Source organism: Pseudomonas sp. No.117, from assembly GCF_054558395.1.
The window spans coordinates 112,694-224,768 of sequence record NZ_BAAJNP010000002.1 but is presented as its reverse complement, the minus strand read 5'-3'; the positions used below and the strand labels follow the sequence as shown (position 1 = coordinate 224,768).

Genomic DNA, 112,075 nt, shown 5'->3' with positions numbered 1-112,075 from the left:
CCCATATCAAGCGCACCCAGCACTATGTGCGCGCCATCGCCGAACAGCTGCGCCTCACCGGTCAGGCGCCGGAGCTGCTCACGCCGGATTTCATCCAGTTGCTGTTTCTGTCGGCGCCGCTACACGACATCGGCAAGGTCGGGGTGCCGGACGCCATCCTGCTCAAGCCGGGGCGCCTCACGCCGGACGAGATGGCGGTGATGCAGCGCCATGCCGAATTCGGCCGCCAGATCATCCTCAGCACCGCCAGCCACTTGGAAGAGGACAACTTCCTGGCCCTGGCCGCCGACATCGCCAGCACCCACCACGAAAAGTGGGACGGCACCGGCTACCCGAATGGCCTGGCCGGAACCGACATTCCCCTGGCGGGGCGGATCATGGCGGTGGCCGATATCTACGATGCCCTGATCAGCCGCCGCTGCTACAAGGAACCCTTCACCCACGAGCACTCGCTCGGGCTGATGCGCGACATGCGCGGCAGCACCTTCGACCCCCTGGTGCTGGACGCCTTCCTGGCCATCGAGCCGCAGATCCTGGCCATCGCCCAACGCTTCCACGACGAAGGCGCCGGCGGCTCGCGCCGCCTGGCCTGATCTACGGCTGGAAGCTCTGGGTCGGCGCCACGCAAGGCCAGCAAGCATCTTCCTTATTGGACTCTGGGCCTATTCGTCTGCCCATTTCATTCGACGGCTGCTGATCAATACCTCCGCGCGCCTCGACCCTCTGCTCATCTTCGAAACATTTGCTTGAAAATATCGTCTACGCGGCGATGGATGGCCAGCGTCGGGAAAGCCGCGTCCTTGAGCGGCTGAGTAAGAGTAAGCGATTATCTGATGTCACTTATGATATTAATTTGCATTTACAGGCGCATCTGAGTTGCATAGCCTGCGTCCCGCCGCGCAAGACGGCATCGGATACCGGTCCCTGGAGTCTTTCCAGAGAGTCCTTACGTGGGGTACGGACGGGTCGGTGTCTCCCTAGAGGACGACCAACGACATGCAGCTCTTCTCCCTTCGCCTTCTCGCGCTTTCCGTTTCCCTGGGCGTTACGGCCCTGGCCCAGGCCGTGCCCCTGTCGCTGTCGCAGCCGGCCCAGCCGCTGGCCACCGCCCTGCAGAGCTTCGCCCGTGCCAGTGGCCTGCAGGTCAACTACGATCCTGCGACCCTGGTAGGCAAGCGCGCCCCGGCGCTTGCAGGCCGCCTGGAGCCGGAGGTCGCCCTGCAGCGCCTGCTGGCCGGCAGTGGACTGGCGGCGTCGGTCACCGGCTCGGTCGCCACCATCGTCCCGGTGGCCACCCAGGCGAGCCCGGGCAGCGTGGCCCTGGATGCCACTACCATCACCGCCGACGACGGCTCCCTGGCCGGTCGCGCCACCACCGAAGGCACCCGCTCCTACACCACCGGGGCGATGAGCACCTCCACCGGCCTGCCGCTGTCGATCCGCGAGACACCCCAGTCGGTCAGCGTCATCACCCGGCAGCGTATGGAAGACCAGGGCATGACCGACCTCAACGATGTCGTGAGATACGCCCCGGGCGTGACGCTGAACAAGTTCGGCGGCGACCGCCAGGAATTCCTCTCCCGCGGCTTCCGCATCGACAACATCATGTATGACGGCCTACCCACCACGGCCGGGACCTTCACCCTCGACACCCTGTCTTCCGCCGATCTGTCCATCTACGACCGGGTGGAAGTGGTGCGTGGCGCCACTGGCCTGATGACCGGCGCCGGCGATCCTTCGGCCACCCTGAATCTGGTGCGCAAGCGGCCGACCGCCTTCCCCCAGGTCAGCGTCACCACCAGCGCCGGCAGCTGGGACCGCTACCGCACCGAGGTCGACGCCTCCAACAAGCTGAACGAGGCCGGTACCCTGCGGGGCCGCGCCGTCGCTGCCTACGAAGACGGCAACAGCTTCCAGGACGTGCGCGAGCGCAAGCGCCAGACCTTCTATGGCGTCCTCGAAGCGGACCTCAGCGACGCCACCACCTGGACCATCGGCGCGTCCAAGCAGCGTGAAGACAAGACCTCCGACTGGGGCAGCCTGCCCAGCGGCCCCAACGGCGAGAACCTGCACCTGTCGCGTTCCACCTTCCTGAGCGGCGACTGGGCCTACTGGGATCAGGACAACTACACCCTGTTCTCCGACATCACCCACACCTTCGACAACGGCTGGAAAGCCAAGCTGGCGGCGCAGCAGGTCTGGGCGAATTCGGATACCTATTCCAACTACGTCACCACCCTGCCGAGCAACAACTACGCCTACAACACGGTGGCCGATCTCGGTACCGCTTCCGGTGCCTACCGTACCGATTCCGACCAGCTCAACATCGACGCCTCGGTCAGTGGTCCCTTCCAGTTGCTGGGCCGCGAGCACGAATTGATGGCCGGGGTGAGTCGCCGGCAGGAGAAGTTCTATCAGCGTGGCGGCTACTCGGGTGCTACACCGATCGATATCTACAACTTCCGCCCCAGCAGCATTCCCAAGCCGGCCAAGGACAGCCTGACGCCCTATGCCAGCAAGAACACCACGACCGAAGAGGCGATCTACGCGGCGGCGCGCTTCAACCCCATAGATCCACTGCACGTCATCGTCGGCGGCCGGGTCAGCTGGTATGACTTCGACAATCTCTACAGCGATGATGATTACAAGGCGACGCGTGAATTCACGCCCTATGCCGGCATCATCTACGATCTGAACGACACCTATTCGGTCTACGCCAGCTACACCGATATCTTCAAGCCGCAGAGCCAGCAGAACACCGGTAACTCCGTGCTCGCGCCCATGACGGGCAAGAGCTACGAGATTGGCCTGAAGGGCGCCTATTTCGACGGTGCCCTGAATGCCTCCGTAGCGCTCTTCGAGACCATTCAGGAGGGCCGCGCCTATGAGCTGTCCCCTCAGCCGATCGAGTGCACCCGGCAGAGCCGTACCTGCTACGACACTGCCGGCGAAGTGCGCAGCCGCGGCATCGATGCGGAGATCTCCGGGCAATTGGCGCCCAACTGGCAGGCGTCGGCGGCCTATACCCTGGTGCTGAGCGAGTACACCAAGGATCTGATCTACGAAGACCGCCGCTTCGCTCCGGAGCAGCCCAAGCATCTGTTTAAGGCTGCCACCAGCTATCAACTGACCGGGGATCTGAGCAAGTGGCGCATCGGTGCCGATGTGCTGGCACAGAGCGAGACCTTCAAGCGGGTGGGTAACGGCGAGGCCAAGCAGAACAGCTATTCTGTGGTCGGCCTGATGGCGGGCTACCGCTTCAACGACCACTGGGATGGCCGCGTCAACTTCAACAACATCTTCGACGAGAAGTACTGGCAGGGCATTCCCAGCGGCACGGGTTTCGGCACCTACGGCGATCCCCGCAATGTCATGCTCAGCCTGAAGTGGACGCTGTAACCGGCGCGTGACGCCTGCGCTTCGCCCTTGTCCGGGCCCCTGGACCTGGGCGAAGCTGCGGACTTCCGCCAAGGAGTGCTGCCCATGTCCAGTTCCACCGTCCACCTGGAACGCTATGCCGACCGCCATGCCGAGGGCCTCGCTGCCCTCTATGGCGATCCGGCCGTGGCGCGGCAGGTGCTGCAGCTACCCTATCAGAGCGCCGAACAATGGCGGCAGCGTCTGAGCGGCGAACGCGAAGGGCGGATAGGACTGGTCGCCCTGCAGCAGGGCCGGGTGGTGGGTAGCGCCAGTCTCGAACAGCACCAGCGCATTCGCCGCCAGCACTGCGGTGCCCTCGGCATGGGCGTCGCCCGGGATTGCCAGGGGCAGGGCATAGGTACCCAGCTGCTGACGGCGCTGCTCGATCTCGCCGACAACTGGATGAACCTGCAGCGGGTCGAGTTGACCGTCTTCAGCGACAACGAGCCGGCTCTGGCGCTCTATCGCAAGCTGGGCTTCGAGGAAGAGGGCCTGCTGCGCCGCTATGCGCTACGCGACGGTGTCTTCGTCGACGCCTACAGCATGGCGCGCTTCAAGCCTGGCAATTCGCTTGTATGAGGAAAACTTGAGTTTCATACAAGAAACCTGAGTTTGTCTCATGCACTTCCAGATAGGACAATCGCTGCCTTATCCGGTGGAGGTGTGTGATGGTCAGGATTCATTCCCAGGGCTCTCAACGGGTCGAGCGACACGAAGATGCGTCCTTGGCGACCCTTGACGACTTCCAGAGCGCCGCGTCCGCCACCCGCGGTCGTAAGCAGCGCCAGCGAGATTGGCAGGCTCAGCAGGCAACCGGCAGCGAGCTGCTCGCGGTGGGCGATTTCACCTGGGGTGATCGCGTCCTGGCGCATTCCTACCTAGTGGGCCAGGCGGCTGCCGGGGCAGGACGTTCGGAGACATACGGCCGCTGGTTCGCGGGCGAAGTCTCCTGTCAGCTCCCGGTGTTCGAGCGTGACCAGACCTTTGCCATCGGTTGGGAGCAGTTGTTCGTCGAAGTCGCCGAGGCCCGGGCGCTGGGCCTGGCCGTCAAGCCGGTGATCCTGGGCCCCCTGAGCTACCTATGGCTGGGCCGCTGCCTCGATCCGCAGGGCGAGCGCCTCGACCTGCTGGAAGCCCTGCTACCGGTCTATGGCGAGATATTCGCGCGCCTGGCCGCGCAGGGCGTGGAGTGGATCCAGATCGACGAACCCCTCCTGGCCCTGGAATTGCCCCTGGCCTGGCGCACGGCCTGCGAAAGAGCCTACAACCTGCTGCAGCGCGAACCGCTCAAGAAGCTGCTCGCGGTGACCCATGGCGAGCTGACCGAGAATCTCGGCCTGGCCGCCGGCCTGCCGGTGGATGGCCTGCATGTCGACTGGCCACGCACGGTCCAGGCGCAACAGAGCCTGCTCGACCGGCTACCCGCCTACAAGACGCTGTCCCTGGGCTTGATCGCGGAGGATGACGCTGAATCCAGGGCGGGGGAGCGCCGCCTGCAGTTCGCCCGCCAGGCTGGCGAGCGCCTCAAGGATCGGCTCTGGCTGGCATCCGCCATCCCGCCCCGGGACGCCGACGAGAACCGGGTGGCCGCGGCGAACAGCGAGTTCGCGCGGCTGGTGCGGGCTGCCCGCGAGGCCGCCGTGGCCAAGCCGGCGGCGGCCAACGAAAGGCCCTGGTCGGCGATCGAAGCGGCGCTGGCCAAGCTGGGCGCCGCCCAGTCCGGTCTGGTGTCGTCCTGAATCAGCGGTGGGCGGTCAGTAGCAGGCCGCCGGCTCCGGCGAAGAAGGCGCCGGTGGCCTGGTTGAGCCGGCGTACGCCGCGCGGGCCGCGGATGAAGCGGCGGATCTGCCGGCCGAACAGCCCGTAGACGAAGGCCGCGACCAGTTCGGCGAACAGATGGGTGCCGCCCAGGTAGACGAATTGCTGGGTCGTCGGCTGGGTGGGGTCGATGAACTGGGGAAAGATCGCGGCGAACAGCAGGATCGCCTTGGGATTGCTGATGCCGATGAGGAATTCCTGCAGCATCAGCCGGTGCAGCTGGTGTGGCTGCGCGGTACCCGTCTCGTTCAGGTCCAGCCCTTCGAATGCCCGACTGCGCCAGCTCTTCACGCCCAGGTACAGCAGGTAGAGCGCGCCTATCCACTTGATGACGGTGAAGGCCTGTTCCGACGCCAGCAGCATGGCACCCAGGCCCACCGCCGAAATCACCAGGAAGATCACGAAGGCCAGGTCCCGACCCAGGGCCGCCAGGCCGGCCGTGACGGCGCCGTGGCGGATGCCGTTGCTCAGCGAACAGAAGTTGTTGGGGCCGGGAGTCAAGGCGATGAGCAGGGCGACCGGAAAGAACAGCAGGGCATCGAGAAGGTTCATGGCGGTCGCCTGATACGCCCCAGGGGCGCGGTGGAAGAGGGAAGGGGCTATTTAAACCGTCTTTCCACGCCTTTCTCCACCAGAATTTTCGCCGAGATTTCCTCCACGGAAAAATGCGTGGTGTTGATGAAGGAGATGTTGTCGCGACGGAACAGACTCTCTACCTCGCGCAGCTCGAATTCGCACTGGGCAAAGCTTGCATAACGGCTGTTCGGCCGGCGCTCGTGACGGATCGCCGCCAGGCGCTCCGCGTCGATGGTCAGGCCGAACAGCTTGTCTCTATGGGTCTTGAGCGAGGCGGGCAGCTGCAGGCGCTCCATGTCCTCTTCGGTCAGCGGATAGTTGGCGGCGCGGATGCCGTACTGCAGCGCCATATAGAGGCAGGTGGGCGTCTTGCCACAGCGTGAGACCCCGACCAGGATCAGGTCGGCCTGGGCATAGTGGGTGGTGCGGGCGCCGTCGTCGTTTTCGAGCGCGAAATTGACGGCCTCGATGCGCTCCATGTAGTGGCTGTTGTGCATGATCGAATGTGACTTCCCTACCGAATACGAAGATTCGGCGGAAAGTTCCCGTTCCAGCGGGGATAAAAAGGTGGAGAAGATGTCGATCATGAACCCGTTCGACTGGTCCAGAATGGCCCGGATGTCGCGGTTGACGATGGTATCGAAGATGATGGGTCGCGCGCCGTCCTGGACGGCGGCGGCGTTGATCTGCTGTACCATCGCCCTGGCCTTGTCCAGCGTATCCACGTAGGGGCGGGTGATCTTCCTGAAGGTGATGTCCCCGAACTGGGCCAGGAGGCTCTGACCGAGGGTTTCGGCCGTGATGCCGGTACCGTCGGAGATGAAAAAGGCGGTTCGTTGCATGGCATGGACGTCCAGGTGGCGTGCGGGGCAGGGATCGCTGCACTGTAACCTACCGCCGTCCACTGTCCATGGGACGAGCGCCGAGGCGTACTGCTTTCCCACAAAGACACAAGATGGAGAGAAGACCTTGGACGAGTATGTAATTTCACTGGAACAGCTTGGCGTGCATGACGTCGAGCGTGTGGGCGGCAAGAACGCATCCCTCGGCGAGATGATCGCCAACCTGGCCGGCGCGGGCGTCTCCGTGCCGGGCGGCTTCGCCACCACGGCCCAGGCCTATCGCGACTTCCTCGAGCAGAGCGGGCTGAACGAGCGTATCCACGCCGCCCTCGATGCGCTGGACGTCGATGACGTCGTCGCCCTGGCCAAGACCGGTGCCCAGATTCGCCAGTGGGTCATGGATGCGCCCTTCCCGGAGCGCCTGGACGCCGAGATCCGCACCGCCTTCGCGCGGATTTCCGAAGGCAATCCCAACCTGGCGGTCGCCGTGCGCTCCTCGGCCACCGCCGAAGACCTGCCGGATGCCTCCTTCGCCGGCCAGCAGGAGACCTTCCTCAATATCCGCGGCGTCGACAACGTCATCCGCGCGGCCAAGGAAGTCTTCGCCTCCCTCTTCAACGACCGCGCCATCGCCTACCGCGTGCACCAGGGCTTCGACCACAAGCTGGTGGCCCTGTCCGCCGGCGTGCAGCGCATGGTCCGCTCCGAGACCGGCGCCGCCGGCGTGCTCTTCACCCTGGACACCGAATCGGGCTTCCGCGACGCGGTCTTCGTCACCGCCGCCTATGGCCTGGGCGAGACCGTGGTGCAGGGCGCGGTCAACCCGGACGAATTCTATGTCCACAAGCCCACCCTAGAAGCCGGTCGCCCGGCCATCCTCAGGCGCAACCTGGGTAGCAAGGCCATCAAGATGGTCTACGGCGAGGAAGCCAAGGCCGGTCGCTCGGTCCGTACCGTCGACGTCGAGCCTGCCGATCGTGCGCGTTTCTCCATCACCGACGCCGAGGTCAGCGAACTGGCCAAGCAGGCCCTGATCATCGAGCGTCACTACGGTCGGCCCATGGACATCGAATGGGCCAAGGACGGTGACGACGGCAAGCTCTACATCGTCCAGGCCCGTCCCGAGACGGTGAAGAGCCGCGCCAGCGCCACCGTCATGGAGCGCTACCTGCTCAAGGAAAAAGGCCAGGTACTGGTCGAAGGGCGCTCCATCGGCCAGCGCATCGGCGCGGGCAAGGTCAAGATCATCCGCGACGTCAGCGAGATGGATCGGGTGCAGCCCGGCGACGTCCTGGTCTCGGACATGACCGATCCGGATTGGGAGCCGGTGATGAAGCGCGCCAGCGCCATCGTCACCAACCGCGGCGGTCGCACCTGCCACGCCGCCATCATCGCCCGTGAGCTGGGGATCCCGGCGGTGGTCGGCTGCGGCAACGCCACCAGCCTGCTCAAGGACGGCCAGACCGTCACCGTGTCCTGCGCCGAGGGTGATACCGGCCTGATCTACGAAGGCGAGCTGGACTTCGACATCCGCCAGAGTTCGGTGGATGCCATGCCCGAGCTGCCGTTCAAGATCATGATGAACGTCGGCAACCCCGATCGCGCCTTCGACTTCGCCCAGCTGCCCAATGCCGGCGTCGGCCTGGCGCGCCTCGAATTCATCATCAACCGCATGATCGGCGTGCACCCCAAGGCGCTGCTCAACTACGACAGCCTGCCCTTCGACGTGAAGGAAAGCGTCGACAAGCGCATCGCCGGCTATCCCGACCCGGTCGGCTTCTATGTCGAGAAGCTGGTGGAGGGGGTGGCGACCCTGGCCGCGGCCTTCTGGCCGAAGAAGGTCATCGTGCGCCTGTCGGACTTCAAGTCCAACGAATACGCCAACCTCATCGGCGGCAAGCTCTACGAACCCGAGGAAGAGAACCCCATGCTGGGCTTCCGCGGCGCCTCCCGCTACATCAGCGAGAATTTCCGCGACTGCTTCGAGCTGGAATGCCGCGCCATGAAGAAGGTGCGCGAGGAGATGGGCCTGACCAACGTCGAGCTCATGGTGCCCTTCGTGCGCACCCTGGACGAGGCGGCGCGGGTGGTCGAGCTGCTGGGCGAGAACGGCCTCAAGCGGGGCGAGAACGGCCTGCGCGTCATCATGATGTGCGAGCTGCCCTCCAACGCCCTGCTGGCCGACGAGTTCCTTGAGCACTTCGACGGCTTCTCTATCGGCTCCAACGACCTGACCCAGCTCACCCTGGGCCTGGATCGCGACTCCGGCATCATCGCCCACCTGTTCGACGAGCGGAATCCGGCGGTCAAGAAGCTGCTGGCCAATGCCATCGCCGCCTGCAACCGGGCGGGTAAGTACATCGGCATCTGCGGTCAGGGTCCTTCGGACCATCCCGACCTGGCCAAGTGGCTGATGGAGCAGGGCATCGAGAGCGTCTCGCTCAACCCGGACTCCGTCCTCGACACCTGGTTCTTCCTGGCCGAAGGCAACGCCTGATCCTGACCGCGAGGCCCGTCATGGACGGGCCTCGCCCAGGCAGGATCCAGCCATTCATTATCGACGCGTGCCGCCTGCCCGCCAGTCAGTCACGCGCCGGATCGCTGACCGAGGGGGTCGCGATCCCTGGACGAGAAGGTAGATGCAGCAGTACGACAGCGATGTGGAACAGGGCCTCATCTATGGCTATCTCCTCGACGGCCGCGGCGGTGGGCGACGCCTCAGCCGCCGTGAACTGGCGGAGGTCGAGCCAGCGCCCAACGAAGTCCTGTGGTTGCACTGGGATCGCAGCGTCCCCGAAGCCCAGGCCTGGCTAAGGCAATCCAGCGGGCTCAGCGAATTCGCCTGTGACCTGCTGCTCGAAGAGGCGACCCGTCCGCGTCTGGTCGCCCAGCCCAACGACAGTCTCTTGCTGTTCCTGCGCGGGGTGAATCTCAATCCCGGGGCCGTACCCGAGGACATGGTTTCGCTGCGGGTCTTCGTCGACAAACGCCGGGTCATCTCGCTGCGCATGAGACCCATGAAGGCCGCCGCCGAGGTGCAGGAAGACCTGGAGGCGGGCATCGGTGCCCAGAGCGCCGAGGACCTGGTGCTCTACCTCGCCAGCTACATGACCAGCCGGGTCGACGACCTGGTGCGCGGCCTGTCCGATCAACTCGATAGCCTGGAAGAGCACGTCGACCAGGACGAGAACAGCCTGCCCGATCACGGCCAGGTCCTCACCCTCCGGCGGCGCTCGACAGGATTGCGCCGGTACCTCGCTCCCCAGCGCGACATCTATGCGGATCTGGCGCGCGGCAAGCCGGCCTGGTTCGTCGAGGCGCAGAGCCAGGGCTACTGGAGCGAATTGCACAACAGCCTGGTGCGCAACCTGGAAGAACTGGAGCTGATGCGCGAGCGGATCGCGCTGCTGCAGGAAGCCGAGCAGCGGGCCACCACCGAGCGGACCAATCGCACCCTCTACCTGCTGGCCATCATCACCGGCTTCTTCCTGCCCATCAGCTTCATCACCGGCCTGCTGGGCATGAACATGGGCGGGCTGCCCGGCTCTTCCTCGCCCTTCGGCTTCCTCGCGGCCTGCGTGCTGATCGGCGCCGTGGCGGTATTCCAGGTCTGGCTGTTCCGCCGACTCCGCTGGCTGTGACCCGTCTCCACCTCGCTGCGTCAAGTGAAAACGACCAGCGAGGTGCTCATGCACGATCCTTTCGAAGCGTCCCTCAAGGCGCTCCTCAATACCCCGGCTCACGCCCAGGACGAGGAGGGCGATGACCAGGCCCGCCTGCACCGTGTGCTCAAGACCGCCAACCGCCAGGTCGGTGCCGGTGCGCTGTTCGATCTGGTCGGGCGCCACTGGATGTCGGCCCTGTTGCTGGCGCTGGGCAATGGCGCCCCTCATATAAAGCCGCGGTCACGGCGCAGCACTCGTACCGCACCGTCCCCGGAGACTCCGACGTAGATGGAATTCGATATCTGGACCCAGAGCCTGCTGTCCGCCATGACCACCCTGTGGAGCAAGGTGGCGGGCTTCATCCCCAATGTCTTCGGTGCCCTGGTGGTGATCCTGGCCGGCTTCGCCGTGGCCAAGATCCTCGACACCGTCCTCTCCAAGGTGCTCGCCAAACTCGGGCTCGATCGCGTCCTCGCCGGCGCGGGAGTCACCAAGCAACTGGCCAAGATCGGCATCCGCATGCCGGTCACCACCCTGATCGGCCGGATCGTCTATTGGTTCGTGCTGCTGGTGTTCCTGGTCTCGGCCGCCGAGTCCCTGGGCCTGCAGCGCGTCTCCTCTACCCTGGACGTCATGGCGCTCTATGTGCCCAAGATCTTCGGCGCGGCCCTGGTGCTCATCGTCGGCGTCCTGCTGGCGCAGCTGGTCAGCGGCCTTGTGCATGGCGCCGCCGAAGGCGTCGGCCTGGACTATGCGGCGGGCCTGGGGCGCCTGGCCCAAGGGCTGGTCATCATCATTTCCATCTCGGTGGCGGTCGGGCAGCTGGAGATCAAGACCGAGCTGCTGAACCTGGTGATCGCCATCGTGCTCACCGCCTTCGCCCTGGCCGCCGCCCTGGCGCTCGGCCTGGGCAGTCGCGGGCTGGTGTCGCAGATCCTGGCCGGGATCTACGTGCGCGAACTCTATGAAGTCGGCCAGTGGGTGACCCTGGCGGACGTCGAAGGCGAGATCGAGGAAATCGGTACCGCCAAGACCCTCATCATGACCGAGGAGGGCGATATCGTTTCGATTCCGAACCGTCTATTACTGGAGGCCCAGGTGCGCAGTCGCTGACAGGCGCCGCGGAGATGGCTATCATGCCCGCCAATTTTTGGTAGCCAACTCCGTCTTGAACAAGCCTGCCCCCCATGCCTACGATCCGACCACGCTCAGCGATGAAGAGCTGGTCCAGCGTGCGCATGGCGAACTCTTCCACGTGACGCGGGCCTACGAGGAACTGATGCGCCGTTACCAGCGCACCCTGTTCAACGTCTGCGCCCGTTACCTGGGGAACGACCGGGATGCGGACGATGTCTGCCAGGAGATCATGCTGAAGGTGCTTTACGGTTTGAAGAATTTCGAGGGCAAGTCGAAATTCAAGACCTGGCTGTACAGCATCACCTACAACGAGTGCATCACGCAGTACCGCAAGGAGCGGCGCAAGCGCCGCCTGGTGGAAGCATTAAGCCTCGACCCGATGGAAGAAGCCTCGGAGGAACGAGCGCCGAAGCTGGAGGAAAAGGGTGGTATGGATCGCTGGCTGGTCCATGTGGGTCAGGTGGATCGGGAGATCCTGGTGCTGCGCTTCGTCGCGGAGCTGGAGTTTCAGGAGATCGCCGACATCATGCACATGGGCCTCAGCGCCACCAAGATGCGTTACAAGCGAGCACTCGACAAACTGCGTGACAAGTTCGCAGCTGAAGTTGAGGGCTGACCAGATGTGTCAGCCGTAAGGTTTTGAACTTCACGAAAACTTGTTGTCGAAGCCTCCGGAGATTGCCGGAATTAGTACCACTAAAATGGGGATACAAAGGATGAAACTGAAGAGCACCTTGGGCGTCGTGATCGGCTCCCTGCTGGCAAGCGCCTCGCTGAGCGCTCTGGCACAAGGTCAAGGCGCCGTTGAGACCGAGCTGTTCGGCAGCCGTCTGTTCACCGACAGCCAGCGCAACATGACCAACGCCGACCTGTACGGCGGTTCCGTTGGCTACTTCCTGACCGACGACGTTGAGCTGGCGTTGTCCTACGGTGAGTACCACAACGCCCGTGGCGACCACGACCTAGGCCACAAGAACATCAAGGGCAGCCTGGCCGCTCTGGACGCCTACTACCACTTCGGTCAGCCCGGCGTCGGCCTGCGTCCGTACGTGTCCGGTGGCTTCGCTCACCAGTCCATCAGCAACCGCGACATCAACGAAGGTGGTCGTGACCACTCCACCTACGCCAACGTTGGCGCCGGCCTGAAGTACTACTTCACCGAGAACCTGTATGCCCGTACCGGCGTGCAAGCCAACTACAACATCGACTACGGCGACACCGAGTGGAGCGCTGCTGTTGGTGTGGGTCTGAACTTCGGTGGTTCCACCAAGAAGGCCGTCGCTCCGGCTCCGGCTCCGGCCCCCGTTGCCGACGTCTGCACCGATTCCGACAACGACGGCGTCTGCGACAACGTCGACAAGTGCCCGAACACCCCGGCCAACGTCACCGTTGACGCTACCGGCTGCCCGGCTGCCGCTGAAACCGTTCGCGTCGAGCTGGACGTGAAGTTCGATTTCGACAAGGCCGTGGTCAAGCCCAACAGCTACGCTGACATCAAGAACCTGGCTGACTTCATGCAGCAGTACCCGCAGACCACCACCACCGTTGAAGGCCACACCGACTCCGTCGGCACCGACGCCTACAACCAGAAGCTGTCCGAGCGTCGTGCCAACGCCGTGCGTAACGTACTGGTCAACCAGTACGGCGTGCAGGGTGGCCGCGTGAACGCTGTTGGTTACGGTGAGTCCCGCCCGGTTGCCGACAACGCCACCGAAGCCGGTCGCGCTGTTAACCGCCGCGTAGAAGCCGAAGTCGAAGCTCAGGCCAAGTAATTCGCCTGATCCCGATGTGAAGAAGCCCGCCTTGTGCGGGCTTTTTCTTGTCTGGCGTTTCTTGCGCCCGATTCTGGTGCTTGTGCTGTAGGCATAAAAAAACCCCGCCGAGGCGGGGCTTTTTCATGGGGATGGATCAGCCGCGATCATCCGGGATGTCGCGCTGGGTCACGCCGGTGTACAGCTGGCGCGGCCGGCCGATCTTGTAGGGACCGGAGAGCATTTCCTGCCAGTGCGAGATCCAGCCGACGGTGCGCGCCATGGCGAAGATCACGGTGAACATGCTGGTCGGGATGCCGATCGCCTTGAGGATGATGCCGGAGTAGAAGTCCACGTTCGGGTAGAGGTTGCGCTCGACGAAGTAGGAATCCTTGCGCGCCAGTTCTTCCAGGCGCATGGCCAGTTCCAGCTGCGGGTCGTTGATGCCGAGTTCTGCCAGCACCTCGTCGCAGGTCTGCTTCATCACCGTGGCGCGCGGATCGAAGTTCTTGTAGACGCGGTGGCCGAAGCCCATCAGCTTGAACGGATCGTTCTTGTCCTTGGCCTTGGCCACGAACTTGTCGATGTTGGCGACATCGCCGATCTCGTCCAGCATCTTCAGTACCGCTTCGTTGGCGCCGCCGTGAGCCGGTCCCCACAGGGCGGCGATACCGGCAGCGATACAGGCGAAGGGGTTGGCGCCCGAAGAACCGGCCAGGCGGACGGTGGAGGTGGAGGCGTTCTGCTCGTGGTCCGCATGCAGGATGAAGATGCGATCCATGGCGCGCGCCAGCACCGGGCTGACCGGCTTTTCCTCGCACGGGGTGTTGAACATCATGTGCAGGAAGTTTTCCGCGTATCCCAGGTTGTTGCGGGGATACATCATCGGCTGGCCCATGGAGTACTTGTGCACCATGGCGGCCAGGGTCGGCATCTTGGCGATCAGGCGCATCGCCGAGATCTCGCGGTGATGCGGATCGGTGATGTCCAGGGAGTCGTGGTAGAAGGCCGAAAGGGCGCCGACCACGCCGCACATGATGGCCATGGGGTGGGCATCGCGGCGGAAGCCGTTGAAGAAGGTCTTGAGTTGCTCGTGAACCATGGTGTGGTTCTTGATGGTATCGACGAACTGCGTCTTCTCTTGCGCGTTCGGCAATTCACCCTTGAGCAGCAGGTAACAGGTCTCGAGGTAGTCGGATTTCTCCGCCAATTGCTCGATGGGATAGCCGCGGTGCAGCAGGATGCCCTTGTCACCATCGATGTAGGTGATCTTGGACTCGCACGAGGCGGTGGACATGAAGCCCGGGTCGAAGGTGAACACACCAGTGGAGGTGAGGTTGCGAACATCGATCACGTCCGGGCCGAGGGTGCCGGACATAACGGGCAGGTCAACCGGATCCGCTCCCGAGATGATCAACTGCGCTTTCTTGTCAGCCATTAGGCCTCCTTATTTTGCTTTGAAATCATCAATAAACCCTCCACTCAGGGCCTCGCCCACTATAGAGGGATAAATTTGAAAGTCAATTTACGAAAATATCACCCTAAAGGCTCTTTCTGGGCGGATTGTGCGGCGAAAAGACATTAACACGCAGGCTTCTGAATATCAGCTCGCGACGTCGGAATCGGGCATCCGCGTTTGTCATGAGTAGGCTAACTGTCTATAATTCTCGCCCGACCGTACCGGGTCGGCGAGCTGATGCCGAGCGGTCGACGCTTCTCTCCAGAAGCGTGTAGCAGATGTGGGATCTCCTATAACTAGCCCGACCGCAATTGGGCCCTCAGTGTGAAAGAAGCCGTGAATAGCAAACGACCTGTAAACCTAGATCTCAGGACCATCAAACTACCTATCACAGCTTATACCTCGATTCTTCACCGTATCTCCGGCGTCATCCTGTTCCTCGGCATCGCGGTAATGCTCTATGGGCTGCACCTGTCGCTGGGTAGCGAGGAAGGCTTCGGCCAGGTGAAAGCTTTTCTGGCCTATCCGCTGGTCAAGCTCGTGATCTGGGGTCTGCTGTCCGCGTTGCTGTACCACCTGGTTGCCGGCATTCGGCACCTGATCATGGATGGCGGCGCCGGTGAAACCCTGCAGGGCGGCAAGCTGGGCGCGCAGCTAGTGCTGGTCATTTCCGCAGTTCTGATCATTCTGGCAGGGGTTTGGGTATGGTAACCAACGTCACTAATCTTTCGCGTTCCGGTCTCTATGACTGGATGGCGCAACGGGTCTCGGCAGTCGTCCTCGCGGTCTACTTCCTGTTCTTGATCGGCTTCCTGATCCTTCACCCAGGGCTCACCTTCGAGCAATGGCACGGCCTGTTCTCCCACACCCTGATGCGCATCTTCAGCCTGCTGGCGCTGGTGTCCATCTGCGTTCATGCGTGGGTCGGTATGTGGACCATCTCCACCGACTACCTGACCACCATGGCCATCGGCAAGGGTGCTACCGCCGTGCGTTTCCTCTTCCAGGCGGTATGCGGGTTCGCGATGTTCGCGTTCTTCGTCTGGGGCGTGCAGATCTTCTGGGGTGTTTGATCTATGTCCACAATTCGTCATATCTCGTTTGATGCCATCATCGTAGGCGGAGGCGGCGCCGGTATGCGCGCGGCCCTGCAACTGGCCCAGTCCGGCCACAAGACCGCGGTGATCACCAAGGTCTTCCCGACCCGCTCCCACACCGTGTCCGCCCAGGGCGGCATCACCTGCGCCATCGCCTCGGCCGACCCGAACGACGACTGGCGCTGGCACATGTACGACACCGTCAAGGGGTCGGACTACATCGGTGACCAGGACGCCATCGAATACATGTGCTCCGTCGGCCCGGAAGCGGTCTTCGAACTCGAGCACATGGGTCTGCCGTTCTCTCGTACCGAGCAGGGCCGCATCTACCAGCGTCCCTTCGGCGGTCAGTCCAAGGACTACGGCAAGGGTGGCCAGGCCGCCCGTACCTGCGCCGCGGCCGACCGTACCGGTCACGCCCTGCTGCACACCCTCTATCAGGGCAACCTGAAGAACAACACGGTATTCCTCAACGAGTGGTACGCCGTGGACCTGGTGAAGAACCAGGATGGCGTCGTGGTCGGTGTCATCGCCATCTGCATCGAGACCGGCGAGACCGTCTACGTCAAGGCCAAGGCCACCGTGCTGGCCACCGGCGGCGCCGGCCGTATCTACGCCTCCACCACCAATGCCCTGATCAACACCGGTGACGGTGTCGGCATGGCCCTGCGTGCCGGCGTGCCAGTGCAGGACATCGAGATGTGGCAATTCCACCCGACCGGCATCGCCGGTGCCGGGGTACTGGTCACCGAGGGCTGCCGCGGTGAGGGTGGTTACCTGATCAACAAGCACGGCGAGCGCTTCATGGAGCGCTATGCGCCCAACGCCAAGGACCTGGCCGGCCGCGACGTGGTCGCCCGCTCCATGGTCAAGGAAGTGCTGGCCGGCAACGGTTGCGGTCCCGATGGCGACCACGTGCTGCTGAAACTCGACCACCTCGGCGAGGAAGTCCTGCACAGCCGCCTGCCCGGCATCTGCGAGCTGTCCAAGACCTTCGCCCATGTCGACCCGGTCGTCGCTCCGGTGCCCGTGATCCCCACCTGCCACTATATGATGGGCGGCATCGCCACCAACATCCATGGCCAGGCCATCACCCAGGACGCCAACGGCAACGACAAGATCATCGAGGGCCTGTTCGCCGTGGGCGAAGTGGCCTGCGTGTCCGTGCACGGTGCCAACCGCCTGGGTGGCAACTCGCTGCTGGACCTGGTGGTCTTCGGTCGTGCGGCTGGCCTGCACCTGGAGAAGGCGCTGAAGGACGGCATCGAGCACCGCGGTGCTTCGGAAAGCGACCTGGAAGCCTCGCTGCAGCGCCTGTCCGGCGTCAACGAGCGCACCACCGGTGACGATGTCGCCTCGCTGCGCAAGCAACTGCAGACCTGCATGCAGAACTACTTCGGGGTGTTCCGCACCGGCGAGTACATGCAGAAGGGCATCGCCGAGCTGGCCGACCTGCGCGAGCGCATCGCCAAGGTCAAGATCAACGACAAGAGCCAGGGCTTCAATACCGCCCGTATCGAAGCCCTCGAGCTGCAGAACCTGCTGGAAGTGGCCGAAGCGACCGCCATCGCCGCCGAAAACCGCAAGGAGTCCCGTGGTGCTCACGCCCGCGAAGACTTCGAAGAGCGTGACGACGAGAACTGGCTGTGCCACACCCTCTATTTCCCCGGTGAAAAGCGGGTCAGTAAGCGCGACGTCAACTTCGCGCCCAAGACCGTACCGATGTTCGAACCCAAGGTTCGGACTTACTAAAGGTGACCACCATGTTGAAAGTCAGCGTTTATCGTTACAACCCGGATCAGGACGGCCTGCCGTCCATGCAGGAGTTCCAGGTCGATACCGGTGGGAAGGACCTCATGGTGCTGGACGTCCTGGCTCTGATCAAAGAGCAGGACGAAGGCTTCTCCTACCGTCGTTCCTGCCGTGAAGGCGTCTGCGGCTCCGACGGCATGAACATCAACGGCAAGAACGGCCTGGCGTGCATCACGCCGCTGTCGGCCGTGGTCAAGAACGACAAGCTGGTCGTGCGCCCGCTGCCCGGCCTGCCAGTCATCCGTGACCTGGTCGTCGACATGAGCATCTTCTACAAGCAGTACGAGAAGGTGAAGCCGTTCCTGCAGAACGAGACGCCGGCGCCGGCCATCGAGCGTCTGCAGAGCCCGGAAGACCGCGAGAAGATCGACGGCCTGTACGAGTGCATCCTGTGCGCCTGCTGCTCGACCTCCTGCCCGTCCTTCTGGTGGAACCCCGACAAGTTCCTCGGCCCGGCTGCGCTGCTGCAGGCCTATCGTTTCCTGGCCGACAGCCGCGACACCAAGACCCAGGAGCGCCTGGCAGCCATGGACGATCCGTTCAGCGTATTCCGCTGCCGTTCGATCATGAACTGCGTGGCGGTCTGTCCCAAGGGGCTGAACCCGACCAAGGCCATTGGCCATGTGCGGGCGATGCTGCTGCAGAGCGGTACCTGATCCACGTCCCGCCCGGCCAGTTGTGCCGGGCGGGTTCGTTAGCGACCTTGATAGCTCGATTCAACCAATGTCCATTCAGGGATACCCGGAGCGTCATCCGGGCATTGGCGCAGCCGTAGTGAGGCCAGGTCTCTTGACGGGACTGGTCATCGGTTGATGCTATCTCTGCCGAAGGGGTGAACTAGATGCACGAAAGCCAGATGCAGCAACTGTGGGACAGCGCTCACCTGTCCGGCGGGAATGCTGCCTACGTGGAAGAGCTCTATGAGCTGTTTCTGCATGATGCCAACGCTGTGCCGGAAGAGTGGCGCACCTACTTCCAGAAGCTGCCCGCCGTTACCGGCAATTCGCCGGACGTCGCGCACTCCGCGATTCGCGATCATTTCGTGCTGCTGGGCAAGAACCAGCGGCGCGCCCAGCCGGTCTCGGCCGGTACCGTCAGTTCCGAACACGAGAAGAAGCAGGTCGAAGTCCTGCGTCTGATCCAGGCGTACCGCCTGCAGGGGCATCAGGCCGCCCAGCTCGACCCCCTGGGTCTGTGGAAGCGTCAGCCACCTGCCGATCTGCTGCTCAACCACTACGGGTTGACCGACGCCGACCTGGATACCACCTTCCGTACCGGTGAATTGTTCATCGGCAAAGAGGAGGCAACTCTCCGCGAAATCCGGGATGCGCTGCAAGAGACATATTGCCGCACGGTCGGTGCAGAGTTCATGCACATCGTCGATTCCGAAGAGCGCCGCTGGTTCCTGCAGCGCCTGGAAAGCGTCCGTGGCCGTCCCCAGTATTCGCCGGAAGTCCGCACCCATCTGCTGGAGCGTCTGACCGCCGCCGAGGGCCTGGAAAAGTACCTGGGCACCAAGTACCCGGGCACCAAGAGATTCGGTCTGGAAGGTGGCGAGAGCCTGATCCCGCTGATCGACGAGATCATCCAGCGCTCCGGCTCCTACGGGGTCAAGGAACTGGTGATCGGCATGGCCCACCGTGGCCGCCTCAACGTCCTGGTCAACACCCTGGGCAAGAACCCGCGCGACCTGTTCGACGAGTTCGAAGGCAAGAAGCTGGTCGAGCTGGGCTCCGGCGACGTCAAGTACCACCAGGGCTTCTCCTCCAACGTCATGACCCAGGGCGGCGAAGTCCACCTGGCGCTGGCGTTCAACCCCTCGCACCTGGAGATCGTCTCCCCGGTGGTGGAAGGTTCGGTGCGTGCTCGCCAGGATCGCCGCGGCGACCGCTCCGGCGACAAGGTCGTGCCCGTGGCCATCCACGGCGACGCCGCCTTCGCGGGCCAGGGCGTGGTCATGGAAACCTTCCAGATGTCGCAGACCCGCGCCTACAAGACCGGCGGCACCCTGCACCTCGTCATCAACAATCAGGTGGGCTTCACCACCAACCGCCAGGAAGATGCGCGCTCCACCGAGTACGCCACCGACGTCGCCAAGATGATCCAGGCGCCGATCTTCCACGTGAATGGCGACGATCCCGAAGCGGTGCTGTTCGTCACCCAGCTGGCGGTCGACTACCGGATGCAGTTCAAGCGTGACATCGTCATCGACCTGGTCTGCTACCGCCGTCGCGGCCACAATGAGGCCGACGAGCCGAGCGGCACCCAGCCGCTGATGTACCAGCAGATCGCCAAGCAGCGCACCACCCGCGATCTCTACGCGGATGCCCTGACCCAGGCCGGCGTGGTCACCGCCGAGCAGGTCCAGGCGCAGTTCGAAGCCTACCGCGGCGCCCTCGACGAGGGCCGTCACGTGGTGGCGAGCCTGGTCAAGGAGCCCAATCGCGACCTGTTCGTCGACTGGAAGCCCTACCTCGGCCATGCCTGGACCGCCCGCCACGACACCGGTTTCGATCTGAAGACCCTGCAGGACCTGGCCAACAAGCTGCTGCAGATCCCGGAAGGGGTCGTGGTCCAGCGGCAGGTCGGCAAGATCCTCGAGGATCGGCAGAAGATGACCGCCGGCGGCCTGCCGCTGAACTGGGGCTTCGCCGAGACCATGGCCTACGCCACCCTGCTGCACGAAGGCCATCCGATCCGCATCACCGGCCAGGACGTCGGCCGTGGCACCTTCTCCCACCGCCATGCGGTGCTGCACAACCAGAAGGACGCCGTGCCCTACGTGCCCCTGCAGCACCTGGCTGAGGATCAGCCGTCGTTCGAGATCTACGACTCCTTCCTGTCCGAGGAAGCGGTGCTGGGCTTCGAATACGGCTATGCCACCACCACGCCCAACGCGCTGGTGGTCTGGGAAGCCCAGTTCGGTGACTTCGCCAACGGTGCCCAGGTCGTCATCGACCAGTTCATCACCAGTGGCGAGATCAAGTGGGGTCGTCTGTGCGGCCTGACCATGCTGCTGCCTCATGGCTACGAAGGCCAGGGTCCGGAGCACTCGTCGGCTCGTCTGGAGCGTTACCTGCAGCTCTGCGCCGAGCAGAACATCCAGGTCTGCGTGCCGACCACCCCGGCGCAGATCTACCACCTGCTGCGTCGCCAGGTCATCCGCCCGCTGCGCAAGCCGCTGGTGGTGCTCACGCCCAAGTCGCTGCTGCGCCACAAGCTGGCCATCTCGACCCTGGAAGACCTGGCCCATGGCTCCTTCCAGACCGTGATCAACGAGCTGGATCAGCTCGACGCCCAGCAGGTCAAGCGCCTGGTGCTGTGCAGCGGCAAGGTCTACTACGACCTGCTGGAAAAGCGCCGCAGCGAGAATCGCCAGGACATCGCCATCGTGCGCCTGGAACAGCTCTACCCGTTCCCGGAAGACGATCTGGCCGAGGTCCTGGCTGGCTATCCGAACCTCGAGCGCGTGGTCTGGTGCCAGGAAGAGCCGATGAACCAGGGTGCCTGGTACTGCAGCCAGCATCACATGCGCCGTGCCGTGTCCGCCTACAAGCCGGGCCTGGGCCTGGAGTACGCGGGTCGCGATGCCTCCGCCGCGCCGGCGTGCGGCTATGCCTCCATGCACGCCGAGCAGCAGGAAAAACTGCTGCACGATGCTTTCTCCGTTTGATTCGCCACGCGACTACTAGAGATCACTAAGGAAATTCATAGAATGGCTATCGAGATCAAAGCCCCTACCTTCCCGGAATCGGTCGCCGACGGCACCGTCGCCACCTGGCACAAGAAGCCGGGCGAAGCGGTCAAGCGTGACGAACTGCTGGTCGACATCGAGACCGACAAGGTCGTACTGGAAGTCGTGGCACCCGCCGACGGCGTCCTGGCCGAGGTCGTCAAGAACGAAGGCGATACCGTGCTGAGCGAGGAAGTCATCGCGCGCATCGAAGAGGGCGCCACCGCCGCCGCCCCGGCTGCCCAGCCGGCCGCCGCCAGTGCCCCGGCCACTGCCCCGGCGGCCGCCGGTAGCGACGAGGATCCGATCCTGGCTCCCGCCGCCCGCAAGATCGCCGAAGAGAACGGCATCGATCCGGCGACCCTGGTCGGCACCGGCAAGGGTGGTCGCGTCACCAAGGAAGACGCCGTCGCCGCCGCCGAGGCCAAGAAGTCCGGCGCTTCCGCTCCGGCCGCCAAGCCCGCCGCTGCTGCTGCCGCTCCGGTGGTGACCGCCGCTGGCGATCGCACCGAGAAGCGCGTGCCCATGACCCGCCTGCGCGCCAAGGTCGCCGAGCGCCTGGTTGAAGCCCAGTCCAGCATGGCCATGCTGACGACCTTCAACGAGGTCAACATGAAGCCGATCATGGACCTGCGCTCCAAGTACAAGGACCTGTTCGAGAAGAAGCACAACGGCGTGCGCTTGGGCTTCATGTCCTTCTTCGTCAAGGCCGCCACCGAGGCGCTCAAGCGTCAGCCGGGCGTCAATGCCTCCATCGATGGCAACGACATCGTCTACCACGGCTACCAGGACATCGGCGTCGCCGTGTCCAGCGACCGTGGTCTGGTGGTTCCGGTGCTGCGCAACGCCGAGTTCATGAGCCTGGCGGAAGTGGAGGGCACCATCGCCGACTTCGGCAAGAAGGCCAAGGCCGGCAAGCTGACCCTGGAAGACATGCAGGGCGGTACCTTCACCATCTCCAACGGTGGGGTCTTCGGTTCGCTGCTGTCCACCCCCATCGTCAACCCGCCGCAGACCGCGATCCTGGGCATGCACAAGATCCAGGAGCGCCCGATGGCGGTGAACGGCCAGGTGGTGATCCTGCCGATGATGTATCTTGCGCTGTCCTACGACCATCGCCTGATCGATGGCAAGGAAGCCGTGACCTTCCTGGTCACCATGAAGGATCTGCTGGAAGACCCGGCGCGTCTGCTGCTGGACATCTGATCCGGCTCTCGCGGTGCGGGGCAGGGGCCACGCACCGCTTCATGTTTTCATGCCTGAAGCTGCTCCAAGGGGATTAGTGTATGAGCGACAAATTCGACGTAGTGGTGATCGGCGCCGGCCCTGGTGGCTACGTGGCCGCCATCCGCGCCGCGCAGCTGGGTCTGAAGACGGCCTGTGTCGAGCGCTACAAGGGCAAGGAAGGCAAGATCGCCCTGGGCGGTACCTGCCTGAACGTGGGTTGCATTCCCTCCAAGGCGCTGCTGGACAGCTCCTACAAGTACCACGAGGCCCACGAGGGCTTTAAGGTCCATGGTATCGACGCCCCGAACGTCACCATCGACGTGCCCACCATGATCGGCCGCAAGGACCAGATCGTGAAGAACCTCACCGGCGGCGTGGCCACCCTGTTCAAGGCCAACGGCGTGACCCTGCTGGAAGGTAACGGCAAGCTGCTGTCCGGCAAGAAGGTCGAAGTCACCGGCCTGGACGGCAATGTCCAGGTGGTTGAGGCCGAGAACGTCATCCTGGCATCCGGCTCGCGTCCCATCGACATCCCGCCGGCTCCGGTGGACCAGAAGGTCATCGTCGACTCCACCGGCGCCCTGGAATTCCAGAGCGTGCCCAAGCGTCTGGGCGTGATCGGTGCCGGCGTCATCGGTCTGGAACTGGGGTCGGTCTGGGCTCGCCTGGGTGCCGAAGTCACCGTGCTGGAAGCCCTGGACAAGTTCCTGGTGGCCGCCGATGACCAGGTGTCCAAGGAAGCCTACAAGATCCTCTCCAAGCAGGGTCTGGACATCCGTCTGGGTGCCCGGGTGACCGGCTCCCAGGTCAACGGTGAAGAAGTCACCGTCAACTACACCGAAGGCGGTGAAGAGAAGCAGATCACCTTCGATCGCCTGATCGTCGCCGTAGGCCGGCGTCCGGTCACCACCGACCTGCTGGCGTCCGACAGCGGCGTGGAAAGCGACGAGCGTGGCTACATTTACGTCGACGACTACTGCGCCACCAGCGTGCCGGGCGTGTTCGCCATCGGTGACTGCGTACGCGGTCTGATGCTGGCCCACAAGGCCTCGGAAGAGGGCGTGATGGTCGCCGAGCGCATCGCTGGCCACAAGGCGCAGATGAACTACGACCTGGTGCCCTCGGTGATCTACACCCACCCGGAAATCGCGTGGGTCGGCAAGACCGAGCAGGCCCTGAAGGCCGAAGGCGTCGAAGTCAACGTCGGTACCTTCCCCTTCGCGGTCAGCGGTCGGGCCCTGGCGGCCAACGACACCGCCGGCTTCGTCAAGGTCGTGGCCGATGCCAAGACCGATCGCGTCCTGGGCGTCCATGTGGTCGGCCCGAGCGCGGCGGAGCTGGTGCAGCAAGGCGCCATCGCCATGGAGTTCGGCTCCAGCGCCGAAGACCTGGGCATGATGGTGTTCTCGCACCCGACGCTGTCCGAGGCGCTGCACGAAGCGGCCCTGGCGGTGAACGGTCATGCGATCCACGCAGTGAATCGCAAGAAGCGGTAAGAGATTTACGGAACCACGGGGTCGTCGACCGCCGTGGGGCCGCAGGGCTCCACCGCTGGAAGACGCTCCGGACCCTTGCGCGGCAGGGGTCACAGGTGGCGCGGTGCCCGCGACCGTCCGGAGGACGGCTCGGAGAACGCACAGCGTCGAATGCGCAATACCCAACGAAGACGGTAGACAAGCATGAATCTCCACGAGTATCAGGGTAAGCAGCTGTTCGCTGAATACGGCCTGCCCGTTTCCAAAGGCTACGCTGTCGACACCCCCCAGGAGGCCTACGAGGCTTGCGGCCGTATCGGCGGCGACGAGTGGGTCGTCAAGGCCCAGGTACACGCCGGTGGCCGTGGCAAGGCCGGTGGCGTGAAGCTGGTCAAGAGCAAGGAAGAAGCCAAGGAATTCGCCGCCAAGTGGCTGGGCCAGCGTCTGGTGACCTACCAGACCGACGCCAACGGTCAGCCGGTCAGCAAGATCCTGGTTGAATCCTGCACCGACATCGACAAGGAGCTCTATCTGGGCGCCGTGGTTGATCGTTCCAGCCGCCGCATCGTGTTCATGGCCTCCACCGAAGGTGGCGTGGACATCGAGAAGGTCGCGCACGACACTCCGGAGAAGATCCTCAAGGCCACCGTCGATCCGCTGGTGGGCGCTCAGCCCTACCAGGGTCGCGACCTGGCTTTCCAGCTGGGCCTGAAAGGTGACCAGATCAAGCAGTTCACCCAGATCTTCGTCGGTCTGGCCAAGCTGTTCCAGGACTACGACCTGGCCCTGCTGGAAGTGAACCCGCTGGTGATCAAGAAAGACGGCAACCTGCACTGCCTGGATGCCAAGATCAACATCGACAGCAACGCCATCTACCGTCAGCCCAAGCTGCGCGCCTTCCACGACCCGTCGCAGGACGACGCCCGTGAAGCCCATGCGCAAAAGTGGGAACTGAACTACGTGGCCCTGGAAGGCAGCATCGGCTGCATGGTCAACGGTGCCGGTCTGGCCATGGGTACCATGGACATCGTCAACCTGCACGGCGGCAAGCCGGCCAACTTCCTGGACGTCGGCGGCGGCGCGACCAAAGAGCGCGTGACCGAAGCCTTCAAGATCATCCTGTCCGACAGCAACGTGAAGGCCGTTCTGGTGAACATCTTCGGCGGCATCGTGCGCTGCGACATGATCGCCGAAGGCATCATCGGTGCCGTGAAGGAAGTCGGCGTGAAGGTGCCGGTCGTGGTTCGCCTCGAAGGCAACAACGCCGAACTCGGTGCCAAGGTCCTGGCCGAAAGCGGCCTGAACATCATCGCGGCAACCAGCCTGACCGACGCTGCCCAGCAGGTCGTCAAGGCCGCGGAGGGTAAGTAATGAGCGTCCTGATCAACAAAGACACCAAGGTCATCTGCCAGGGCTTCACCGGTAGCCAGGGTACCTTCCACTCCGAACAGGCCATCGCCTACGGCACCCAGATGGTCGGCGGCGTGACCCCCGGCAAGGGCGGCAGCACCCACCTCGGCCTGCCGGTGTTCAACACCGTCAAGGAAGCCGTGGACGCCACCGGCGCCGACGCCTCGGTGATCTACGTTCCGGCTCCCTTCTGCAAGGACTCCATCCTGGAAGCGGCCTTCGGTGGCATCAAGCTGATCGTCTGCATCACCGAGGGCATCCCCACCCTCGACATGCTGGATGCCAAGGTGAAGTGCGACGAACTGGGCGTACGCCTGATCGGCCCGAACTGCCCCGGCGTCATCACCCCCGGCGAGTGCAAGATCGGCATCATGCCCGGTCACATCCACCTGCCGGGCAAGGTCGGTATCGTGTCGCGTTCCGGCACCCTGACCTACGAAGCCGTGAAGCAGACCACCGACGCCGGTTTCGGCCAGTCCACCTGCGTGGGAATCGGTGGCGACCCCATCCCGGGCTCGAACTTCATCGATATCCTGAAGCTGTTCCAGGACGATCCGAAGACCGAAGCCATCGTGATGATCGGTGAGATCGGCGGCAGCGCCGAGGAAGAAGCCGCGGCCTACATCAAGGCCAACGTGACCAAGCCGGTGGTGTCCTACATCGCGGGCGTCACCGCTCCGCCCGGCAAGCGCATGGGCCACGCCGGTGCCATCATCTCCGGCGGCAAGGGCACTGCGGACGAGAAGTTCGCCGCCCTGCAGGACGCTGGTGTGAAGACCGTGCGTTCCCTGGCCGACATCGGCAAGGCCCTGGCCGAGCTGACCGGTTGGGAAGTCAAGAAGGCCTGAGCCTGATCGACTCTGGAAAAGGCCGCCTCCGGGCGGCCTTTTTCATGGGCGTCGCCAAGACGCCTCATCGCCTGCCGGCTGCCTTTTCGCCGGCAATTCGTTAGGATGGCAACCTTCCGCTCCAATGGTCACCCCGTGGCCCCACCAAGACCTGCTCCCATGAGGGCGGGCTGCTCCGTTTTCCTCATTGCTGGTACTGCCTTCCATGAAAGCTCTACAAAGCCGGGATGTCCTGGCCCTCGGATTCATGACGTTCGCGTTGTTCGTCGGTGCGGGCAACATCATCTTTCCTCCCATCGTCGGCCTCCAGGCCGGTGAGCACGTCTGGAGCGCCGCCCTGGGCTTCCTGCTGACCGCGGTCGGCCTGCCGGTACTGACCCTGATCGCCCTGGCGCGGGTGGGTGGCGGCATGGATGCCCTGAGCAAGCCGCTGGGGCGGACCGCGGCCCGGACGCTCGCCATCGTCTGCTACCTGTCGGTGGGACCGCTGTTCGCCACGCCGCGCACCGCTACCGTGTCCTTCGAGGTCGGCGTCGCGCCATTGCTGGGCAGTGGGCCCATCCCGCTGTTCCTCTACAGCCTGGTGTATTTCCTGGTGGTGCTGGTGGTCTCCCTGTATCCGGGGAGGCTGCTCGACACCGTGGGACGCTTCCTCGGCCCGCTGAAGATCCTGGCGCTGGCGGTGCTGGGTGGTGCCGCGCTGTTCTGGCCGGCCGGTGGACCGGCTACCGCGGCGCCCGAGTACGCTTCGCGCGCGCTGTCCCAGGGCTTCGTCAACGGCTACCTGACCATGGATACCCTCGGCGCCCTAGTGTTCGGCATCGTCATCGTCAATGCCATCCGCGCCCGGGGCGTGATCGCGCCGCAGCTGCTGACGCGCTACACCATCATCGCCGGCCTGATCGCCGGCGTCGGCCTGGTGCTCGTCTACCTGAGCCTGTTCCAGCTCGGCGCCGGCAGCGGGGCGCTGGTGCCCCACGCCAGCAACGGCGCCGAGGTCCTGCATGCCTACGTGCAGCACACCTTCGGCAGTGTCGGCAGTGACTTCCTCGCGGTACTCATCACCCTGGCCTGCCTGGTCACGGCGGTGGGCCTGACCTGCGCCTGCGCGGAGTTCTTCAGCGAGTTCCTGCCGTTCAGCTATCGCAGCCTGGTGGTTCTGCTGGCGGCCTTCTCGCTGCTGGTATCCAACCTGGGCCTGACCCAGCTGATCCAGATCTCGGTACCCATCCTCACCGCCATCTATCCGCCCTGCATCGCCCTGGTGGTGCTGAGTTTCTTCAGCGCGCGCTGGGCCGCGCCCGGGCGCATCCTCGGACCGGTGCTGCTGGTGGCCCTGGCCTTCGGCATCCTCGATGGCCTGCAGGCCGCGCACCTGACGGTGTCCTATCTGAGTGGTGCCGTGCAGTGGCTGCCGCTGGCCGACTCGGGCCTGGGCTGGCTGTTGCCGGCCGTAGTGGTGGGTCTTGCCGCCCTGGCCCTGGAAAGTGTGAGACGTGGCGGGCGGGCGTCCGAGGGTGAGGCCGAGCCGGATCCCTCGCGTTCCTGAATCGGTCGCCTACAAAAAAGCCCGCATCTGCGGGCTTTTTTCATGGCCAATCGGCTTAGGGCTTGGGCTGGGTAGCCGGCGCGGTGCCGTTGGTGGTGCCAGTGGCCGGGCTAACCGAAGTGGCCTCGCCCTTGGACTGCTCCTTGGCAGCCTCGTTGGCGGCTTCGTTGCGCTGCTCGGCAGCCTTGTTGCTCTGCTCAGCGGCTTTGTTCAGGTTTTCCTGGGCTTTCTGTTCGGTCTTGGCAGCGTCCTGAGCCTTGTTTTCGGAAGGCTTGTCACAGGCGGCGAGGCCGAAGGCGGCAGTGAAGAGCAGGGCAATTGCAAAGGGCTTTTTCATGTGTTTTCTCCTTATAGAACTACACGACAGCCGTTCGAGCACCCCGCCAAAAGTTAAGTTCCGCGTCTGGCCCGAGCATCGCGCAAATTCCTACCTGGGTCGCGAACCGAGATCGGCAAGGTTGAAATGTCGCGTGGCGCCCCCATCTCCGCGACATCGCCAGGCATCTGGTGCGTATCTATCGATAGCGGAGTTCGTAGCATGAGTGTGGAGACTCAAAAGGAAACCCTAGGCTTCCAGACCGAAGTGAAGCAGCTGCTTCACCTGATGATTCACTCGCTGTATTCCAACAAGGAAATCTTCCTGCGCGAATTGATTTCCAACGCGTCCGACGCGGCCGACAAGCTCAGGTTCGAGGCGCTGTCCAAGCCCGAATTGCTCGAGGGCGGGGATACGCTGAAGATTCGCCTGAGCTTCGACAAGGAAGCCGGCACGGTCACCCTCGAGGACAACGGCATCGGCATGAGCCGCGAGGAGGTCATCGCCCACCTCGGTACCATCGCCAAGTCCGGCACCGCTGATTTCCTGAAGAACCTCAGCGGCGACCAGAAGAAGGATTCCAACCTCATCGGCCAGTTCGGCGTGGGCTTCTACTCGGCCTTCATCGTTGCCGACCAGGTCGACGTCTACACCCGTCGCGCCGGCCAGCCCGCCGCCGAGGGCGTACATTGGTCGTCCAAGGGGGAGGGGGAGTTCGAGGTCGCGACCATCGACAAGCCCGAGCGCGGTACCCGCATCGTGCTGCACCTCAAGCCCGAGGAAAGCGAATTCGCCGATGGCTGGCGCCTGCGCAACGTGGTCAAGAAGTACTCCGACCATATCGGCCTGCCCATCGAGCTGCCCAAGGAACACCACGGCAGTGACGAAGAGAAACCCGCCGAGCAGGAATGGGAAACCGTCAACCGCGCCAGCGCGCTCTGGACCCGTCCGCGTACCGAGCTCAAGGACGAGGACTACCAGGAGTTCTACAAGCACGTCGGCCATGACTTCGAGAATCCCCTGACCTGGAGCCACAACAAGGTCGAGGGCAAGCTCGAATACACCTCGCTGCTGTACGTGCCGGCCCGCGCGCCCTTCGATCTCTACCAGCGCGAGGCGCCCAAGGGGCTGAAGCTCTATGTGCAGCGCGTCTTCATCATGGACCAGGCCGACCAGTTCCTGCCGCTGTACCTGAGATTCATCAAGGGCGTGGTGGATTCCAACGACCTGTCGCTGAACGTCTCCCGCGAGATCCTGCAGAAGGATCCGGTGATCGACTCCATGAAGTCGGCGCTGACCAAGCGCGTGCTGGACATGCTGGAGAAGCTGGCCAAGAGCGAGCCGGAGAAGTACCAGTCGTTCTGGGGCCACTTCGGCCAGGTGCTCAAGGAAGGTCCGGCGGAAGACTTCGCCAACCGCGAGAAGATCGCCGGCCTGCTGCGCTTCGCCTCGACCCACAATGGCGATGATGCCCAGAACGTTTCCCTGGCCGACTACCTCGGCCGCATGAAGGAAGGCCAGGACAAGATCTATTACCTGACCGGCGAGAGCCACGCGCAGATCAAGAACAGCCCGCACCTGGAAGTCTTCCGCAAGAAGGGTGTCGAGGTGCTGCTGCTGACCGATCGCATCGACGAGTGGCTGATGAGCTACCTCACCGAGTTCGACGGCAAGCACTTCGTCGACGTCGCCCGGGGCGATCTGGATCTCGGCAAGCTGGACAGCGAAGAAGACAAGCAAGCCCAGGAAGAGGTCGCCAAGACCAAGGAAGGGCTGGTGGAGCGCCTCAAGCAGGCCCTGGACGCCCAGGTCAGCGAGGTGCGGGTGTCGCACCGCCTGACCGATTCGCCGGCGATCCTGGCCATCGGTGAACAGGACCTCGGCCTGCAGATGCGCCGGATCTTGGAAGCCAGCGGCCAGAAGGCCCCGGACTCCAAGCCGATCTTCGAGATCAATCCGCAGCATCCGCTGATCGAAAAGCTCGATGCCGAGCCCGACGAGGACCGCTTCGCCGACCTGTCGCACATCTTGTTCGACCAGGCCGCGCTGGCCGCGGGCGACAGCCTCAAGGATCCCGCCGCCTACGTGCGCCGGTTAAACAAACTGCTGGTGGAATTGTCCGCTTGAAGTTGAAGAAGCCCGCCTTGGCGGGCTTCTTTCTATCCGCCCTTTGGAGGACCCCATGGTCGATGTCACTGTAAAACCCGTCTCCTACGAAATCGATGGCCAGACGTTCGAGAGCCAGCTGGTGTACGCCACCAGCGGTACGCCCACCCGTCCGGGCGTGTTGCTCGCGCCCAATTGGATGGGGGTGTCCCACGGCGCCGTGGAACAGGCCAAGCGCCTGGCCGAGGCCGATGGCCTGGCCTACCTGGTGGTGGATTTCTATGGCCGCGACGTCCGCCCGCAGAATGGCGACGAAGCCCTGGCGGCCATGACGCCGATCCGCGCTGATCGCGCCCTGCTGCGCCAGCGCATGCAGGCCGCCTATGCCGCCTTGGTGGCCCAGGCGGACACCGCCGCGGTGGATGTCCATCAGATCGCTGCCATCGGCTTCTGCTTCGGCGGCTGTGCCGCGCTGGAGCTGGCCCGCGATGGCGCGGCGTTGAGCGCCGTGGTGACCTTCCACGCCAATCTGGATACGCCCAACCCGGCCGATGCGGCCCGTATCACCGGCCCGGTACTGATCCTGCACGGCGCCGCCGATCCGCTGGTGCCGGACGAGCAACTCGCCGGATTCCGCCAGGAGATGGACGCCGCCCAGGCGGATTGGCAGCTGCTAAGCTACGGCGGTGCGGTGCACTCCTTCACCGATCCCGAGGCGAACAATCCGGGCAAGCAGCAGTATCACCCGGTAGTGGCCAAGCGCGCCTTCCTGGCGATGCACAACCTGTTCGACGAAGTCTTCGCCCAGGGCTGATCGGCCACAGCCGCTGCCGGCGCCTGGTTGGGGCCGGCAGCTTCAGCCGTGGATGACTTCGTTGGCGTAGTCCAGCGGCGCCCGGCAGCGCCGGCACAGGTAGCGGCGGCCCTTGCGTACCAGGGCGTGGCGCTGGGCGGTGAATTCGAAGCGACCATCCGGACAGCTGCAGCGATACAGGTAGAGCGTGCGTGCCCGCTGTGGCAAGGCATAGGTATGGCAGCGATCCGGTGGCAGGCCGTAGACGCCACGCATGATCAGCTGCCACTCCTCGCCATGGGGCCGGATACTGCCACCGAACAGCTGGTGCGCCACCAGATGCGCCACCTCGTGGGCCACGGTCTGTTCGAGGAAGTGGGCGCGATTTTCCTGATAGAGCTGCCGGTTGAATCTCAGCCGATTCTCGGTGAGATGGGCGACGCCCGCGCGCTGGCCACGCAGGGCCAGGCTGACCTCGGGGCGAGGAAAACGACGTTTGAAGAAGGCCTCGGCCTGCCGATAGCAGTCCTCGACCCGGTCTGTGAGTTGTTCAGGCATGGGCGACCTCTGGCGAGGCGGATGATTATGCCGAAGCCCGTGCCGGCGCCCTAGCGTCCGCGGTCGGCTGATGGCCGTAGTGCCGCCGCAGCGTATCCATGGCCGCATTGATGGCCTGCAGCCGGCCGGTGCTGCCGCCATGGTCGGGGTGGTGGCGGCTGGCGAGCTGCCGATAGCGCCGGCGGATCTGGCCATAGTCCGCCGAGCGATCCAGGCCGAGCAGCCGCAGGGCTTCCAGCAATTCGGATTCGCCGTTGACCAGGGCCCAGAAGTGATTGAGTAGATTGGCCACGTCGTCCGGCGTGGTGGTTTCCAGTTGGGTGAGATCCAAGTAGTAGGCACGTAGCGGATCGGCGACCACCAGGCCGGCCCTGGCACGCAGATAGGGGCGCAATTCGATGCGCAGCGCACTGATGGTCAGTTCGGCGCGCTGCTCCGCGCGCAATTGGTCGCGCAGCTGGTAGAGGGCATTGAAGACGCGGAAGTGCAGGCGAAAGAGTTCGTAGTTGTCGGTCACCGGGCGCGGCGGTACCAGCGTCGAACCGGCGCGGCGCAGGGCCTGCAGCAACTCGTATTCCGACAGGCTGGACTGGGCCTTGAGCAGTTCCTGGTGCAGCGCCGCCATGAGCTCCTGGGCATCGCTCATGGCTGTCGGTCGCTCCGGGCTGACGTTCGGGGTAGGGCGCCGGGCGCTTTGCGCGTAAAATGCCGGCCTTTCGTTTTTTCCTTTCGCGGATTCATCCATGGGCACCCTTTCGGTCAACCAGAACAAGCTGCAGAAACGCCTGCGCCGTCTTACCGGCGAAGCCATCGCCGACTACAACATGATCGAGGACGGCGACAAGGTCATGGTCTGCCTGTCCGGTGGCAAGGACAGCTACACCCTGCTCGACATGCTGCTCTATCTGCAGAAGGTCGCGCCGATTCGCTTCGAGATCGTGGCGGTCAACCTCGACCAGAAGCAGCCGGGCTTTCCTGAACACGTTCTACCCCAATACCTGGCGGAGCTGGGGGTCGAGTACCACATTCTGGAACGTGATACCTATTCCGTGGTGAAGGAAAAGATTCCCGAGGGCAAGACCACCTGTTCGCTGTGCTCGCGCCTGCGGCGGGGCATCCTCTACACCTTCGCCGACGAGATCGGCGCGACCAAGATGGCGCTCGGCCATCATCGCGACGACATGGTAGAAACCTTCTTCCTCAATTTGTTCCATGGCGGCACCCTCAAGGCCATGCCACCCAAGCTGCGCGCCGACGACGGCCGCAACGTGGTGATCCGCCCGCTGGCCTATTGCAACGAGAAGGACATCGAGGCCTACGCGGTGCTGCGCGAATTCCCGATCATCCCGTGCAACCTCTGCGGCTCCCAGGAAAACCTGCAGCGCAAGGTGGTCAAGGAGATGCTGCTGGAGTGGGAGCGCAAGACGCCCGGCCGTACCGAGATCATGTTCCGCGCCCTGCAGAACGTGGTGCCCTCGCAACTGGCCGATCGCGAGTTGTTCGATTTCGCCAGCCTCAAGATCGACGACAGCGCCACGCCGCGCTTCGTCCAGGTGATGAATCTCTGATGCGGGATTACGCCTGGCTGCTCGAATACGCCCTCAACCGCTGCGGCTCCGCCGCGGCGCTGGAGGCGCGGCTGCCGCAACCGGTGGACGCCGCCACCCTGGCGTCCGTAGGCGATGACCGCTACCTGTCGCTGCTGACCCGGCGCATCTTTCGCGCCGGGCTCAAGCACAGCCTGGTGGACGCCAAGTGGCCGGCCTTCGAGGAGGTCTTCTTCGGCTTCGATCCGGAGAAGGTGGTGCTCATGGGCGGCGAGCGCCTGGAGCGGCTGATGCAGGACGCCCGGCTGATCCGCCACCTGGGCAAGTTGCGCAGCGTGCCGATCAACGCCCAGATGGTGCTCGACGTCCAGCGTAGTCACGGCAGCTTCGGCCAGTTGCTGGCCGATTGGCCGACGCAGGACATCGTCGGGCTATGGGAGCTGCTGACCAAGCGCGGCAATCAACTGGGAGGTCTGTCCGCCCAGCGTTTCCTGCGCATGGCCGGCAAGGACACCTTCCTGGCCACCGACGATGTGGTGACGGCGCTCAAGGCGCAGAACATCCTCGACAAGGCCCCCACCGCCAAGCGTGATCGGCAGCAGATGCAGGAGGCCTTCAATCTCTGGCAGGAACAGAGCGGCCGCCCGCTCTGCCAGCTGTCGGTGATGCTGGCCCTGACGGTGAATCATTGAGCGACGCCCTGGCGCGGGCCCGGCGGCTGCTCGAGCGGGCCGAACGAGTGCTGTTCATCACCGGTGCCGGGCTCTCCGCCGATTCGGGGCTGCCGACCTATCGCGGTCTCGGCGGGCTATACAACGGCCTCACCGCGGAGGGCATGCCCATCGAGGCGGCCCTGTCGGGCAGCATGCTGCGGCAACGTCCCGAACTCTGCTGGCGCTACCTGGCCGAGCTCGGTCGCGCCTGTGCCGCGGCCAGGCCGAATGCGGCGCACCAGGCGATCAGCGCTTTCGGCTTCAGTCACCCCGGCAGCTGGGTGCTGACGCAGAACATCGACGGCTTTCATCGGCAGGCGGGTTTTCCGCCAGAACGGCTGATCGAGATCCACGGACACCTGGAGCCGCTGGCCTGCATGAGTTGCGCGCAGACGGTCGCGGATGCCCAAGATCATCTGGCCGGTTCGTTGCCGCCGCGTTGTCCTGCTTGCGGCGGCATTCTGCGGCCGCCCGTGGTGCTGTTCGAGGAAGCCTTGCCGGTCACCGAGCTGCAGCGTCTGCAGGAGGCGGTGGAGGAGGGCTTCGACCTGGTGATCGCCGTCGGCACCACGGCCGCCTTTGGCTATATCCAGGCGCCGATCGGCCGGACCCTGGCGGCGGGTGGCGACCTCATCGAGATCAATCCGGAGCGTTCGACGTTGAGCGGCCTGGCGACCGTTCATATGGAAAAAAGGGCCGTAGACGTCCTTCCTCGGCTTTTGAGTCACATCGATGGCTAAAAAAACTTGCCATCTGTGATCCAGGTCGGCAAGGTGTCGAAACTTTGAGAAAACGACACGGTCGTGCCCATGCCAAGGAACCGCCTCGCACCCCTCGTGCCCCTGTCTTTCGTCTGTCTGCTCGCCGCCTGCGCCAGTGCACCGCAAAGCCCGGACTCCGTCGTCAATCAAGATCTTTCCCGCTCTTCGCGGACCTTGCAGACCGCCTCGCTGCACGGCATGACCGGCGCTGCGAACGGTTCCGAGCCCGGCGCCGTCGGTGCCCAGAACGATCAGCAGCGTCCGCTCTTCCCCCATACCCAGACGCCACACCCGCTCGATTGGGATCGTGAAGTCGGCCCGCGCCAGGCGCTGCCGAACCTGGCCGACCAGATCCTCGACCGAGCTACCCAGCTGGTGGGGACGCCCTATCGCCGCGGCGGTAGCACCCTCGCTGGTTTCGACTGCAGTGGTTTCGTCAACTACGTGTTCCGTGAGCGGGCCGGCATGACCCTGCCGCGCTCGACCCGCGAGATCATCGATCTGGAAGTGCCGGTGGTCAGCAAGAATGATCTGGAACCGGGCGATCTGTTGCTGTTCAATAGCAACGGCCGTGGTCGGGTCAGTCACACCGGTATCTACATGGGCGAGGGCAAGTTCATCCATTCCTCCAGCCGTCGTAGCGGCGGGGTGCGGGTGGACAGCCTGGACGACCAGTACTGGAAGGTGAGTTTCCTGGAAGGCAAGCGCGTATTGCGCTGAGGCGTACCGCCGCGATAGCCGCCGGCGCGTCTCGAGGACCCGTCGGGGCTGCGTGGCAGGCCGACGGCGATCGACGGATAACTAAGGATTGCCCCCATGCCGCATGCGGCTCGCCTCGGATTGTGTTGCTTCTTGCTGTTGCTGGCCGCCTGCGCCGGCCGTCCACCCCAGGCACCCGCACCGGCGGCGCCGGTGGTTTCCCGTCCGCTATTGGAAAGCCAGGCCCAGGCCGCCAACGACGTGCTCTTTCGCGCCATTGGGCTGGTGGGAACGCCCTATCGCTACGGCGGTAATACCCCGGCCGGCGGCTTCGACTGCAGTGGCCTGATCGGCTACGTCTACCGGGATGCCGCGGGGGTGACCCTGCCGCGCTCGACCCGCGAGATGATCACCCTGGGCTCCCCCAACGTGGCGCGTAATGCCCTGCAGCCCGGCGACCTGATCTTCTTCGCCACCGCAGGCGGTCGCCAGGTGAGCCACGCGGGCATCTACGTCGGGGAAGGGCGCTTCGTCCATGCCCCGCGCACCGGCGGTACGGTGCGCCTGGACAGCCTGGCCAAGCCCTATTGGCAGAACAGCTACCTGCAGGCCAAGCGGGTACTGGTGACGCCTAGCCTCGCCGGCGGCTATTGAACCCCCTTTCGCCCGGGCCGCTCGAATAGGCATCCAGCCCGTGCGGAGTCCTCCATGCCCCAGGCGATACGTCTGCCGCCCCAGCCGGCTCGCTGCGAGCTGTGCGGCCGGGCGGCGCCGCTCACCCGCCATCACCTGATCCCCCGCTCGTTGCACGACAAGGCCTACGTGCGCAAGAAATTCGACCGCGTCAGCCGCATCACCGCCACCCTCTGGGTGTGCCGCCCCTGCCACAACCATATCCACCAGACCTTCGACGAAAAGACCCTGGCGCTGGAATACAACAGCCGCGAGCTGCTGCTCAGTGATGCCCGCATCCGCCACTTCGTCGACTGGCTGGCCGGCAAGCCCGACGGCTTCGTACCCAAGCGTTAGATAATACCACCCCTATAGCGGGTAGGCCGTTGGACGTTCTTCCTGATCGTCCGAGAGAGGGCGGGGTGGTCAGGGCCTGGGCTGTTCTGGAGCCGGCTGAGGGACGCGACGAAGCGGCAGCCGGAGAAGGTCAGCCTCGTACCGCAAATGTAAAGGCTGGCGCAGCCGTCTGGACCGAAACTGCAACCTGCCTCTCACCTCCGGGGTCCTACGCCACGGTTGGCCGTCGCTGCGATTAGGATGACGGCAACGCCCAGGCAGAACCGGCTTGCCCGGTTCGACCGCACGAGGAGAGTCGATGAGATCCTTTGCCCTGCCAGGTCTGGCGGGGATCCTGCTCCTGATCGCCGCTACCTGCATCCAGGCGGACGAGGCGACCCTGGCGCGCGGGGAGTACCTGACGCGGCTGGGCAACTGCCAGGGCTGCCATACCCGTCCCGACGGGGCGCCCTTCGCCGGCGGGGTGGCCTTCGACACGCCGTTCGGGCGCCTCTATTCGAGCAACATCACTCCGGATCGCGAGCACGGACTGGGCAACTGGACGGCGGACGAGTTTCGCCGCGCCTTGCACGAAGGGCTCGGGCGGGAAGGCGAGCAACTCTATCCGGCCTTTCCCTATACGGCCTACACCCGCTTGAGCGACGCGGATGTCGCGGCCATCTTCGCCTTCCTGCAACTCCAGCCTCCGGTGCCCGCTGCGCCGCCGGCCAATGCCCTGCGCTTCCCCTTCGACCAGCGTGCCCTGATCCGCGGCTGGAAGCTGCTGAACTTCACTCCGGGCCCCTTGCCGGCCGTCGCTGACGCCAAGGTGGCGCGGGGTGCCTACCTGGCCGAGGCGGTGGGGCACTGCCAGGAGTGCCATACCCCGCGAACCTGGAGCCAGGGCCTCGACAGCGGCCGGGCCTATGCCGGCGCTACCCAACAGGGCTGGACCGCCTGGAATCTCACCGCCGACCCGCGCGGGCTGGGCAGCTGGAGCGATGCCAAGCTCGCCAGCTACCTGCGCGAAGGTCACCAGCGTGGCGAAGCCGTGGCCGCCGGGCCCATGGCCGAGGTGGTGAGCGGCGGGACCCGCTATCTGAACAACGCCGACCTCGGCGCCCTGGTCGCCTATCTGCGCACCCTGCCGGCCCGACCGGGAGCGGTACCGGCGCGGGCGGAGATTCAGCCGCCCGGCGAGGCCGGGCCGCTCACGGCCGCCGAGGCGGAGAGCGCCGCCCTGTTGCAGTCGGCCTGTGCCAGCTGTCATGCGCCGGATGATCGCGGGCCGGCGGGGCCTTATCCGCGGTCCTTCAGCAATTATTCGGCGGTGCGCGACCCGACGGGGACCAATCTGGTGCGTGTGCTGCTCGACGGGCTCGAGCGCCAGGGGCGTACCGAGCACGCCTTCATGCCGGCCTATCGGGATCTGCTCAGCGACAGCCAGATTGCCGACCTGGCCACCTACATTGGGCGCCGCTTCGGCGGCCAGGTTGCCGACATCCGTCCCGAGGACGTGGCGGCGGCACGCGAACGGGAGAAATGACAGTGGCGGCCATCGAACTCAGGGTCAACGGCGAGACGCGCTCGCTCGACGTCGATCCGCGCATGCCCCTGCTGGACGCCCTGCGCGACGAACTGGGACTCAAGGGACCGAAGTTCGGTTGCGGCCTGGGGGAGTGCGGCGCCTGCACGGTGTTGGCGGACGGCAAGCCGGTACGCGCCTGCCTGCTGCCCGCGGCGTCCTTCGTCGGCCGCGAGCTGCTCACGCTGGAAGGACTGGGTACGCCGGCGGCGCCCCATGCCTTGCAGCAGGCCTTCATCGACGAGCAGGCGGCGCAGTGCGGCTATTGCATCCCCGGCATGGTGATGAGCGCCCAGGCGCTGCTCGAGCGCGTGCCCGATCCCAGCGAGGCGCAGATCCGCCAGGCCCTGGCGGCCAACTTCTGTGGTTGCGGTACCCACTATCGCATCCTGCGGGCGGTCAAGCGGGCTGCCGTGCTGCTGCGCGACGGCGGAAAGACGCCGGCATGAGGCTTTCGCGGCGAGGCTTCCTGGAGGGCAGCGCGGTACTGCTGCTGGGTTTCAGCCTGCAGCGGCCGGTGCTCGCTCAGGTTCTGCCCGTGCCGACCGATGCCGCAGCGCTGGCCAAGACCCTCGACGAACGCCAGCTGGATGCCTGGCTGGCGGTGGATGCCCAGGGCCAGGTCACCGTCTACAGCGGCAAGGTGGAACTGGGCACCGGGGTCAGTACCGCGTTGCGGCAGATCGTCGCCGAGGAGCTCTGCGTGGCCTTCGCCGCCACGCGGCTGATCCAGGGCGATACCCGGCTCACCCCGGACCAGGGCATCACCGCCGGTAGCAAGAGCCTGCAGGTGGGCGGTGCCCAGCTGCGCAAGGCCGCGGCCAGTGCCCGGCAGTTCCTGTTCCTGGAAGGGGCGCGGCGGCTCGGCCTGGACCTGGCGGTGGTGGATACGGTGGCTGGCCGGGTGGTCTATCGCGGCGATCCCAGCGGGCGCTTCGTCAGCTATGGCGAGCTGGTCGGCGGGCGACCACTCGGGCGGCTGGTCAACCAGGGCGTGCGCACCCGGGCGGTCAAGGATTACCGGCTGGTCGGTACCTCGGTGCCGCGGGAGGACATCCCCGCCAAGCTGTTCGGCAGCTTCGACTTCGTCCACGACCTGCGCCTGCCCGGCCTGCTGCATGGCTGCGTGGTGCGGCCGCCCTGCACCGGTTCCGCGCGGCTGGCGGGGGTGAGCATCCGCGGTATCGATGCCAGCGCACTGCCCGCGGGCGCGCAGCTGGTGTACGAGGGCGCCTTCGTCGCGGTGGTGGCGGAGCAGCCCTGGCTGGCGCGGCAGGGGGCGGCAGCGCTGCGGGTGGAGTGGAGCCTGGTGCCGGACCTGCCGCTACCCGGCGAGCTCTATGCGCAGCTGGAAGCCAAGGCCGGTCCAGCGGAGGTACAGCAGGAGGCCGGCGAGGCGGAACAGGAGCTGCAGAACGCCGCCCGGCGGCTGGACGCCGAATACCGCTGGCCCTATCAGAATCATGATTCCATCGGTCCCTCCTGCGCGGTGGCCGAGGTGCGCGCCGAGGGCGCCACCGTCTGGAGCGGTACCCAGGGCGTCTATCAGCTGCGCGCGGCCTTGGCGGACCTGCTGAAACTGCCGGAAGACAGCATCCACGTCATCTACCAGCAGGCCTCCGGCTGCTACGGCCACAATGGCGCCGACGACGCGGCCGCCGATGCCGCGCTGCTGTCCAAGCTGTGCGGCCGCCCGGTGCGGGTGCAATGGAGTCGGGCCGACGAGCACGGCTGGAATCCCAAGGGGCCGGCCATGCTGATGCGCCTGGCCGGTGGCCTGAGCGACACCGGCGATCTGCTCGCTTGGCGCTTCGCCAACTGGACTCCCACCCACCTGACCCGACCCAACGGCCAGACCGGTGCCGCCGCGCTGCTCGCCGGGCAACTGGCCTACAACCTGCCGCTCAAGGGCGGCCGTGGTGGCGGCAATCGCAATGCCGCGCTGGACTATGACCTGACCAATGTCCAGGTGGCGACCCACTGGGTGGAGGCCGGCGACTCCCCCCTGCGCCCGTCCGCGCTACGCGCCCTGGGCGCGGTCGGCAACACCTTCGCCAACGAATCCTTCATGGACGAGCTGGCCCTGGCGGCGGGGGTCGACCCGCTGGCCTTCCGCCTGCGCTACCTGCAGGATCCCAGGGCGCGGGCGGTGCTGGAGGCGGCGACGGCCAAGGCAGGTTGGCAAGCGCCGGCAGTGCGCACGAGCGCCTGGGACGGAAGCACCGCGACCGGGCAGGGCCTGGCCTTCTTGCGCTACGAAAACGAGAACGCCTATGTCGCCGCGGTGGTCGAGGTAGCGGTCAACCAGGCGACCGGTATCCGCGTGACCCGGGTGGTGGTGGCCCACGATTGCGGCCTGATCGTGAACCCCGATGGCCTGCGCAACCAGCTGGAGGGCTGCGTGGTGCAGGGCATCGCCCGTACCCTCAAGCAGGCCGTGCGCTTCGACCACCAGGGCGTGACCAGCCTGGAGTGGGGCGCCTATCCGCCGCTGACCTTCACTGAATTGCCCGAGCTGGAACTGGAGCTGATCGATCGACCGGAGGAACCGGCGGTGGGTGCCGGGGAGGCCACCATCGCCGCCATTCCCGCAGCCATCGCCAATGCCGTGGCGGCGGCGACCGGTCTACGCCTGCGCGAGGCACCGCTGAATCGCCAGCGTCTGCGCGAGGCGTTGGCTGCTCGTCGCTAGGCGCGTTTCAGGCGTTGCTTGAAGAACAGCGCAGCGCCGGCACCCAGCACGGCGACCACCGCCGCGCCGATCCACAGCGGCTCGTTGCCCGCGAAGCTGAACTGGTTGGCCCCCTTGGCCGCCAGGTACCCCGGTCCCATCATCAGCGGCGCCCAGACGATGGCCGAGAGTACGTTGGCCGACTGGAAGCGCAGCTGGTTCATGGCCATCATGCCGGCCACCAGGGGCACGGTGTTGCGGATCATGGTCAGGAAACGGCCACCGAACACCGCGAAGAAACCATAGCGGCGAAAGAACAGCCGGGTCCTGGCCACCTGCTTGCGATAGCGGCGGAAGGGCGGGCGGTGGACGATGCTGGGGCCGAGCCAGCGGCCGATGAGGTAGGAGCAGATGTCGCCGACGATGGCGCCGATGATGGCGGCCCCTACCAGCGGCAGCGGTGCGAGCACCCCCGAGCCGGCCAGGCCGCCTACCACCAGCATCAGGGCGGTGGCCGGGATGAAGACGCCGAGCAGTACCAGGGATTCGCCGAAGGCCAGCAGGCCGACGATCAGTGGCGCCCAAGCCTGATGGGTCTCGATGAAGCCAAGCAGCGATTGAGTCAAGGATTCCATGGGTGGCCTCGTCTGCCGAAAGTCCTAAGACTACGCGGCCTTGACGATCTGCCAGCCGTTTCAACAGCTTGAATCAATTTCCCTTGCTGGAAGTGCGCAGGAGCGCGCATAGCCGCTCCTGCCAGGGCCCTCAGGTCTCGGTCAGGGCGTCCTGTGCCGCGTGCCAGCGCAGCGCATGACGCTCGCCGACGACGAAACGATCACCCTGAAAATCCCAGCGCTCGACGTCCACGGTCTTTTCCGGGCCCTGGCCGACCAGCAGGCGGTTGAAGGAATTGGGCGAGGTGCCGCGTACGCGGGAGGAGAGGGTGGTACCGGCCTGGACGATCCACACCTCGCGGGGCAAGGTGGGATATTGCCGGCTCAGCGGCAGCACATAGGGCAGGTGGATATGGCCACCCATCACCAGGTCCAGCCCGGCATCGGCCCAGGTGGCCAGGGCGCGGTCGGCGTTGTGCTGCAGGTTACTCAGGTCGCTGAGTTCGAGGGCGCCGAAGGGCTGGTGGGCGATGACGATGCGCAGCTTGTCGGGTCCGGCCCGGCGCAGGCGTTCGGCCACCCGCGCGATCTGCTCGGCGCTCACGGCACCATCCTTGTGGCGGCGCGGGGCGGTGGTGTTGAGACCGACCAGCAGCAGCTCGTCGTTCTCGAAACTGGGCTCCAGGTCCTGGCCGAAATGCCGCCGGTAGTTGCCGTAGGGCGCCAGGAAGCGGGCGAAGACGTTGTACAGCGGCAGGTCATGGTTGCCCGGGATCACCAGTGTCCGGGGAATGCCATAGCTTTCCAGGCGTTCGACGAAGGTCTTGGCGGCGGCGAATTGCTCGCGGCGGGCGCGCTGGGTGATGTCCCCGGAAAGGATCAGGACATCGGCGCCGTGTTCGCGGACATGGGCTTCCAGGGCCGCGACCACAGCGGGTTGCTCGGTGCCGAAGTGGGTATCGGAGATTTGCAGGAGGGTCGTCATGAGGACCTGGTTTCCAACGGATTCCCCTTTACGACCGCAACGGGCGCCAAGCTATCCGACGAGGGTTGCCTGGAGACTGTTCCCAGGCTCGCGCGCTAGAGCCAGACGAGGCCTGGACGGCCTCATGAAAGTGGCTGGGGAAGCGAAGTTTGCGCATTCCGAAGCCATTTTCACCGCAGTTTGGCCGACGCGCAGCCGCCGTCGGACAGTCGCTTAGACTTCGCCGTCGTGATGCCAGGCGTCATGCAGCTCGGAGGCGTTGGCTTCGCCGACTTCGGTACGGGCCTTGAGCCAGTCCAGCAGGGCGGTGCGGTCTTCCGCGGTCGGCGAGGTGTAGCGCTTGTTGGCCATGATGGTGCCTTCGACCCAGGCGTTGTCGAAGCCGCCGATGTAGTCCAGCTTGCGCTCTTCGACGTAGTCGATGAAGTCGCCCAGGAAGGTGTCCAGGTCGTCTTCGCTGAGCTCGCTCTTGAAGCTCACCTTGATTTCGAAGGCCATTTCCTGGAACTCGCCCAGGTATTGCTTCTTGCGCAGGCGACGCTTCATGCGGCTCAAACGGGGATCTTGCTGGGTATCGGTCATGGCGAAGGCCTGGATATCGATGAAAGGGCGGGCATTATCCCTGGCGGCGACGGGTAATGCCAATGGTGACCGCCCGGGCGGCCGGTTAGCATGGCCGTTTTGGCTGCGACCAGAGCGCGCAGGGGTGGACGGATGGCGGGCAAGACGAGACGGGGCTCCGGAGGCGTTACCCTCCGCGAAGTGGCCAGGCTGGCGGGCGTCGCGCCGATCACGGTGTCGCGGGTGTTGAACGCGCCGGCGAGCGTCAAGGCGGCTACCCGCGAGCGGGTGCTCGCCACCATCGCCGACAGCGGCTACGTGCCCAACCTGGTGGCCGGTGCGCTGGCGTCCAATCGCAGCCGGCTGGTGGCCGTCCTGGTGCCCATGCTGACCAACCCGCTGTTCGCCGACACCTACCAGGCGGTGGCCGAGCGCCTGGCCCTGGCGGGCTACCAGGTGCTGCTGGGCGTTACCGGCCACGATCCGGCGCAGGAGGAGGCCTTGCTGGCGACCATTCTCAGCCGACGACCGGATGGGCTGATCCTCACCGGCACCGACCATACCCCGGCGAGTCGCGCGCGCCTGAGGGCCGCAGGCCTGCCGGTGGTGGAAACATGGGATCTCAGCGAGGATCCCATCGACCAGGTCGTGGGCTTTCGCCACGACGCCGTGGGCCGACTGTTGGCGCAGCGGGCTGCCGCTGGCGGCTACGCCCAGGTCGCCCAGGTGGCCGTCGACGATCCCCGTGGTACCCGGCGACGCCTGGCGCTGAGCGAGGCCCTCGCCGCGGCCGGGATCGCCGAAACGGAACCGGTGCTATTCAGCGGCCTGCCGGCCCTGGAGCAGGGGCGGCTGGCGTTGCGTCGGCTGCTGCGGCAGACGCCACGGCGCCCGCTGCTGGTGGTCTGCACCTCGGACACCCTGGCCCAAGGGGTGCTGACCGAGGCCCTGGCGCAGGGCGTGAGGGTGCCGGCCGAGGTGGCGGTGATCGGCTTCGGCGACATGGCCTTCGCCGCCCATACCCTGCCGGCGCTGACCACGGTACGCGTCGAGGCCGGCGCCCTGGGGCGGGAGGCGGCGGAGCTGCTGCTGGCGCGCCTGGCCGGCGGCAACGGCCAACCCCATCCGCGCGACCTGGGTTTCGACCTGATCGAGCGCGCAAGCACCTAGGATGGATAGGGGTTGTCAGACAACCCTTCGGACGTTAAGGTCGAGGAATGGTAGCGGTACCATTTTCTTGGCGAGGGATGACCCGGATGAGGATCGTGATGATCGGTGAAGCGGCCCGGCACCAGGCGGAGATCGCCCGCGGCCTCAGTGAACCGGCGAGTTTCGTCGCCTTGCCCCGCGATGCCCATGACTCTGCCGGTTGGGATGACCAGATCGAGGGTGCCGACGTGCTGGTCGCCATGCGCCTGCAGCGGACCGGACAGGCACCGCGGGTGAGACTGCTGCAGGTGCCCGGCGCCGGTCTGGATGGCATCGACCTCGGCGTGCTGCCGGTGGATTGCCGGGTCTGCAACGTCTTCGAGCATGAGATTCCCATGGCGGAATACGCCCTGGCCTGCCTGCTGGATCACGAGGTGCGGCTAGGCGAGGCCCGAGCGGCCTTCGATAGCCAACGCTGGAGTCAGGCCTACCTCGAGCGTCAGCCGCGCGGTGAGCTGCACGGCAGGACGCTGGTGATCCTCGGCTTCGGTCGCATCGGCCAGGCGGTGGCGCAGCGGGCGCGCGCTTTCGGCATGCGCATCCTGGCCGTCACCCGCAGTGCCTGCAATGGCCAGGTGCCCGCTGGCGCCGATGGCGCCCTGCCGCCCGCGGCGCTCGACGAGGCGCTGGGCCAGGCCGACTACGTGGTGCTGGCCTGTCCGCTGGACGAGCGAACCCGGGGCTGCTTCGGTACCGCCCAATTCGCCGCCATGCGGCCACACGCCGTGTTGCTGAACCTGGCACGGGCCGCGGTGGTGGACGAGGACGCCCTCCATGCGGCGCTGGTCGAGCGGCGCATCGCCAAGGCCTACTTGGATGTCTGGTACCGCTATCCCAGTGGCGAGGCCGACCAGGTGGCGCCGGCGCGCGAGCGCTTCGAGGACCTCGCCAACGCCTTCTGCACGCCGCATATCTCCGGTTGGACCCAAGGGCTGTTCGCCCGCCGCTATGCCTTGATCGCCGCCAACATCGAACGCCTGCGCCGCGGCGAACCGCTGCTCAATCAGGTCCATGGGCCCCGTTAGAGGACACGTCATGCGCATCACCCGTATCGAAACCACGCGCCTGGCCGAATTTCCCAACCTGCTCTGGGTGGAAATTCATACCGATAGTGGCCTGGTCGGTCTCGGCGAGACCTTCCGCGGCGCCGAAGCCGTGGAGGCCCAGATCCATTCGCTCTGCGCGCCGCTGTTGCTGGGCCGTGATCCCCTGCAGCTCGAAGCCCACAGCCGGGCACTGTTGCGCGGTTACCTGGGCTTCAACGGCAGCGGCGTGGAGACCCGTGCGGCGTCGGCGCTGGACATCGCCCTCTGGGACCTGTTCGGCCAGGCCCTGGGCGTGCCCATCCACCAGTTGCTCGGCGGCCGCGTCCATGAGCGGATGCGCGCCTACAACACCTGCGCCAGCCCCCACTTCAACACCGGTGGCGAGCGGCGCCGGCTGGTCGCCAAGGGCGAGGCGCGGCCGCTCGGCCGCTACGACGACCAGGTGGCCGCGGTGGAATGTCCTGGCGCCCTGGCCGAGAGCCTGGTGGACGAAGGCTTCGCCGCCATGAAGATCTGGCCCTTCGATGCCTTCGCCCTGGCCAGCCACGGCCAGTACCTGTCCAGCGCCGAGCTGCGCCAGGGCCTGGAGCCCTTCGCCCGGATCCGCGAGGCGGTGGGCGACCGCATCGCGGTGATGTGTGAATTCCATTCGCTGTGGAATCCCACCTGCGCCCTGCAGATCGCCCGGGAACTCAAGGAATACGACATTTTCTGGGCCGAGGATCCGATCAAGATGGACCATGTCCAGGGACTCGCGGACTTCCGGCGGCTGGCCGGTATCCCGGTCTGCGGCAGCGAGACCCTGGCCATGCGCGGTGCCTTCCGCGACCTGTTGGCGGCCGACGCCCTGGATTACGTGATGGTGGATCTTTCCTGGTGCGGAGGACTGAGCGAGGCGCGCAAGATCGCCACCCTGGCCGAGGCCTACCAGAAGCCCATCGCCCCGCACGACTGCACCGGTCCGGTGGTGCTGATGGCCTCCCTGCACCTGGGGTTGGCCTCGCCCAATGCCATCTTCCAGGAAGTGGTGCGGGCCTATCTGGCGGGTTTCTATTGCGATCTGGTGACCGAGCTGCCGGTACTGGAGCAGGGCTGGCTGCTGCCACCGACCGCCCCAGGGCTGGGGACCGCCCTGCAACCGGCCCTGCGGCAGCGACCGGACCGGAGCGGCCGGGTATCGGCGATCTGAGGGGCTCAGGCGGCCATGGCCGCACAGGCGTCGGCGCAGGCTTCACAGGCCCGGGCACAGGCCTGGCAGTGCTCGGCCTTGTGCTTGCCGCACTCGGCGGCGCAGGCGCGGCAGGTGGCCAGGCACAGGGCACAGGCTTCGGCGATGCGGTCGCTGTTGCGCTGCATGAAGGTGGCGGCCAGGCGACAGGCATCGGCGCAGTCGCGGTCCAGGCGGACGCACTCGCGCATCATGTCGATATGGTCTTCGCCCAGGCAGGCACTGGCGCAGGTTTCGCAGGCCGCGGCGCAGTCGAGGCAGGCCTTGATGCAGGCGGCGAGGGTGGAATCGGTCATCCGGTATCTCCTGGCGGTTTGGGGGTTCAGGGTGGACCCGGTCGCGGGGCGCCGAGTTCGGGTGGCGCGATCGATTGACGCTCTCCCGGCTAGTCCGTACCCTGCGCCCTTGCACGTGGTGCCCCGCTTGAGCCGGGGTGAAACAGGGAAGCCGGTCGAGCCGGCGCTGCCCCCGCAACGGTAGTTGAGTAGTAGCGGCGCGATACCCACTGGCCTGGCCGGGAAGGGGCGCCGCGGATGCCCCTGGGCATCGCCTCACGAGCCCGGAGACCGGCCACGCCTGCGTTCATCTCGGCGATGCGGAGGGCATCGTGCGGTGTCACCCCTGCCTGGCAGGCGGTGCCTCTGCCCGTGCCTCCGCCGCGCCCGCATCCGGAGCACCGCCATGACCGATACCCCCGAATCCACCAGCCCCGAGCGCGACGAACGCCACCGCGCGCGCATGGTGCGCAAGAAGGCGGTGATCGACGCCCGCATCGCCGAGGCCCAGGACGAGCGTGGCCTGCTGCTGGTGCACACCGGCATCGGCAAGGGCAAGAGCAGCTCGGCCTTCGGCATGGCAGCGCGCGCCCTTGGCCACGGCATGAAGGTGGGCGTGGTGCAGTTCATCAAGGGCCGCCGCGACACCGGCGAACAACTCTTCTTCAAGCGCTTTCCCGACGAGGTGCGCTACCACGTCATGGGCGAAGGCTTCACCTGGGACACCCAGGATCGCGCCCGCGACCTGCAATCGGCCGCCGCGGCCTGGGCGGTCGCGGTGGAGCTCCTGCGTGACCCGGCCATCGGCCTGGTGCTGCTGGACGAACTCAACATCGCCTTCAAGCATGGCTACCTGGAGGTCGACCAGGTACTGGCCGATCTCGCCGGCCGCCCGGCGCACCAGCACGTGGTGGTGACCGGCCGCGGCGCGCCGCCGGCGCTGGTCGAGGCCGCCGATACCGTGACCGACATGAGCCTGGTCAAGCATGCCTTCCAGGCCGGCGTCCGCGCCCAGCAGGGTATCGAATGGTAGGCCAGGCGCGGCATTGCCCGGCGCTGCTGATCGCCGCGCCGGCGTCCGGCCAGGGCAAGACCAGCGTCACCGCGGCGCTGGCCCGCCTGCATGCGCGGCAGGGCCGGCGGGTGCGGGTGTTCAAGTGCGGTCCGGATTTCCTCGACCCCATGATCCTCGCCCGCGCCAGTGGCGCGCCGGTCTACCAGCTCGACCTCTGGATGATCGGCGAGGCCGAGAGCCGGCGGCTGCTATGGGAAGCGGCGGGAGCGGCCGATCTCATCCTCATCGAGGGCGTCATGGGCCTGTTCGACGGCCAGCCCTCGGCGGCGGACCTGGCCGAGCGCTTCGGCGTGCCGGTGCTGGGGGTGATCGACGCGGCCGGCCTGGCGCAGACCTTTGGCGCCCTGGCCTATGGCCTGGCCCACTATCGCCCGAGCCTGCCATTCGCCGGGGTGCTGGCCAATCGCAGTGGCAGCCCGCGGCAGACCCAGTTGATCCGCGGCAGCCTGCCGGAGGGCATGACCTTCTTCGGCAGCCTGCCCCGGGATGCCGGTATCGAGCTGCCCAGTCGCCACCTGGGGCTGATCCAGGCCGACGAGGTCACCGACCTGGATCGCCGTCTCGACGCCGCCGCCGATGCCCTGGCGGCCAGTTCCGACATCGAATTGCCGACGCCCGTGGCCTTCGCCGCACCGGAGCCGACGTCCGTCTCGCCCCTGCTGGCCGGGGTGCGCATCGGCGTAGCCCGGGATGCGGCCCTGGCTTTCATCTACCAGGCCAACCTGGATCTCTTGCGCGCCCTGGGCGCCGAGTTGTCCTTCTTTTCCGTACTCGCCGATAGCCAGCTGCCCGAGGTGGACAGCCTCTACCTGCCGGGCGGCTATCCCGAGTTGCACCTGCAGGCACTGTCGAACAACCTCGGCATGCGCGCGGCCATTCGTGCCCATCATGGGGCGGGCAAGCCGATCCTCGCCGAATGCGGCGGCATGCTCTATCTGCTCGACGAGTTGACCGACAAGGGCGGTGAGTCCGCCGCCATGCTCGGACTTCTGCCGGGCAGCGCGCGGATGCAGGCGCGGCTGACCGCCCTGGCGCTGCAGTCGGTGGAGTTCGCCCAGGGCACGCTGCGCGGCCACACCTATCACCACTCCGCGCTGGAGTCGCCGGAGACCCCTTGGGCGCGTGGGCTGTGCCCCAATGGCAAGGCCGTGGCCGAAGCGGTCTACCGCGACGGTCGGCTCACCGCCAGCTATATTCACTTCTACATGCCGTCGGCACCCGCCGCGGCCGCCGCGATGTTCAAGCCGTGACCACGACGCCCTATACCCCCGCCGAACAAGCTGCCGTCTACCGAGCCATCGCCGAGCGCCGCGACATGCGCCATTTCTGCGGTGGCGAGGTACCGCCCGAACAACTGGCCCGTTTGCTGGGCGCCGCCCACCAGGCCCCCAGCGTCGGGCTGATGCAGCCCTGGCGCTTCCTGCGCATCAGCGATCCGGCCCTGCGCCAGCGCCTGCACGAGCTGGTGGAGGAGGAGCGCCGCGTGACCGCCGAAGCCCTCGGCGAGCGCAGCGACGACTTCATGAAGCTCAAGGTGCAGGGCATCCTCGACTGCGCCGAGGTGCTGGTCACCGCCCTCATGGATGGCCGCGAAGCCCACGTCTTCGGCCGGCGCACCCTGCCGGAGATGGATCTGGCCTCGCTCTCCTGCGCCATCCAGAATCTCTGGCTGGCGGCGCGCTGCGAAGGCCTGGGCATGGGCTGGGTGTCGCTGTTCGACCCGGAAGCCGTGCGCACCCTGCTGGGCATGCCCGAGGGCTCGCAGCCTGCGGCCATCCTCTGCCTCGGGCCGGTCGAGGCCTTCTATGAGCGGCCCATGCTGGAAGAAGAGGGCTGGCGCCAGGGGCGCCCGCTGGCAGAGCTGGTCTTCGAGAATCGCTGGGGCCAGAAACCATGATGCTGGCCTTCGCGGTCGTCTGCGGCATGCTGCTCGACCTGCTGCTCGGCGAACCGCGACGCGCCCATCCGCTGGTCCTGTTCGGCCGTTTCGCCGAGGGCCTGGAAGCCCGCTTCAATCCCGGGGGACGTGGCTGGCGCAGTCATGGGGTGATGGCCTGGAGCCTGGCCGTGCTGCCCTGGGTGCTGCTCACCGCCTTGCTCTGCCAGATCGGCTGGCTGGCCTGGATCATCCAGCCCCTGGCGCTCTACCTGGCCGTGGGGCTGCGCAGCCTGGGCGAGCACGCCGAGCCGGTGGCGCGCGCCCTGCAGCGCAACAACCTGTCCGAGGCACGGCGGCGGGTCGGCTATCTGGTCAGTCGCGAGACCAGCGAGCTGGACGAGACCGCCGTGGCCCGCGCCGCCACCGAATCGGTGCTGGAAAACGGCAGCGACGCCGTCTTCGCTGCGCTGTTCTGGTTCGCCCTGCTCGGCGCCCCGGGCGTGGTGCTCTATCGCCTGGCCAATACCCTGGACGCCATGTGGGGCTATCGCACCTCGCGCCTGGAGCGCTTCGGCTGGGCCGCGGCGCGGCTGGACGACGTGCTCAACTATATTCCGGCACGCCTGGTCGCCCTGACCTATGCCGGTCTCGGCCGCTTCTGGAATGCCATCGAATGCTGGCGCACCCAGGCGCCGCTGTGGGACAGCCCCAACGCCGGCCCGGTGATGGCGGCGGGGGCCGGCGCCCTCGGCGTGAGCCTGGGCGGTGCGGCGCGCTACCATGGCGAGTGGCACGAGCGGCCCTTGCTTGGCCGCGGCCCGGCGCCGACCTTCCTGGCCATCACCCGGGCACTGAAACTGGTACGGCGGGGCGCCTGGCTATGGACTGCCCTGATCGCCCTGGGAGGGTTGCTGCTTGCTTGAGCATGGCGGCCGCCTGAGACGTGCGGCGCGGACCTACGACATCCCCCTGGCCGACTGGCTGGACCTCTCGACCGGCCTGGCCCCCTGGCCCTTTCCGCTGCCCGAGATTCCCGCCAGCGCCTGGGCGCGCCTGCCGGAGCCCGACGACGGCCTGGTGGCGGCGGCCTGCGCCTGTTACCGCGCCCCCGCAGCCTTGCCGGTGGCCGGCTCCCAGGCCGCCATCCAGGCGCTACCGCAGTTGCGCCCCCCGTCGCTCGTCGCGGTGCTGGCGCCCTGTTACGCCGAGCATGCCCTGGCCTGGTGCCGGGCCGGACACGAGGTCGTGGAGTGCGGCGAGGCCGAGGTAGCGGCTGGCCTCGATCGGTTCGATGTTCTGGTGGTGGTCAACCCCAATAATCCCACCGGCGAGCGGCTGTCGCCGGCGCGGCTCCTGGACTGGCAGGCCCGCCTGGAACGCCGCGGCGGCTGGCTGGTGGTGGACGAGGCCTTCATGGACCCCACGCCGGGCGCCAGCCTGGCGGCCTTCAGCGATCTGCCCGGGCTGATCGTGCTGAGGTCCTTCGGCAAGTTCTTCGGCCTGGCTGGGCTGCGCCTGGGCTTCGTGCTCGCCGCGCCGGCCCTGTTGGCGCGCCTCGACGAGCACCTCGGCCCCTGGACGGTGAACGGCCCCAGTCGCTACCTGGCGCAACGCCTGCTGGCCGACCAGGAAGCCCAGCAGCGGCAGCGTGAGGCCCTGCTGCAGGCCGGCGAACGGCTGGCGGCGCTACTCGCCGGGCACGAGCTGCCGCCCAGCGGTGGCTGTGCCCTGTTCCAACTGCTGCGGTGTCCGGATGCCGTTGCCTTGCACGAACACCTGGCGCGCCAGGCCATCTTCACCCGGCTGTTTCCCCACCTCGATGCCCTGAGGTTCGGCCTGCCGGCCGACGAGTCCGAGTGGCAACGGCTCGACGCGGCCCTGGCCCGTTATCGGAGTTCTCCATGAGTACGTTGATGGTGCAGGGCACCACCTCCGACGCCGGCAAGAGCACCCTGGTGTCCGCCCTGTGCCGCTGGCTCCATCGCCAGGGCGTGCGCGTGGTGCCCTTCAAGCCACAGAACATGGCGCTTAACAGCGCCGTGACCGCCGACGGCGGCGAGATCGGTCGTGCCCAGGCGGTCCAGGCCCAGGCCTGTGGCCTCGTCCCGCACACCGACATGAATCCGGTGCTGCTCAAGCCCAACACCGATGTCGGTGCCCAGGTGATCATCCATGGCCGCGCCGTCACCAGCATGGACGCCAAGGCCTACCACGCCTACAAGCCGGTGGCGCGCGAGGCGGTACTGGCGTCCCATGGGCGGCTGTCGCAGCACTATCAGGTGGTGCTGGTGGAGGGCGCTGGATCACCGGCCGAGATCAACCTGCGCCAGGGCGACATCGCCAACATGGGCTTCGCCGAGGCGGTGGACTGCCCGGTGCTGCTGGTGGCCGATATCGACCGTGGCGGTGTCTTCGCCCATCTGGTCGGCACCCTGGACCTGCTCGAACCCAGTGAGCAGGCGCGGGTCGCCGGCTTCATCATCAATCGCTTCCGCGGTGACCTGGCCCTGTTGCAACCGGGGCTGGACTGGCTGGAAGCCCGTACCGGCAAGCCGGTGCTCGGCGTGCTGCCCTATCTGCACGACCTGCACCTGGAGGCTGAGGATCGCCTGGCCACCGGCCAGGTCGCCAAGCAGGGGCCGCGCCTGCGCGTTGCGGTGCCGGTCATGCCGCGGTTGAGCAACCACACCGATTTCGATCCCCTGCGCCTGCATCCCCAGGTGGAGTTGCTGTTCGTCCGCCAGGGCGAGGCGCTACCCGCGGTGGACCTGGTCATCCTCGGCGGCTCCAAGAGCGTACGCAGTGACCTGGCCTTCCTGCGTGCCCAGGGCTGGGACCGGGCCATCACCCGCCATCTGAGATACGGCGGCCGGGTGCTGGGCATCTGCGGCGGCTTCCAGATGCTCGGTGAACGAATTGCCGATCCCCTGGGCCTGGAAGGCGCTCCCGGTGACAGCGCCGGTCTCGGCCTGCTGGCCATGACCACCGAGCTGGCCGCGGAAAAACAGCTGCGCACGGTGCAGGGCCAGCTGTGCGACGGCGCGGCTGAGGTCGTCGGCTACGAAATCCACGCCGGCGTCAGTCAGGGACCGGCGCTGGAACGTCCGGTGGTAAGGTTCGACGATGGCCGGGTCGACGGCAGCCTCAGCGACGATGGCCAGGTACTGGGTACCTACCTGCACGGCCTGTTCGAGTCGCCCGCCGCCAGCGTCGCCCTGCTGCGCTGGGCCGGCCTGGCCGAGCCGCAGCAGCTGGACTACCACGCCCTGCGCGAGCGCGATCTGGATCGTCTCGCCGACCTGGTCGAGCACCATTTGGACACCGGGCGCCTGCGCGCCCTCTGCGAGCTCTAGATGCGCGAACTCATCCTCGGTGGCGCTCGCTCTGGCAAGAGCGCCCTGGCCGAGCGCCTGGCCGCCGAGTCCGGCCTTGCCGTCACCTATATCGCCACGGCCGGCGGCAGCGATGCCGAACTGGCCCGGCGCATCGAACGCCACGCGGCGCGGCGACCGGCGCACTGGGCGCTGGTGGAAGAGCCGCTGGCGCTGGCCGAGCGGCTGCAGGCCCTGGCCGCGCCGGACGCCTGCCTGCTGGTGGACTGCCTGACCCTCTGGCTGACCAATCTGCTCCTGCTCGACGATCCCCAGCGCCTCGATCGTGCCTGCGCGGCCCTGCTGGACGGGGTGCCGCAGCTACCCGGCCGGCTGATCTTCGTCAGCAACGAGACCGGCCTGGGCGTCGTCCCCCTGGGCGAGCTGACCCGCCGCTATGTCGACGCCGCCGGCGAATTGCACCAGGCCCTGGCCACCCGCTGCGACCGCGTGGTGCTGACCGTGGCCGGGCTCCCCCTGACCCTCAAAGGAACACCGCTATGAGCATGCCCTGGTGGCAAGGACCCTGCCGCCAACCCGATACCGCCGCCGCCGAGGCCGCGCGCGAGCGGCAGAAGGTATTGACCAAGCCGAGCGGCTCGCTCGGCGACCTGGAAGCCCTGGCCATCCAGCTGGCGGCCCTGCAGGGCACGCCGCGGCCGCTGCTCGAAAGCACCGCCATCGCCGTCTTCGCCGGTGACCACGGGGTGGTGGAAGAGGGCGTTTCTGCCTATCCCCAGGCGGTCACCGCCGAGATGGTGCGCAACTTCGTCAGCGGCGGGGCGGCCATCAGCGTACTCGCCCGGCAACTTGACGCCGCCCTGGAGGTGGTCAACCTGGGCACGGTGACGCCCCTGGAGGCGCTGCCGGGCGTGGTCGACCTGCCCCTCGGGCGCGGCACCGCCAACTTCACCCTGACCCCGGCCATGACCCATGACCAGTGCCAGGCTGCGTTGCAGGCCGGTCGCGACGCCGTGCTGCGCGCCTGCGGCGGCGGCGCCGATCTCTTCATTGGCGGCGAGATGGGTATCGGCAACACCACCGCCGCCAGCGCCCTGGCCAGCGTGTTGCTGGACACCTCACCACTGGCCCTCGCCGGTCCCGGCACCGGCCTGGATGCCAGTGGCGTGGCGCGTAAGGTTGCGGTCATCCAGCGCGCCTTGCTGCGCCATGGCGATGCCTTGCAGGATCCCTATGAGCTGCTGCGGCGGTTGGGTGGCTTCGAACTGGCCGCCCTGACCGGCGCCTACCTGGCCTGCGCCCAGCAAGGCCTGCCGGCCCTGGTGGACGGCTTCATCTGCTCGGTGGCCGCGCTCTGCGCCCAGCGTCTGCAACCCGGCACCCGGGACTGGCTGCTGTTCGCCCATTGCGGCGCCGAGCCTGGCCATGCCGCCGTCCTGCTGGCCCTGGGCGGCGAACCCATGCTCGACCTGGGCCTGCGCCTGGGCGAAGGCAGCGGCGCGGCCCTGGCGGTACCGCTGCTGCAGCTGGCCTGCCGGCTGCACAGCGAGATGGCCACTTTTGCCGAAGCCAGCGTTTCCAGCCGCGCCGATGACTGACTGCTGGCTGTTGCGCCATGGCGTCACCGAGGGCCCCGAGGGCTTTCGCGGGCGCCTCGATCCGCCCCTGGCGGAGCAGGGCTGGACACAGCTGCGCAGCGCGGTCGCCGGCCAGCCGGCCTTCGCCCTGATCCTCAGCTCGCCGCAGCAGCGCTGCGCACGCTTCGCCGAATGGCTGGCGGCGGAGCAGGGCACCGAGTTGGTGCTGGAGCCGGACTTGCGCGAACTGGATTTCGGCGACTGGGAAGGCCGCAGCGCCGCCGACCTGATGCAGGACCAGGCCGAGGCCCTGGGATTGTTCTGGGCCGATCCCTACGCCTATACGCCCCCGGGCGGTGAGCCGGTGGCGGCCTTCTCCGCACGGGTGCTGGGCGCCGTGGCGCGCTGGCGCCCGCGCCTGCAGGCGCAACGCAGCCTGATCGTCACCCATGGCGGCGTGATCCGGCTGCTGCTGGCGCGCCAGCGCGGCCTGGCGCCCAAGGACCTGCTGCAGGTCGCGGCGCCCTATGCGACCTTGCAGGCGTTGTCGCTGGAGCACCCCTGATGCCCTTGCCGCTGCTGATCGCCGTGCAATTCCTCACCCGCCTGCCGGTCCGCCTGCCGGGCCTGCCGCCGCCCGAGGCGGTCGGCCGCTCGGTGCTCTGGTATCCGGTGGTGGGCCTGTTGCTGGGCGGCCTGCTGAGCCTGCTCGCCTGGCTGGGCGCCGCGGGCGGTCCCTTCCTGCAGGCGGCCCTGGTGCTCAGCGGCTGGGTGATCCTCACTGGTGGCCTGCACCTGGATGGCCTGGCCGACAGCGCCGATGCCTGGATCGGTGGCTACGGCGATCGCGAGCGCACCCTCGCCATCATGAAGGACCCCGCCTGCGGCCCCATGGGGGTGCTGGCCTTGCTGCTGACCCTGTTGCTCAAGTGGAGCGCCCTGGTGGTGCTCCTGCCGCATTCGCTGGCCGCCCTATGGCTGGCGCCCCTGGCCGGTCGCCTGGCGCTGCCCTGGCTACTGCTGGCCACGCCCTACGTCAGGCCCGGCGGCCTGGGCGATCTCCTCAGTCGGCACCTGCCGCGCAGGGCGCTCAAGCAGGTCCTGGCGCTGGGCGCCGCCGGCCTGGTCCTGCTGCCCCAGGGGTTCATCGCGCTGCTGGTGACCCTGGGGGTGGCGCTGCTCGGACGGCGGGCCCTGTGCCAGCGCCTGGGCGGCACCACCGGCGACACCGCCGGCGCGCTCCTGGAAATCACCGAAACCGCGGTAGTGGTGGCGCTGGCCCTGGCGCTGCGCTGAAAAATCGCCACAAGCGTGAGTCAGCGGGGATTTTACGACCTTCGTCCTTGAACGCCTCGGTTTAAACCGTTAATAAGGCGCGTGGCACCGCGCCGAGCGCAGCCACCTCGGTGCGGGCGGGTCCAAGGGGGAGTCGTCGTCAGCTGGACAAGGAGCCCCAATGCCCGATGCGTCTCAAGGCGCCGGTTCGATCCAGGAAAGCGCCCCCGCGGCGCTGCTTCGCCTCAAACCGCGCAGCCTGTTCGCCAAGTTCTTCCTGGCGTTCATCCTGGTCGATGCCCTGGGCACCCTGCTGTTCACCCTGAACGGCTACCAGCAGGCCCGCGACGCCAGCAGCCAGAGCATCGACTACCGGCTGATGAGCGCGGCCCTGGCGCTGCCCGAGATCGTCGGCGAAGACTACCTGGCCCAGTTGCAGGACCCGGCCAAGGCCGATCCCGAGCGCTACCGGCGCATGCTGATCAGCCTGGACCGCTACGCCCGCAAGGCCGGCCTGGCCTCGCTCTACGCCTTCGTCAAGGAAGGCTCGGACATTCGTTTCATCATGGATTCGGCCAACGAGGAAGAGATCCGCGTCGGCTACTTCGGCGACTATCGCCAGCTATACGAGCAGGCACCTCCGGAACTCGGAGCGGTCTTCATCGATCATCAACCTCGTTTCGCGGAATACCAGGATAACTTTGGCAGTTTCCGTTCCCTGTTCCTGGCCATTCCCGGGCAGGACGGGCAAGCAGTCGTCATAGGGGCGGATATGTTCATGGAAGGAATAGCAGCGGCAGAGCAGTCGGCTCTGCTGGAGTCGCTGCTCATAGGGGCGCTGATCTTCGCCATGGGCGCCCTGGTCAGCCGGATACTGGCCGGTGCCCTCAATCGCTATCTCGCGCGCCTCGGCCAGGCGACCGAGCGCATCGCCGATGGCGACTACCAACTCGGGTTGAAAGAAGGGCGCGATCCGGTCGGCCGCCTGGGCCGTGCCATGAACCAGATGGGCGCCGCTCTGGCCGCCCGCGAGCGGCGCATCAGCCAGCTGGCATTTCGGGACATGCTCACGCGGCTGCCCAACCAGGTACGGCTGGTGCTGGAAATCCGCCAGCGCCTCGAGCGCGCCGCGGCCGGGCGCTTCGCCGTGCTGCTGCTCGACGTCGCCAACTTCCGCAACATCAACGAACTGCTCGGCCAGGAGGGCGGGGACAAGATCCTGCGCCACCTGGCGCGCCGGCTGCGGGTCGCCGCGCCGGAGGAGAACGGCGTGGCGCGGATCGGCGCCGATACCTTCGTGCTGCTGCTGCCCTGGTTCGACCGCGGCTCGGCAGACGCCGCGCTGCTGTCGCTGCGCAACCTGGTGGAAAAGCCCTTCGTCAGCGGCAATCAGCGCGTGTCGCTGCGCATCACCTTCGGCATCGCCTGCTACCCCGAGCACGGCGGCAGCGCCGAAGCCCTGCTGGCCAATGCCGAGACGGCCCTGCAGGACGCACGCCGCCAGCAGCTCCCCTATGCCTTCCACGACCCGGACCAGGAACGCCAGCGCCAACTGGGCATCGCCATGCTCGACGCCCTGGATCTGGCGGTGGACCACGACCAGTTGCGCCTTTACCTGCAACCCAAGATCGGCCTGCCGGACGGCCGCGTCGAGGGCGCCGAGGTACTGATCCGCTGGCAGCACCCGGAACTGGGACTGCTCAAGCCGGACGCCTTCGTCGGCATCGCCGAGCAGAGCCGCAAGATCTGCGACATCACCCTCTGGGTACTGGAACGCTGCATGCGCCTGCAGCGCGAGCGGCAGCTCGGGGCGCTCAAGCTCAACGTCAATCTCTCGCTGCTCGACCTCGAGCACCCGGCGTTCATCGGCCGCATCGGCCGGCTGCTGGACGAGACCGGTGCCGTCGCCTGCGGCTTCTGCCTGGAGATCACCGAGTCCCGGGCCATGAGCAATCCGGTGCAGGTCCTCGACTGCCTGCGCCAGCTCAAGGCGATGGGCTTCGAGCTGTCCCTGGACGACTTCGGCGCGGGACATTCCTCGCTGGCCTGCCTGAGCAGCTTTCCCATCGACGAGCTGAAGATCGACCGCCAGTTCATCGAGCACTGCCACCTGCCGGGCGACCAGGAGGTGATTCGCCTGCTGGTCCAGCTCGGGCAGCTGCGCGGACTGCGGGTGGTGGCCGAAGGGGTGGAGACCCCCGCGGCGCTGCAGGTGCTCACCGACCTCGGCTGCGACCAGATCCAGGGCCAACTGGCGGCCGGCGCCCTGTCGCTGGACGACTTCCAGCAATGGTACGCCGCACAGGCGCAGGGCTACTGGCAGCTCAGGGCCTGACGGACGTCGCGGCGAGCACGGGCGGCAGGCGCTCGACCAGTTCGTCGAGCACCAGGCGCACGCGGAAGGGCAGTTGCCGGGTGTCCGGCCAGACCGCCTGAATCACGATGGGCCGGGCCTGCTCGGCGAAATTCAGGGCGACCAACTGGCCCTCGCGCAGGGCCGTGTCGACCAGCCAGTTCGGCAGGCGGGTCACGCCGAGGCCGCGGCAGGCGGCCAGCAGCATGGCGTCGAGATCGTCCAGCAACAGCCGGGCGGGTGGGCGCACCTCCCGCAGGCGGCCGCTAGCCTCCTCGAAGACCCAGCTCGCGCCCTCGGCGCCGCGGCTGTAGAGCACGGCTGGCTGGATCGCCAGCGCGTCGAGGGTAAGGGGCGTGCCTTGCCGCGCCAGCCAGGCGGGCGCGGCGCAGACCACCATGAGGTCCTCGCCCAACCGGCGCGCGCGCAGGCCGGGGGTATCGTCCAGCGGGCCGCTGCGGATGGCCAGGTCGACGCCTTCTTCCAGCAGGTCCACCTTGCGATCGTTGAAGGACAACTCGAACTGCAGCTCCGGCCAGCGCTCGGCCAGCTCCAGCAGGATCGGCGCCAGGCAGCGCCGCCCCAGCAGCACCGGCATGCTCAGCCGCAGACGACCCCGCGGCCTCTGGCGGCCGTGGGCCAGCTCGTCCTCGGCGCCCTCCAGTTCGGCCAGGATGCGCAGGCAGCGTTGATAGAACAGCTCGCCCTCCAAGGTGAGGCGCTGGCTGCGCGTGGTGCGCTGGAACAGCGGCACGCCCAGCTGTTCTTCCAGACGCGCCACGGCCTTGCCCACCGCCGAACGCGACAGGTGCAGGCGCTGCGCGGCGCTGCTGAAATTGCCCGACTGTACGGCCTGGACGAAGGCGGCGATGCCGCCCAGGGAGTCTGCCCGGATCATAGGATTGTCGCCTAAAGCTATTCGATGCTGCGAATTTAACGCGCCACCTGGGCCAATGACTATCCAATAAGCTGGTCGCATCCCACCAGCCCAAGGAACATCCCATGCTTCCCACCACCGCCAGGCAATGGCAATTGCACGACTACGGCTCCACCCACCTGCGCCTGGCCGAGGTGCCGCTGTCGTCGCCCGGTCCCCACGAGGTGCTGGTGCGCGTCGCCGCGGTCTCCCTCAATTATCGCGATCGCCTGATCCTCGAGAACGGTATGGGCAGTGCGCTGCGCTTTCCCCTGGTGCCCGGCTCGGACCTGGCGGGTGAGGTAGTGGCCCTGGGGCCGGCGGTGAGCCGGGTCCAGCTGGGCCAACGGGTGATCAACACCTTCTGGCGCGACTGGCTCGACGAGCCCCTGCCAGGCCGGGCCCCCGACGCGGCCTTCGGCAGTGCCGAGCTGCCCGGGGTGCTGGGCGAATTCGTGCGGGTGCACGAGGACAACCTCGTCGCCGCCCCCAAGACCCTGGATGCGGTAGGCGCCAGTACCCTGACCTGTGCCGGTCTCACCGCCTGGCACAGCCTGGTCGAAGTGGGCCGGTTGCAGGCGGGGCAGTGGGTGCTGGTGCAGGGCAGCGGTGGGGTGGCCTTGTTCGCCGCCCAGCTCGCCCTCAGCCGCGGCGCCCAGGTGGTGCTGACCAGCGCCAGCGCCGCCAAGCGCGAGCGCGCCCTGGCCCTGGGTATCCAGCGGGTGGTGGATCGCAACCGGGCCGACTGGGCCGAGCAGGTCTGGCAGGCCACCGATGGCCGCGGGGTGGACATCGCGGTGGAGCTGGCCGGCGGCGACCTGGGCCGGACCCTGGACACCTTGGCACCCGGCGGGACGATTGCCATGGTCGGGGTACTGGAGGGTTTCCAGTTGCAGGTGCCCTGCGCGCCGCTGTTCGCCAAGCGGGCCCGGCTCCAGGGCGTCGCGGTGGGCAATCGCCGGGCCCTGGAAGACCTGGTGCGCTGGATTGACCAGGCGGGCATCACCCCGGTCGTGGCTGCCGATTATCCGCTGGCAGAGCTGCCCGCGGCCTTGGACCATCTGGCCCGGGGCGCCTTCGGCAAGGTAGTGGTGCGGCTGGACTGACCGGACGCCAGAAAGCAGGAAGCCGCCTGGCGGCGGCTTCGAGCGGCAGACCCCGGGGCTTAGAAGCGGTAGGTCAGCTGGGCACCCAGGCCGTGGGCGCTGTTGTCGTACTTGGCGTTGTAGCCGCCCCGCAGGGCATCGGGCGCACGGTTGACCTTGACGTTGTCTTCCCAGAGGTAGGCGTAGGCGACGTCGATGGTCATCTCCTTGGTCGGGGACCAGCCCGCGCCCAGGGAGAAGGTCTTGCGATCGCCCACCGGGACGCGCACGTTGCGATCGGCATTGTCCACCGGCGAGGGATCCAGGGCCATGCCGGCGCGCAGCACCCATTGCGGATTCAGCTGGTAGGCGGCGCCCACGGCATAGGACCAGGTGTCCTTCCAGTTGAATTCCTCGCTGATCTCGCCGAGACGATTGCCCAGTACCGGCAGGGTGGGGGTGCCTTCGTTCTCCACGGTGATGGACTGCAGGCGGCTCCAGCGCGTCCAGGTCGCTCCGGCGTACAGCGTCCAGTCGTTGTTCAGCCGATAGGTGAAGGAGGCATCGCTGCTTTCCGGCAGGGTCAGGTTCAGGCTGGCGTCGTACTTGCCATTGAGCCGGGTGAGAATGCTGTTGAGGGTCGGGCTGGCGCTGCCGGCCCCGGTGACCTCGGTATTGCCCTTGAGCTTGTAGCTGACCTTGGAGTGATAGGTCAGGCCGAAGGTCAGGTCGTCGGTGAGATCGGCCAGGACGCCGACGTTGAAGCCATAGGCGGTATCGTCGCCGTCGATCTTGACCTGGGCATCGCCGCCGCCGAAGGCGTTGGCGGTCAGGTTGCTGTTGAGCTTGCCTTCGATGCGGTTGATGGTCGGACCGAAGCCGATGGACACCTTGTCGGTGATCTTGTAGCTGACGGTGGGCTGCACGGTGATGACTTCCACCTTGCTCGCCTGGCCCTGGTAGCGACCCTGGAAGGCGTGCTCGTAGTTGCTGATCAGCGCATAGGGGACGTACACCCCCAGGCCGAAGTGCAGGCGGTCGTCCACCGGGGTGACGAAGTAGCCGAAGGGCACCACCGAATTGGGCACCATGTCGCCGTCGTTGCTGCCCGGCACCTGCTGGCCGTTGGCATAACGGGCGTTGACGTCCTTGATGTCGACCTTGGCGTGGATGTAGGCGCCACCCAGGGACACCTCGCGGCCCAGGCGGGACATGCCGGCCGGGTTGCCATAGATGGTCGAGGCATCCTGCGCGGAGGAAGACCGTCCGGCGAAGGAGGTCCCCATGCCGCTGACGCTCTGTTCGTTGATGGCCAGGCCGTTGGCCAGGGCATAGCCGGAAGCGCTCGAGACGGCCAATGCAAGTAGGGTCAGTTTTATTGTTTTCATGCTCTTGCAGCTCCATTGAAAGGCGAGAAAGCGCTTACCTCCGCGGATTCCCAAGTCCGAGTGAGTTCCTGCGCACATTCAGCTTTTAGCAGGCCCTGCCTGCGAATACAAAAAAAACTATTCGGTCACGTTTGGTTCGGGGTGGTCAGCGAGCGTTCATCCGACGAACCCGCCTGGAAAGCCGCTGAATGCCCTGCCTTCGGGCACCCGAAAGGCGGATCAAGCGGCACCGAAGATCCTGTCCGGGTGGCTTATACTGTCGGCTCCTACGTTCGGAGTGCGCCCTTGACTTCTGCCCCCCACTGGATCCGCGACGACGCCGCGCTGGCAGCCCTCTGCCAGCGTTGCCAGACCTTGCCCTTCATCGCCCTCGACACCGAATTCATGCGGGTCGACACCTTCTATCCCAAGGCCGGCCTGATCCAGATCGGTGACGGCGAACAGGCCTATCTGGTCGATCCCCTGTGCATCGGCGACTGGACGGCGTTCGCCGCGCTGCTGGAGGACCGGGCGGTGGTCAAGGTGCTGCACGCCTGCAGCGAAGACCTGGAAGTCCTGTTGCGCCTGACCGGCAGCCTGCCGCAGCCGCTGTACGATACCCAGCTGGCCGCGGCCTACCTGGGGCTGGCGCACTCCATGGGCTATTCGCGGCTGGTGGCCGAGGTGCTGCAGATCGACCTGCCCAAGGACGAGACCCGCTCCGACTGGCTGCAGCGGCCGCTGACGCCCTTGCAGGAGCGCTATGCGGCGGCTGACGTCACCCACCTGGCGGAGATCTATCGCCAGCTCGATGCCCGCCTGGACGAGCGCCGCCGCGCCTGGCTGCTAGAGGATGGCGCCGAGCTGGTGGCCAACCTGCGCCGCACCAGCGATCCCTGGGAAGCCTACCGCGAGGTCAAGCTGGCCTGGCGCCTGTCGCGCCAGCAACTGGCCGTGCTGCGGGTGCTCTGCCAGTGGCGGGAAGTCACCGCCCGCGAGCGCGACCAGCCCCGTAACCATGTGCTGCGCGAACGCTCGCTGTGGCCGCTGGCGCGTTTCCAGCCGGATGACAAGCAGGCCCTGGCCCGTATCGACGACATGCACCCGCGTACCGTACGCCAGGACGGCGATACCCTGCTGGCGCTGATCGCCGAGGGTGCGGCCACGCCGGCCGACCAATGGCCCGAGCTGCAATCCGAGCCCTTGCCCCACGAGGTCTCGCCACTGCTCAAGGCCCTGCGCGCCATCGGTGAGCGGGATGCCGCAGCCCTGGGCATGGCGCCGGAGCTGATGCTGCGCAAGAAGGTGCTCGAAGCCCTGCTGCGCACCGGCTGGCCCGACGGCCAGTACCGGCTGCCCGACAACCTCCGCGGTTGGCGCCGCGAACGCTTCGGCCAGGCCCTCCTCGATCACCTGCACGCACAGCGCAGTACCCCTGCGCCCCTGGAAGACACCCCATGAAATTGCTCTGCTCCATCTACCGCAGCCCGCGCAAGCTGGAAATGTACCTCTATGTCGACAAGCTGAAGGGCCTGACCCGCGTTCCCGAGGGGCTGCTCACGGCCTTCGGGCCTCCGGCACTGGCCTTCGAGTTCGTGCTGACCCCGGAGCGCAAGCTGGCCCGGGAAGACGTCGCCAAGGTGCTGGAGAACATCGACAAGCAGGGCTACCACCTGCAGATGCCGCCGCCGGAGCTGGAGCGCGACGACTACATCGAGCACCTGCCCGAAGAACTGCTGCGGCTCAACGATCCGCTATGACGGCCGTCCTGCTGCTGGAAGACGAGCCATCAGCCTATGTGCAGGCCTGGCGCCAATTGGCGCCGGAGCTGGAACTGTGCGTACCGGTCGACCCGGCCGAGGCCGAGCGGATGGCAGCAGGGGAGAGCTACTGGCTCGGCCAACCCGACCGCGCCGCGGCGCTGCTGCGCCGAGGCTTCAAGCCGCGCTGGCTGCAATCCACCTGGGCCGGCTATGCACCGCTGCTGGCCGCGGACCTGCCGACCGACTATGGCTTCAGCCGCGCCGTGGGGCTGTTCGGCCAGAGCATCGGCGAATACGTGTTGACCTACCTGCTGCAGCACGAACGCCAGGTCATGCAGCGCCAGCTCAGCCAGCGTGAGGGCCACTGGGATACCCGGGCGCCGGGTACCCTGGCCGGACGGCGCCTGCTGCTGGTCGGGGCGGGGGATATCGGCCAGGACGTGGCACGGTTGCTGGCGCCCTTCGGCCTGGAGGTCACCGGCGTGGCGCGCTGCGCGCGTGAGCTACCTGGTTTCGCCCGGGTCCGGCCGTTGGTGGACCTGCACCTCGCCGCAGGGGACGCGGACTTCGTGGTCAACCTGCTACCGGACAGCGCCAGCACCCGGGATCTCTACGACGCAGCCTTCTTCGCCGCCTTGCCCGCGGGGGCCCTGTTCATCAATGCCGGACGTGGCACCAGCGTCGTGGATGCCGATCTGATCGCGGCGCTGCAGAGTGGACACCTGGCCGGTGCGGTACTGGACGTGTTTCGCCAGGAGCCGCTGCCCCAGGCGCATCCCTTCTGGCAAACGCCCAATCTGCAACTCACCGCCCATGTCGCCGGACCCACGCCGCCGGCCGCGGCAATACGCCTGTTCCTCGATAATCTCCAGCGCCTGCAGCAGGGGCAACCCCTGCGCGGCGCCGTCGACCTCGCGGCTCAGCCGAGGGTATAGGGGCCGGCCGCGGCCAGCTCCTCGATCTTCAGGCGCGGGCTGGGCAGCTCGCGCCCCTGCAACGACTCCGGCAGGCTGGCCTTGTCGCCCAGCTTGCCGATGGCCACCGCCAGCTCGACCTTGAACGAGGCCGGGACCTGCAATTCACGCTGGATACCCTCGCGGTCGATCCCGGCCATGCCGTGGGCGTGCCAGCCGGCATTGGTCGCCTGCAGCGCCAGGTAGGCCCAGGCGGCGCCGGCGTCGAAGCTGTGGCTGGGGAAGGGCACTTCCTCGCCGCTGCCGGCGCGGGTGTGGGTGGTCTTTGACAGGATGATCACCAGCGCCGAGGCCTGCTGGGCCCAGCCGCGGTTGAATTCGGCGAGCAGGCTCAGGAACAGGTCCCAGTGGGCATCGCCGCGGCGAGCATAGAGGAAGCGCCAGGGCTGGGCGTTGAAGGCGGACGGTGCCCAGCGCGCGGCCTCGATGAAGCCGAGCAGGGTTTCTTCCTCGATGTCGACCGGCGCGAAGGCGCGCGGCGACCAGCGCTGCACGAATTGTTCGTCGACCGGGTATTGGGGAGTACGGCTGCTACTGGTCATGGCTTCACCACGCTGGGAAAGGGGAGTCCCGCACGGTAATCCGGCCAGGCGGAACCGACAAGGGCGCGAACGGTGCTTGGCGCTCGCCGCCGGCGGCACTAGACTGCGCGCCCTTTCCTTTTGCCACGACCGTCGCCATGGCCGCCATCACCCAGCCGTTCTGGAAGCGCAAGACCCTCGACCAGCTCGATGCCCAGGAATGGGAGTCGCTGTGCGATGGCTGTGGCCTGTGCTGCCTGCAGAAACTGGAAGACGAGGACGACGGCGCCGTCTACTACACGCGCATCGCCTGCAAGCTGCTGGATCTCAAGACCTGCCAGTGCAGCCGCTACGCCGAGCGCACCCGCTTCGTCCCCGACTGCATCCAGCTCACCCCGGCCCAGGCCGACCAGTTCGCCTGGTTGCCGCCCACCTGCGGCTATCGCCTGGTGGCCGAGGGCAAGGACCTGCCCGAATGGCATCCGCTGATCTGCGACGATCCCCAGGCGGTACATAAGGCTGGCATCTCCCAGTCCGGTCGCATGCTCAGCGAGACCCAGGTGGCCGAGGATGACTGGGAAGACTATCTGATCTTCCGCGCCGGCTGACCTTGCGTTCAGGCCAGCGCAGTCGCCCCCCGCGCTGGCGCCAGCAGGCCGGTGGCGCGATGGCACCGGACCTCCACCAGAGTCGCCGGCAGTAATTGCTGGGGCCTTTCGCAACCCGCTCCCGCCTGGGGACAGCGATCCCGGAAGAAGCAGCCGCTCGGCAGCACCCGGTTGCCTGGCAGCTCGGTACGCTGGGCGGCGGCGTCGCCGGTCAGCGGCTGATCCAGGCGCGGTACCGCTTCCAGCAGGAGCCGGGTGTAGGGGTGGCTGGGGCGCTCCAGCACCTGCTCCGCGTCGCCCAGTTCGACGATCTGCCCCAGGTACATCACCGCTACCCGCTTGGCCAGATGGCGTACCACCGAGACATTGTGGGAGATCAGCACGAAGGTCAGGCCGCGTTCGCGTTGCAGCTGCGCCAGCAGGTTGAGGATCTGTGCCTGTACCGAGATGTCCAGCGCCGAGGTCGGCTCGTCGAGGATGATCACGTCCGGATCGGACGACAGCGCCCGGGCGATGGCGATGCGCTGGCGCTGGCCGCCGGAGAATTGGTGCGGGTGGCGATCCAGGTATTCCGGGCGAATGCCCACCTGCAGCGCCAGGCGTTCGGCGACGGCGCGCAAGTCCGTAGTGGATTTGCGGCCCCGTACCACCAGGGGTTCGGTGATCAGCTTCCACACCGGTAGACGGGGGTCCAGCGAGGATTGCGGATCCTGGAAGACGATCTGGATATTGCGCCGGCCGTTGGTCGAGCCCGTGGCCGCGAGGCTGCCGCTCACCGGTTCCACCAGGCCCATTAGCACCTGGGCCAGGGTGCTCTTGCCACAGCCGGATTCGCCCAGCACACCCAGGGTTTCGCCGGGGAACAGGCGCAGGTCGATGCCGTTGAGGGCGTGGGCCTGGCCCTTGCTGCGGCCGAGCCAGTCCCGGCCCACCGGATAACGCACCTCGACGCCCTGGAGTTCCAGCAGCGGCGCGACGGAAGGAGAGGGAGCGTTCATGCCGGGGCGTCCTCGGCCTGCAGCCAGCAGGCGCTCAGGTGATCGGGGGTCTCGGTGGGCAGCAGCCCGGGCCGCGTCTCGCAGCGTTCGTGGCGCCGGGCGCAACGCTCCTTGAAGGTACAGCCGCTGGGCAGCTGGGCCAGGTTGGGCACCTGCCCGGGGATGCTGGCCAGGTCGCTACCCGGCACCGCCTTCTCCGGCAGGCAGGCCAGCAGGCCCTGGGTATAGGGATGCCGTGGCGCCTGCATCACCGCGGCCGTGGCGCCCTGTTCGACGATGCCGCCGGCGTACATCACATAGACGCGGTCGCAGAATTGCGCGACCAGGGCCATGTCGTGGGTGATCAGCAGGATGGCGGTACCCCGGGCTCGCGCCTTTTCGCGGAGCAGCAGCAGGACCTGGCGTTGCACCGTCACGTCCAGTGCCGTGGTCGGCTCGTCGGCAATCAGCAAGGGCGGATCGCAGGAGAAGGCCAGGGCGATCATGATGCGCTGGCGCATGCCGCCGGAGAGTTCGAAGGGATAGCGGTCGAGGATCTGCTCGGGATCGGCGATGTGCATGTCCTTGAGCAACTCGATGGCCCGGGCGCGGGCCTGGGCGGCGTCCAGGGCGGTGTGGCGGCGGATCACGTCCAGCAGTTGCTGGCCGATCCGCCGGGTCGGATTGAGCGCGGTCATCGGCTCCTGGAAGATCATCGCCGCCTCGCGGCCGCGGACTTCCATCAGCTGGCGCTCGCTCAGCGCCAGCATGTCGTGGCCCACCAGGGTGACGCGGCCGCTGGTGACCCGGTAGCTGTCGCGGGGCAGCAGGCCCAGGGTGAGCATGGCGGTGACCGACTTGCCCGAGCCGGACTCGCCCACCACGCCGACGATCTCGCCGGGCGCCACGCTCAGGCTGACGCCGTTGAGCGCCTTGGCGCTGCTGCGAAAGCCGGGGAATTCCAGGTTCAGCTGGTCGATGTGCAGAACGGCCTGGCCCATGTCATTTGCCCTTTTGTCGAGGATCGAGCAGATCGCGGATGCCATCGCCCAGCAGGTTGAAACCTATCGCGGTGACCAGGATCGCCAGGCCCGGAAAGGTCGAGTACCACCACTGGTCGAGGATGAAGTTGCGGCCGCTGGCGACCATCACCCCCCATTCCGCGGTGGGTGGCTGGGCACCGAGGCCGATGAAGCCCAGCGCCGAGGCCATGAGGATGGCGTTGCCAATATCCAGGCTGAATTGCACCAGCAGCGGTGGCAGGGCGTTGCGCGCCACGTGCCAGTGCACCAGGTGCCACTTGCCGGCACCGAAGGTGCGCGCCGCCTGCACGTACGCCAGCTGGCGGATGCTCAGGGTCTGGCCGCGCGCCAGGCGGACATAGAAGGGGATGCGCACCAGGGTGATGGCCAGCATGGCGTTGAACAGGCTGGGCCCGAGGGCGGCGGCCAGCGCCATGATCAATACCAGCGAGGGCACCGAGAGGATGATGTCCATCAGCCGCATCATCAGGCGGTCGAAGGCGCCGCCGACGATACCCGACAGGCAGCCGAGCAGGCCGCCGCTGGCGCAGGCGGCGAAGGCGACGAACAGGCCGACGCCCACCGATTGGCGGCTGCCGTAGATCACCCGGCTGAGCAGGTCGCGACCCACCTCGTCGGTGCCGAACCAATGCAGGGCGCTGGGCGCCTGTAGTCGCGCGGTGAGTTTCAGGGCATTGGGCGGGTAGGGCGCGAGCCAGGGCGCGGCCGCCATGCACAGCAGCACCAGTAGCGTGATCACCAGGCCGGCGAGCATCAGCGGATTGCGACGGAGGCGCCAGGCCAGCCAGGCGAGTCGCTCCTGCCAGGCCGGCCGCGAAACGGTCAGGGTCGTCATGCTAGTTCACCTTGCCGATACGGGGATCGACCAGCCGGTAGAGCAGGTCGATGAAGCGGTTGAGCAGGACATAGATGAAGGACACCACGATGGCGAAGCCCATCACTGCCGGAAAATCCAGCGCCTGGATTGACTTGACCACATAGGCGCCCATGCCCGGCCAGGCGAACACCGTCTCGGTGAGCACCGCGCCATAGAGCAGATCGCCCAGGGCCAGGCCGATCACCGTGATGGAGGGGATCAGCGCATTGGGCAGGGCATGGCGCAGCACCACGGTGGTCTGCGAGAGGCCATAGGCGCGGGCGGTGCGGATATAGTCCTCGCCCAGCTGTTCGAGCATGGCGCCGCGGATCTGCCGGGTGATCACGCCCAAATTGACGAAGGCCAGGGTCACCGCCGGCAGCAGCAGGTGCTTGGCGGCGCTGACGAAACCAGTGAGATCGCCGGCCAGCAGGGTGTCGATGAGATAGAAGCCGGTCACCGTGGGCGGCGGTGTCAGGCCCTGGTCCAGCCGCCCGCCACCCGGCAGCCAGCCGAGATGGCCGTAGAACAGCACGATCAGCCCCAGGCCCAGCCAGAACGCCGGGGTGGAGATGCCGGCCACCGCCAGGGTGCGACTGATGTGGTCGATCCAGCGATTGCTGTAGACCGCCGAGAGTACGCCCAGGGGGACCCCGATCAGGATCGACAGCAGCAGCGCCGCCAGGGCCAGTTCCAGGGTGGCGGGAAAAAACAGCCGGAGGTCGTCCAGTACCGGGCGATGGGTACGGATTGACTGGCCCAGGTCGCCCTGCAGCAGATCGCCCATGTAGCGGACGTACTGCTGGTACAGCGGCAGGTCCAGGCCCAGCTGGTGGCGGATGCCAGCGACGATCTCGTCGCTGGCGCGCTCGCCGGCGATCAGCCGCGCCGGATCGCCGGGGATCAGGTGCGAGATGACGAAGGTGATCAGGGACACCCCGATGACCACGATGAGGATATCGGTCAGCTGCTTGCGCAGCAGGTGGAAGAACGCCATGGCTTACCTCGCGAGGCGGGCGCCGGAGCGGGCCGGCGCCCGTCGCCCTTACTTGGACATCGCAGCGAAATCGAAGACCTGTTCGAGCATGGGGTTGAACACGTACCCCTTGACCGCGGCGCGCATCGGCACCGTGTAGGCCTTCTGGTAGAGGTAGGCGTAGGCGGCGTCGCCTACCACGATCTTCTGCGCCTCCTGGTACAGCGCCTTGCGCTGGGCCACGTCGCTGACGCTGGCGGCGTCGCGCAGCAACTGGTCCACCTTGGGATTGCTGTAGAAGGAACGGTTGCCGGCGAGGCCCGCGTTGGTGCTGTCGAACCAGAAGTTCATGAACATGTAGGGGTCGGCGAAATCCGGGCTCCAGTTGCCGATGGCCACGTCGAAGTCGCCGCTGCCCAGGCGTTCGCGGAAGGTGGCGTTGGCCAGCTTCTCCATCTTCAGGTTGACGCCGAGGGCGCTGAGGCCGGCCTGCAGGGTCAGGCCGATGGGTTCCCAGGCCGGATCCTTGTCCGAATAGAGGAATTGCAGCTCGCGGATCTTGGGCGCCTTGGCCAGGTCGGCCTGGGCGGCGTCCAGGTCCTGCTTGGGCAGCGGCAGACTCGGGTCATGCCCCCACATGCCGTCCGGGATCGGCCCGTTCATGAGCTTGGCCTTGCCCATGGCGATGCCGTCGACGATGCCCTGGTAATCCAGGGAATCGACCACCGTCTTGCGTGCATTGACGTCCTTCATCGGTGCGCGCTTGTTGTTGAGGTAGAGGTAGGTCACCCGCAGCGACGGGTAGGCGGTGGTGACGAAGCCGGGCTTCTCCGCCAGGGCCTTGACCTGGTCTTCCGGCAGGTCCTCGATGATGTCCAGGTCGCCCTGTTCCAGCTGCAGGCGCCGCACCGAGGGCTCGGCGATGATGCGCACCACCACCTGCTTGAGCGCCGGTGCCTTGCCGGCATAGTGCGGATTGCGCTCCAGAGTCAGCGACTGGCCTTTCTGCCAGGCGGCCAGGCGATAGGCGCCGGACCCGGCGGTATGGCCGGCCAGCCAGGCGTCCACGTCCTTGCCATGCTCGCTGGCCACCTTGGGGTTGATCACGCTGGCGCCGTCGTGGGCCAGGGCGAAGAGGAAGGGCGCGAAGGGCTTCTGCAGGGTGAATTTCACCGTATGGGGATCCACCACCGCTACCGTCATGTCGGCCGGGAAGATGCTGGACGGGCCCTGCTTGAGCTTCATCAGGCGCTCGACAGAAAACTTGACCGCCTCGGCGGTGACCTCGCTGCCGTCATCGAACTTGTTGCCGGGCTTCAGGGTGAAGGTCCACACCAGGTTGTCGGGGGAAACGGTCCAGCCGCTGGCCAGCTCGCCCTCGACGTCGGTACTGCCCTTGCCGTCTTCCACCTTGTAGCGCATCAGGCGCTGGTAGGCGGGGTAGGTCACCGTCCAGTCGTTGTTGTCGAAGGTCACGCCCGGGTCGACGGTCTGCAGGTCGGCTGGCTTGCCGATGACCAGGGTGTCGGTCGCGGTGGCGGCGCTGGCCGGTTGCCAGGCGCCCAGGCCGAGCAGGGAAACCAGGGTGAGCAGGCGGGACGCCGATGAAGCGAAGGAGCGCGAAGACGAGAACATGCCGGTACCTCGGATTGTTTGGGTGTGGGTGTTTCGGCAGAAGCAAGTGGTCGAGCCTGGGCGGGCGGCGCCGGGTTCGAGCGACCCGGTCGCGCGCGGGATCAGTTCAGCAGGGCGGCGAGCTCCTCCTGGCTGAGGTGGTGATAGTCGATCAGCGCATAGCGCCGGGCATCGGGTAGCTCGAAGTGCCACCACTCGCTGGGGATGAAGGTGAAGCCGGCGCTCTGCATCACCCCCAACAGCAGCAGGCGGTTGCGCTGGGCCGCGGCGGGCACGGCCGGATTGAACAGGTGCGACAGCTCGCGCATGTCGTCGAAACCGGTCCCCATGTCCAGCGGTATGCCGGCCTCGTCGAGAAGGGTCACGTCCACCGCCACGCCGCGGCTGTGGTGCGAGCCCTGGGTCGGATCGCTCACGTACTGGGCATCGGGCAGTGCGCGCCAGAGCAGCGCCTGGGCATAGGGCGGGCGATAGGCGTCCAGCACCTGCAGGCGCAGCCCGGCCTGCCGGGCCAGTTCGCTGGCGCGGTGCAACCGGCTCGCGGCATCGCGGTGCAGCAGGCAGTGGGCATCCTGGTAGAGGACTTTGCCCGCGAGATTGGCGGCGGTCGCATAGACCAGATGGATGTCCACGTCGTAGCGGTGGGCGTCGATCTCGACGAGTTCTGGGTGGTTCACGGTACGGGGGGCTTCCTTGGGGTGATGGGGATTGCCTGGGCTCACTCGAATTGACCGAAGCGCTGCTGCAGGGCGCGGTTGCGCGCCAGGCGCTGCTCCAGCGCATCGCCCGAGCGGTCCGCCACGGCCGACACCAGCAGGTTGAGCAGGCAAGCCAGGGGCGCCAGGGAGTCCCAGAACTGGTCGACCTCCAGGCGCAGTTGCAGCAGCTCGGCCGGATAGTCCCGGGCCCAGGGGCAGTGGTAATCGGTGATCAGCGCCATGGGCAGCTCGGCATCGCGGGCGGCTTCGCAGAGCTTGCGGGTCACGCTGGAATAGGCACGGAAGTCCGCCACCACCAGGTAGGGCTGGGCGAAGCCGCTGTTGAAGATGTCGGCATAGGTGCCCGCCAGGCCATCGACGTAGAAGGCCTTGGGGCGGATGTATTCCAGCAGGCTATGGAAGCTGCCGAGGACGCCACGGGTGGTCTGGATACCGGCGATGAATACCGCCTCGGCGTTCGTCAGCTGTTGCACGACCTGCTCGAACACCGGACCGCGCGCCAGCTGGTAGACATCCTCGATGGCGGCCAGCTCCGCGGCCAGGGAGCGATCCAGGGCATCGCTGCGCCCGCTCTGCTGGCGGAAGGCGCTGAAGCGGTCGGTGATCCGCCAGGCCTCCAGGCCTTCGTCCCTCAGGCTCTGCTTGACGTCATCGAGGTTGCGATAGCCCAGGGAACGTAGCAGGCGGCCCACGGAGATGCCGGTGGTTTGGGTGCGCTGGGCGATGCTGTCGGCGGTCTCGAAGAGCAGCTTTTCCGGATTGGCCAGCAGGTAGCCTGCCACCCGCTTGCCGGTGGGCGTGAGATCGGCGAAGGCGTCTTCGAGGGCTTGGAAGAAAAGGGGTTTGCTCAACGGACCGACCTGCGATGTTATCGAGCTGTCATCAAGTGCTCGCTTGTTCGAAAACTAACATCGGTTTTCCAGGCCTCGCAAGCGACGGGACGCGCTTGGCCATCGAGGTGTCGCAAAGGCGTGGCGGAGGTCGTTACGAGACAAGTCGGTCGAGGTGGACCGGCTCGGGAGGCGGCGTCTCGGAGGAGACGCCGTAGCGACGCGAAGATCAGCCCAGTGGCGATTCCATATGGGAAGCACGCTCGACCGCACTGTAGCGGTCGCCCACCGCATGGGCACGTTCCAGCAGCACCTTGAGTTCGGCGAGGTCCTGGGCGATGCGGGTGCCGGGATCGCGCCGCAGCAGGCGGGCGAACAGATGGCCCAGGCGTCCGGCCGGAGGTTCGTAGGCCATCACCGCGCTCACCTCGGTCCCGCCCGGCACGTCGGCAAAGCTGACCCAGCCCAGGTTGTTCAGGCCGGCATAACCGCAGGAGCGCCAGCCGATCAGCCGGCCGGGCACGTCGTCGGTGACCTCCGCGTCCCACTCGAAGCGGCCCATGGGCGCCTTGACCACCCAATGGGAATAGCGGTCGTTGAGCACGTCCACCCGTTCGATGTGGCGCATGAAGATCGGCAGGTTGGAGAAGTCGCGCCAGAAGCGATAGAGCTCATCGCGGGGGCGGGCGATGACGATCCGGCGGGTCTGGGACGCCGCCGAATGCCAGGCCAGCGAGCGGCGCACGTCGCGCTCGAAGCGCACCTTGGTCAGGGTGCGCTTGATCGAGCACTGTCCGCGCAGGCCGCGCTTCAGCAACCAGGCACCGGTGGCGCCGGTCAGCAGGCCGAGCAGACCGCCACGCGCCAGGCCGCGGCTGATCAGCAGACCACCGCCGGCCACCGAGGCCAGGCGTTCCACGCCCTTGATGGCGGCGGCGTCGCGCGGCGGAGGAGCGAGAGGGGGAGTGGGGGCATCTAGGTGCATGACAGATTCTCCTATGGCTGTGGAGAAGACCTGCCCAGAGCCCCCGCCGTTCCCTGTCGCTAGGCGGCCAGGCCGAGCACCCGGAACACGAAGGCGTATTCCAGAGCGACGTCGCGCAGCGCCTGGTAACGGCCGCTCATGCCGCCATGGCCCGCGCCGAACTCGGTCTTGAGCAACAGCAGTGGAGCCTGCTCGGTCCGCCGCTCGCGCAGCCGTGCCACCCACTTGGCGGCTTCCCAATACTGCACCCGGGTGTCGTGGTAACCCGCTACCGCCAGGATGGCCGGATAGGCCTGGGCCTTCACGTTTTCATAGGGCGCGTAGCCGGCGATACGCTCGCGGACCTCGGGCTCGTTCGGATCGCCCCATTCGTCGTATTCGGTGACGGTCAGTGGCAGGTCCGGCTTGAGCATGGTGTTGAGCACGTCGACGAAGGGCACCTCGGCGATCGCCGCGGCATAGAGCTCGGGGCGCTGGTTGAGCACCGCGCCGATCAGCAGGCCACCGGCGCTGCCCCCACTGATGACCACCTGCTGCGGAGTGCTCAGGCCCTCGGCCAGCAGATGCTCGGTACAGGCGATGAAGTCGTCGAAGGTGTTCTGCTTGTGCTCCAGCTTGCCGCTGCGATACCAGGCCTCGCCCAGCTCGCCGCCACCGCGCACATGGGCGATGGCGAAGCGCACGCCGCGATCCAGCAGGCTCAGGCGCGCATGGGAGAACCAGGGGTCGAGGCTATGGCCATAGGCACCGTAGCCATAGAGGTAGAGCGGGGCACTCGGCGGCAGGTCGCGTCGACCGACCAGGCTGATGGGGATGCGCGTGCCATCGGCGGCAGTGGCCCAGAGGCGACGGCTTTCATAGGCATCGGCGTCGAAGGGGCCTTCCACCGGGACCTGCTTGAGCACCCGCTGGCTGCCGCTGGCCAGGTCCAGTTCGCGGATCTCGGCGGGGCGATTGAGCGCCTCGTAGCGCAGGCGCATGACCGGACTGTTGAATTCCAGCACGTCCATGGCGTCGAGGCTGTAGACCTGGTCCGGCAGGTCGACGCGGTAGGGCGCCTGGCCGTAGGGCCGTACCTCGAGGATCGGCAGGCCGGCCGTGCGCAGGCTCAGGACCAGGGCCTGGGCGCCGAGGCTGGCATCCTCCAGCATCACCTCGGGATCGTGCGGCACCAGCAGCTGCCAGTGCGACCGCGTGGGGCTGTCCTCGGCGGCCTGGTACAGGGCGAAATTGATGCCGTCCTGGTTACTGCGGATGTACCAGCCATCGACGCCATGGTCGGGGAAGTATTCGTGGCCTTCGGCGCGCGGCGCCAGGCAGACGAAGGCCTCGTCCGGGCGATCCGCATCCAGCACCCAGGCTTCACTGGTGGTCTTGCTGTGGGAGAGCAACAGCAGCTTGCGCTCGGAGCTGGAACGATAGCAGCCGAGGAAGAAACGCCCGTCGGTCTCGTGGAAGACCAGCTGCGGCTCCGCCTCGCCTAGGTGATAGCGATAGAGCTTGTGCGGCCGATGGGACTCGTCGCGCTCGCCGAAGAACAGGGTGCGGCTGTCGTTGGCCCAGGTCAGGCTGCCGTCGCATTCGTCGAAGGGCAGCTCGGTCACCTCGCCGCTGGCCAGGTCCTTCACATAGAGTCGGTAAGTTTCGTCGCCGACCTGGTCGAGGCTGTAGGCCAGCTTGGTCTGGTCCGGGCTGATGGTGAAGCGACCGACGGACAGGAAGCCGCCATCGGCGATGGCGTTGCCGTCGAACAGCAATTCCTCGGTTGCGGGATCCGGCGTCAGGTCGCCCTCGGCCGGCCGCCGGCACCGATAGTTGCGACCATATTCGTCACCGGCCTGGGTACGCTGGTAGTAGAGGTAGTCGCCGCGCGGCACCGGCAGGGACAGGTCCGTCTCGCGGATGCGCGCGCGGATCTCCTCGAACAGCTGCTCGCGCAGGGCGGCCTGGGGCGCCAGCTGGGCTTCGAGATGGGCGTTCTCGGCTTCCAGGTGCGCCAGCACCTCGGGGGCGTCACGGTCTTCCAGCCAGACGTAGGGATCGTCGCCAGGGGCGCGGCGGGCAATGGGGGCTTGGGTCATGCGGGCTCCTTGGGCGCCGCGCAAGATCACGCGGGCGGGGCAAAACCGCTATCATAGGCTTCCCCTTCCCGCTATCGCCATGGATCGCAATGACCGAGCAAGAGTACCTGATCGCCTGGGCCGTCTACGCCATCGCCGCGCTGCTGTTGTTGGTGGTGTCTTTCAAGGCCACCGGCTGGCTCTGGCGCTGGTTGCGCGAACCCATCCGCCTGGTGGTGGCGGTGCTGCTGGTGACGCCCGCCCTGGTGGATGCCGAACACGGCCTCTATGCCCCGGCGATCGCCGTGACGGTGCTGGACCTGGTGTTCAAGGTCGGCAACAGCGCCTGGTCGGCGGTGGCCAACCTGGCCGCGGCCGGCAGCATCGGCGTGGTGCTCTATCTCGTCTTCGTCCTGGTCCGCTGGCTGTACCGCCGTTCCCATCCGCTGCCCGCGCCGGTCGCCACCGCTGCGCCCTCGGATCAGCCGCAGCCGGACGCCGCGGCGCCCGTCGAGCGCCGCGAGCCCCGCGGCCGCAGCGAGCGCGTCGAGCCGCGCCTCTAAACCAGGCTTGCGCGCGAGACGTCGTACCTGCAGCATGATCGGCATGGGCAGCGGCTGCAGCCGCGGTTGAACGAGCAGCCAACCCGGAGGAACGGACATGTGTGAATTGCTGGGCATGAGTGCCAACGTGCCCACGGATCTGGTCTTCAGTCTCCAGGGCCTGATGCAGCGCGGCGGCCGTACCGGTCCGCACCGGGACGGCTGGGGCGTGGCCTTCTACGAGGGCAGGGGTCTGCACCTGTTCAAGGATGCCTTGCCGGGTTCAGACTCGGAGGTGGCCAAGCTGGTCCAGGGCTACCCGATCAAGAGCCATACGGTGATCGGCCATATCCGCCATGCCAATGTCGGCGCCGTCAACCTGGCCAACACCCATCCCTTCGTGCGCGAACTGGGCGGACGCTACTGGAGCTTCGCCCACAATGGCCAGCTGCAGGATTTCCGTCCCGAACCGCGCTTCTACCGCCCGGTCGGCGACACCGACAGCGAGACGGCCTTCTGCAGCCTGCTGGACCAGGTCCGCGAGCGCTTCCCCGAACCCGTGCCCGTGGAGATGCTGCTGCCGCAGCTGGTGAACGCCTGCGACAGCTTTCGCAAGCAAGGCGTCTTCAACTGCCTGCTCAGCGATGGTGACTGGCTGTTCAGCTTCTGCACCACCAAGCTGGCCCATATCACGCGCCGCGCGCCCTTCGGGCCGGCCCATCTGCGCGATGCGGAAATCCACATCGACTTCAAGGCCGAGACCACCCCGGATGACGTCGTTACCATCATCGCCACCGAACCCCTGACCTCCGACGAGGTCTGGACCCTGCACCAGCCAGGGGAATGGCATCTCTGGTGGAATGGCGAGATCGTCACCCAAGGCCGCGTCTAGACAGGAACCCACCCCGCGATGCTGCGTAGCTATATCCGTCTGCTGTTGTTCACCCTGGCCTTGCTGGTGGGGGTGCAGATTCCTGGCTTCATGCTCGACTACGAGCAGCGCGTGGATGCCCATCGCCTCGAATCCGACCAGGCGCTGAGTGGTTTCCGCCGCACCGCGCAGCAGTATTTCGAAGGCAGTCTCGACAACCTGCTGGCCCACTACCAGGCCAGCGAAGACCCAGTGTTTCGCAGCGATGCCGATAGCCTCGGCGTGCTGATCAGGCGCAACGCGCTGTTTAACGAAGAGTGGCAGGCGCTGCAGGGCCCCTGGTACGAGCGAGCCTGGCACATCCTGGTCCGCCCCAATCCCGAGCTGCGTGACGAGACCCTCGGGCAGTACCGCTACCAGGTGGTGCTCACTCCGGCAGCCATTGCCTGGGGCGTGGGGCTGGGTCTGGCCCTGGCCGTCACCGTGGAAACCCTGGCGCTTTGGCTTTCCATCCTGCTTTATCCGCGGCGGCCGGCACGGCGTCTTTCCTAGGTCTTCAAAAAAATTTCACGTTTTCAGGCGTTTAGCTGAAAAAAGGGCTTGACGCTCACCGCTCGCGCTGTAGAATGCGCACCCACAGCAGGCACGTAGCTCAGTTGGTTAGAGCACCACCTTGACATGGTGGGGGTCGTTGGTTCGAATCCAATCGTGCCTACCAAACAAAACCCGCACTGCTGGCGGGTAACGAAAAAGGGCGATCCGAGAGGATCGCCCTTTTTCGTTTGGGGTTTGATTGGAGTGGCAGCGGTGGGGCTTCAGATGGGTCCCGGCGACGTACTGCTCGGCCTGGCCCTGGCCTTTGCCTCAGCGAAGGCGAAGCGCTAGGCGTCTCGCTGCTGGGCGGTCATCGGCCACGTGAGCGCAACGAACGCCATCCCGCCACCCACCAGCAGTAGCGCTGCACTCAGGCTCCAATGCTGCGCGACGAAGCCGATCGTGGCCGGACCAATGAGAATGCCGGCGTAGCCGATGGTGGTGATAGCTGCAATGGCGTGGCTTGCAGGCATCCGGGTCTGCCGTCCGGCGGCACTGAAGAGCACGGGGACGATGTTGGAAGCCCCGAGGCCAACCAGTAGAAAGCCTGCGAAGGCAAAGGGCTGGGTGGGTGCCAGGACCGCCATCAGGAAGCCTGCCGCGGCGAGCAGGCCGCCGCCTACGACCACTTTCAGGCCGCCCAGCGTCTTCACGATCCAGTCGCCGGTCAGGCGGCCAATGGTCATCGCCAGCGCGAATACCGTGTAGCCGAAGCCGGCCTGCGCCGGGTCGACGCCATGCGCATCGATCAGGAACAGGGCGCTCCAGTCCAGGATCGCGCCTTCGCCGAGAAAGATCAGAAAACAGAGCAAGCCGATGAAGGTAACGATCCCGCGCGGCAGCGTGAACAGGGGGGTATGCCCGGCGTCATGATTGCCGTAGGGCAGCAAGCCCTTGATTGAAGCCGCGAGTAGAACGATTAGCAGCGCGCTGAACACCAGGGTCGCCATCAGCGGTTGGATTCCGGCCCCCAGCAGAACGCTCATGCCGCCGGCGCCGACGATCCCGCCGACACTGAACAGGCCGTGGAAGCCGGACATCATGTTGCGACCGCTGTCCTTTTCGACCATCACGGCCTGAATGTTGATCGCGACATCCAGCGCGCCAACGCTGGCCCCGAACAGGGCCAGGGCTATGGCCATGCCGAAGATCGAATCGGCGACGGCAAGCAGCGGCAGCACCAGGGCGAGTGCCACCGAGCTGGTCGCGATCACCGCGCGACATCCGAAGCGGCTGGCGAGGATGCCGACGATGGGCATCGCGACAATGGATCCCAGGCCCAGGCAAAGCAGGAGAAGGCCGAGCGTCGAATCATCGGCGCCGATCCTTGCCTTGGCGACGGGTACCAGGGGTGCCCACGCGGCCATGGCAGAACCCGCGATGAGGAAGCCAGCGCGAGTCGCCCATTGCTCGATCGCTCCCGAAGGCTGTTGGGCGGCGATTTGCACGTGTTGCATTGGACAGGCTCCGGAAAAAGGTGACAGTAGGGGTGATCACACCTCTTACCAGTGTTAGCTGATCATGCATGATTAAGCAAGAATACGCATAACCGTGCATTGCATGGCTGTATACGATGAGCGCGAAGGCCATGCCTGATCCGAATGGGTTAGCCGCTGGCTGACATCGAGGGATCGGCAGGGCTTGCGAACGCTGCCTGCGGGGAAGGGGTGAGGGCCTATGCGAATTTGTGGGCGGAGCGGAGCTTCACCATGGCGAAAGGCCCAAGTGCAGTCGCACACCGACGGCCGCTGCTGCAGCGGCATTCCCTGTCCGGCGCCTTGAAATTCAAGCGCCGGCGGCTGTGGGACAGGTCTCGCTGAGGCTTGTGCGGGAGGCGTATGGTTGAGGTCAGCTGGACCTGGTAACAACATCCGCATCGGTGGCGGGTTATGGAAAGGGGCGATCCGAGAGATCGCCCCTTTCGTGTTTGCCTGCTCCGCACGCTGGGATCGAGGCGGACTTGCTGGGTATCGGGTCGTTCAACAGGGCGACCCTGCGATCGCCCTGTTGCCCCTGCCAAGCCATCAGCTGCTCGGGGTAACGGTCTCGGTGAAGGAGCCTGCCGGCTGCAGCCCATGCTTGTTCGCCGTGAAGTCCAGGGCCGTCGAGGCGTAGCGTACGCCGTCCTGAACCTGCTTGAGCGTCAGGTTGGCCTCATAGAACTTGTCGCTGGCCAATTGCTTGGCCGCCTGGTCGACGTCCGTCATGGTCTGCTTGAGCGGTGCCAGGGCGATGGCCGTGTCGATATCCACATCGGCCAGGCGCAGGGTCTCCGCAGCACCCTTGGCGTCGCCATGCTTGAGTTTGTTATTGGCATCGGCCACTGCCTTAACTTTCTGCGGGCTGGCCATGTAACTGTCCTGTACTACGGTATCGCCCCAGATCGGTAGCCAGGACGTTACGGTAGTGCTGGTATCGGCCTTGCCCTGATTATCCTTGACCTGCAATTCGCTCGCGGCTTTTTTCAGGGCAGTATTATCCGATTGTGCAAGTTTGAGTGCCTGTTGGGCGTCCTTGACATGGGAAACCGCTTGCTTCGTTTGCCCCTGGAAGAGTTCCAGGCGTGCGGCGGAGATGTCGGTGAAGGCCCGTTGCCCCTGGGTCGACAGGGCCTGGAAGCTGCCCAGCTCGTTTGCCGAGGGGCCTTGGTTCGCGGCGAAGGCCGCGGATGAGCAGGCGGCTACGATGGCGACGACCAGCAGGCTGCTTGCCAGTTTCTTCTTGACGTTCATTTGCTGCCTCCAGCGGGATATGCAATTGAAGTGAAGGTTATCGCTCAGGTACCAGAACGAAGTTACTTGGTGCCTGGGGTCGATATTCCACCGTATCTCTTAACAACCAATTAATGCGGGAAGGGGTTTTCTTGAATAGCGGCTGAACAACTTCCTGTGTTGTTCGGCGATATAGGAAAGAGGATGTTTGTCTGGAGCGAGTAATGTGCCTGATCGAGCGAAAGTCGTTGTCTGGACGTGGAGGTGGGTTTGCTTTAGGGCCGGGTAGGCGGCATCCCGCCAGGGGTGTGACCTCGCGCCTCGGTCGTGGTGGTCCGGCTTTTCACGTAGACTGGCGGACGATTTTTTCCAGGGGCCGCCAGACGATTCGCCGCAGGCGCGTGAGGGGCCCGGCACAGCGAGGAGCAGGCGATGACTCAGGGTGGCGAAGGGCGGCAGATCGGCAAGGGTGGCTGCCTGGGGTTGATCCTGCTGTCGATCCTGTTCGCGGTGGTGGTGTTCGGCTCCATCATCTATGTCTATCGCCACAATGCCACGCCGACCAACAGGGCCAACGAGCAGCAGGCCATCGACCAGTGCCTGGCCCGCGCCAATGCCCCGGAAACCACTCCGGCCGATCGGCAGGCGCTGATGGAGAACTGCCAGGAAATGCAGAAGCAGTTCCTCAAGAAGTACCCCGACGCCGCGCGCTGAGAGGGTGAGAGTCATTGGCGCGGTTGCGCCAGGTGGCCGTTTCTGAAAGGATTTCCGTCCCAAAACTTCCAGTGATCCTTTCGCGTCGCCCGGAATGCCTTGCGGCCCTGCCACTGTGCGGCGGGATTTCCAGCGATGCGGCTGCTTACTGGCCAATCCCACCATGTGGCCCTTGGTATGGGTCACCACTGAGTTGAGGAGGCGCCATGCCTGTCATTACTCTCCCCGATGGTAGTCAACGTCCGTTCGACAAGCCCGTCACCGTCGCCGAAGTCGCCCAGTCCATCGGCGCTGGCCTGGCCAAGGCCACCATCGCCGGCCGTGTCGACGGCCAGCTGCGCGATGCCAGCGATCTCATCGAGCAGGATGCCAACCTGCAGATCATCACCGCCAAGGACGAGGACGGCCTGGAGATCATCCGCCACTCCTGCGCCCACCTGGTCGGCCATGCGGTCAAGCAGCTGTTCCCGACCGCCAAGATGGTCATCGGTCCGGTCATCGACGAAGGCTTCTACTACGACATCTCCTTCGAGCGTCCCTTCACCCTCGACGACCTCTCGGCCATCGAGACGCGGATGCGCGAGCTGATCGACCGCGACTACGACGTCATCAAGAAGATGACCCCGCGCGCCGAGGTCATCGAGGTGTTCAAGTCCCGGGGTGAGGACTACAAGCTGCGCCTGATCGACGACATGCCCGAGGAGCAGGCCATGGGCCTGTACTACCACGAGGAATACGTCGACATGTGCCGGGGCCCCCACGTGCCCAACACCCGCTTCCTCAAAGCCTTCAAGCTGACCAAGCTGTCCGGTGCCTACTGGCGCGGCGACTCCAAGAACGAGCAGCTGCAGCGCATCTATGGCACCGCCTGGGCCGACAAGAAGCAGCTGGCCGCCTATATCCAGCGCATCGAGGAAGCCGAGAAGCGCGACCATCGCCGCATCGGCAAGCAGCTCGATCTCTTCCACCTCCAGGAAGAGGCGCCCGGCATGGTGTTCTGGCATGCCAATGGCTGGACCATCTACCAGGTGCTCGAGCAGTACATGCGCAAGGTCCAGCGCGAGCACGGCTATCAGGAGATCAAGACGCCCCAGGTGGTCGATCGTATCCTCTGGGAGCGCTCGGGGCACTGGTCCAACTACGCCGAGAACATGTTCACCACGGCCTCGGAAAATCGCGACTTCGCGGTCAAGCCGATGAACTGCCCCTGCCACGTGCAGGTGTTCAACCAGGGTCTGAAGTCCTACCGTGACCTGCCGCTGCGCCTGGCCGAGTTCGGTGCCTGCCACCGCAACGAGCCCTCCGGCGCCCTGCACGGCATCATGCGCGTGCGCGGCTTCACCCAGGACGACGCCCACATCTTCTGCACCGAGGAGCAGGTGGAGAAGGAAGCGGCCGACTTCATCAAGCTGACCCTGCAGGTCTACGCCGACTTCGGCTTCACCGACGTGATCATGAAGCTGTCCACCCGGCCGGCCAAGCGCGTCGGTTCCGAAGAGCTGTGGGACCGCGCCGAGAAGGCCCTGGCCGATGCGCTGGATGCCTCGGGTCTGGACTGGGAATACCAGCCGGGCGAGGGCGCCTTCTACGGGCCGAAGATCGAATTCACCCTCAAGGACTGCCTGGGCCGCAATTGGCAGTGTGGTACCCTGCAATACGATCCGAACCTGCCCGAGCGTCTCGACGCCAGCTACATTTCCGAGGACAATAGCCGCCAGCGTCCGGTCATGCTGCACCGCGCCATCCTCGGTTCCTTCGAGCGCTTCATCGGCATGCTCATCGAGCACTATGCCGGTCTGTTCCCGGCCTGGCTCGCCCCGACCCAGGCGGTGGTGCTCAACATCACCGACAAGCAGGCCGATTTCGCCCAGCAGGTCGTCGGCGAATTGAACGCTGAGGGCTTCCGCGCCAAGGCCGACTTGAGAAACGAGAAGATCGGCTTTAAAATCCGCGAGCATACTTTGCTCAAGGTTCCCTATCTCCTGGTTATTGGAGACCGGGAGGTTGAGACACGATCCGTTGCCGTGCGTACCCGTGAAGGCGTTGACCTGGGCTCCATGCCCATCGAGCGTTTCCGCGAGCTGCTCACGCAAGCGGTTTCCCGGCGTGGCCGGCAAGAATCGGAGTAATCACTATCAAGCAGCGTGACATGAGACAAGACAAGCGAGCCGCACCTCGGGCACCGATCAACGAAAATATCACCGCCCGGGAAGTTCGCCTTATTGGCGCCGATGGTCAGCAAGTAGGCATCGTCTCCATCCAGGAGGCCCTGCAGGCTGCCGAAGACGCCAAGCTGGATCTGGTGGAAATCACCGCCGACGCCGTACCCCCGGTCTGCCGGATCATGGACTACGGCAAGCACGTCTTCGAGAAGAAGAAGCAAGTCGCGGCGGCGAAGAAGAACCAGAAGCAGGCTCAGGTCAAAGAAATCAAGTTTCGTCCAGGGACGGAAGAAGGGGATTACCAGGTAAAACTACGCAACCTGGTACGTTTCCTAACCGAGGGGGACAAGGCCAAGATCTCGTTGAGATTCCGCGGCCGGGAGATGGCCCACCAGGAGCTGGGCATGGAGCTGTTGAAGCGGGTCGAAGCCGACCTCGTCGAACACGGCACCGTTGAGCAGCATCCTAAGATGGAAGGACGTCAACTCATCATGGTCATCGCCCCCAAGAAGAAAAAGTAACTACCAGGGCACTGGCAGGCCTTGCAGTTATGCGTAATCACTCAATGCGGAGTATCCGAACATGCCAAAGATGAAAACCAAGAGCGGCGCTGCGAAGCGCTTCATGAAGACTGCTGGTGGTATCAAGCACAAGCACGCTTTCAAGAGCCACATCCTGACCAAGATGACCACCAAGCGTAAGCGTCAGCTGCGCGGTACGTCGCTGATGCATGCATCCGACGTCCAAAAGGTCGAGCGCATGCTGCGCCTTCGTTAATCCTGGTCAAGAATCTAGAGGAAATTACTCATGGCTCGTGTTAAGCGTGGCGTCATCGCTCGTCGCCGTCACAAGAAAATCCTGAAGCTCGCCAAAGGCTACTACGGTGCCCGTTCGCGCGTCTTCCGCGTCGCTAAGCAAGCGGTAATCAAGGCAGGCCAATACGCCTACCGCGACCGCCGCCAGAAGAAGCGTCAGTTCCGCGCTCTGTGGATCGCTCGTATCAACGCTGGTGCTCGTATCAACGGTCTGTCCTACAGCCGTCTGATCGCCGGCCTGAAGAAAGCGGCCATCGAGATCGACCGTAAGGTACTGGCCGATCTGGCCGTGAACGAAAAAGCGGCGTTTGCTGCGATTGTCGAGAAAGCTAAAGCTTCGCTGGCTTAAGCCCCCCGGCAATCTCGCGCTTCGTGCGCGAAGCAACGTTATCGATAGGGGAAGAGCCTCATAGCTCTTCCCCTATTTTGTATCTGGAGTCCCTAGATGGAAAACCTGGATGCGCTGGTCTCCCAAGCCCTGGAGGCCGTGCGGCACACCGAAGACACCAATGCCCTGGAACAGCTCCGGGTCAATTACCTGGGCAAGAAGGGTGAGCTGACCCAGATCATGAAGACCCTGGGCCACCTCACGGCGGAGGAGCGCCCCCAGGCCGGCGCCCTGATCAACGCCGCCAAGGAACGTGTCCAGGACGCAATCAACAGCCGCAAGGCGACGCTGGAGCAGGCCGCGCTGGCCGCTCGCCTCGCCGCGGAACGCATCGACGTGACCCTGCCCGGGCGCGGCCAGGCCTCCGGTGGCCTGCATCCCGTCACCCGTACCCTGGAGCGCATCGAGCGTCTGTTCGCCAATATCGGCTATGGCGTCGCCACCGGTCCCGAGATCGAAGACGATTACCATAACTTCGAGGCGCTCAACATCCCCGGCCACCACCCGGCGCGGGCGATGCACGATACCTTCTATTTCAACGCCAACATGCTGCTGCGCACCCACACCTCGCCGGTGCAGATCCGCACCATGGAGAGCCAGCAGCCGCCGATCCGCATCATCTGTCCGGGGCGGGTTTATCGCTGCGACAGCGATCAGACCCACTCGCCCATGTTCCATCAGGTCGAAGGCCTGGTGATCGACGAGGAAGTCAGCTTCGCCGATCTCAAGAGTACCCTGGTGACCTTCCTGCGCGAGTTCTTCGAGGAAGAGCTGGAAGTCCGCTTCCGTCCCTCCTACTTCCCCTTCACCGAGCCGTCGGCCGAGGTGGATATCCGCCGCCCGAGCCGTGACGGCGAACCGGCTTCGCGCTGGCTCGAGGTACTGGGTTGCGGCATGGTCCACCCCAACGTCCTGCGCATGGCCGGCATCGATCCGGAGAAGTACCAGGGCTTCGCCTTCGGCATGGGTGCCGAGCGCCTGGCCATGCTGCGCTACGGGGTCAACGACCTGCGCCTCTTCTTCGACAACGATCTGCGCTTCCTGGCGCAATTCCGCTAGCTGCCAGACGGGAGTCCTATGAAATTCAGTGAACAATGGCTGCGTAGCTGGGTGAATCCCGCGGCTACGCACGAGGATCTGGTTGCCCGGCTGTCCATGGCCGGCCTGGAAGTGGACGGCGTCGAAGCGGCGGCTGGTAGCTTCCAGGGCGTCATCGTCGGCGAAGTGGTCTCCGTCGAGCGCCATCCCGATGCCGACAAGCTCAACGTCTGCCAGGTGAGCAACGGCCAGGAGTCCTTCCAGGTGGTCTGCGGCGCGCCCAATGTGCGTGCGGGCCTCAAGGTGCCTTTCGCCACCGTCGGCGCCACCCTGCCGGGTGACTTCACCATCAAGAAGGCCAAGCTGCGCGGCGTGGAATCCCACGGCATGCTCTGCTCGGCCAGCGAACTGCAGATCAGCGACGACAACAGTGGCCTGCTGGAACTGCCGGCCGCTGCGCCGGTGGGCGAGAGCCTTCGCAGCTACCTGCAGCTGGACGACGCCATCATCGACGTCGACCTGACGCCGAACCGTGGCGACTGCCTGTCCATCGCCGGCCTGGCGCGGGAAGTGGGTGCCCTGTACAACGCCACCGTCGAGCCGCTGCAGGTCGAGCCGGTAGCGCCCGTGCACCAGGAGACCCGTGAGGTCGAGGTGCTGGCTCCCCAGGCCTGCCCGCGCTACCTGGGTCGTGTGGTCAAGAACGTCGACCTGTCCCGCCCGACCCCGGACTGGATGGTCGAGCGCCTGCGCCGCAGTGGCGTGCGCAGCATCGACGCCGCCGTCGACGTCACCAACTACGTGATGCTCGAACTGGGTCAGCCCATGCATGCCTTCGATCTGGACCAGATCAAGGGCGGCATCCGCGTACGCCTGGCCGATGCCGGCGAGCGGCTGGTGCTGCTGGACGGCCAGGACATCGAACTGCGCAACGACACCCTGGTGATCGCCGACCACGAACGCGCCCTGGCCATCGCCGGCGTCATGGGCGGCGAGCACAGCGGTGTCGCCGCCGGTACCCGTGACCTGTTCCTGGAAAGCGCTTTCTTCGACACCATCGCCGTGGCCGGCAAGGCCCGTTCCTATGGCCTGCACACCGATTCCTCGCACCGCTTCGAGCGCGGCGTGGACTTCGAGCTGGCGCGCAAGGCCATGGAGCGGGCAACCCGCCTGCTGCTGGACATCGTCGGCGGCGAACCGGGTCCGGTCATCGAGGCGGTGAGTACCGAGCACCTGCCGCAGGTCGAGCCGATCCTGCTGCGCGCGGAGCGCATCGAGCGCGTCCTGGGTCTGACCCTGGACGATGCCCAGGTCGAGCGGCTGCTCAGCGGCCTGGGCCTGGCCGTGGCCCGCCTGGAAGCCGGTCGCTGGCAGGTAGGCGTGCCCAGCCACCGTTTCGACATCAGCATCGAAGTGGACCTGATCGAAGAGCTGGCGCGCCTCTATGGCTACAACCAGCTGCCGATTCGTTTCCCCCAGGCGCGCCTGGCGCCGCAGCCCCTGCCCGAGAGCAAGGGCGAGCTGAGCCAGCTGCGTCGCCTGCTGGTGGCTCGCGGCTACCAGGAAGCCATCACCTACAGCTTCATCGACGAGAAGACCTTCCGTCTGTTCGCCCCTGAGGCGCAGCCGGTGATGCTGGCCAATCCCATCTCCACCGACATGGCCGCCATGCGCTCGTCGCTGTGGCCGGGTCTGGTCAAGGCTGTGCAGTACAACCTCAACCGTCAGCAGGACCGCGTTCGGCTGTTCGAGTCGGGTCTGAGATTCGTCGGTCAGCTGGAAGGCCTGGTGCAGGAAAATGTCCTGGCGGGCGCCGTCTGCGGTTCGCGCCTGCCGGAGAGCTGGTCGTCCGGCCGTGAGGCGGTGGACTTCTTCGACGTCAAGGCCGATGTCGAGGCGCTGCTGGCCCAGTCTGGTGCAGGTTCTGACTTCCGCTTCGTGGCGGGTGAGCATCCGGCCTTGCATCCGGGGCAGACCGCGCTGATCGAAAGGGCAGGGCAGCCGGTGGGCTACCTGGGTGCCCTGCATCCGGAAGTGGCGCGCGAATTGGACGTGGATCGCCCGCTATTCCTCTTCGAGCTGGCGCTGGATGCCCTGACCACTGGCAGTCTGCCGCGCTTCGGCGAGCTGTCGCGCTTCCCAGAAGTGCGCCGTGACCTGGCGCTGGTGGTGGACGAAACCGTCGCCGCTGGCGACCTCCTGGCCGACATCCGCGAAAACGCCGGAGAAGGCCTCAAGGAGCTGCGTCTGTTCGACGTCTACCAAGGCAAAGGTATTGATCCGCATAGAAAAAGCGTCGCCATCGGCTTGACCTTGCAACATCCATCGCGCACATTAACCGATGAAGAAGTCAACGAAACGACGCAGAAAATCCTCGTTTCTCTGGAAAGAAGGTTCAACGCCACGTTAAGGAAATAGCGCATGGGGGCCCTGACGAAAGCTGAGATGGCCGAACGTCTGTTTGAAGAGCTCGGTCTGAACAAACGTGAAGCCAAGGAATTGGTCGAACTGTTCTTCGAAGAAATTCGTCATGCGCTCGAAAGCAACGAGCAGGTCAAGTTGTCCGGTTTCGGCAACTTCGACCTGCGCGACAAGCGCCAGCGCCCCGGACGCAATCCCAAGACGGGGGAGGAGATACCCATCACGGCGCGCCGTGTGGTGACCTTCCGCCCCGGGCAGAAACTCAAAGCCAGGGTCGAGGCCTATGCTGGAACCAAGTCATAACGACGAACTGCCGGTCATACCGGGCAAGCGCTACTTCACCATCGGTGAGGTGAGCGACCTCTGCCTGGTCAAGCCGCACGTGCTGCGCTACTGGGAGCAGGAATTTCCCCAGCTGAACCCGGTGAAGCGCCGCGGCAACCGGCGCTACTACCAGCGCCACGACGTGCTGATGATCCGCCAGATCCGCTCGCTGCTGTACAACGAAGGCTTCACCATCGGCGGGGCGCGCCAGCGCCTCACCCAGGGCGACGAGACCCGCGACGAGGGTTCGCAGTACCACCAGCTCATCCGCCAGATGATCAGCGAACTCGAAGAAGTCCTCGTCGTACTGAAGAAGTGAAAAAAAGCTTCCATTAATCAAAGCGTTGCAGTAAGATGCACGCCGTTCCCTAGAGGAACACAGTCGGGGCGTAGCGCAGCCTGGTAGCGCACTTGCATGGGGTGCAAGGGGTCGAGTGTTCGAATCACTCCGTCCCGACCAAATCTAAAAACCCGGTCACTGAAAGGTGGCCGGGTTTTTTTATGGCCGGGTTTTTATCTTTGAGCTAAATTTTGTGCCACAGCTGATGTTGCATCTTCGGATTTCGGTTCAGTTATGCGCTAGCTGTGGCGATTAATGTCGCTCTGGACGCGGAGAGGATGGACTTGGTGTCTCCGGTCGAAGATTTAGCGATTTGAGTCTTTCCAAACTCTGAGCAGACCTGAGTGAGCGGGTGCTCACGGGCCAGAAGCTGCCTATCGTATTCGGCTCATATGGACGCTGAACGAAGTCTAAGTACAGGCGCGTGATTGAGAGCCTGCTAGGAAGCTGGTTATTCGCCTGTATTATATTCGGAGAGTTTTCTGAGCTTGGTGTCGAAGGTCTTTCGTGGCAGCGTCAACAGCTTCGCCGCTTCGGCTTTGTTATTAGCACTCCTTTGCAAGGCGCCCGATATCTCGCCAGTTCATAGGTGTCAAGTCTGCTTTGCAGATCGGTGGGTTACAGGCCACCCAGTGCGCCGGGCCTGTCAAATCCAGATTTGATGCTCTTGGTGTCGGCGGGGCTGCTATTGACTGGTTCAGCACGTTGTCAACTTCGCATCCATCAGCTATTGAGGGTAACGAGATCTGGCAGGCTGTGTTTTAACGGAATCACACGGCGCTTCGGCACCATTGTATGGAGTTAAAGGTAGCCTGCGTAATGCCGGCCACTTAGCTTAGTTGTGCAGACAGAGCTCCACGATTTTTTGAAGGATCGAAGTTTTGGCCGATTCCCGAAGCTTCACTATATCGAAGGTGAACGTAGAGAAGAACATCTCACCCAAAGGGTGGCTCAAGACGGGAACCTTCGCTCCAGAGTCGTTCGTGATTACTACGTTGTAGACGAGGCTCTGTTTCGGGATGGTGTTGTTGGCCGCTTTGTTAGATGCAACAAAGAACCAGGCCCCTTCTGTACCGTTATCTTGGATGAAGATGCTATGGCGCTGCTTCTGCCTGGTTGGCGTTAGGTAGTACGGGAGGGCAGATATTTGGATGCCGACCTCTCGTGACGGAGGCATGCCGTTGTCCTGACGCTCCTGGTTGTCGAACAAGGTGTTCCCGATGATCGAGGGTATCCGATCGGTTCTGTAAGTGCTTAGCCAGGCGTTTGTTTTTTTGTCGCGGATCAGGAACGCCCCATCCCAAATGACATCGAAGGGCTTCGCATCGCCTTTACCGAAAGTGCCACTGAGCGTCTTGAATTCGTAATTGAACTCCCCCTTGGAGGCATCGTCGTATCGGCGCGATTGCTCAATAGTGATTGTCTCGCCGGCAACGGATACATCCAGGATCTGAATATAAACGTTCTCCTTCCAGTCCCTTCGGCAACTCATCAGCTCTAGGGACATTGTGGGCAGCGTTGCTTCGTTGATGGTTACGGCTTTGTCCTTATGGATTGCCTCTTTTAGGGCCAATTCCTGCAGGGACTTTTCGACTGCCGCCTCAGATGGCAGCTTGCTGGCGATTACGTTGAACCCCTGGCAGATGCTACCAATAGATAGGGCGAAGCGATGTAGCTTCACCGACGTGTAGTAGTCGAACTTTGCTGTGGGATTGCGTTGCTTGGCAGCAAGAGCCTGCCAGAAGGAGTTGAAGGACTCGTCGATGGAGGTGTCAAAGATGCTGGATCCATTCTTGCTCCCCCCAACGGTTTTGACTTTCTCACTAAGAACTAGATAGTTCGTTGTGCCCACATTCAGTTGTGTGGGGTCTGGAAGGGAGTCGCCGGTCAATACTTTCGATGCTCCAAACCTATCGACGAGGTCGTTGATGAAGCCAAGTCGGTCCTTAGCACTTGAGCTCGTGACAGTATCGAGCAGCCAAAGTGGGTTGGACATGGTCGGAAGCCCTTCCAGGAAGGCTTTGACCTGGTGAGTAGCTTCGTACACTACGGGGATAAATTCAACCCCTGACAGATTCAGTAGGCGCTCGATTCGATTGATGCAGTCGGTTTGATGATAGTTGATGCTATTTTCATAGCGATCGCAGGCCTTGGTATTTTCGTTGTTCGTGGCGAAGGCCATGTAGTTGCGATCACTGTTCGTTGTCGCGCTGAACCGGCGGGTGCGCTCGAATCGCTTCCCGGCCCAATCGAACATAAGCTCGCCGCTGTCTGTAATCGATCGGCTGACAGCGTCCTGTTTGGAGGAGCATTCCATGACCACTCGATTTAGCTTAATGGCGAGCTCCTGTTCTTTGGAGAAGAACAAGTCGTACGACAATGCATCAAAGACAAATTTGCCGTCCTTGGATGTGCGGCTCATCATCAGCCCAATGTACAGGTCGGCATTGAACTCGACCGGAGCAATTTTGTAGTGCTTGTCCACGTCCATGAGGAACGAGAGTTTGAGTTTCAAATCCAGTAGGGCCTGAATCGTGTAGAGAGGATTTAGCGAATGTTTAGCGATGACCTTACGGATCTGGCCTGGCTCAGGGAGGAGAGCGCTCAAATATAGGAAACCGAAAGAACCCTTTCTCGCGTTGAACTTGCTGTAATGTACTTTGGCGGAAGCAGGAAGGCCAAGTTTCTGGCGGATGAAGTCCTTGATGGTCGAGTCAACGCGCTGGTAGTACCTCTCGGTCCTCTCGTCGGAGTTACGGGTTACCTCAACCACGGCTGACTGGATATGCCCAACGCCTTCGATGGAGGCCGACAAGCGATCAATGATGGTCTCCAGGTTACCAGGTAGCTTCAGCATGTTGGTGCGGGCCTTGGCGGCTGTTCCTGGTTCCAAGACGTTGAAAAGGGTCATTCCGCGCTCCTTAGCAGCAGTTCCAGCGTAGGGTTGATCATCAAGCGGTCATCGACTTTAAAGATGCGGTTCTTGTCCTTGGTAGGGACGTAGCTAGTAATCGTCTTGAAAGCGTTTAGGAAATGGATCGACTCCCCAAAATTAAACTCGCGCTCGGCATTTAGAGAGTTGTGGTTCGGTTGCGTGTTGACATACAGGAAGCGTGGCGTCAGGTTCAGTGCTCCACACAGCTCATACATTTTTTGCCTTTTTTTCTCCGCTCTGTGAAGGGTTTTGAGAGACTGCTCGTGGTTGTCCAGGGTACCTGACCACCGCTTCACGTCGATGCAGATGATGGTGTCATCAACGTGGATATAGCTGTCGTAGTACTCGTACACCGAGGGCCCTAGAAGATCGATCAACTGATTCAGGTTCAGTGGTTTGATCCCCAGTGCAGAGAGCACCTTAGAGAAAATGAACTCCCCCACGTTCCCCTTCAAAAGCGGGATGAGTGCCGGGTTAGGTAGGTGTACATCAACCCCATCGCTGGCCATGTTGCACGCTAAATTAACGATGCCAGGCCCTGAGTCAGTGTCTTTGCCGTCGGTTCGTACGTAGTCAGGAACCAGCCATTTCCCGGGCTGATAGACAGCTTCCCCATGAAGCAGGTCGGTGAGGTGATAGAAGCTTTCCGATGTCGTGCAGACGGTGACTCGATCTGTTACCTGCCTCGGAAGGTAAAAGGTACTAATGACTTCTTGGTAGTAGTTGGAGGCCTTTACAAGAGGAGAGGCCAGGAGCTTGCGGACGTATTTTTCAGGGGCGGTAATGCTATCTGGTGACCTGAGCAACTCATTGAGCTCGATGGCATCCCGATTACCTCCACGCGCGCTACTGAGAATTTTGTTTCGGAATGCCCCGCTGAAGAAGTTTTCGATGTCGTCAGCAGAGGCGGCTACGTTGGCGGTGAACTGCTCGCGTTCCACTTCGGATGGGAAGCAGCGTTTTTCCGCTTGTTCAAGGCAGAACTGCATGAGCCTATGATTCAGTAGCGAAAGGCTGTTGATGAGAAGATCGTTACCTTCACGTCGAAGTCGGCTATACCTCACCACCAAGTCGTCGATTACGTCACTAGGTAGGAAGATTTCGGTGTGGAGATAGCTATCTCGTCTTTCAACGCGACCTACAGCCTGGATGATGGCCTTCAGCACCGCTAGATCATGCTCGTGGTTTAGAATGCGGCGATTCTTGGGCTGCATCAGGTTTGAGTCGAACTCAGACAGACGAACAGCCTCGTTCTCACCGGATGAGATGTGTTTTAGCAGGAGAATGTGGTTTCTGACAGTATTGAGGCCGGTGTTTTTTTCGCGGATCGCGCTGTAGAAGGGAGTGTTGACTAGCACCAGACGGTCGAAATCTTGGTAGAAGTTGTCCTCACTTCGTTCAATGAACAGATTGAGACCGGTGCCGGCGCTGCCATATGCGGAGATCAGGCAAATGCGAGTATCTGCATCAACCTTAAGGTACTCTTCGATGTCGACCTCTTTGGCCAACTGGGAGCTGAAGAGGATGACCCTGATCCTAGTTTTGTCCTCAAAAGGTTTCAGCTCAAAAATCTTTTCTTTGTGCTTGTGCCGAAAGCCCTTCAAGCGACCCTCAAGGCCCTGTGCCAGCAGAGTTCTAAAAAGATCTGCGAAACGGTTATTCAGGGAGAGAATGAAGGTATTCCTTCCGTCCCAAGCGGCCATGAGCATGGCTTCGATCTGCCGGCGGTAGGCTGACATTCGGTACTTGCTTTCACGGTAGCCCTGAGGAAGCAGGGCGTTTGACCAGAATTTGTAAGCACTCTGGAAGGCAGGATCGCTACGCAGACCGCTAATATCATCTGCAGAGGTGTTGTGGAAGGGCTTGACTTGCATCGTTCTAGCTTTGGCGCGGGCCTCACGGAGTTCTTCCATTGCCCTTACGTCCGCTACAGACCGCTGAATTACTCGTACATCAAGGTTATCGCCAAGCGCTTCCCCATAGTGGCTCAGCATTTTTCTAGAAAAGTTTCCAGAGTAGGAGTCCTTGAAACCCGTTGTGGCGCTCAGGCACATAGAGCTGTTCTGTGTTCCATGCAGGATACGAAGTAGTTTGACCTCAGGCAATTCCAGGATCAGGTCGAGGTGGAAGTCGACAAAAATACGGTTTTTCACTGCGTCACTTCCGAAGGGAATCTTGTCCACCTTGACCAATGAAAACACGATTTTTGGAGCGAAGAACGTGAAGAATCCATCTACGAAAATTTCGGCGTCCTTAGCGCGGTCGAAGATGGATGCGACATATGAGCTATGCTGACGAGCTTTCATGATGAATTCAGAAAGTGGGGCGTTCTGGCTGGCATCCTCGCCCAGCGCCAGCAAATGTCTTAGCGAGCTGTTTTGAGGGATCTTGGAGCAGGCGTACAGGGCACAAAGCATTATTTGCAAGAAGTCGTGCAAAGTTGGGTCTGGGCTGGGGGCGCCATCATTGATGGACAGTCGGATCTCGCTCTTGCCGCAGACAGACCGCATTCGAATACGCTTGAGGGCATCCTCGTTGTAGAAGCGCCTTGGCGTCATGCTGAAGATGTTGCGTGACAAAGCGAGGATCTGCTCGACATCACGGTTGTCGATTGTGATGTGTCCGACATTCCCGGAACACATTTGCAGAATGGAGTCCAGGCTGACGCTAGTTTCGCAGTCCTCAACGTAATGCCGGCGGAGATCATTCATCAGCTCAACAGCTTCGTTGAACGCGATGGGCTCTTCCTCGTCAGGGCCATACGTTGCCGAAATCATTTCCAGCAGACGGTAGAGGCCGGCCATAACATGAGGGGGCTTGACCTTCTCGCTGATCAGCTTCTTCTTACCGTCCTCAAAAAAACGGTCGTAGCTGTCGTGCTCCTCGTCGATGACAAGGTTGAAGGTGATTCCGTTCAGCTGGAAATAGTTGGTCTCGTCAGGGAGGAAGAAGTCGTTCTTCAGGTACGCAATTTGCTCATTATGGCTCAGGCTGCAGGCTGCCCCAATCGGGGCGGCGGAGTCCTTATCCGCATTGGTTGGGCTGCGCTTAGCTCCGAGAATTTCGTCAAAACCCAGCTTCTTGATATTGGGTTCTTTCTTGTGGTCTAGATATCCAATGAATGCGCGTTTCAGGAATCGGGCGGTGGTAGCAACGAAGATGGTTGGTCCCACTTTGGCCCGCTCGAATGGTAGAACGTGATCGATGACCTGGATCTTGGCCCGATCACGGTCGTCCCTGGTGCGTTGAAAACGCTCATGGAGGGTCTGGAACTCAAAACCAACCTTCTCTCGAATTACTGCCTTGGCCAACTCTTGCAAGGCATAGAGCAAGCGGCTTTTAGTGGCATCAACTCGACGCTCTAGGTCAGCTTCTCGCAGGTAATCGGTGACCCCTGATTTCAGGAACCGAGCCTGCTCCGCTTCAGTTATCTTGAGTCCACTAATCGCGCTACTCAGTTCACCGATAGTCTCGCGGTAGTAGTCAGTTTTGAGAGTCCTAGTCCAGCCGATATATAGATCTTCATTGCAAACACCCGATACCCAGCCGACAAAATTGAGGTCGGATAAATCCTGCTCCGCCAAGAAACTGAGGATACTGACACCCCGAATAGCTGCCTTCTTCTGGGTTGCCTTGGAGACGTCTATTTGCGCCTTGTGCGGAGTGATAAAGAACAGGTTGCGGTGGCCACCACGTTTGCCACGCACTGCGGCGTGCTCGATGAACTGGTCGAACACGTTGTAGGACTTGCCGAAGCCGGTGCCGTCGTTGGCGAAACTTACCGAAGGATTGGGCTTAGCGTGCCCATTGAAAAACGGTGCCAGCTTGGCTCGGTGCGAATTTATCTCGTCGCTGAGCGCAGCACTGACCGCCCCCTTCTGCGGACAGGGGAGGTCAGCAAACAAATCGTTATTGTGCAAGTGGCAAGTTTCTGGAGGTCGGCTATCGCCCGTGGTGCCCCTAAATTTCTTCGGCATGACTGCAATCCTGTGCTTATCAATACGTACGGTGTTGCCTTAAATTTTAAAATTTTTGTGCCGCTGTAGTCGAGCTTTGGCTCACATGAGCTTACTGCTGTAGAGCATAAGTGTCTGGCCGTTGAGGGCTCAGCTATCCAGGCCGAGCGTAAAGGCAGTGTAGGCTGTCACCCCTTCAGTCCGCGCGTCGCGCTCAAGCATGCGGCAGGTTATTCGCATTGGGTTAGCCGAATGAATAGCCCAGTGCCTGCTGACCATTCGTGAGGAATCGAGACGAGTTTCGTTAAAGTAATCCTATTATTCTCGGTGACGATCCTGCTTGTAACAATATTTAGCTGGAAAAGCTTTCTTCGGGTGGAAAGAAGGGGAATGGACTCTTAGTGTGGGAAGTGCGTTGCATAATGCGTCTTCAACGCCTGAATAAAGTCCGTCGCCAATGGCGTCTGGCTCGACCCCGCCGGTGCAACCACATAAACCGGAAACAGCAGCTCGGGCTCGAAGCGGTGGATGGTGATGCCTTTGTGCAGGAAATCCTGGGCGACGTTCGGGCTCATGAGGGCGGCGCCCATGCCGGCGGCGACCATCTCGCAGGTGATGGAGCTGTATTGGCCTTCCACGGCGAGTTTGCGTTCGACGTTGGCCTGTTCGAAGACTCTGTCCGTCTGCTCGCGGGTGCCGTCGCCGTGGCAGAGGGAGACGAAGTTTTCGCCGTGGAGGTCCTGGGCCCTGATGACGTCGCGCGACGCCAGTCGATGGCCTGGTGGCAGGACGCAGACGGCGCGGAGCCTGGTGATGAGCAGCGTTTCCAGAGGACCGGCGTCGCTGGGTTGGACCACCACGCCTAGATCGCAAAATTGGGATTGCACCCACTGCACCACAGTGGGCGAGGCGTTCATGTGCAGGGAGACGGTGAGTTCGGGACGGGTGGTGACGAAGTCCTTGATGACGTGGGGGACGAGCGTGAGGCCGGTCGAGGGCACCGCGGCGATGCGCAGGCGGCCGGTACCGAGGTTGCGGATGTTCTTGGCCGATTGCCGCAGGCTGTCCAGCCCCACGTAGGCGCGTTCCACTTCCTGGAAGAAGGCGCTGCCTTCCTTGGTGGGTATCAGCCGTACCCCCGCGCGCTCGAATAGTTTGAGTCCGGTACTCAGCTCCAGCTGGGCGATCAGGCGGCTGACGTTGGGCTGCGAGGTGTGCAGGGCTTCGGCCGCCGCGGTCATTGAGCCTAGACGCATCACGCTGCGGAAGGCTTCGATCTGCCTGAGATTCACGCGGGCTCTCCATATCAAATATGAATACTTAACCCCTACCTTCGTATTTGACCCTATGGGTCAAGGCTGACAATACTCGGTCCCAGGCCAAATGGCCCCATAAAAAGAAAGCGTTTTCGAATGGCGGTTACCGCGCGGTCTTCGGAGGCGGATGCATCGATCTTCAAGTCGTGTCCTCACGACCTTCTCGATCTGCCGCAACGCAAAAAGGGAGCATTGCCCGTGACCCGTCCGTATTCCGTCTTCGCTTCATCTCTCTCCCTGCGCCAGGGTCTGGCCGCGCTGCTGGTGGCCGCCGCAGGTGCCGGCCTGGCGCTGCCCGCTCAGGCTGAACCGACGCTTTATGTCGCCGGGGTCGGCGGCTCCACCGAACAGATGTACAAGACCCGCATCATTCCCGCCTTCGAAAAGGCCCATGGGGTCAAGGTCGTCTACGTATCGGGCAACTCGACGGAAACCCTGGCCAAGTTGCAGGCGCAGAAGGGGCGGCAGCAGATCAACGTGGCCCTGATGGACGACGGCCCCATGTACCAGGCGCTGCAGCTTGGCTTCTGCGAAAAGCTCACCGACGCTCCCGTCTATCAGGACCTGTACCCCGTGGCGCGCCTGAGCCCCGAGGCGACTGCCGTGGGCATGGTCGCTACCGGCATCGGCTACAACGAAGAGGCCTTCAAGAAGCGCGGCTGGGCGGCGCCGACCTCCTGGAAAGACCTGGAAGATCCCAAGTATCGCCAGCTGCTGGGCATGCCGCCCATCACCAATACCTACGGACTGCACGCGCTGATCGAGATGGCGCGGCTGAATGGCGGCGGCGAAAAGGACATAGATCCGGGCTTCGCGGTGTTCGAGAAGAAGATCGCGCCGAACGTGCTGGCCTGGGTCAGTGCGCCGGGCGAGATGGACGGGATGATGCAGAACGGCGATGTGGTCATGGCGGTGTACGGCAGTGGCCGGGCGGTGGCGCTGCAGAACACCGGCTTTCCGCTCAAGTTCGTCTACCCGCAGGAAGGCGCGGTGGCGCTGCAGGTCGCTGGCTGCTCGGTCACCCCGAATGCCCAGTCGGAACTCTCCCAGCAATTCATCCAGTTCGTGCTGTCGCCGGAGATCCAGAAGATCCAGGCCGAAAGCAATGGCTTCGCGCCGGTGAACCGCACCGTGGAGCTGACGCCGGAGGTGGCTGCCCGCATGCCCTACGGAGAGGCGAAGGTCGACAGCCTGCTCAAGGTCGACTGGGACACCGTCAACCAGAAGCGCTCCGAGTGGACCACCCGCTGGAACAGGACCATCGAGCGCTAGGGGCCGCTTCCGCCAGCCGGCGATGAAGCGACAGCTGGGCGAGGAGGGCGGCGCCTGCGGGCGAGCCCTGCACACTTCGCACTGCGAGCCCTGAATCCGCCTCGTTCCGCTCTGGCGTGAATCGCTCCTGACCGGGCCGCTGGTTCGTCCTTAGGGACCGACGCCCGACCTTCCTTTCGACGCACAGGGATCACGCATCCGTGATCGTGGAGGCAAGCCCATGGCTTTTCTGATCCTCGACGGCCTCGTCAAAACCTATGGTGACTTCACTGCCATCGCCGGGCTCGACCTGGCGGTGGAGCAGGGTGAGTTCCTGTCCCTGCTTGGCCCTTCGGGGTGCGGCAAGACCACCACGCTGCAGAGCATCGCCGGCTTCGTGCAGCCCTCGGCCGGGCGCATCGTGCTGGATGGCCAAGACATCACCCATGTCCGCCCGGAAAAGCGGGGGCTGGGGATGGTGTTCCAGAGCTATGCGCTGTTCCCCCACATGACCGTGGCCGAGAACGTCAGCTTCGGCCTGGAGATGCGCGGCGTGCCACGCAGCGAAAGGGCCGGGCGGGTGCAATCGGCGCTCGACATGGTGCGGCTGCAGGGCCTGGGCGAGCGTTATCCCAAGGCACTGTCCGGCGGGCAGCGCCAGCGGGTGGCCATCGCCCGGGCGCTGGCGATCCGGCCCAACCTTTTGCTGCTGGACGAGCCGATGTCGAACCTCGACGCCAAGTTGCGCGAGGACATGCACATCGAGTTGCGTGCCATCCAGCGCGACCTGGGCATCACCACCATCCTGGTTACCCACGACCAGGTGGAGGCGATGACCATGAGCGACCGCATCGCGGTGATGCACGGCGGCTGCATCGTGCAGATCGGCTCGCCGTTCGAGACCTACGAGCGCCCCCAGTCGCCCTTCGCCTCGAGCTTCCTGGGCAAGACCAACGCCTTCCCCGGTGCCGTCCAGACCCGTAAGCCGCGCTGCTACGAGGTCAAGGTCGACGGCCTGCTGTTCCATGTGCCCCACGAGGGGCATCAGTTCGATGGCGACGTCAACGTCTACCTGCGACCGGAAAAGATTCGCCTGGCCGCGCCCGCTGAAGCCCGCTTGCGCGGCACGGTGCGCATGCGGGTCTTTCTCGGCAACCTCTGGCTGATCGGCGTCGAGAGTCCGCTGGGCCCGGTGAACCTGACGCAGCCGAACCTCGGTACGCCACCGCCGTTGGAAGGGGAGGAGGTGGGGCTGACCTGGCTGGACGATGACCTGCGCCTGCTCGGTCGGGAGGTGTCCCATGGCCACCTATGATGCCGAGCGCGTCGGCAGCGCCCCCTGGCTGCTGACCGGCCCCGCGCTCCTGGTGTTCCTGACCCTGCTGGCGGCGCCGCTGGTGCTCACGGCCATGCTGTCGTTGAACCTGTTCAGCGACACCAAGGGCGTGATCCCGGTGTACTCGCTGGCCAATTACCTGGAGGTATTCGGCGACGACTACTTCCACGAGATCTTCCTGCGTACGGGCGGGATGGCGCTCGCCGTGACCGTCTGCGCGGTGCTGATCGGCGTGCCGGAGACGCTGATCATCGCTCGCATGCGCGCACCCTGGCGGTCGCTGTTCCTGCTCGTGGTGCTCGGTCCGCTGCTCATCTCGGTGGTGGTGCGCACCCTGGGGTGGGCCATCCTGCTGGGCAACAATGGCCTGATCAACCAGGCGTTGCAGGCGCTGGGCATCATCGATTTCCCGATCCGCATGATGTTCACCCAGTTCGGCGTGGTGCTGGCGCTGACCCATGTGCTGGTGCCCTTCATGGTGATCGCCGTCTGGGCCAGCCTGCAGAAGCTCGACCTGCAGGTGGAGCAGGCCGGCCTGTCGCTGGGCGCTTCGCGGGCGACGACCTTCAGGCGGGTGGTGCTGCCGCAGATCGTGCCGGGGATCCTCTCGGGCTCGATCATCGTCTTCGCCCTGGCCGCTTCGGCCTTCGCCACCCCCGCGATCATCGGCGGGCGGCGGCTCAAGGTGGTGGCGACGGCGGCCTACGACGAATTCCTCGGTTCGCTGAACTGGCCGCTGGGCGCTGCCATCGCCGTGCTGCTGCTGATCGCCAACCTGGTGATCGTGGTGGGCTGCAGCCGGCTGGCCGAGCGCCGTTTCAAACACGTCTTCGAGTAATCGCCATGTACCGGAACGGTTTCTTCTCCCTTGCCTTTCATACGCTCTTCATCGCCTTCATCGTGGCGCCGCTGGTGGTGGTGATGGCGGTGTCCTTTACCGGCGAAGGCTTCATCTCGTTGCCCTCGGGTGGCCTGTCGCTGCGCTGGTTCCAGGCGCTCTGGGCCAATCAGGAAATGGTCGATGCCTTCTGGCTGTCGCTCAAGCTGGGCCTGGTGTCGGCGACGGTCGCCATCCTGCTGGCGGTGCCGGCGGCGCTGGCGATCAGTCGCTACGACTTTCCCGGCCGCGGGGCGATCACCGGCTTTCTGATGTCGCCGCTGATGATTCCCTCGGTGGTGCTGGGGATCGCCTTCCTGCGCTTCTTTTCCCTCGCCCAGGTGGGCGGCTCGCTGTGGGCGCTGAGCATCACCCACGTCATCGTCGTGCTGCCCTATGCCTTGCGGCTGACCCTGGCCTCCACCATCGGCCTGGAGCGCGATGCGGAACAGGCGGCGCTGTCCCTCGGCGCCAATCGGCTGCAGACCTTCTGGCGGGTGATCCTGCCGCGGATCCGCACCGGCGTGGTGGGCGGCTGGCTGCTCGCCTTCATCCAGAGCTTCGACGAGCTGACCATGACGGTCTTCGTCGCCACGCCTGGCACCACGACCCTGCCGGTCGCCATGTACAACCAGATCGCCCAGACCATCGATCCCCTGATCACGGCGGCTTCCACGGTGCTGATCCTGGGCACCCTGGCGGTGATGCTGCTGCTCGATCGGCTGGTCGGGCTGGATCGGGTATTGATCGGAGAAAAGCAATGACTGAGGGCAAGGTACCGACCTCGGCGGACGTCATCGTGGTTGGCGGTGGGTTGGTCGGCATGGCCGTCGCCTATGGCCTGGCCAAAGCCGGCACCCGCACCCTGGTGCTCGACCAGGGCGATGATGCCTTCCGTGCCTCGCGGGGCAACTTCGGCCTGGTCTGGGTGCAGGGCAAGGGCTTCGACCGCCTGGAATATTCGCGCTGGACCAGGTCCTCCGCCCTGGCCTGGGCCGGGCTGGCCGAGGACCTGCTGGCGGAGACGGACGTCGATGTCCGCCTGAAACAGCCCGGCGGTTTTCACATGTGTTTTTCCGACCAGGACTTGGCGGGGCGCCAGGCGCGGCTGGCCAGCATGCAGGCCGGCCTGGGTGACTATCCCTTCGAGATGCTCGACCAGGCGGATCTGCGCGCGCGCCTGCCCGGTATCGGCCCCAAGGTCGTCGGGGCCAGCTATACGCCCATGGATGGCCACGTCAATCCGCTCAAGCTGCTGCGCGCCCTGCATGCCGGGGCGCGGCACCACGGGGCGACGGTGCTGGGGCGGATGCCGGTCGAGCGGATCGATTCCGCGCCGGGCGAATTCGCCGTGGTCACGCCGGGGCAGCGCTTCACCGCGCCGCGCCTGGTATTGGCGGCGGGCCTGGGCAATCGGCCGCTGGGGGAGCAGGTTGGGCTGCATGCCCCGGTCGCGCCGAATCGCGGGCAGGTACTGGTCAGCGAGCGGGTTCGCCCCTTCCTGGACTATCCGACGATCAATGTGCGCCAGACCGACGAGGGCAGCGTGCAGCTCGGCGATTCCATGGAGGAGGTCGGCTTCAACGACCTGACCACCACCGACGTGCTCGCCCGGATCGCCCAGCGCGGTGTCAGCACCTTTCCGCTGCTGGCGGACGTGCGCCTGGTACGCGCCTGGGGCGCCCTGCGCGTCATGAGCCCGGACGGCTATCCGATTTACCAGGAGTCCGCGTCGCACCCCGGTGCCTTCGTTGTCACCTGCCACAGCGGCGTGACCCTGGCCGCGGCTCACGCGACCCGGATTGCGCCCTGGGTCCGGGGTGGCGCACAGCCGGAGGAGCTGGCGGTGTTCGCCGGCGAACGTTTTCTCACCGGGGAGGTGTTTTCCCATGCCCACTGATTCCTTGTTTCGCCGCGTGGACGCCGAAGGCGGCCCCCTCATCACCCTGACCTTCGACGACCAGGCCTTCCAGGTGCCGAGCGGCCTCACGGTCGCGGCCGCCTTGCTGTTGGCCGGCGTCCGCCAGTTCCGCACCTCGCCGGTGGGCGGGGAGGCGCGTGCACCCTATTGCATGATGGGGGTGTGCTTCGAATGCCTGGTCGAGATCGATGGGGTGCCGAGTCGCCAAAGCTGCCTGATAGAGGCAGTCGACGGCATGCGTATCCGTTCGCAGCAGGGCGCCCGGGAGTTGCCCTTCACCGCTACCGAAGCCGTGGTGCTGGAGGTGCAGCCATGAATCTCGAACCCATGGATGTCGTCGTCATCGGCGCGGGCCCTGCCGGCATGACCGGGGCGCGCACCCTGTCCGACCTGGGACTCTCCGTCGTGCTGCTGGACGAGCAGGCGGCGGTGGGTGGGCAGATCTATCGCGGTATCGCCAGCGCCTCCGCCGCGCGGCGCGCGTTGCTCGGAGCAGACTATGCGGCTGGTGCTGACCTGGCGGAGGCGGTGAAGAGCACGACCGTGCGCCACGAGACGGGTGCATCCGTCTGGCAGATCACCCGCGAGCGTCAGGTGCATTACCTCAAGGACGGCCGGGTGCGCTCTTTCGCCGCCAAGGCCGTGCTGCTGGCGACCGGTGCCATGGAGCGGCCCTTTCCCATTCCCGGCTGGACCCTGCCCGGGGTGATGACTGCCGGGGCGGCGCAGATCCTGCTCAAGACCGCCGGCATCGGGCCGCAGGGCCCAGTGGTACTGGCCGGCTGCGGACCGCTGCTCTACCTGCTCGGCTGGCAATACCTGCGGGCAGGCATCCCCATCGCGGCCCTGGTGGACACCAGTAGGCGCGAGGACTACTGGCGCGCCCGCGGCCATTTGCTGGCGGCCCTGCGGGCCTGGCCCTACCTGCGCAAGGGCGTCTCGCTGCTACGCGCCCTGCGCAAGGGTGAGGTCCCGCACTATACCGGCGCCGAGCAGCTGCAGGTCGAGGGGGAAGGGCAGGCGCAGGCGCTCAGCTTCGTTGTCGACGGGAAGGCGCAGCGGGTGGCGGCCAGCACCGTGCTGCTGCACCAAGGCGTGGTGCCGAACATCCAATTCACCCAGGCGCTCCGGGCCCAGCATCGCTGGGATGATGCGCAGCTCTGTTTCGTCCCGGAAACCGATCGCTGGGGCGCGCTCGATGTGCCCTTCATCTCGGTGGCCGGCGATGGCGCGGGCATCGGTGGAGCCCAAGCGGCTGTGCTGCAAGGGCAGCTCGCGGCGCTCGGGCTGGCGCGGACCCTCGGCCAGCTCACGCCGGCCCAGCGCGATGCCCAGGCGGCCCCCTTGCGCGCCGAACTGGAGCGCAACTTGCGCATCCGGCCCTTCCTCGATGCCCTGTATCGCCCCCGGGAGGAGAACCGCATTCCCAGCCGGGACGACGTCACGGTCTGCCGCTGCGAAGAGGTGACGGCCGGTGACGTCCGGCGCTTCGTCGAGCTGGGTTGCAGCGGGCCGAACCAGGCCAAATCCTTCGGTCGTTGCGGCATGGGCCCCTGCCAGGGACGGATGTGCGGGCTGACCGTCACCGAGATCATCGCCAAGTCCCGCGGGCTGACCCCCGACGAGGTGGGTTACTACCGCATTCGGCCACCCATCAAGCCCATCACCCTGGGAGAGCTGGCCAGTGGCTGACAGGACGGCGGACGTGATCGTCATCGGTGCCGGGCTGCATGGCTTGAGCACGGCCTGGCATCTTGCGCAGCGAGGTGTACGGGTGACCGTGCTCGAAGCCGACTACGCCGGGCGGCATGCCTCTGGCGTGAACGCCGGAGGAGTGCGGACGCTCGGCCGGCATCTGGCGGAAATTCCCCTGGCGCTGGCCTCCCGGGATCTCTGGCACAGGCTGCCGGAGCTGCTGGGGACGGATGCCAGTTTCGTCGCCAGCGGCCAGCTCAAGCTGGCCGAGAATGAGGAAGAGCTGCAGCAATGTCGGGCCCGCGTCGCCGAACTCCAGGCACAGGGTTTCACCCATGAGGTGCTCATCGATCGGCAGGAGGTCTTCGAACTCCTGCCGACGGTCGCGCCCCATGTGGTGGGGGGCATCTGGGTGGCGGACGATGGCTACGCGACGCCTTACAGGGTAGTGACGGCGGTTCGGCAGGCGGCGGAGGCTCTGGGCGTGGTGCTGCATGAACAGACGCCTGCGCTATCCATCATGCAGCAAGGCACCCGTTGGCAGGTCGAGACGCGCCAGGGACGGTTCGAGGCGGACCAGTTGGTGGTGACGGCAGGCGCCTGGGCGGGGCGGCTGGCTGCCGAGGTGGGCGAACCGGTACCCACCTATCCGCAAGGGCTGATGCTGATGGTGACCCACCGCGTGGCGCCCTTTTGCAGGCAGGTGCTTGGCGCCACCGGTCGCGCCCTGTCCTTCAAGCAATTCGACAATGGCACGGTGGTCATCGGCGGCAAGTTGATCGGTGACCTGGACTTCGCTGCCCGCCACGGCGAGGTGGATATTACCCGTCTGGTGACCAGCGCCCAGACCGTGACGGATCTCTTTCCGCATCTCAGGCACCTCGGTATCAACCGCGCCTGGGCCGGTATCGAGGCCTTCACCGAAGACGATCTGCCCGTCATCTCGCCCAGCAGCCGCGCCAGTGGCCTGACCTATTCGTTCGGCTACTGCGGCAGCGGCTTCCAGATGAGCCTCGGCACCGGCCAGCGCATCGCGCAGCTGGTGCTGGGCGAGTCGTCACCCATCGATCTCGCGGCCTTCGCCATCGAGCGCTTTCACCGAGATTCTTCACCCTCAAGGCAACCCAAGGAGCCTTTATGCAACCCATTACCCGTATCGAAACCAACCAGCGTATGAGCCGGGTCGTCCAGTACAAGGGCGGCATCACCTTCGTCGGCGGCCAGACCGCTAACGACCGCACCCAGGACATCAAGGGGCAGACCGCGCAGGTGCTGCAGAAGATCGACGACTACCTGGCCAAGGTCGGCCTGGACAAGACGCGCATCCTCAGCGCCCAGGTGTGGCTGTCGGACATCCAGGCCAACTTCGCCGGCATGAACGAGGTATGGGACGCCTGGGCACCGGAAGGGGAGGCACCGGCACGGGCTACGGTGGAGTCCAAGCTGGCGGCCCCAGAATTGCTGGTTGAGATCGCCATCGTCGCGGCGGCCGAGTGAGGGCAGGCGCCTCGGCTCGCCGGAGACGAGGCGCCTAGGGGAGAGCTGGACGCTCAGGACACCACTTCGACCCGCACCAACCCCTGCTGCCTGAAGGGCGTCAGAACGTCGCTCGCCGTGGCATCGGTGATCAGCGTCCAGTCCGTCTTGAGCGGCGTCCAGTGCTGCTGGCGGTCGCGGCCGAGCTTGGTCGCGTCGGCCAGGACGAAGATCTCGGCGGCCTGCTGGATCATCAGTTCCTTGAGGTACGCCTGCTCGGTACTGGCCTCGCAGAGGCCCCGGCCGGCGACGACGCCGTCGGCGCTGAGGAAGACCTTGTCGGCCGATAGCCGCTCGAGCATGGTGAAGGCGGCTGGGCCGAAGGTGGACATGCTGCCGGGGCGGAGGGCGCCGCCGAGCAGGGTGACGTGGCCTTCAGGGAGGTCACACAGCAGCGGTACCGCCAGCAGGTTGTTGGTAATGACGTGCAGACCGCGTCTTTCGTTGAGCAGCTTGGCGAGGGCGGCGGTGGTGGTGCCGCCGTCCAGCACCAGGGTGTCGTGATCGTTGATATGGGCGAGGGCGGCGCGGGCCAGCAGGGCTTTTTCCGGGCCGGATTGACTGCTGCGCTGCTCCAGCGACGGCTCGGGCTCCCGGGTGCCAATATGGGTCGCGCCGCCGTAGGTGCGCAGGATCCGGCCTTCTTCCGCGAGGGCGGTGAGGTCGCGGCGGACCGTGGCTTCCGACACCCCCAGATGCCGGCACAGGGTTTCGACGTTGGTGTGACCAGCCAGGACCAGCTCGAGGATGGCCTGGCGACGTTTGGCGACCTTCATGGGGAATCCATCGGGAAAGACCGCGCTACTCTAGCGCAATCGCGCCCACCTCACAGCGACGCGCCACCGCAGACCGTCAGCGTCTGGCCGGTGAGGGCGCCGGCATCCGGACCGAGCAGGAAGGCGGTCAGGCCCGCGACCTCTTCAGGCTGCACGTAGCGACCCAGCGGGGGCAGCCGCGGCGGCGTACCGGCGCGACCCGGATCGCGCAGCATGGGCGTCTCGGTCGCCCCGGGCGCCACCAGGTTCACGGTGATGCCACGTGAGGCCAACTCCAGCGCCCAGGAGCGCACCAGGCCCACCAGGGCCGCCTTGGTGGCGGCGTACTGGCTGCGTCCGGCCGCGCCCTGCATGGTGCGGCTGCCGATCAGCACGATGCGCCCGCCCGCGGTGAGGCGCTCGATCAGGCGATCCACCAGCCGACTGGCCACGGCGACGTGCAGGTGCCACATGGCGGCGCCATCGGCCGGGTCCAGGGCGCCCAGCGGCGCAGTGCGCATGAAGCCGGCCGCATGGACGAGGGCGTCCAGTGGGCCCATGTCGGCCAGCACGGCATCCAGTGCCTGGTCATCGGCCAGGTCGACGCCGATCCAGGTCAGTGCTGAATGCGACTGCTCGGGCGGGCGGCGGCTGAGGCCGGTCACCCGCCAGCCCTCGGCGAGCAGGCGCTGGGTGATGGCCGCGCCGATGCCGGAGCTGACGCCGGTCACCAAGGCATGAGGCTGAGTCGTCATCACCGTCTCCTCTAACGCAGCGCGGCCAGGGGCAGGCGGACGTGCTTGATGCGCTGGCGGAAGTAGGTGAAGGCCAGGTGCACATCCCCGTCGGCCGCCTGCACCAGGCTCGGATAGGAGTACTCGCGATTGAGCTTCTCGGTGGAGTTGTTGGTCAGGCAGTAGCCATCGCCGGCCTCGATATCCAGGCGCCGCCAGCTGTGACCCTCATCCGTGGACACGGCCAGGCTCATGGGACCCCGCGGCACGCCCCAGACAGCGCTGCGCTCGCCGTCCTTCGCCACCGGATCGACACGGCTGTCGCCATCGTCGATCTCGTCATAGAGCGAGGCGCGGCGTTCGCTGTAGTCGGCGGCGCTGGTGGGGTTGTAGGCCACCACCAGCTCGCCGCTGGTGAGGCGAATAAACTGGATGGAGGAGTTGTTGTTGGGCAGGGCCGTCGGGGTGGGGGCGCTCCAGCTGCGACCACCGTCCTGGGAGCGGCTGGCGTGGATGAAGTCGGCCCAGCGACTGCGGAACAGCGCCAGCAGACTGCCGTCTCCCAGCGGCTGGATATTCATGTGCACGCAACCGGTGCTCTCGGGTACGGCATGCTCGGTCCAGCTGCGTCCCTGGTCGCTGGAGATCAGCACGGCGCTGGTGTCATGGCTGCCTACCCACTTTTCGCCAGGGCGGGCGATGCAGTGGAAGATCGGCAGCAGCCAGTCGCCGTTGGCCAGCACTACCGGCGGTTGGCGAACGAAGGTACCGGGGGTATCGATCAGCGTCTCGATGGCGCCCCAGCTGTGGCCGCCATCGGTGGATAGGCGACGACGAACGATGGCGGTGTCCTGGTTGCCGGCCACCTGAGCCGTCCACAGCAGCCACAACGGGCCATCTGGCGCCTGGAACAGGATGGGATTCTGCTCGGAGCGAGTGGGGTCGTCCGACAGCTGTACGGGCTCGCTCCAGGTGCCGGTCTTCGGATCGCGACGGCTCAGCAGGACCGAGATGTCGGCCTTGCCTTCCTGGGTGCCGGCGAACCAGGTGCACAGCAGGGTGCCGTCAGGCTGAGCCAGCAGGTTGGCGGCGTGGTTCTGCGGATAGGGCGTCGGCAGGAAGCTGTCCTGGCGGCCGGCGATGGCGATTTCAGTGATGGACATGGGGGACCTCGGCAGGAGCGGCCTTGGCGGCGGGCTGGGGGAAGAGACGTTCGATGACCACGACGATGGCAGGCGTCGCCAGGGCAACGTACATGTTGTCGATGCCATAGGGATTGCCCAGCAAATACCAGACGCTGGTGGTGATGGTCGAGGCCAGCAGGCCCAGGGTCGCACCGCGGTTGGTGGCGAACAGCGGCAGGTAGATGGCGATCATGGCGATCACCGCGATGGACAGGCGCAGCGCCCGGGTAAAGAACGACAGGTTGAGGATCTCGGGCACGAAGAACACGAAGAACAGCGGCACGAAGCCGATGATCAGCGAGATCACCCGGGTGGCCTTGAATTCACGCTCGGGCGTGGGCTTGCGCAGCGGCACGTAGAAGTCGCGGACCACCAGCGAGGCGATGGCGAGGGCCACGGTACTGACGCTGACGAAGATGGAGGCGACCAAGGAAATGGTCACCACACCGGCCAGCACCGGGTGCATCGACTGCAGGAAGACGGGCAGGGCATAGAGGCTGCTCATCTCCGGATGCAGGTACTTGGACGCGACCCCGATGAAGCCCAGCGCCAAGGAGATGGGGATGCACAGCAGCGAGGCATGGAAGGTGGAGCGTTGCGCGGCGCGCGCATCCTTGGTCGAGGAGATCGCCTGGATGATGAACTGGGTGGAGAAGATCGCTCCGACGGTACCGATGATCCAGGCGAAGATCTTGCTGCCGCCAATAGCGCCGTCCCAGGTGAAGTAGTGCTCCGGCATGTTCTGCATGACCGGGGTGAAACCGCCGGTCATGTGCAGGGCCACGCCCAGGACGATCAGCACGCCCACATACTTGACCGAGGTGTGCAGGATGCTGACGTAGGCCACGCTTTTCAGCCCGCCGAAGACGTAGTACAGAGTACTGACGATGGCCGTGATGAAGGCCGCGGTGGGCAGGTTGATCTTGAGTACGGTGGCGATGGCCGCGGCGCCGCTGACGTAGTTGCCCACGTTCACCAGCAAGAGGGCGTAGATCATGATGATCGACACCATCAGCTTGGTGGACAGGCCGTACTTCTGCGCGATGAAACCGGAGATGGTGAATTCGCCGGAGGCATAGAGCTTGCGTGCCATCAGCAGGCCGAACAGCGGAAAGCCGATGGCCGCGGCGATCACCGACCAAGAGGCGGCGAAACCACTCTCGAAGGCCGCCTGGGCGGTGCCCACCGTGGACTTGGCGCCGATGAATTCCGACATCATCAAGATACCCACCACGAAGGCCGGCATGCTGCGCGCGGCCACCATGAACTCGCCGCTGGTACGGCTGCGCAGGCGGATGCTGAGCCAGGTGGTGAAGAGGATGTAGGCCACCACCATCCCGATGATGATGGCGGTGCTTTGCACGTCGAACGTCTGCATGGAAATCGCTCCGTGTTGTTGTTGTACGAGCTTTTTCACAGGGCGCCGGCAGGCCGCCGACGCCCTGGGCGAGGAACGTCAGTGGCTGGGTTGGCCGGCGCCCAGCAGGTCCGCCTCCGGGTCATCCTCGGTGACGATGGGTTCCACCCGGCCGAGCAGGAACAGGTAGTTGAGGATGGCCGCCACGATCAGCCCCGCTGAGAACAGCAGGGCGATGTTGAAGGAGCCGGTGGTGGCGACGATGAAGCCGGTGACGATGGGGCCGACCACGCCGCCCATGTTGGACACCGAGTTCTGCAGGCCGGCCAGCATCGAGGTCATGCCGCGCGGGGCGATATCCCCGGGCATGGCCCAGACCTGGGTGGCGGCCACGGTGGTGCCGGACTTGGCGATGCACAGCAGCACGATGGCGATCCAGGCCGATTCGGCGAAGGCCGCGAGGCCGATGCAGGAGGCCATCAGCAGACCGACGATCAGGAAGGTCTTGCGGATCGTGGTCAGCGAATAGCGGCCACTGCGGTAAATGCGGTCCGACAACCAGCCGGCGAAGACTTCCACCACCATGGCGATCAGCAGCGGCAGGGCCGCCATGAAGCCCATGGAGATGAGGTCCATGCCCTTTTCCTTGACCAGGTAGGTGGGCAGCCAGGTGATGAAGAAGTAGGAGTTGTAGTTGATGAAGAAGAAGCCCAGGCACATGGCCCAGACGTTACGGTAGCGCAGCAGCGCGTACCAGCGCATGGCCGGCTTCTCGCCGTTGCCTTCGCGGCGGCGTTGGCCCTCGCGGATGTAGCGCACCTCGGCCTGGTTGATGCGCGGATGGTCTTCCGGATCGTTGCGGTAGAAGGCGAACCAGGCCAGGGCCCAGAGGATGCCGAGGGCGCCGCTGATGACGAAGGTCAGCTTCCAGCCGAACAGCGCGATCAGGCCGACGATCAGCGGCATGGCCACCGCGCCGCCGAACTTGGAACCGCTGTCGAAGATGCCCGAGACGGTGGCACGCTCCTTGTCGGGAAACCAGCGCGAGGTGATGCCGGCGTTGCTCGGGTAGGCCGCCGCCTCGCCGATGCCCAGGCCGATGCGCAAGGCGAACAGCGACTTGAAGCCCGTGGCAAGGCCGGTCAGAGCGGTCGCCAGCGACCACCAGAGCACGGCGCCGCCCAGGGTGGCCTTCTGACCAAAGCGGTCGGCCAGCCAGCCCGCGGGCAGCTGCAGCAGGGCGTACGACCAGAAGAAGGCCGACATGATCAGCCCCATCTCGGTCGCGTTGAGGGCGAATTCCTTGCTGATGAAGGGCGCGGCGGCGGAGAGCACCACCCGGTCGATGTAGTTGATGGCGATCGCCGTCCACATCAGTCCGGCGATGATCCAGCGAATCCTGGTGGCCTTGTTGTTGTTATCCATGATCAGGTTCCGAAAGGGGTTGGGGGTCAGGGGGCGACGACGACGGACTCCAGGGGGCCGGTGCCGGTGAGAGCGGCGACCACGTTGCGGGCGCAGGTGAGGCTGAGGATGTCCAGTGCGCCCGGGGTGTAGCCGGCGATGTGCGGCGACACCACCACGGTGGGCAGCCCGTACAGCGGGTGCTGGTTGGCCGGCTCGTCCTCGAACACGTCCAGGGCCGCACCGCCCAGGTGGCCGCTGTGCAGCGCCTGGTAGAGCGCCTCTTCATCGACGATGCCGCCGCGGGCGGCGTTGATCAGGTGGGCACCCGGCTTCATCAGGCCCAGTCGCCGTGCATCCAGCAGGTGGCGCGTGGCGTCGGACAGGCCGATGTGCAGGGTGACGAAATCGGCTTCGGCGAGCAGTTCGTCGAGGGCGCGAAATTCGATGCGTTCGCGGTCGGCGAAGGCCTGATCGGGATAGGGGTCATGGGCGATGACGCGCATGGCGAAGCCACTGGCGCGCCGCGCGACTTCCTTGCCGATGCTGCCCAGGCCGACGATGCCCAGGGTCTTGCCGTGGACATCCGTACCGAACAGCCGTGGCCACTCGCCGGCGCGGGTCTCGCGGTCCGCGCGGGCCACCTGGCGGGCCGAGGCCAGCAGCAGGGCGAAGGTGTAGTCGGCCACCGCATGGCGGTTGGAGTTGGGCACGTTGCACACGGTCACGCCATGGGCGCGAGCCGCGTCCAGGTCGATGTTGTCGACCCCGACGCCGTGCTTGCATACCAGGCGCAGCCCCGGCAGGGCCGCGAAGGTGGCGGCGTCGAAGACGTTGAAAGCGGTGATGGCCGCCTGGCACTCGGTTGCCGCGGCGATGAAACCCTCGGCATCGATGTCGGCGGGCAGGGTCACTACGTCGATGCCGTGGCGGGCCAGCAGCTCCAGCGGTTCCCGGGAGTACTTGGCGAAGGACGGCGAGGTGCAGACGACTTTCATGGTCAGGCTCCTCAGGCGGCCTGGCTGGCGCGATGCCGGCTGGCGAGTTCGGTGGCCTGGCGCAGCGCCTCGATGAGGCTGCGCTCGTCGGCAATGCCCTTGCCGGCGATGTCGAAGGCGGTGCCGTGGTCTACCGAGGTGCGGATCACCGGCAGGCCGACGGTGACATTGACGCCCGCTTCCAGGCCCATGACCTTGACCGGGCCGTGGCCCTGGTCGTGATACATGGCCACCACGCAGTCGAAGTCGCCGCGCCCGGCGCGGAAGAAGAGTGTGTCCGCAGGCAACGGGCCTTCCACGCGCCAGCCACGGGCGCGCAGCTCGTCGATGGCCGGCTGGATCTTGGTTTCTTCCTCGCCGTAGCCGAACAGGCCGTTCTCGCCGGCATGCGGGTTGATGCCGCAGACGGCGATCAGGGGGTCCTGGATGCCGGCCCGCTGCAGGGTGGCGTGGGCGCGTTCGATGGTGCGCTTGACCAGGCCCGGCTCGATGCGCGCGATGGCATCGATGATGCCGATATGGGTGGTGACGTGGATGACCTTGAGGATCGGCGTCATCAGCATCATCGACACCTCCTCGGTGCCGGTGAGGTGCGCCAGC

The 112,075-nt window shown here is 65.3% G+C and carries 106 protein-coding genes, 2 tRNA genes and 1 riboswitch (2 of these 109 cut by a window edge); of the genes, 73 read left to right on the top strand and 35 right to left on the bottom strand.

All coding sequences use genetic code 11. The annotated features are described in order from the left end of the window. The 4 genes from ACYJP6_RS04555 to ACYJP6_RS04540 form a co-directional block, all read left to right on the top strand. Positions 1–593 carry the final stretch of a CHASE2 domain-containing protein gene (locus ACYJP6_RS04555; RefSeq protein ID WP_459473754.1) on the top strand. 1,405 nt of this gene lie to the left of the window's left edge, so the window shows 593 of its 1,998 coding nt (coding positions 1,406–1,998); its start codon lies off the left edge, out of view; it ends in the stop codon at positions 591–593. 403 nt (positions 594–996) lie between these two features. Then, the gene (locus ACYJP6_RS04550) at positions 997–3,399 is read left to right on the top strand and encodes a TonB-dependent siderophore receptor (RefSeq protein WP_459473752.1); all 2,403 of its coding nucleotides are present in this window, start codon (positions 997–999) and stop codon (positions 3,397–3,399) included. 84 nt (positions 3,400–3,483) lie between these two features. After that, positions 3,484–3,999 (top strand): GNAT family N-acetyltransferase, encoded by a 516-nt coding sequence (locus ACYJP6_RS04545; protein WP_459473751.1) that lies wholly within the window; start codon positions 3,484–3,486, stop codon positions 3,997–3,999. Between the two features lie 146 nt (positions 4,000–4,145). After that, entirely contained in the window at positions 4,146–5,159 is a 1,014-nt protein-coding gene (locus ACYJP6_RS04540) for a uroporphyrinogen decarboxylase/cobalamine-independent methonine synthase family protein (RefSeq protein ID WP_459473749.1), read from the top strand. Between the two features lies 1 nt (position 5,160). Here ACYJP6_RS04540 and ACYJP6_RS04535 read toward each other — a convergent pair whose 3' ends face one another. Then, positions 5,161–5,790: a LysE family translocator gene (locus ACYJP6_RS04535; RefSeq protein WP_459473747.1), complete on the bottom strand. Its 630-nt coding sequence runs from the start codon at positions 5,788–5,790 to the stop codon at positions 5,161–5,163. 47 nt (positions 5,791–5,837) lie between these two features. After that, the gene (gene ppsR, locus ACYJP6_RS04530) at positions 5,838–6,656 is read right to left on the bottom strand and encodes a posphoenolpyruvate synthetase regulatory kinase/phosphorylase PpsR (protein WP_459473745.1); all 819 of its coding nucleotides are present in this window, start codon (positions 6,654–6,656) and stop codon (positions 5,838–5,840) included. 127 nt (positions 6,657–6,783) lie between these two features. Between ppsR and ppsA the strand changes: the two genes are divergently transcribed. From ppsA to ACYJP6_RS04500, 6 genes are all read left to right on the top strand, one after another. Then, complete coding sequence (ppsA, locus tag ACYJP6_RS04525; protein ID WP_459473743.1) at positions 6,784–9,153, top strand: phosphoenolpyruvate synthase; 2,370 nt, start codon at positions 6,784–6,786, stop codon at positions 9,151–9,153. A gap of 142 nt (positions 9,154–9,295) precedes the next feature. Then, positions 9,296–10,297 carry a zinc transporter ZntB gene (locus ACYJP6_RS04520; RefSeq protein ID WP_459473741.1) on the top strand — a complete coding sequence of 334 codons (1,002 nt, stop codon included), beginning with the start codon at positions 9,296–9,298 and terminating at the stop codon, positions 10,295–10,297. A gap of 48 nt (positions 10,298–10,345) precedes the next feature. Continuing rightward, positions 10,346–10,609: a CrfX protein gene (locus ACYJP6_RS04515; RefSeq protein WP_459473739.1), complete on the top strand. Its 264-nt coding sequence runs from the start codon at positions 10,346–10,348 to the stop codon at positions 10,607–10,609. Continuing rightward, entirely contained in the window at positions 10,610–11,434 is an 825-nt protein-coding gene (locus ACYJP6_RS04510; RefSeq protein WP_459473738.1) for a mechanosensitive ion channel family protein, read from the top strand. A 55-nt stretch (positions 11,435–11,489) separates the two neighbouring features. Then, entirely contained in the window at positions 11,490–12,074 is a 585-nt protein-coding gene (sigX, locus tag ACYJP6_RS04505; protein ID WP_007159259.1) for an RNA polymerase sigma factor SigX, read from the top strand. Positions 12,075–12,174: 100 nt separating this feature from the next. Continuing rightward, a complete protein-coding gene (locus tag ACYJP6_RS04500; RefSeq protein WP_459473736.1) occupies positions 12,175–13,230 on the top strand; it encodes an OmpA family protein in 1,056 nt (351 codons plus the stop codon). Positions 13,231–13,366: 136 nt separating this feature from the next. On the opposite strand, the gene gltA is transcribed toward ACYJP6_RS04500, so the two are convergent. Next, positions 13,367–14,647, bottom strand: coding sequence for a citrate synthase (gene gltA / locus ACYJP6_RS04495; protein ID WP_145005055.1), 1,281 nt, complete (start codon positions 14,645–14,647; stop codon positions 13,367–13,369). Between the two features lie 345 nt (positions 14,648–14,992). Between gltA and sdhC the strand changes: the two genes are divergently transcribed. The 10 genes from sdhC (at position 14,993) to brnQ (ending at position 27,819) form a co-directional block, all read left to right on the top strand. Then, positions 14,993–15,379, top strand: coding sequence for a succinate dehydrogenase, cytochrome b556 subunit (sdhC, locus tag ACYJP6_RS04490; RefSeq protein ID WP_167348559.1), 387 nt, complete (start codon positions 14,993–14,995; stop codon positions 15,377–15,379). After that, positions 15,373–15,741, top strand: a complete 369-nt coding sequence (sdhD, locus tag ACYJP6_RS04485) for a succinate dehydrogenase, hydrophobic membrane anchor protein (protein WP_017638892.1) — start codon at positions 15,373–15,375, stop codon at positions 15,739–15,741. The genes sdhC and sdhD overlap by 7 nt, the downstream gene beginning before the upstream one ends. 3 nt (positions 15,742–15,744) lie before the next feature. After that, the gene (gene sdhA, locus ACYJP6_RS04480) at positions 15,745–17,517 is read left to right on the top strand and encodes a succinate dehydrogenase flavoprotein subunit (RefSeq protein WP_145005058.1); all 1,773 of its coding nucleotides are present in this window, start codon (positions 15,745–15,747) and stop codon (positions 17,515–17,517) included. A gap of 11 nt (positions 17,518–17,528) precedes the next feature. Continuing rightward, entirely contained in the window at positions 17,529–18,233 is a 705-nt protein-coding gene (locus tag ACYJP6_RS04475) for a succinate dehydrogenase iron-sulfur subunit (protein ID WP_007159253.1), read from the top strand. A 185-nt stretch (positions 18,234–18,418) separates the two neighbouring features. After that, positions 18,419–21,250, top strand: a complete 2,832-nt coding sequence (locus ACYJP6_RS04470; protein WP_459473732.1) for a 2-oxoglutarate dehydrogenase E1 component — start codon at positions 18,419–18,421, stop codon at positions 21,248–21,250. Positions 21,251–21,292: 42 nt separating this feature from the next. Next, entirely contained in the window at positions 21,293–22,516 is a 1,224-nt protein-coding gene (gene odhB / locus ACYJP6_RS04465) for a 2-oxoglutarate dehydrogenase complex dihydrolipoyllysine-residue succinyltransferase (RefSeq protein ID WP_459473730.1), read from the top strand. A gap of 80 nt (positions 22,517–22,596) precedes the next feature. Then, positions 22,597–24,033 (top strand): dihydrolipoyl dehydrogenase, encoded by a 1,437-nt coding sequence (gene lpdA, locus ACYJP6_RS04460; protein WP_145005067.1) that lies wholly within the window; start codon positions 22,597–22,599, stop codon positions 24,031–24,033. A gap of 183 nt (positions 24,034–24,216) precedes the next feature. Continuing rightward, positions 24,217–25,383: an ADP-forming succinate--CoA ligase subunit beta gene (sucC, locus tag ACYJP6_RS04455; protein WP_295463895.1), complete on the top strand. Its 1,167-nt coding sequence runs from the start codon at positions 24,217–24,219 to the stop codon at positions 25,381–25,383. Beyond that, complete coding sequence (gene sucD / locus ACYJP6_RS04450; protein ID WP_459473728.1) at positions 25,383–26,270, top strand: succinate--CoA ligase subunit alpha; 888 nt, start codon at positions 25,383–25,385, stop codon at positions 26,268–26,270. Before sucC ends, sucD begins: the two co-directional genes overlap by 1 nt. A gap of 205 nt (positions 26,271–26,475) precedes the next feature. Continuing rightward, positions 26,476–27,819 (top strand): branched-chain amino acid transport system II carrier protein, encoded by a 1,344-nt coding sequence (brnQ, locus tag ACYJP6_RS04445; RefSeq protein ID WP_459473726.1) that lies wholly within the window; start codon positions 26,476–26,478, stop codon positions 27,817–27,819. Between the two features lie 55 nt (positions 27,820–27,874). On the opposite strand, the gene ACYJP6_RS04440 is transcribed toward brnQ, so the two are convergent. Beyond that, positions 27,875–28,156 (bottom strand): hypothetical protein, encoded by a 282-nt coding sequence (locus ACYJP6_RS04440; protein ID WP_027596949.1) that lies wholly within the window; start codon positions 28,154–28,156, stop codon positions 27,875–27,877. Between the two features lie 201 nt (positions 28,157–28,357). Here ACYJP6_RS04440 and htpG point away from each other — a divergent pair, with 201 nt between their 5' ends. Together htpG and ACYJP6_RS04430 are read left to right on the top strand one after the other, a co-directional pair. Further along, positions 28,358–30,262 carry a molecular chaperone HtpG gene (gene htpG, locus ACYJP6_RS04435; RefSeq protein WP_459473724.1) on the top strand — a complete coding sequence of 635 codons (1,905 nt, stop codon included), beginning with the start codon at positions 28,358–28,360 and terminating at the stop codon, positions 30,260–30,262. 55 nt (positions 30,263–30,317) lie between these two features. After that, a complete protein-coding gene (locus ACYJP6_RS04430; RefSeq protein ID WP_459473722.1) occupies positions 30,318–31,055 on the top strand; it encodes a dienelactone hydrolase family protein in 738 nt (245 codons plus the stop codon). Positions 31,056–31,097: 42 nt separating this feature from the next. On the opposite strand, the gene ACYJP6_RS04425 is transcribed toward ACYJP6_RS04430, so the two are convergent. Together ACYJP6_RS04425 and ACYJP6_RS04420 are read right to left on the bottom strand one after the other, a co-directional pair. Then, positions 31,098–31,700, bottom strand: a complete 603-nt coding sequence (locus tag ACYJP6_RS04425) for a SprT family zinc-dependent metalloprotease (RefSeq protein ID WP_459473720.1) — start codon at positions 31,698–31,700, stop codon at positions 31,098–31,100. Next, a complete protein-coding gene (locus ACYJP6_RS04420; RefSeq protein WP_459473718.1) occupies positions 31,618–32,238 on the bottom strand; it encodes a DNA-J related domain-containing protein in 621 nt (206 codons plus the stop codon). Before ACYJP6_RS04420 ends, ACYJP6_RS04425 begins: the two co-directional genes overlap by 83 nt. A gap of 97 nt (positions 32,239–32,335) precedes the next feature. On the opposite strand from ACYJP6_RS04420, the gene ttcA reads away from it, so the two are divergent. The 9 genes from ttcA (at position 32,336) to ACYJP6_RS04375 (ending at position 40,597) form a co-directional block, all read left to right on the top strand. Next, positions 32,336–33,160 (top strand): tRNA 2-thiocytidine(32) synthetase TtcA, encoded by an 825-nt coding sequence (ttcA, locus tag ACYJP6_RS04415; protein WP_459473716.1) that lies wholly within the window; start codon positions 32,336–32,338, stop codon positions 33,158–33,160. After that, positions 33,160–33,831, top strand: coding sequence for a DNA-3-methyladenine glycosylase I (locus ACYJP6_RS04410; protein ID WP_459473714.1), 672 nt, complete (start codon positions 33,160–33,162; stop codon positions 33,829–33,831). The genes ttcA and ACYJP6_RS04410 overlap by 1 nt, the downstream gene beginning before the upstream one ends. Beyond that, positions 33,828–34,592, top strand: coding sequence for an SIR2 family NAD-dependent protein deacylase (locus ACYJP6_RS04405; protein ID WP_459473712.1), 765 nt, complete (start codon positions 33,828–33,830; stop codon positions 34,590–34,592). The genes ACYJP6_RS04410 and ACYJP6_RS04405 overlap by 4 nt, the downstream gene beginning before the upstream one ends. Positions 34,593–34,688: 96 nt before the next feature. Then, positions 34,689–35,333 carry a C40 family peptidase gene (locus ACYJP6_RS04400; protein WP_459473710.1) on the top strand — a complete coding sequence of 215 codons (645 nt, stop codon included), beginning with the start codon at positions 34,689–34,691 and terminating at the stop codon, positions 35,331–35,333. Between the two features lie 96 nt (positions 35,334–35,429). Next, on the top strand, positions 35,430–35,966 hold the full coding sequence (locus tag ACYJP6_RS04395) for a C40 family peptidase (protein WP_459473708.1): 537 nt from the start codon (positions 35,430–35,432) through the stop codon (positions 35,964–35,966). 54 nt (positions 35,967–36,020) lie between these two features. Then, positions 36,021–36,341, top strand: a complete 321-nt coding sequence (locus ACYJP6_RS04390; protein ID WP_459473706.1) for a hypothetical protein — start codon at positions 36,021–36,023, stop codon at positions 36,339–36,341. A 298-nt stretch (positions 36,342–36,639) separates the two neighbouring features. Next, positions 36,640–37,866 (top strand): c-type cytochrome, encoded by a 1,227-nt coding sequence (locus ACYJP6_RS04385; RefSeq protein ID WP_459473704.1) that lies wholly within the window; start codon positions 36,640–36,642, stop codon positions 37,864–37,866. A gap of 2 nt (positions 37,867–37,868) precedes the next feature. Further along, the gene (locus ACYJP6_RS04380; RefSeq protein ID WP_459473702.1) at positions 37,869–38,354 is read left to right on the top strand and encodes a (2Fe-2S)-binding protein; all 486 of its coding nucleotides are present in this window, start codon (positions 37,869–37,871) and stop codon (positions 38,352–38,354) included. Beyond that, positions 38,351–40,597 carry a xanthine dehydrogenase family protein molybdopterin-binding subunit gene (locus ACYJP6_RS04375; protein WP_459473700.1) on the top strand — a complete coding sequence of 749 codons (2,247 nt, stop codon included), beginning with the start codon at positions 38,351–38,353 and terminating at the stop codon, positions 40,595–40,597. The genes ACYJP6_RS04380 and ACYJP6_RS04375 overlap by 4 nt, the downstream gene beginning before the upstream one ends. Here ACYJP6_RS04375 and ACYJP6_RS04370 read toward each other — a convergent pair. The 3 genes from ACYJP6_RS04370 to ACYJP6_RS04360 form a co-directional block, all read right to left on the bottom strand. Then, positions 40,594–41,211 carry a DedA family protein gene (locus ACYJP6_RS04370; RefSeq protein WP_459473698.1) on the bottom strand — a complete coding sequence of 206 codons (618 nt, stop codon included), beginning with the start codon at positions 41,209–41,211 and terminating at the stop codon, positions 40,594–40,596. The two genes, ACYJP6_RS04375 and ACYJP6_RS04370, sit on opposite strands and share 4 nt — an antisense overlap. Before the next feature lie 130 nt (positions 41,212–41,341). Further along, complete coding sequence (locus ACYJP6_RS04365; protein WP_459473696.1) at positions 41,342–42,175, bottom strand: metallophosphoesterase family protein; 834 nt, start codon at positions 42,173–42,175, stop codon at positions 41,342–41,344. A gap of 213 nt (positions 42,176–42,388) precedes the next feature. Continuing rightward, positions 42,389–42,757, bottom strand: coding sequence for a YggL 50S ribosome-binding family protein (locus ACYJP6_RS04360; protein ID WP_459473695.1), 369 nt, complete (start codon positions 42,755–42,757; stop codon positions 42,389–42,391). 132 nt (positions 42,758–42,889) lie between these two features. On the opposite strand from ACYJP6_RS04360, the gene ACYJP6_RS04355 reads away from it, so the two are divergent. The 3 genes from ACYJP6_RS04355 (at position 42,890) to ACYJP6_RS04345 (ending at position 46,180) form a co-directional block, all read left to right on the top strand. Continuing rightward, positions 42,890–43,906: a LacI family DNA-binding transcriptional regulator gene (locus ACYJP6_RS04355; protein ID WP_459473693.1), complete on the top strand. Its 1,017-nt coding sequence runs from the start codon at positions 42,890–42,892 to the stop codon at positions 43,904–43,906. 86 nt (positions 43,907–43,992) lie between these two features. After that, entirely contained in the window at positions 43,993–44,970 is a 978-nt protein-coding gene (locus ACYJP6_RS04350; RefSeq protein ID WP_459473691.1) for a 2-hydroxyacid dehydrogenase, read from the top strand. Positions 44,971–44,980: 10 nt separating this feature from the next. Further along, on the top strand, positions 44,981–46,180 hold the full coding sequence (locus ACYJP6_RS04345) for a mandelate racemase/muconate lactonizing enzyme family protein (protein WP_459473689.1): 1,200 nt from the start codon (positions 44,981–44,983) through the stop codon (positions 46,178–46,180). Positions 46,181–46,185: 5 nt separating this feature from the next. Here the strand turns inward: ACYJP6_RS04345 and ACYJP6_RS04340 are convergent, their stop codons facing one another. Continuing rightward, on the bottom strand, positions 46,186–46,515 hold the full coding sequence (locus tag ACYJP6_RS04340) for a four-helix bundle copper-binding protein (protein ID WP_459473688.1): 330 nt from the start codon (positions 46,513–46,515) through the stop codon (positions 46,186–46,188). A 99-nt stretch (positions 46,516–46,614) separates the two neighbouring features. Next, positions 46,615–46,808, top strand: a riboswitch (cobalamin riboswitch). Between the two features lie 92 nt (positions 46,809–46,900). Here ACYJP6_RS04340 and cobO point away from each other — a divergent pair. The 11 genes from cobO to ACYJP6_RS04285 all read left to right on the top strand — a co-directional run bounded on the left by cobO (position 46,901) and on the right by ACYJP6_RS04285 (position 57,967). Further along, positions 46,901–47,527: a cob(I)yrinic acid a,c-diamide adenosyltransferase gene (gene cobO / locus ACYJP6_RS04335; protein WP_459473686.1), complete on the top strand. Its 627-nt coding sequence runs from the start codon at positions 46,901–46,903 to the stop codon at positions 47,525–47,527. Further along, a complete protein-coding gene (locus ACYJP6_RS04330; RefSeq protein WP_459473684.1) occupies positions 47,521–48,819 on the top strand; it encodes a cobyrinate a,c-diamide synthase in 1,299 nt (432 codons plus the stop codon). The genes cobO and ACYJP6_RS04330 overlap by 7 nt, the downstream gene beginning before the upstream one ends. Continuing rightward, entirely contained in the window at positions 48,816–49,466 is a 651-nt protein-coding gene (gene bluB / locus ACYJP6_RS04325) for a 5,6-dimethylbenzimidazole synthase (RefSeq protein ID WP_459473682.1), read from the top strand. Before ACYJP6_RS04330 ends, bluB begins: the two co-directional genes overlap by 4 nt. Beyond that, a complete protein-coding gene (cbiB, locus tag ACYJP6_RS04320) occupies positions 49,463–50,371 on the top strand; it encodes an adenosylcobinamide-phosphate synthase CbiB (RefSeq protein WP_459473680.1) in 909 nt (302 codons plus the stop codon). Before bluB ends, cbiB begins: the two co-directional genes overlap by 4 nt. Further along, positions 50,364–51,353, top strand: a complete 990-nt coding sequence (gene cobD, locus ACYJP6_RS04315) for a threonine-phosphate decarboxylase CobD (protein WP_459473678.1) — start codon at positions 50,364–50,366, stop codon at positions 51,351–51,353. The genes cbiB and cobD overlap by 8 nt, the downstream gene beginning before the upstream one ends. Continuing rightward, positions 51,350–52,801, top strand: coding sequence for a cobyric acid synthase (locus tag ACYJP6_RS04310; protein ID WP_459473676.1), 1,452 nt, complete (start codon positions 51,350–51,352; stop codon positions 52,799–52,801). The genes cobD and ACYJP6_RS04310 overlap by 4 nt, the downstream gene beginning before the upstream one ends. After that, positions 52,802–53,323, top strand: coding sequence for a bifunctional adenosylcobinamide kinase/adenosylcobinamide-phosphate guanylyltransferase (gene cobU, locus ACYJP6_RS04305; RefSeq protein ID WP_459473674.1), 522 nt, complete (start codon positions 52,802–52,804; stop codon positions 53,321–53,323). It begins immediately after the preceding gene. Next, positions 53,320–54,378 carry a nicotinate-nucleotide--dimethylbenzimidazole phosphoribosyltransferase gene (gene cobT / locus ACYJP6_RS04300; protein ID WP_459473672.1) on the top strand — a complete coding sequence of 353 codons (1,059 nt, stop codon included), beginning with the start codon at positions 53,320–53,322 and terminating at the stop codon, positions 54,376–54,378. The genes cobU and cobT overlap by 4 nt, the downstream gene beginning before the upstream one ends. Beyond that, positions 54,371–54,922 carry a histidine phosphatase family protein gene (locus tag ACYJP6_RS04295; protein WP_459473670.1) on the top strand — a complete coding sequence of 184 codons (552 nt, stop codon included), beginning with the start codon at positions 54,371–54,373 and terminating at the stop codon, positions 54,920–54,922. The genes cobT and ACYJP6_RS04295 overlap by 8 nt, the downstream gene beginning before the upstream one ends. Further along, entirely contained in the window at positions 54,922–55,653 is a 732-nt protein-coding gene (locus tag ACYJP6_RS04290) for an adenosylcobinamide-GDP ribazoletransferase (RefSeq protein WP_459473668.1), read from the top strand. The genes ACYJP6_RS04295 and ACYJP6_RS04290 overlap by 1 nt, the downstream gene beginning before the upstream one ends. Positions 55,654–55,813: 160 nt before the next feature. Continuing rightward, the gene (locus tag ACYJP6_RS04285) at positions 55,814–57,967 is read left to right on the top strand and encodes a putative bifunctional diguanylate cyclase/phosphodiesterase (protein WP_459473666.1); all 2,154 of its coding nucleotides are present in this window, start codon (positions 55,814–55,816) and stop codon (positions 57,965–57,967) included. Here ACYJP6_RS04285 and ACYJP6_RS04280 read toward each other — a convergent pair. Further along, positions 57,957–58,883, bottom strand: a complete 927-nt coding sequence (locus tag ACYJP6_RS04280) for a LysR substrate-binding domain-containing protein (protein ID WP_459473664.1) — start codon at positions 58,881–58,883, stop codon at positions 57,957–57,959. The two genes, ACYJP6_RS04285 and ACYJP6_RS04280, sit on opposite strands and share 11 nt — an antisense overlap. A gap of 104 nt (positions 58,884–58,987) precedes the next feature. Between ACYJP6_RS04280 and ACYJP6_RS04275 the strand changes: the two genes are divergently transcribed. Then, entirely contained in the window at positions 58,988–60,007 is a 1,020-nt protein-coding gene (locus tag ACYJP6_RS04275) for a zinc-dependent alcohol dehydrogenase family protein (RefSeq protein ID WP_459473662.1), read from the top strand. Positions 60,008–60,066: 59 nt separating this feature from the next. On the opposite strand, the gene ACYJP6_RS04270 is transcribed toward ACYJP6_RS04275, so the two are convergent. After that, positions 60,067–61,374, bottom strand: coding sequence for an OmpP1/FadL family transporter (locus ACYJP6_RS04270; RefSeq protein ID WP_459473660.1), 1,308 nt, complete (start codon positions 61,372–61,374; stop codon positions 60,067–60,069). Positions 61,375–61,659: 285 nt separating this feature from the next. On the opposite strand from ACYJP6_RS04270, the gene rnd reads away from it, so the two are divergent. The 3 genes from rnd to ACYJP6_RS04255 are packed head-to-tail and all read left to right on the top strand — an operon-like array spanning position 61,660 to position 64,051. Beyond that, a complete protein-coding gene (gene rnd / locus ACYJP6_RS04265; RefSeq protein WP_459473659.1) occupies positions 61,660–62,814 on the top strand; it encodes a ribonuclease D in 1,155 nt (384 codons plus the stop codon). Continuing rightward, entirely contained in the window at positions 62,811–63,113 is a 303-nt protein-coding gene (locus ACYJP6_RS04260) for a YcgL domain-containing protein (RefSeq protein WP_459473657.1), read from the top strand. The genes rnd and ACYJP6_RS04260 overlap by 4 nt, the downstream gene beginning before the upstream one ends. Beyond that, positions 63,110–64,051: a D-2-hydroxyacid dehydrogenase gene (locus ACYJP6_RS04255; protein ID WP_459473656.1), complete on the top strand. Its 942-nt coding sequence runs from the start codon at positions 63,110–63,112 to the stop codon at positions 64,049–64,051. Before ACYJP6_RS04260 ends, ACYJP6_RS04255 begins: the two co-directional genes overlap by 4 nt. On the opposite strand, the gene ACYJP6_RS04250 is transcribed toward ACYJP6_RS04255, so the two are convergent. Further along, positions 64,036–64,632 carry a nitroreductase family protein gene (locus ACYJP6_RS04250; protein WP_459473655.1) on the bottom strand — a complete coding sequence of 199 codons (597 nt, stop codon included), beginning with the start codon at positions 64,630–64,632 and terminating at the stop codon, positions 64,036–64,038. The genes ACYJP6_RS04255 and ACYJP6_RS04250 overlap by 16 nt on opposite strands. A 137-nt stretch (positions 64,633–64,769) precedes the next feature. On the opposite strand from ACYJP6_RS04250, the gene ACYJP6_RS04245 reads away from it, so the two are divergent. Further along, the gene (locus ACYJP6_RS04245; protein ID WP_058783726.1) at positions 64,770–65,219 is read left to right on the top strand and encodes a YcgN family cysteine cluster protein; all 450 of its coding nucleotides are present in this window, start codon (positions 64,770–64,772) and stop codon (positions 65,217–65,219) included. An 8-nt stretch (positions 65,220–65,227) separates the two neighbouring features. On the opposite strand, the gene ACYJP6_RS04240 is transcribed toward ACYJP6_RS04245, so the two are convergent. The 9 genes from ACYJP6_RS04240 to ACYJP6_RS04200 form a co-directional block, all read right to left on the bottom strand. Then, entirely contained in the window at positions 65,228–66,217 is a 990-nt protein-coding gene (locus ACYJP6_RS04240) for an oligopeptide/dipeptide ABC transporter ATP-binding protein (RefSeq protein ID WP_459473653.1), read from the bottom strand. Beyond that, complete coding sequence (locus tag ACYJP6_RS04235) at positions 66,214–67,197, bottom strand: ABC transporter ATP-binding protein (protein WP_459473651.1); 984 nt, start codon at positions 67,195–67,197, stop codon at positions 66,214–66,216. The genes ACYJP6_RS04240 and ACYJP6_RS04235 overlap by 4 nt, the downstream gene beginning before the upstream one ends. Before the next feature lies 1 nt (position 67,198). Next, positions 67,199–68,074, bottom strand: coding sequence for a D,D-dipeptide ABC transporter permease (gene ddpC, locus ACYJP6_RS04230; protein WP_459473649.1), 876 nt, complete (start codon positions 68,072–68,074; stop codon positions 67,199–67,201). Between the two features lies 1 nt (position 68,075). Continuing rightward, on the bottom strand, positions 68,076–69,092 hold the full coding sequence (locus ACYJP6_RS04225) for an ABC transporter permease (RefSeq protein ID WP_459473647.1): 1,017 nt from the start codon (positions 69,090–69,092) through the stop codon (positions 68,076–68,078). A 48-nt stretch (positions 69,093–69,140) separates the two neighbouring features. Continuing rightward, entirely contained in the window at positions 69,141–70,706 is a 1,566-nt protein-coding gene (locus ACYJP6_RS04220) for an ABC transporter substrate-binding protein (protein ID WP_459473646.1), read from the bottom strand. A gap of 101 nt (positions 70,707–70,807) precedes the next feature. Then, a complete protein-coding gene (ddpX, locus tag ACYJP6_RS04215; RefSeq protein ID WP_459473644.1) occupies positions 70,808–71,383 on the bottom strand; it encodes a D-alanyl-D-alanine dipeptidase in 576 nt (191 codons plus the stop codon). Positions 71,384–71,424: 41 nt separating this feature from the next. Beyond that, positions 71,425–72,276: a MurR/RpiR family transcriptional regulator gene (locus ACYJP6_RS04210; protein WP_459473643.1), complete on the bottom strand. Its 852-nt coding sequence runs from the start codon at positions 72,274–72,276 to the stop codon at positions 71,425–71,427. Between the two features lie 208 nt (positions 72,277–72,484). Beyond that, positions 72,485–73,240: an SRPBCC family protein gene (locus tag ACYJP6_RS04205; protein WP_459473642.1), complete on the bottom strand. Its 756-nt coding sequence runs from the start codon at positions 73,238–73,240 to the stop codon at positions 72,485–72,487. Between the two features lie 59 nt (positions 73,241–73,299). After that, complete coding sequence (locus ACYJP6_RS04200; RefSeq protein WP_459473641.1) at positions 73,300–75,321, bottom strand: S9 family peptidase; 2,022 nt, start codon at positions 75,319–75,321, stop codon at positions 73,300–73,302. Between the two features lie 89 nt (positions 75,322–75,410). Here ACYJP6_RS04200 and ACYJP6_RS04195 point away from each other — a divergent pair, with 89 nt between their 5' ends. The 4 genes from ACYJP6_RS04195 (at position 75,411) to ACYJP6_RS04180 (ending at position 77,431) form a co-directional block, all read left to right on the top strand. Then, positions 75,411–75,863, top strand: a complete 453-nt coding sequence (locus tag ACYJP6_RS04195; RefSeq protein ID WP_459473640.1) for an MFS transporter — start codon at positions 75,411–75,413, stop codon at positions 75,861–75,863. A gap of 97 nt (positions 75,864–75,960) precedes the next feature. Further along, complete coding sequence (locus tag ACYJP6_RS04190) at positions 75,961–76,734, top strand: class II glutamine amidotransferase (RefSeq protein ID WP_459473639.1); 774 nt, start codon at positions 75,961–75,963, stop codon at positions 76,732–76,734. A gap of 18 nt (positions 76,735–76,752) precedes the next feature. Then, positions 76,753–77,265 carry a DUF2937 family protein gene (locus ACYJP6_RS04185; RefSeq protein ID WP_459473638.1) on the top strand — a complete coding sequence of 171 codons (513 nt, stop codon included), beginning with the start codon at positions 76,753–76,755 and terminating at the stop codon, positions 77,263–77,265. A gap of 89 nt (positions 77,266–77,354) precedes the next feature. After that, positions 77,355–77,431: transfer RNA gene (locus ACYJP6_RS04180), tRNA-Val, on the top strand. Between the two features lie 163 nt (positions 77,432–77,594). Here ACYJP6_RS04180 and ACYJP6_RS04175 read toward each other — a convergent pair. Next, positions 77,595–78,764 carry an MFS transporter gene (locus ACYJP6_RS04175; protein ID WP_459473636.1) on the bottom strand — a complete coding sequence of 390 codons (1,170 nt, stop codon included), beginning with the start codon at positions 78,762–78,764 and terminating at the stop codon, positions 77,595–77,597. 567 nt (positions 78,765–79,331) lie between these two features. Next, positions 79,332–80,039 carry a YfdX family protein gene (locus tag ACYJP6_RS04170; protein ID WP_459473634.1) on the bottom strand — a complete coding sequence of 236 codons (708 nt, stop codon included), beginning with the start codon at positions 80,037–80,039 and terminating at the stop codon, positions 79,332–79,334. A 411-nt stretch (positions 80,040–80,450) separates the two neighbouring features. Here ACYJP6_RS04170 and ACYJP6_RS04165 point away from each other — a divergent pair, with 411 nt between their 5' ends. From ACYJP6_RS04165 to ACYJP6_RS04120, 10 genes are all read left to right on the top strand, one after another. Then, positions 80,451–80,732 carry a hypothetical protein gene (locus ACYJP6_RS04165; protein ID WP_459473632.1) on the top strand — a complete coding sequence of 94 codons (282 nt, stop codon included), beginning with the start codon at positions 80,451–80,453 and terminating at the stop codon, positions 80,730–80,732. A gap of 206 nt (positions 80,733–80,938) precedes the next feature. Next, complete coding sequence (gene thrS, locus ACYJP6_RS04160; protein WP_145005234.1) at positions 80,939–82,861, top strand: threonine--tRNA ligase; 1,923 nt, start codon at positions 80,939–80,941, stop codon at positions 82,859–82,861. 20 nt (positions 82,862–82,881) lie between these two features. Continuing rightward, positions 82,882–83,415, top strand: coding sequence for a translation initiation factor IF-3 (gene infC / locus ACYJP6_RS04155; protein WP_145005237.1), 534 nt, complete (start codon positions 82,882–82,884; stop codon positions 83,413–83,415). Positions 83,416–83,476: 61 nt separating this feature from the next. Beyond that, positions 83,477–83,671, top strand: coding sequence for a 50S ribosomal protein L35 (rpmI, locus tag ACYJP6_RS04150; protein WP_058762411.1), 195 nt, complete (start codon positions 83,477–83,479; stop codon positions 83,669–83,671). A 30-nt stretch (positions 83,672–83,701) separates the two neighbouring features. Continuing rightward, complete coding sequence (gene rplT / locus ACYJP6_RS04145) at positions 83,702–84,058, top strand: 50S ribosomal protein L20 (RefSeq protein ID WP_007159199.1); 357 nt, start codon at positions 83,702–83,704, stop codon at positions 84,056–84,058. A gap of 96 nt (positions 84,059–84,154) precedes the next feature. Further along, positions 84,155–85,156 carry a phenylalanine--tRNA ligase subunit alpha gene (pheS, locus tag ACYJP6_RS04140; protein WP_017638834.1) on the top strand — a complete coding sequence of 334 codons (1,002 nt, stop codon included), beginning with the start codon at positions 84,155–84,157 and terminating at the stop codon, positions 85,154–85,156. A gap of 18 nt (positions 85,157–85,174) precedes the next feature. Then, positions 85,175–87,553: a phenylalanine--tRNA ligase subunit beta gene (gene pheT, locus ACYJP6_RS04135; protein WP_459473629.1), complete on the top strand. Its 2,379-nt coding sequence runs from the start codon at positions 85,175–85,177 to the stop codon at positions 87,551–87,553. 3 nt (positions 87,554–87,556) lie between these two features. Continuing rightward, the gene (gene ihfA, locus ACYJP6_RS04130; protein WP_007159196.1) at positions 87,557–87,859 is read left to right on the top strand and encodes an integration host factor subunit alpha; all 303 of its coding nucleotides are present in this window, start codon (positions 87,557–87,559) and stop codon (positions 87,857–87,859) included. Beyond that, positions 87,840–88,199, top strand: coding sequence for a MerR family transcriptional regulator (locus ACYJP6_RS04125; protein ID WP_007159195.1), 360 nt, complete (start codon positions 87,840–87,842; stop codon positions 88,197–88,199). The genes ihfA and ACYJP6_RS04125 overlap by 20 nt, the downstream gene beginning before the upstream one ends. A gap of 64 nt (positions 88,200–88,263) precedes the next feature. Beyond that, positions 88,264–88,340 (top strand) — tRNA-Pro (locus tag ACYJP6_RS04120). 331 nt (positions 88,341–88,671) lie between these two features. Here ACYJP6_RS04120 and ACYJP6_RS04115 read toward each other — a convergent pair. The 4 genes from ACYJP6_RS04115 to ACYJP6_RS04100 all read right to left on the bottom strand — a co-directional run bounded on the left by ACYJP6_RS04115 (position 88,672) and on the right by ACYJP6_RS04100 (position 96,403). Further along, positions 88,672–88,782, bottom strand: coding sequence for a helix-turn-helix domain-containing protein (locus ACYJP6_RS04115; RefSeq protein WP_459473626.1), 111 nt, complete (start codon positions 88,780–88,782; stop codon positions 88,672–88,674). A 273-nt stretch (positions 88,783–89,055) separates the two neighbouring features. Further along, positions 89,056–91,131: a hypothetical protein gene (locus ACYJP6_RS04110; RefSeq protein WP_459473624.1), complete on the bottom strand. Its 2,076-nt coding sequence runs from the start codon at positions 91,129–91,131 to the stop codon at positions 89,056–89,058. Continuing rightward, positions 91,128–95,132 (bottom strand): hypothetical protein, encoded by a 4,005-nt coding sequence (locus tag ACYJP6_RS04105; protein WP_459473622.1) that lies wholly within the window; start codon positions 95,130–95,132, stop codon positions 91,128–91,130. The genes ACYJP6_RS04110 and ACYJP6_RS04105 overlap by 4 nt, the downstream gene beginning before the upstream one ends. Positions 95,133–95,509: 377 nt before the next feature. Then, the gene (locus ACYJP6_RS04100; protein WP_459473620.1) at positions 95,510–96,403 is read right to left on the bottom strand and encodes a LysR substrate-binding domain-containing protein; all 894 of its coding nucleotides are present in this window, start codon (positions 96,401–96,403) and stop codon (positions 95,510–95,512) included. 222 nt (positions 96,404–96,625) lie between these two features. Here ACYJP6_RS04100 and ACYJP6_RS04095 point away from each other — a divergent pair, with 222 nt between their 5' ends. From ACYJP6_RS04095 to ACYJP6_RS04055, 9 genes are all read left to right on the top strand, one after another. Continuing rightward, entirely contained in the window at positions 96,626–97,699 is a 1,074-nt protein-coding gene (locus ACYJP6_RS04095; protein WP_459473618.1) for an ABC transporter substrate-binding protein, read from the top strand. A 220-nt stretch (positions 97,700–97,919) separates the two neighbouring features. Continuing rightward, complete coding sequence (locus ACYJP6_RS04090; RefSeq protein WP_459473617.1) at positions 97,920–98,993, top strand: ABC transporter ATP-binding protein; 1,074 nt, start codon at positions 97,920–97,922, stop codon at positions 98,991–98,993. Next, positions 98,980–99,852, top strand: coding sequence for an ABC transporter permease (locus ACYJP6_RS04085; RefSeq protein ID WP_459473615.1), 873 nt, complete (start codon positions 98,980–98,982; stop codon positions 99,850–99,852). Before ACYJP6_RS04090 ends, ACYJP6_RS04085 begins: the two co-directional genes overlap by 14 nt. A gap of 5 nt (positions 99,853–99,857) precedes the next feature. Then, positions 99,858–100,655 carry an ABC transporter permease gene (locus tag ACYJP6_RS04080; protein ID WP_459473613.1) on the top strand — a complete coding sequence of 266 codons (798 nt, stop codon included), beginning with the start codon at positions 99,858–99,860 and terminating at the stop codon, positions 100,653–100,655. Continuing rightward, entirely contained in the window at positions 100,652–101,791 is a 1,140-nt protein-coding gene (locus ACYJP6_RS04075; RefSeq protein WP_459473611.1) for an NAD(P)/FAD-dependent oxidoreductase, read from the top strand. The genes ACYJP6_RS04080 and ACYJP6_RS04075 overlap by 4 nt, the downstream gene beginning before the upstream one ends. Then, complete coding sequence (locus ACYJP6_RS04070; protein ID WP_459473609.1) at positions 101,781–102,128, top strand: (2Fe-2S)-binding protein; 348 nt, start codon at positions 101,781–101,783, stop codon at positions 102,126–102,128. The genes ACYJP6_RS04075 and ACYJP6_RS04070 overlap by 11 nt, the downstream gene beginning before the upstream one ends. Next, complete coding sequence (locus ACYJP6_RS04065) at positions 102,125–103,504, top strand: FAD-dependent oxidoreductase (protein WP_459473608.1); 1,380 nt, start codon at positions 102,125–102,127, stop codon at positions 103,502–103,504. Before ACYJP6_RS04070 ends, ACYJP6_RS04065 begins: the two co-directional genes overlap by 4 nt. Positions 103,505–103,517: 13 nt before the next feature. Further along, positions 103,518–104,684: an NAD(P)/FAD-dependent oxidoreductase gene (locus ACYJP6_RS04060; RefSeq protein ID WP_459473606.1), complete on the top strand. Its 1,167-nt coding sequence runs from the start codon at positions 103,518–103,520 to the stop codon at positions 104,682–104,684. Continuing rightward, the gene (locus ACYJP6_RS04055) at positions 104,645–105,004 is read left to right on the top strand and encodes a RidA family protein (RefSeq protein ID WP_133859603.1); all 360 of its coding nucleotides are present in this window, start codon (positions 104,645–104,647) and stop codon (positions 105,002–105,004) included. The genes ACYJP6_RS04060 and ACYJP6_RS04055 overlap by 40 nt, the downstream gene beginning before the upstream one ends. A gap of 53 nt (positions 105,005–105,057) precedes the next feature. Here ACYJP6_RS04055 and ACYJP6_RS04050 read toward each other — a convergent pair whose 3' ends face one another. From ACYJP6_RS04050 to pdxA, 7 genes are all read right to left on the bottom strand, one after another. Beyond that, positions 105,058–105,819 carry a DeoR/GlpR family DNA-binding transcription regulator gene (locus ACYJP6_RS04050; RefSeq protein WP_459473604.1) on the bottom strand — a complete coding sequence of 254 codons (762 nt, stop codon included), beginning with the start codon at positions 105,817–105,819 and terminating at the stop codon, positions 105,058–105,060. Positions 105,820–105,869: 50 nt separating this feature from the next. Continuing rightward, positions 105,870–106,553 carry an SDR family NAD(P)-dependent oxidoreductase gene (locus ACYJP6_RS04045; protein WP_459473602.1) on the bottom strand — a complete coding sequence of 228 codons (684 nt, stop codon included), beginning with the start codon at positions 106,551–106,553 and terminating at the stop codon, positions 105,870–105,872. An 11-nt stretch (positions 106,554–106,564) separates the two neighbouring features. After that, a complete protein-coding gene (locus ACYJP6_RS04040) occupies positions 106,565–107,695 on the bottom strand; it encodes a sialidase family protein (RefSeq protein WP_459473600.1) in 1,131 nt (376 codons plus the stop codon). Then, on the bottom strand, positions 107,682–109,094 hold the full coding sequence (locus ACYJP6_RS04035; RefSeq protein ID WP_058792115.1) for a sodium:solute symporter family protein: 1,413 nt from the start codon (positions 109,092–109,094) through the stop codon (positions 107,682–107,684). Before ACYJP6_RS04035 ends, ACYJP6_RS04040 begins: the two co-directional genes overlap by 14 nt. Positions 109,095–109,172: 78 nt before the next feature. After that, the gene (locus ACYJP6_RS04030; RefSeq protein ID WP_459473597.1) at positions 109,173–110,498 is read right to left on the bottom strand and encodes an MFS transporter; all 1,326 of its coding nucleotides are present in this window, start codon (positions 110,496–110,498) and stop codon (positions 109,173–109,175) included. A gap of 26 nt (positions 110,499–110,524) precedes the next feature. After that, positions 110,525–111,475, bottom strand: a complete 951-nt coding sequence (locus ACYJP6_RS04025; RefSeq protein WP_459473596.1) for a phosphoglycerate dehydrogenase — start codon at positions 111,473–111,475, stop codon at positions 110,525–110,527. An 11-nt stretch (positions 111,476–111,486) separates the two neighbouring features. After that, positions 111,487–112,075: the 3' portion of a 4-hydroxythreonine-4-phosphate dehydrogenase PdxA gene (gene pdxA / locus ACYJP6_RS04020; protein WP_459473594.1), read on the bottom strand. It continues 425 nt past the right edge of the window; only the last 589 of its 1,014 coding nucleotides appear in the window; its start codon lies off the right edge, out of view; the stop codon is at positions 111,487–111,489.

Bases quoted from the DNA above. Each gene is read 5' to 3' on its own strand.
- ACYJP6_RS04550 (WP_459473752.1), top strand. From the start codon at position 997: ATGCAGCTCTTCTCCCTTCGCCTTCTCGCGCTTTCCGTTTCCCTGGGC.
- ACYJP6_RS04545 (WP_459473751.1), top strand. From the start codon at position 3,484: ATGTCCAGTTCCACCGTCCACCTGGAACGCTATGCCGACCGCCATGCC.
- ACYJP6_RS04535 (WP_459473747.1), bottom strand. From the start codon at position 5,790: ATGAACCTTCTCGATGCCCTGCTGTTCTTTCCGGTCGCCCTGCTCATC.
- ppsR (WP_459473745.1), bottom strand. From the start codon at position 6,656: ATGCAACGAACCGCCTTTTTCATCTCCGACGGTACCGGCATCACGGCC.
- ACYJP6_RS04520 (WP_459473741.1), top strand. From the start codon at position 9,296: ATGCAGCAGTACGACAGCGATGTGGAACAGGGCCTCATCTATGGCTAT.
- ACYJP6_RS04515 (WP_459473739.1), top strand. From the start codon at position 10,346: ATGCACGATCCTTTCGAAGCGTCCCTCAAGGCGCTCCTCAATACCCCG.
- ACYJP6_RS04510 (WP_459473738.1), top strand. From the start codon at position 10,610: ATGGAATTCGATATCTGGACCCAGAGCCTGCTGTCCGCCATGACCACC.
- ACYJP6_RS04500 (WP_459473736.1), top strand. From the start codon at position 12,175: ATGAAACTGAAGAGCACCTTGGGCGTCGTGATCGGCTCCCTGCTGGCA.
- gltA (WP_145005055.1), bottom strand. From the start codon at position 14,647: ATGGCTGACAAGAAAGCGCAGTTGATCATCTCGGGAGCGGATCCGGTT.
- sdhD (WP_017638892.1), top strand. From the start codon at position 15,373: ATGGTAACCAACGTCACTAATCTTTCGCGTTCCGGTCTCTATGACTGG.
- sdhA (WP_145005058.1), top strand. From the start codon at position 15,745: ATGTCCACAATTCGTCATATCTCGTTTGATGCCATCATCGTAGGCGGA.
- ACYJP6_RS04475 (WP_007159253.1), top strand. From the start codon at position 17,529: ATGTTGAAAGTCAGCGTTTATCGTTACAACCCGGATCAGGACGGCCTG.
- ACYJP6_RS04470 (WP_459473732.1), top strand. From the start codon at position 18,419: ATGCACGAAAGCCAGATGCAGCAACTGTGGGACAGCGCTCACCTGTCC.
- odhB (WP_459473730.1), top strand. From the start codon at position 21,293: ATGGCTATCGAGATCAAAGCCCCTACCTTCCCGGAATCGGTCGCCGAC.
- lpdA (WP_145005067.1), top strand. From the start codon at position 22,597: ATGAGCGACAAATTCGACGTAGTGGTGATCGGCGCCGGCCCTGGTGGC.
- sucC (WP_295463895.1), top strand. From the start codon at position 24,217: ATGAATCTCCACGAGTATCAGGGTAAGCAGCTGTTCGCTGAATACGGC.
- sucD (WP_459473728.1), top strand. From the start codon at position 25,383: ATGAGCGTCCTGATCAACAAAGACACCAAGGTCATCTGCCAGGGCTTC.
- brnQ (WP_459473726.1), top strand. From the start codon at position 26,476: ATGAAAGCTCTACAAAGCCGGGATGTCCTGGCCCTCGGATTCATGACG.
- ACYJP6_RS04440 (WP_027596949.1), bottom strand. From the start codon at position 28,156: ATGAAAAAGCCCTTTGCAATTGCCCTGCTCTTCACTGCCGCCTTCGGC.
- htpG (WP_459473724.1), top strand. From the start codon at position 28,358: ATGAGTGTGGAGACTCAAAAGGAAACCCTAGGCTTCCAGACCGAAGTG.
- ACYJP6_RS04430 (WP_459473722.1), top strand. From the start codon at position 30,318: ATGGTCGATGTCACTGTAAAACCCGTCTCCTACGAAATCGATGGCCAG.
- ACYJP6_RS04425 (WP_459473720.1), bottom strand. From the start codon at position 31,700: ATGCGGCCATGGATACGCTGCGGCGGCACTACGGCCATCAGCCGACCG.
- ACYJP6_RS04420 (WP_459473718.1), bottom strand. From the start codon at position 32,238: ATGAGCGATGCCCAGGAGCTCATGGCGGCGCTGCACCAGGAACTGCTC.
- ttcA (WP_459473716.1), top strand. From the start codon at position 32,336: ATGGGCACCCTTTCGGTCAACCAGAACAAGCTGCAGAAACGCCTGCGC.
- ACYJP6_RS04410 (WP_459473714.1), top strand. From the start codon at position 33,160: ATGCGGGATTACGCCTGGCTGCTCGAATACGCCCTCAACCGCTGCGGC.
- ACYJP6_RS04395 (WP_459473708.1), top strand. From the start codon at position 35,430: ATGCCGCATGCGGCTCGCCTCGGATTGTGTTGCTTCTTGCTGTTGCTG.
- ACYJP6_RS04390 (WP_459473706.1), top strand. From the start codon at position 36,021: ATGCCCCAGGCGATACGTCTGCCGCCCCAGCCGGCTCGCTGCGAGCTG.
- ACYJP6_RS04385 (WP_459473704.1), top strand. From the start codon at position 36,640: ATGAGATCCTTTGCCCTGCCAGGTCTGGCGGGGATCCTGCTCCTGATC.
- ACYJP6_RS04375 (WP_459473700.1), top strand. From the start codon at position 38,351: ATGAGGCTTTCGCGGCGAGGCTTCCTGGAGGGCAGCGCGGTACTGCTG.
- ACYJP6_RS04370 (WP_459473698.1), bottom strand. From the start codon at position 41,211: ATGGAATCCTTGACTCAATCGCTGCTTGGCTTCATCGAGACCCATCAG.
- ACYJP6_RS04365 (WP_459473696.1), bottom strand. From the start codon at position 42,175: ATGACGACCCTCCTGCAAATCTCCGATACCCACTTCGGCACCGAGCAA.
- ACYJP6_RS04360 (WP_459473695.1), bottom strand. From the start codon at position 42,757: ATGACCGATACCCAGCAAGATCCCCGTTTGAGCCGCATGAAGCGTCGC.
- ACYJP6_RS04355 (WP_459473693.1), top strand. From the start codon at position 42,890: ATGGCGGGCAAGACGAGACGGGGCTCCGGAGGCGTTACCCTCCGCGAA.
- ACYJP6_RS04350 (WP_459473691.1), top strand. From the start codon at position 43,993: ATGAGGATCGTGATGATCGGTGAAGCGGCCCGGCACCAGGCGGAGATC.
- ACYJP6_RS04345 (WP_459473689.1), top strand. From the start codon at position 44,981: ATGCGCATCACCCGTATCGAAACCACGCGCCTGGCCGAATTTCCCAAC.
- ACYJP6_RS04340 (WP_459473688.1), bottom strand. From the start codon at position 46,515: ATGACCGATTCCACCCTCGCCGCCTGCATCAAGGCCTGCCTCGACTGC.
- cobO (WP_459473686.1), top strand. From the start codon at position 46,901: ATGACCGATACCCCCGAATCCACCAGCCCCGAGCGCGACGAACGCCAC.
- ACYJP6_RS04330 (WP_459473684.1), top strand. From the start codon at position 47,521: ATGGTAGGCCAGGCGCGGCATTGCCCGGCGCTGCTGATCGCCGCGCCG.
- cbiB (WP_459473680.1), top strand. From the start codon at position 49,463: ATGATGCTGGCCTTCGCGGTCGTCTGCGGCATGCTGCTCGACCTGCTG.
- ACYJP6_RS04310 (WP_459473676.1), top strand. From the start codon at position 51,350: ATGAGTACGTTGATGGTGCAGGGCACCACCTCCGACGCCGGCAAGAGC.
- cobU (WP_459473674.1), top strand. From the start codon at position 52,802: ATGCGCGAACTCATCCTCGGTGGCGCTCGCTCTGGCAAGAGCGCCCTG.
- cobT (WP_459473672.1), top strand. From the start codon at position 53,320: ATGAGCATGCCCTGGTGGCAAGGACCCTGCCGCCAACCCGATACCGCC.
- ACYJP6_RS04295 (WP_459473670.1), top strand. From the start codon at position 54,371: ATGACTGACTGCTGGCTGTTGCGCCATGGCGTCACCGAGGGCCCCGAG.
- ACYJP6_RS04290 (WP_459473668.1), top strand. From the start codon at position 54,922: ATGCCCTTGCCGCTGCTGATCGCCGTGCAATTCCTCACCCGCCTGCCG.
- ACYJP6_RS04285 (WP_459473666.1), top strand. From the start codon at position 55,814: ATGCCCGATGCGTCTCAAGGCGCCGGTTCGATCCAGGAAAGCGCCCCC.
- ACYJP6_RS04280 (WP_459473664.1), bottom strand. From the start codon at position 58,883: ATGATCCGGGCAGACTCCCTGGGCGGCATCGCCGCCTTCGTCCAGGCC.
- ACYJP6_RS04275 (WP_459473662.1), top strand. From the start codon at position 58,988: ATGCTTCCCACCACCGCCAGGCAATGGCAATTGCACGACTACGGCTCC.
- ACYJP6_RS04270 (WP_459473660.1), bottom strand. From the start codon at position 61,374: ATGAAAACAATAAAACTGACCCTACTTGCATTGGCCGTCTCGAGCGCT.
- ACYJP6_RS04260 (WP_459473657.1), top strand. From the start codon at position 62,811: ATGAAATTGCTCTGCTCCATCTACCGCAGCCCGCGCAAGCTGGAAATG.
- ACYJP6_RS04255 (WP_459473656.1), top strand. From the start codon at position 63,110: ATGACGGCCGTCCTGCTGCTGGAAGACGAGCCATCAGCCTATGTGCAG.
- ACYJP6_RS04250 (WP_459473655.1), bottom strand. From the start codon at position 64,632: ATGACCAGTAGCAGCCGTACTCCCCAATACCCGGTCGACGAACAATTC.
- ACYJP6_RS04245 (WP_058783726.1), top strand. From the start codon at position 64,770: ATGGCCGCCATCACCCAGCCGTTCTGGAAGCGCAAGACCCTCGACCAG.
- ACYJP6_RS04240 (WP_459473653.1), bottom strand. From the start codon at position 66,217: ATGAACGCTCCCTCTCCTTCCGTCGCGCCGCTGCTGGAACTCCAGGGC.
- ACYJP6_RS04235 (WP_459473651.1), bottom strand. From the start codon at position 67,197: ATGGGCCAGGCCGTTCTGCACATCGACCAGCTGAACCTGGAATTCCCC.
- ddpC (WP_459473649.1), bottom strand. From the start codon at position 68,074: ATGACGACCCTGACCGTTTCGCGGCCGGCCTGGCAGGAGCGACTCGCC.
- ACYJP6_RS04225 (WP_459473647.1), bottom strand. From the start codon at position 69,092: ATGGCGTTCTTCCACCTGCTGCGCAAGCAGCTGACCGATATCCTCATC.
- ACYJP6_RS04220 (WP_459473646.1), bottom strand. From the start codon at position 70,706: ATGTTCTCGTCTTCGCGCTCCTTCGCTTCATCGGCGTCCCGCCTGCTC.
- ACYJP6_RS04205 (WP_459473642.1), bottom strand. From the start codon at position 73,240: ATGCACCTAGATGCCCCCACTCCCCCTCTCGCTCCTCCGCCGCGCGAC.
- ACYJP6_RS04200 (WP_459473641.1), bottom strand. From the start codon at position 75,321: ATGACCCAAGCCCCCATTGCCCGCCGCGCCCCTGGCGACGATCCCTAC.
- ACYJP6_RS04195 (WP_459473640.1), top strand. From the start codon at position 75,411: ATGACCGAGCAAGAGTACCTGATCGCCTGGGCCGTCTACGCCATCGCC.
- ACYJP6_RS04190 (WP_459473639.1), top strand. From the start codon at position 75,961: ATGTGTGAATTGCTGGGCATGAGTGCCAACGTGCCCACGGATCTGGTC.
- ACYJP6_RS04185 (WP_459473638.1), top strand. From the start codon at position 76,753: ATGCTGCGTAGCTATATCCGTCTGCTGTTGTTCACCCTGGCCTTGCTG.
- ACYJP6_RS04175 (WP_459473636.1), bottom strand. From the start codon at position 78,764: ATGCAACACGTGCAAATCGCCGCCCAACAGCCTTCGGGAGCGATCGAG.
- ACYJP6_RS04170 (WP_459473634.1), bottom strand. From the start codon at position 80,039: ATGAACGTCAAGAAGAAACTGGCAAGCAGCCTGCTGGTCGTCGCCATC.
- ACYJP6_RS04165 (WP_459473632.1), top strand. From the start codon at position 80,451: ATGACTCAGGGTGGCGAAGGGCGGCAGATCGGCAAGGGTGGCTGCCTG.
- thrS (WP_145005234.1), top strand. From the start codon at position 80,939: ATGCCTGTCATTACTCTCCCCGATGGTAGTCAACGTCCGTTCGACAAG.
- infC (WP_145005237.1), top strand. From the start codon at position 82,882: ATGAGACAAGACAAGCGAGCCGCACCTCGGGCACCGATCAACGAAAAT.
- rpmI (WP_058762411.1), top strand. From the start codon at position 83,477: ATGCCAAAGATGAAAACCAAGAGCGGCGCTGCGAAGCGCTTCATGAAG.
- rplT (WP_007159199.1), top strand. From the start codon at position 83,702: ATGGCTCGTGTTAAGCGTGGCGTCATCGCTCGTCGCCGTCACAAGAAA.
- pheS (WP_017638834.1), top strand. From the start codon at position 84,155: ATGGAAAACCTGGATGCGCTGGTCTCCCAAGCCCTGGAGGCCGTGCGG.
- pheT (WP_459473629.1), top strand. From the start codon at position 85,175: ATGAAATTCAGTGAACAATGGCTGCGTAGCTGGGTGAATCCCGCGGCT.
- ihfA (WP_007159196.1), top strand. From the start codon at position 87,557: ATGGGGGCCCTGACGAAAGCTGAGATGGCCGAACGTCTGTTTGAAGAG.
- ACYJP6_RS04125 (WP_007159195.1), top strand. From the start codon at position 87,840: ATGCTGGAACCAAGTCATAACGACGAACTGCCGGTCATACCGGGCAAG.
- ACYJP6_RS04110 (WP_459473624.1), bottom strand. From the start codon at position 91,131: ATGACCCTTTTCAACGTCTTGGAACCAGGAACAGCCGCCAAGGCCCGC.
- ACYJP6_RS04105 (WP_459473622.1), bottom strand. From the start codon at position 95,132: ATGCCGAAGAAATTTAGGGGCACCACGGGCGATAGCCGACCTCCAGAA.
- ACYJP6_RS04090 (WP_459473617.1), top strand. From the start codon at position 97,920: ATGGCTTTTCTGATCCTCGACGGCCTCGTCAAAACCTATGGTGACTTC.
- ACYJP6_RS04085 (WP_459473615.1), top strand. From the start codon at position 98,980: ATGGCCACCTATGATGCCGAGCGCGTCGGCAGCGCCCCCTGGCTGCTG.
- ACYJP6_RS04080 (WP_459473613.1), top strand. From the start codon at position 99,858: ATGTACCGGAACGGTTTCTTCTCCCTTGCCTTTCATACGCTCTTCATC.
- ACYJP6_RS04075 (WP_459473611.1), top strand. From the start codon at position 100,652: ATGACTGAGGGCAAGGTACCGACCTCGGCGGACGTCATCGTGGTTGGC.
- ACYJP6_RS04070 (WP_459473609.1), top strand. From the start codon at position 101,781: ATGCCCACTGATTCCTTGTTTCGCCGCGTGGACGCCGAAGGCGGCCCC.
- ACYJP6_RS04065 (WP_459473608.1), top strand. From the start codon at position 102,125: ATGAATCTCGAACCCATGGATGTCGTCGTCATCGGCGCGGGCCCTGCC.
- ACYJP6_RS04055 (WP_133859603.1), top strand. From the start codon at position 104,645: ATGCAACCCATTACCCGTATCGAAACCAACCAGCGTATGAGCCGGGTC.
- ACYJP6_RS04050 (WP_459473604.1), bottom strand. From the start codon at position 105,819: ATGAAGGTCGCCAAACGTCGCCAGGCCATCCTCGAGCTGGTCCTGGCT.
- ACYJP6_RS04045 (WP_459473602.1), bottom strand. From the start codon at position 106,553: ATGACGACTCAGCCTCATGCCTTGGTGACCGGCGTCAGCTCCGGCATC.
- ACYJP6_RS04040 (WP_459473600.1), bottom strand. From the start codon at position 107,695: ATGTCCATCACTGAAATCGCCATCGCCGGCCGCCAGGACAGCTTCCTG.
- ACYJP6_RS04035 (WP_058792115.1), bottom strand. From the start codon at position 109,094: ATGCAGACGTTCGACGTGCAAAGCACCGCCATCATCATCGGGATGGTG.
- ACYJP6_RS04030 (WP_459473597.1), bottom strand. From the start codon at position 110,498: ATGGATAACAACAACAAGGCCACCAGGATTCGCTGGATCATCGCCGGA.
- ACYJP6_RS04025 (WP_459473596.1), bottom strand. From the start codon at position 111,475: ATGAAAGTCGTCTGCACCTCGCCGTCCTTCGCCAAGTACTCCCGGGAA.